This is a genomic window from Paenibacillus bovis (assembly GCF_001421015.2).
GTDB lineage: Bacteria > Bacillota > Bacilli > Paenibacillales > Paenibacillaceae > Saccharibacillus > Saccharibacillus bovis.
The window spans coordinates 4,298,749-4,414,091 of the sequence record NZ_CP013023.1 but is presented as its reverse complement, the minus strand read 5'-3'; the positions used below and the strand labels follow the sequence as shown (position 1 = coordinate 4,414,091).

Annotated in this window: 93 protein-coding genes, 1 pseudogene, 2 riboswitches and 1 other annotated feature; of the genes and pseudogenes, 70 read left to right on the top strand and 24 right to left on the bottom strand. The window is 45.7% G+C overall.

The features are described from left to right. Positions 1–97: 97 nt before the first annotated feature. The 4 genes from AR543_RS18785 (at position 98) to AR543_RS18770 (ending at position 2,296) form a co-directional block, all read left to right on the top strand. On the top strand, positions 98–379 hold the full coding sequence (locus AR543_RS18785) for a hypothetical protein (RefSeq protein WP_060535928.1): 282 nt from the start codon (positions 98–100) through the stop codon (positions 377–379). Between the two features lie 128 nt (positions 380–507). Continuing rightward, complete coding sequence (locus tag AR543_RS18780) at positions 508–984, top strand: NUDIX hydrolase (protein ID WP_060535927.1); 477 nt, start codon at positions 508–510, stop codon at positions 982–984. Between the two features lie 102 nt (positions 985–1,086). Next, positions 1,087–1,698, top strand: coding sequence for an alpha/beta hydrolase (locus tag AR543_RS18775; RefSeq protein WP_060535926.1), 612 nt, complete (start codon positions 1,087–1,089; stop codon positions 1,696–1,698). A 94-nt stretch (positions 1,699–1,792) separates the two neighbouring features. Next, on the top strand, positions 1,793–2,296 hold the full coding sequence (locus AR543_RS18770) for a hypothetical protein (RefSeq protein ID WP_082472278.1): 504 nt from the start codon (positions 1,793–1,795) through the stop codon (positions 2,294–2,296). A gap of 147 nt (positions 2,297–2,443) precedes the next feature. Here AR543_RS18770 and AR543_RS18765 read toward each other — a convergent pair whose 3' ends face one another. Beyond that, positions 2,444–3,946, bottom strand: a complete 1,503-nt coding sequence (locus AR543_RS18765) for an alpha/beta hydrolase family protein (RefSeq protein WP_060535925.1) — start codon at positions 3,944–3,946, stop codon at positions 2,444–2,446. A gap of 337 nt (positions 3,947–4,283) precedes the next feature. Here AR543_RS18765 and AR543_RS18760 point away from each other — a divergent pair, with 337 nt between their 5' ends. From AR543_RS18760 to AR543_RS18690, 15 genes and pseudogenes are all read left to right on the top strand, one after another. Next, positions 4,284–4,925, top strand: a complete 642-nt coding sequence (locus tag AR543_RS18760) for a DUF3885 domain-containing protein (RefSeq protein WP_060535924.1) — start codon at positions 4,284–4,286, stop codon at positions 4,923–4,925. Between the two features lie 16 nt (positions 4,926–4,941). Then, positions 4,942–5,346, top strand: a complete 405-nt coding sequence (locus AR543_RS18755) for a GNAT family N-acetyltransferase (protein ID WP_060535923.1) — start codon at positions 4,942–4,944, stop codon at positions 5,344–5,346. Between the two features lie 97 nt (positions 5,347–5,443). Further along, positions 5,444–5,920, top strand: a complete 477-nt coding sequence (locus AR543_RS18750; RefSeq protein WP_060535922.1) for a GNAT family N-acetyltransferase — start codon at positions 5,444–5,446, stop codon at positions 5,918–5,920. Positions 5,921–6,112: 192 nt separating this feature from the next. Further along, the gene (locus tag AR543_RS18745) at positions 6,113–6,676 is read left to right on the top strand and encodes a DUF4303 domain-containing protein (protein ID WP_060535921.1); all 564 of its coding nucleotides are present in this window, start codon (positions 6,113–6,115) and stop codon (positions 6,674–6,676) included. Between the two features lie 651 nt (positions 6,677–7,327). Then, positions 7,328–8,383 (top strand): ankyrin repeat domain-containing protein, encoded by a 1,056-nt coding sequence (locus AR543_RS18740; RefSeq protein ID WP_060535920.1) that lies wholly within the window; start codon positions 7,328–7,330, stop codon positions 8,381–8,383. A gap of 194 nt (positions 8,384–8,577) precedes the next feature. Continuing rightward, positions 8,578–9,095 (top strand): annotated as a pseudogene (locus AR543_RS18735) (GrpB family protein). A gap of 85 nt (positions 9,096–9,180) precedes the next feature. Next, entirely contained in the window at positions 9,181–9,672 is a 492-nt protein-coding gene (locus AR543_RS18730; protein ID WP_060535919.1) for a cysteine hydrolase family protein, read from the top strand. Positions 9,673–9,786: 114 nt separating this feature from the next. Further along, entirely contained in the window at positions 9,787–10,626 is an 840-nt protein-coding gene (locus AR543_RS18725; protein ID WP_060535918.1) for a P-loop NTPase family protein, read from the top strand. 52 nt (positions 10,627–10,678) lie between these two features. After that, positions 10,679–11,068 (top strand): pentapeptide repeat-containing protein, encoded by a 390-nt coding sequence (locus AR543_RS18720; protein ID WP_060535917.1) that lies wholly within the window; start codon positions 10,679–10,681, stop codon positions 11,066–11,068. 280 nt (positions 11,069–11,348) lie between these two features. After that, on the top strand, positions 11,349–11,705 hold the full coding sequence (locus AR543_RS18715; protein ID WP_227871780.1) for a cupin domain-containing protein: 357 nt from the start codon (positions 11,349–11,351) through the stop codon (positions 11,703–11,705). Between the two features lie 77 nt (positions 11,706–11,782). Continuing rightward, positions 11,783–12,439, top strand: coding sequence for a hypothetical protein (locus tag AR543_RS18710; RefSeq protein WP_060535915.1), 657 nt, complete (start codon positions 11,783–11,785; stop codon positions 12,437–12,439). Positions 12,440–12,473: 34 nt separating this feature from the next. Beyond that, entirely contained in the window at positions 12,474–12,983 is a 510-nt protein-coding gene (locus AR543_RS18705) for a CHAP domain-containing protein (protein WP_060535914.1), read from the top strand. A 25-nt stretch (positions 12,984–13,008) separates the two neighbouring features. Beyond that, on the top strand, positions 13,009–13,569 hold the full coding sequence (locus AR543_RS18700) for an SMI1/KNR4 family protein (protein ID WP_060535913.1): 561 nt from the start codon (positions 13,009–13,011) through the stop codon (positions 13,567–13,569). 52 nt (positions 13,570–13,621) lie between these two features. Continuing rightward, entirely contained in the window at positions 13,622–14,278 is a 657-nt protein-coding gene (locus tag AR543_RS18695; protein WP_060535912.1) for a hypothetical protein, read from the top strand. A 70-nt stretch (positions 14,279–14,348) separates the two neighbouring features. Then, the gene (locus AR543_RS18690; RefSeq protein ID WP_227871779.1) at positions 14,349–14,720 is read left to right on the top strand and encodes a DinB family protein; all 372 of its coding nucleotides are present in this window, start codon (positions 14,349–14,351) and stop codon (positions 14,718–14,720) included. A gap of 286 nt (positions 14,721–15,006) precedes the next feature. On the opposite strand, the gene AR543_RS18685 is transcribed toward AR543_RS18690, so the two are convergent. The 3 genes from AR543_RS18685 to AR543_RS18670 all read right to left on the bottom strand — a co-directional run bounded on the left by AR543_RS18685 (position 15,007) and on the right by AR543_RS18670 (position 17,342). Further along, the gene (locus AR543_RS18685; protein ID WP_060535911.1) at positions 15,007–15,738 is read right to left on the bottom strand and encodes an MORN repeat-containing protein; all 732 of its coding nucleotides are present in this window, start codon (positions 15,736–15,738) and stop codon (positions 15,007–15,009) included. A gap of 452 nt (positions 15,739–16,190) precedes the next feature. Then, the gene (locus AR543_RS18675) at positions 16,191–16,952 is read right to left on the bottom strand and encodes an SDR family oxidoreductase (protein WP_060535910.1); all 762 of its coding nucleotides are present in this window, start codon (positions 16,950–16,952) and stop codon (positions 16,191–16,193) included. A 15-nt stretch (positions 16,953–16,967) separates the two neighbouring features. Continuing rightward, positions 16,968–17,342 carry a MerR family transcriptional regulator gene (locus AR543_RS18670; RefSeq protein WP_060535909.1) on the bottom strand — a complete coding sequence of 125 codons (375 nt, stop codon included), beginning with the start codon at positions 17,340–17,342 and terminating at the stop codon, positions 16,968–16,970. Positions 17,343–17,711: 369 nt separating this feature from the next. Between AR543_RS18670 and AR543_RS18665 the strand changes: the two genes are divergently transcribed. The 3 genes from AR543_RS18665 (at position 17,712) to AR543_RS18655 (ending at position 19,885) form a co-directional block, all read left to right on the top strand. Beyond that, positions 17,712–18,353 carry a FusB/FusC family EF-G-binding protein gene (locus AR543_RS18665; RefSeq protein WP_060535908.1) on the top strand — a complete coding sequence of 214 codons (642 nt, stop codon included), beginning with the start codon at positions 17,712–17,714 and terminating at the stop codon, positions 18,351–18,353. Positions 18,354–18,545: 192 nt separating this feature from the next. Further along, on the top strand, positions 18,546–19,064 hold the full coding sequence (locus AR543_RS18660; protein ID WP_060535907.1) for a DNA topology modulation protein: 519 nt from the start codon (positions 18,546–18,548) through the stop codon (positions 19,062–19,064). 302 nt (positions 19,065–19,366) lie between these two features. Continuing rightward, entirely contained in the window at positions 19,367–19,885 is a 519-nt protein-coding gene (locus tag AR543_RS18655; protein ID WP_060535906.1) for a hypothetical protein, read from the top strand. Between the two features lie 161 nt (positions 19,886–20,046). On the opposite strand, the gene AR543_RS18650 is transcribed toward AR543_RS18655, so the two are convergent. Next, the gene (locus AR543_RS18650) at positions 20,047–20,799 is read right to left on the bottom strand and encodes an SDR family NAD(P)-dependent oxidoreductase (RefSeq protein ID WP_060535905.1); all 753 of its coding nucleotides are present in this window, start codon (positions 20,797–20,799) and stop codon (positions 20,047–20,049) included. Continuing rightward, the gene (locus AR543_RS18645) at positions 20,800–21,222 is read right to left on the bottom strand and encodes a MarR family transcriptional regulator (protein ID WP_227871778.1); all 423 of its coding nucleotides are present in this window, start codon (positions 21,220–21,222) and stop codon (positions 20,800–20,802) included. A 232-nt stretch (positions 21,223–21,454) separates the two neighbouring features. Here AR543_RS18645 and AR543_RS18640 point away from each other — a divergent pair, with 232 nt between their 5' ends. From AR543_RS18640 to AR543_RS18630, 3 genes are all read left to right on the top strand, one after another. Then, a complete protein-coding gene (locus AR543_RS18640; protein WP_060535904.1) occupies positions 21,455–22,015 on the top strand; it encodes a hypothetical protein in 561 nt (186 codons plus the stop codon). Between the two features lie 256 nt (positions 22,016–22,271). After that, positions 22,272–22,784, top strand: coding sequence for a hypothetical protein (locus tag AR543_RS18635; RefSeq protein WP_060535903.1), 513 nt, complete (start codon positions 22,272–22,274; stop codon positions 22,782–22,784). Between the two features lie 117 nt (positions 22,785–22,901). Then, the gene (locus tag AR543_RS18630) at positions 22,902–23,330 is read left to right on the top strand and encodes an NUDIX hydrolase (RefSeq protein ID WP_060535902.1); all 429 of its coding nucleotides are present in this window, start codon (positions 22,902–22,904) and stop codon (positions 23,328–23,330) included. Between the two features lie 134 nt (positions 23,331–23,464). Here the strand turns inward: AR543_RS18630 and AR543_RS18625 are convergent, their stop codons facing one another. Next, positions 23,465–24,679, bottom strand: coding sequence for an FAD-dependent monooxygenase (locus AR543_RS18625; protein WP_060535901.1), 1,215 nt, complete (start codon positions 24,677–24,679; stop codon positions 23,465–23,467). A 363-nt stretch (positions 24,680–25,042) separates the two neighbouring features. On the opposite strand from AR543_RS18625, the gene AR543_RS18620 reads away from it, so the two are divergent. Together AR543_RS18620 and AR543_RS18615 are read left to right on the top strand one after the other, a co-directional pair. Beyond that, the gene (locus AR543_RS18620; protein ID WP_060535900.1) at positions 25,043–25,558 is read left to right on the top strand and encodes a hypothetical protein; all 516 of its coding nucleotides are present in this window, start codon (positions 25,043–25,045) and stop codon (positions 25,556–25,558) included. 222 nt (positions 25,559–25,780) lie between these two features. Continuing rightward, on the top strand, positions 25,781–26,707 hold the full coding sequence (locus tag AR543_RS18615) for a VanZ family protein (protein ID WP_060535899.1): 927 nt from the start codon (positions 25,781–25,783) through the stop codon (positions 26,705–26,707). Between the two features lie 100 nt (positions 26,708–26,807). On the opposite strand, the gene AR543_RS18610 is transcribed toward AR543_RS18615, so the two are convergent. The 3 genes from AR543_RS18610 to AR543_RS18600 form a co-directional block, all read right to left on the bottom strand. Beyond that, positions 26,808–30,605: a hypothetical protein gene (locus AR543_RS18610; RefSeq protein WP_060535898.1), complete on the bottom strand. Its 3,798-nt coding sequence runs from the start codon at positions 30,603–30,605 to the stop codon at positions 26,808–26,810. A 185-nt stretch (positions 30,606–30,790) separates the two neighbouring features. Continuing rightward, positions 30,791–31,741: a sulfurtransferase gene (locus tag AR543_RS18605; RefSeq protein ID WP_060535897.1), complete on the bottom strand. Its 951-nt coding sequence runs from the start codon at positions 31,739–31,741 to the stop codon at positions 30,791–30,793. Between the two features lie 403 nt (positions 31,742–32,144). Then, positions 32,145–32,936, bottom strand: a complete 792-nt coding sequence (locus tag AR543_RS18600; protein WP_017811901.1) for an SDR family oxidoreductase — start codon at positions 32,934–32,936, stop codon at positions 32,145–32,147. Between the two features lie 587 nt (positions 32,937–33,523). Between AR543_RS18600 and AR543_RS18595 the strand changes: the two genes are divergently transcribed. Together AR543_RS18595 and AR543_RS18590 are read left to right on the top strand one after the other, a co-directional pair. Beyond that, complete coding sequence (locus AR543_RS18595) at positions 33,524–34,180, top strand: restriction endonuclease (RefSeq protein ID WP_060535896.1); 657 nt, start codon at positions 33,524–33,526, stop codon at positions 34,178–34,180. A gap of 310 nt (positions 34,181–34,490) precedes the next feature. Beyond that, positions 34,491–36,542 carry an iron ABC transporter permease gene (locus AR543_RS18590; protein ID WP_060535895.1) on the top strand — a complete coding sequence of 684 codons (2,052 nt, stop codon included), beginning with the start codon at positions 34,491–34,493 and terminating at the stop codon, positions 36,540–36,542. A 217-nt stretch (positions 36,543–36,759) separates the two neighbouring features. Here the strand turns inward: AR543_RS18590 and AR543_RS18585 are convergent, their stop codons facing one another. Next, positions 36,760–37,743: a DMT family transporter gene (locus AR543_RS18585; protein WP_060535894.1), complete on the bottom strand. Its 984-nt coding sequence runs from the start codon at positions 37,741–37,743 to the stop codon at positions 36,760–36,762. Between the two features lie 46 nt (positions 37,744–37,789). Continuing rightward, positions 37,790–38,500, bottom strand: a complete 711-nt coding sequence (locus AR543_RS18580; RefSeq protein WP_060535893.1) for a response regulator transcription factor — start codon at positions 38,498–38,500, stop codon at positions 37,790–37,792. A gap of 560 nt (positions 38,501–39,060) precedes the next feature. On the opposite strand from AR543_RS18580, the gene AR543_RS18575 reads away from it, so the two are divergent. The 3 genes from AR543_RS18575 to sdaAA all read left to right on the top strand — a co-directional run bounded on the left by AR543_RS18575 (position 39,061) and on the right by sdaAA (position 43,974). Continuing rightward, positions 39,061–41,844 carry an ATP-binding protein gene (locus AR543_RS18575; protein WP_082472277.1) on the top strand — a complete coding sequence of 928 codons (2,784 nt, stop codon included), beginning with the start codon at positions 39,061–39,063 and terminating at the stop codon, positions 41,842–41,844. A gap of 159 nt (positions 41,845–42,003) precedes the next feature. Next, positions 42,004–42,116: riboswitch (glycine riboswitch) on the top strand. A gap of 279 nt (positions 42,117–42,395) precedes the next feature. Continuing rightward, positions 42,396–43,061, top strand: coding sequence for an L-serine ammonia-lyase, iron-sulfur-dependent subunit beta (gene sdaAB / locus AR543_RS18570; protein WP_060535891.1), 666 nt, complete (start codon positions 42,396–42,398; stop codon positions 43,059–43,061). Between the two features lie 19 nt (positions 43,062–43,080). After that, the gene (gene sdaAA / locus AR543_RS18565; RefSeq protein WP_060535890.1) at positions 43,081–43,974 is read left to right on the top strand and encodes an L-serine ammonia-lyase, iron-sulfur-dependent, subunit alpha; all 894 of its coding nucleotides are present in this window, start codon (positions 43,081–43,083) and stop codon (positions 43,972–43,974) included. A 282-nt stretch (positions 43,975–44,256) separates the two neighbouring features. Here sdaAA and AR543_RS18560 read toward each other — a convergent pair whose 3' ends face one another. From AR543_RS18560 to AR543_RS18520, 9 genes are all read right to left on the bottom strand, one after another. Beyond that, positions 44,257–45,231, bottom strand: coding sequence for a ring-cleaving dioxygenase (locus tag AR543_RS18560; RefSeq protein ID WP_060535889.1), 975 nt, complete (start codon positions 45,229–45,231; stop codon positions 44,257–44,259). Between the two features lie 273 nt (positions 45,232–45,504). Then, positions 45,505–48,333 (bottom strand): right-handed parallel beta-helix repeat-containing protein, encoded by a 2,829-nt coding sequence (locus tag AR543_RS18555; protein ID WP_060535888.1) that lies wholly within the window; start codon positions 48,331–48,333, stop codon positions 45,505–45,507. A gap of 554 nt (positions 48,334–48,887) precedes the next feature. Further along, entirely contained in the window at positions 48,888–51,389 is a 2,502-nt protein-coding gene (locus AR543_RS18550) for a right-handed parallel beta-helix repeat-containing protein (protein ID WP_060535887.1), read from the bottom strand. 496 nt (positions 51,390–51,885) lie between these two features. Continuing rightward, entirely contained in the window at positions 51,886–54,300 is a 2,415-nt protein-coding gene (locus tag AR543_RS18545) for a right-handed parallel beta-helix repeat-containing protein (RefSeq protein WP_060535886.1), read from the bottom strand. Between the two features lie 404 nt (positions 54,301–54,704). Beyond that, entirely contained in the window at positions 54,705–56,969 is a 2,265-nt protein-coding gene (locus tag AR543_RS18540; protein WP_227871777.1) for a right-handed parallel beta-helix repeat-containing protein, read from the bottom strand. Positions 56,970–57,279: 310 nt separating this feature from the next. Then, on the bottom strand, positions 57,280–59,547 hold the full coding sequence (locus tag AR543_RS18535; protein ID WP_227871776.1) for a right-handed parallel beta-helix repeat-containing protein: 2,268 nt from the start codon (positions 59,545–59,547) through the stop codon (positions 57,280–57,282). A 351-nt stretch (positions 59,548–59,898) separates the two neighbouring features. Next, complete coding sequence (locus AR543_RS18530; protein ID WP_060535883.1) at positions 59,899–62,397, bottom strand: right-handed parallel beta-helix repeat-containing protein; 2,499 nt, start codon at positions 62,395–62,397, stop codon at positions 59,899–59,901. 698 nt (positions 62,398–63,095) lie between these two features. Beyond that, complete coding sequence (locus AR543_RS18525; RefSeq protein WP_060535882.1) at positions 63,096–65,531, bottom strand: right-handed parallel beta-helix repeat-containing protein; 2,436 nt, start codon at positions 65,529–65,531, stop codon at positions 63,096–63,098. A 449-nt stretch (positions 65,532–65,980) separates the two neighbouring features. Beyond that, positions 65,981–67,054: a M42 family metallopeptidase gene (locus AR543_RS18520; protein WP_060535881.1), complete on the bottom strand. Its 1,074-nt coding sequence runs from the start codon at positions 67,052–67,054 to the stop codon at positions 65,981–65,983. Between the two features lie 281 nt (positions 67,055–67,335). Here AR543_RS18520 and AR543_RS18515 point away from each other — a divergent pair, with 281 nt between their 5' ends. The 13 genes from AR543_RS18515 to AR543_RS18455 all read left to right on the top strand — a co-directional run bounded on the left by AR543_RS18515 (position 67,336) and on the right by AR543_RS18455 (position 79,531). Next, positions 67,336–68,295, top strand: a complete 960-nt coding sequence (locus AR543_RS18515) for an AAA family ATPase (RefSeq protein WP_060535880.1) — start codon at positions 67,336–67,338, stop codon at positions 68,293–68,295. A 4-nt stretch (positions 68,296–68,299) separates the two neighbouring features. Beyond that, entirely contained in the window at positions 68,300–69,556 is a 1,257-nt protein-coding gene (locus AR543_RS18510; RefSeq protein WP_060535879.1) for a DUF58 domain-containing protein, read from the top strand. Then, entirely contained in the window at positions 69,553–71,772 is a 2,220-nt protein-coding gene (locus AR543_RS18505) for a transglutaminase domain-containing protein (protein WP_060535878.1), read from the top strand. Before AR543_RS18510 ends, AR543_RS18505 begins: the two co-directional genes overlap by 4 nt. A gap of 197 nt (positions 71,773–71,969) precedes the next feature. Then, positions 71,970–72,497 (top strand): YqeG family HAD IIIA-type phosphatase, encoded by a 528-nt coding sequence (locus AR543_RS18500; RefSeq protein ID WP_017811883.1) that lies wholly within the window; start codon positions 71,970–71,972, stop codon positions 72,495–72,497. Further along, positions 72,494–73,621 (top strand): ribosome biogenesis GTPase YqeH, encoded by a 1,128-nt coding sequence (gene yqeH / locus AR543_RS18495; protein WP_060535877.1) that lies wholly within the window; start codon positions 72,494–72,496, stop codon positions 73,619–73,621. The genes AR543_RS18500 and yqeH overlap by 4 nt, the downstream gene beginning before the upstream one ends. 31 nt (positions 73,622–73,652) lie before the next feature. After that, positions 73,653–74,525, top strand: a complete 873-nt coding sequence (locus tag AR543_RS18490; protein ID WP_060535876.1) for a shikimate dehydrogenase — start codon at positions 73,653–73,655, stop codon at positions 74,523–74,525. Positions 74,526–74,546: 21 nt separating this feature from the next. Then, positions 74,547–74,843 carry a ribosome assembly RNA-binding protein YhbY gene (gene yhbY, locus AR543_RS18485; protein WP_017811880.1) on the top strand — a complete coding sequence of 99 codons (297 nt, stop codon included), beginning with the start codon at positions 74,547–74,549 and terminating at the stop codon, positions 74,841–74,843. Positions 74,844–74,892: 49 nt separating this feature from the next. Beyond that, the gene (gene nadD, locus AR543_RS18480) at positions 74,893–75,486 is read left to right on the top strand and encodes a nicotinate-nucleotide adenylyltransferase (protein WP_060535875.1); all 594 of its coding nucleotides are present in this window, start codon (positions 74,893–74,895) and stop codon (positions 75,484–75,486) included. Beyond that, positions 75,467–76,051 (top strand): bis(5'-nucleosyl)-tetraphosphatase (symmetrical) YqeK, encoded by a 585-nt coding sequence (gene yqeK / locus AR543_RS18475; RefSeq protein WP_017811878.1) that lies wholly within the window; start codon positions 75,467–75,469, stop codon positions 76,049–76,051. Before nadD ends, yqeK begins: the two co-directional genes overlap by 20 nt. Beyond that, positions 76,052–76,399: a ribosome silencing factor gene (gene rsfS / locus AR543_RS18470; protein WP_060535874.1), complete on the top strand. Its 348-nt coding sequence runs from the start codon at positions 76,052–76,054 to the stop codon at positions 76,397–76,399. It abuts the gene before it with no gap. Continuing rightward, entirely contained in the window at positions 76,396–77,316 is a 921-nt protein-coding gene (locus AR543_RS18465; protein WP_060535873.1) for a CvfB family protein, read from the top strand. Before rsfS ends, AR543_RS18465 begins: the two co-directional genes overlap by 4 nt. Positions 77,317–77,478: 162 nt before the next feature. Continuing rightward, on the top strand, positions 77,479–78,210 hold the full coding sequence (locus AR543_RS18460) for a class I SAM-dependent DNA methyltransferase (RefSeq protein ID WP_060536843.1): 732 nt from the start codon (positions 77,479–77,481) through the stop codon (positions 78,208–78,210). 220 nt (positions 78,211–78,430) lie between these two features. Continuing rightward, positions 78,431–79,531, top strand: a complete 1,101-nt coding sequence (locus AR543_RS18455) for a GGDEF domain-containing protein (protein ID WP_060535872.1) — start codon at positions 78,431–78,433, stop codon at positions 79,529–79,531. Between the two features lie 184 nt (positions 79,532–79,715). Here the strand turns inward: AR543_RS18455 and AR543_RS18450 are convergent, their stop codons facing one another. Then, the gene (locus AR543_RS18450; RefSeq protein WP_060535871.1) at positions 79,716–81,791 is read right to left on the bottom strand and encodes a molybdopterin-dependent oxidoreductase; all 2,076 of its coding nucleotides are present in this window, start codon (positions 81,789–81,791) and stop codon (positions 79,716–79,718) included. Between the two features lie 257 nt (positions 81,792–82,048). Beyond that, positions 82,049–82,138: riboswitch (SAM riboswitch) on the top strand. Positions 82,139–82,490: 352 nt separating this feature from the next. On the opposite strand from AR543_RS18450, the gene AR543_RS18445 reads away from it, so the two are divergent. The 12 genes from AR543_RS18445 (at position 82,491) to AR543_RS18390 (ending at position 98,603) form a co-directional block, all read left to right on the top strand. After that, entirely contained in the window at positions 82,491–83,519 is a 1,029-nt protein-coding gene (locus tag AR543_RS18445) for a 2-hydroxyacid dehydrogenase (protein WP_060535870.1), read from the top strand. Then, on the top strand, positions 83,491–84,978 hold the full coding sequence (locus AR543_RS18440) for an FGGY-family carbohydrate kinase (protein WP_060535869.1): 1,488 nt from the start codon (positions 83,491–83,493) through the stop codon (positions 84,976–84,978). The genes AR543_RS18445 and AR543_RS18440 overlap by 29 nt, the downstream gene beginning before the upstream one ends. An 83-nt stretch (positions 84,979–85,061) precedes the next feature. Next, on the top strand, positions 85,062–86,321 hold the full coding sequence (locus tag AR543_RS18435; protein ID WP_060535868.1) for an MFS transporter: 1,260 nt from the start codon (positions 85,062–85,064) through the stop codon (positions 86,319–86,321). Positions 86,322–86,647: 326 nt separating this feature from the next. Then, positions 86,648–87,349, top strand: a complete 702-nt coding sequence (locus tag AR543_RS18430; protein WP_082472276.1) for a response regulator transcription factor — start codon at positions 86,648–86,650, stop codon at positions 87,347–87,349. 1 nt (position 87,350) lies between these two features. Further along, positions 87,351–88,286: a sensor histidine kinase gene (locus tag AR543_RS18425; RefSeq protein ID WP_060535867.1), complete on the top strand. Its 936-nt coding sequence runs from the start codon at positions 87,351–87,353 to the stop codon at positions 88,284–88,286. A 171-nt stretch (positions 88,287–88,457) separates the two neighbouring features. Then, positions 88,458–89,402 (top strand): ABC transporter ATP-binding protein, encoded by a 945-nt coding sequence (locus tag AR543_RS18420; RefSeq protein WP_060535866.1) that lies wholly within the window; start codon positions 88,458–88,460, stop codon positions 89,400–89,402. Next, positions 89,374–90,066, top strand: a complete 693-nt coding sequence (locus tag AR543_RS18415; RefSeq protein WP_060535865.1) for an ABC transporter permease — start codon at positions 89,374–89,376, stop codon at positions 90,064–90,066. The genes AR543_RS18420 and AR543_RS18415 overlap by 29 nt, the downstream gene beginning before the upstream one ends. A gap of 30 nt (positions 90,067–90,096) precedes the next feature. Then, positions 90,097–90,999, top strand: coding sequence for a DUF4097 family beta strand repeat-containing protein (locus tag AR543_RS18410; RefSeq protein ID WP_060535864.1), 903 nt, complete (start codon positions 90,097–90,099; stop codon positions 90,997–90,999). Between the two features lie 136 nt (positions 91,000–91,135). Further along, positions 91,136–91,406 (top strand) — a binding site (T-box leader). Between the two features lie 137 nt (positions 91,407–91,543). Beyond that, on the top strand, positions 91,544–93,985 hold the full coding sequence (gene leuS, locus AR543_RS18405; protein ID WP_060535863.1) for a leucine--tRNA ligase: 2,442 nt from the start codon (positions 91,544–91,546) through the stop codon (positions 93,983–93,985). 183 nt (positions 93,986–94,168) lie between these two features. Then, complete coding sequence (locus tag AR543_RS18400; protein ID WP_227871775.1) at positions 94,169–94,867, top strand: ComEA family DNA-binding protein; 699 nt, start codon at positions 94,169–94,171, stop codon at positions 94,865–94,867. A 22-nt stretch (positions 94,868–94,889) separates the two neighbouring features. Beyond that, positions 94,890–95,390 (top strand): deoxycytidylate deaminase, encoded by a 501-nt coding sequence (locus AR543_RS18395; RefSeq protein ID WP_060535861.1) that lies wholly within the window; start codon positions 94,890–94,892, stop codon positions 95,388–95,390. Positions 95,391–95,741: 351 nt separating this feature from the next. Continuing rightward, positions 95,742–98,603, top strand: coding sequence for a ComEC/Rec2 family competence protein (locus AR543_RS18390; RefSeq protein WP_060535860.1), 2,862 nt, complete (start codon positions 95,742–95,744; stop codon positions 98,601–98,603). A 28-nt stretch (positions 98,604–98,631) separates the two neighbouring features. Here AR543_RS18390 and AR543_RS24375 read toward each other — a convergent pair whose 3' ends face one another. Continuing rightward, positions 98,632–98,772, bottom strand: a complete 141-nt coding sequence (locus AR543_RS24375) for a hypothetical protein (RefSeq protein ID WP_158523991.1) — start codon at positions 98,770–98,772, stop codon at positions 98,632–98,634. A 172-nt stretch (positions 98,773–98,944) separates the two neighbouring features. Here AR543_RS24375 and AR543_RS18385 point away from each other — a divergent pair, with 172 nt between their 5' ends. From AR543_RS18385 to holA, 3 genes are all read left to right on the top strand, one after another. Then, positions 98,945–99,493, top strand: a complete 549-nt coding sequence (locus AR543_RS18385; RefSeq protein ID WP_017811864.1) for an RNA polymerase sigma factor — start codon at positions 98,945–98,947, stop codon at positions 99,491–99,493. Next, positions 99,490–100,830: an anti-sigma factor family protein gene (locus AR543_RS18380; RefSeq protein WP_060535859.1), complete on the top strand. Its 1,341-nt coding sequence runs from the start codon at positions 99,490–99,492 to the stop codon at positions 100,828–100,830. The genes AR543_RS18385 and AR543_RS18380 overlap by 4 nt, the downstream gene beginning before the upstream one ends. 199 nt (positions 100,831–101,029) lie before the next feature. After that, a complete protein-coding gene (holA, locus tag AR543_RS18375; protein WP_060535858.1) occupies positions 101,030–102,049 on the top strand; it encodes a DNA polymerase III subunit delta in 1,020 nt (339 codons plus the stop codon). 223 nt (positions 102,050–102,272) lie between these two features. On the opposite strand, the gene rpsT is transcribed toward holA, so the two are convergent. After that, positions 102,273–102,545 (bottom strand): 30S ribosomal protein S20, encoded by a 273-nt coding sequence (rpsT, locus tag AR543_RS18370; RefSeq protein WP_017811861.1) that lies wholly within the window; start codon positions 102,543–102,545, stop codon positions 102,273–102,275. Between the two features lie 259 nt (positions 102,546–102,804). Here rpsT and lepA point away from each other — a divergent pair, with 259 nt between their 5' ends. The 10 genes from lepA to dnaJ all read left to right on the top strand — a co-directional run bounded on the left by lepA (position 102,805) and on the right by dnaJ (position 115,275). Beyond that, positions 102,805–104,619 carry a translation elongation factor 4 gene (gene lepA / locus AR543_RS18365; RefSeq protein ID WP_060535857.1) on the top strand — a complete coding sequence of 605 codons (1,815 nt, stop codon included), beginning with the start codon at positions 102,805–102,807 and terminating at the stop codon, positions 104,617–104,619. A gap of 165 nt (positions 104,620–104,784) precedes the next feature. Next, complete coding sequence (hemW, locus tag AR543_RS18360) at positions 104,785–105,966, top strand: radical SAM family heme chaperone HemW (protein WP_087071285.1); 1,182 nt, start codon at positions 104,785–104,787, stop codon at positions 105,964–105,966. A 137-nt stretch (positions 105,967–106,103) separates the two neighbouring features. Further along, positions 106,104–106,709 carry a hypothetical protein gene (locus AR543_RS18355; protein WP_060535855.1) on the top strand — a complete coding sequence of 202 codons (606 nt, stop codon included), beginning with the start codon at positions 106,104–106,106 and terminating at the stop codon, positions 106,707–106,709. Between the two features lie 448 nt (positions 106,710–107,157). Continuing rightward, the gene (locus AR543_RS18350; RefSeq protein ID WP_060535854.1) at positions 107,158–107,628 is read left to right on the top strand and encodes an N-acetyltransferase; all 471 of its coding nucleotides are present in this window, start codon (positions 107,158–107,160) and stop codon (positions 107,626–107,628) included. 430 nt (positions 107,629–108,058) lie between these two features. Next, positions 108,059–108,478 (top strand): MarR family winged helix-turn-helix transcriptional regulator, encoded by a 420-nt coding sequence (locus AR543_RS18345; protein ID WP_227871774.1) that lies wholly within the window; start codon positions 108,059–108,061, stop codon positions 108,476–108,478. 83 nt (positions 108,479–108,561) lie between these two features. Next, positions 108,562–109,755 (top strand): MFS transporter, encoded by a 1,194-nt coding sequence (locus tag AR543_RS18340; protein ID WP_082472274.1) that lies wholly within the window; start codon positions 108,562–108,564, stop codon positions 109,753–109,755. 306 nt (positions 109,756–110,061) lie between these two features. Beyond that, positions 110,062–111,093 carry a heat-inducible transcriptional repressor HrcA gene (gene hrcA / locus AR543_RS18335; protein WP_060535851.1) on the top strand — a complete coding sequence of 344 codons (1,032 nt, stop codon included), beginning with the start codon at positions 110,062–110,064 and terminating at the stop codon, positions 111,091–111,093. A 97-nt stretch (positions 111,094–111,190) separates the two neighbouring features. Next, the gene (gene grpE / locus AR543_RS18330) at positions 111,191–111,790 is read left to right on the top strand and encodes a nucleotide exchange factor GrpE (RefSeq protein ID WP_060535850.1); all 600 of its coding nucleotides are present in this window, start codon (positions 111,191–111,193) and stop codon (positions 111,788–111,790) included. Positions 111,791–111,970: 180 nt separating this feature from the next. Next, positions 111,971–113,803, top strand: a complete 1,833-nt coding sequence (gene dnaK / locus AR543_RS18325; RefSeq protein ID WP_060535849.1) for a molecular chaperone DnaK — start codon at positions 111,971–111,973, stop codon at positions 113,801–113,803. A 350-nt stretch (positions 113,804–114,153) separates the two neighbouring features. After that, entirely contained in the window at positions 114,154–115,275 is a 1,122-nt protein-coding gene (gene dnaJ / locus AR543_RS18320; protein WP_060535848.1) for a molecular chaperone DnaJ, read from the top strand. Positions 115,276–115,343 lie beyond the last annotated feature (68 nt).

Sequence of the window (115,343 nt, the reverse complement as noted above, 5' to 3'; positions counted from 1 at the left end):
AGGTGGGACAAATGAAGTTATAGGACCATGCGGGATTACATTAAAATTTTCTGAGAAGGTATGTTATTTCTCCAGTTATATTAGATGGAGGAACTTTTTGTTAGATAAAGATATCCAATATGCATTAAGAAAAGTCTGTTACGAATTAATGCAGACGATGAAATCGTCATTTGTAATTTATGTTCCAGATAACGCTGCTAGAGAGTCAGCGATAATGGATTTTCTTTGGGATGACGAAAACAGAGATATTTTATTTATGAAAAACTGGCTTTTAAATCACTGTGGACTACCAAAAAACAGTATTGAAGAAATATATATACAATGCGAGCATTATTGGGAATCTGATGGATATTTTATAGATGAATTTAAAGATTTTTAAGTATCTTTAATGAAACTCTAGTCATCCTATGAGATTTATGCTGTAGAGATGTAACCTGAGATGAGAATTTAATATAGGGTAAATATACATTCAAAATGATGGATATCCCATACTGAAAGGTGGTTCGTATGATTACATTCAAAAAAGGAAATAATAAATTTAATTTCAGAGTCGCCGGCATTGCTATACAGGACAATCGGGTTTTATTACATACTACAGTAAAGGACGACTTCTGGAATCTTCCAGGAGGACGTGTTGAATTCAACGAGTCGACAGAGCAGGCGATCCTTAGAGAAATCAAAGAGGAGCTGGATGTTGAAGTGGGAAGTCCAAAGCTGCTTTTTATCAATGAAGATTTCTTTGAATATGACAGCATGCAGTTTCATGAAATAGGCTTTTACTACCTCGTTTCCTTCCCGGAAGGACATGAGATCACAACGTATGAAGACGAATTTTCTGGAATAGAAGATGAGGGAAGACTTATTTTCAAATGGTTCCCTGTGGATGAATTGCAAGACCTAGAAGTCTATCCGGAAGTACTGCGGAGTGAACTACTCCAATTAACAAACAGCAATCATATCCAGCACTTCGTGAATCTACGCTGAAGATCGTTTGGGCTTTTTTTCAAGGAACACATTACATTTGTACAAGCTACACCATGAATCTAAAGACAACTTTTCTTAATTGAGAAGAAAGGGTGAAATGCGATGAAATTGGAGATTTTAACGGTACCATCCTTTTGGGAAATAGATCTGCAACAAAAATATTATCAGCTTTATGAAGGAAACAAAAAGTTGGTTGTACTGTTCCCCGGGATGAATTATCCATGTAACAAGTCTGTTTTACATTTTGCAGGAACTTCTGCTATGCAGAGTGGTTTTGACTTGATGGCATTGGAATATGGGTATCAGGCAGCAAGAACCGAATTGGACATGAACGATCTGCAAAGATTAGTAGACGATAGCTATGAGTCCGTAAAACAAGTGATTGGCAAATACGATCAAGTTGTCTTTATCAGTAAGAGTCTAGGTACAGTGATTGCAGGAGAAGTCCATCAGAGACTTGGAATTTCAGTCAAACATTTATTTTTGACACCTTTAAAAGATACGATTCATTATATTAACAAGTGGAGCGGAGTGGTTGTATACGGAACCGAAGACCAAATGTTTAATGCTGATTGGGTAAGCCAGATGGATACAGAGATTAAAGTGTTTGAAATACTTCATGCCAAGCATTCCCTGGAAACCGATGACGTTAAAGAAAGTGTTGAGATTTTAAATCAACTTGTACACATATATATGACATTTCTAAATGAGTAATCTTTTAAAAGCAGTACCGTTCGATACCAAAAGGCATGACAAGTTATCATCCGCCGGCGTACTACCATCAATGATTTAGAGGAGAACGCATACAATGAGAACGTTATATGCAGCGGCATGTTTGCTTTTGTTGATCGTGGGCTGCTCCCAGCAGCAAACAGTTGAGGATTTTTTTCGTAAAGAGATGCGGGATATGCATATTGGAGAGAAGAATTACTCGTACCATCTGGTTCACAAAGAATTTAATGTAGTACATAAAGAAGATGCACTGGTAATTTTTGAAGAGACCCATGAGTATGGTGAACAAATATTCATAGCTTATTTTGAAAAAGAAAATCATGATTGGAAATGGAGACAGACAAGAGGCGCCAGGTGGGATTCTCCAATCAAATGGTCTTCAATGAATCAAGTTCCTTTTATATATTCAGGCACAATCAGTGATCCTTCCATTGCCCAAATATATGTAGGTGATGAACAAGCAGCAATTATTGAAGTTGAAGAAGGAAAGAGATTCTGGTATGCAATTAGTCCGGTTAGAGATGCCAAGGTTAACGTACTAAAAGAAGACGGAAATCCAAGAAGTATAGAGGAAAGCTAACTGTGAAGAATTACCGGATACATAAAAGGATGTAAAAGAGATGCAAAAAACGGACCCTATCAGAGCAGGGGGATACATAAAACATATACTTCTGCTCTGACAGAACCAAAGATTCCAGCATTCAACAGGGTCAGGAATGCAGAATTGTTATAGAAGCGCAGTTCCAAACTTGACCTCCGGGAAGCGTTGATCAGGACCTTGCATCAAGTTCCCCTCCCGCCCTTTCAGATACAGATCAAATAAATCCAGCATATAGGCATTAATCACCATATTCGCTCTCTCCGGTGCAATGTGCCCGGTAATGCCTACCATGCGGAATAGTGGAGAAATGAACTGAACATCGGTGAAATTCAAATGTTCGGTATGCTCGATATAGAGAACCTGTCCTCCTTCACTAATAGTCTCGCGCATTCGTTGCAGTTCCAACTTTTTATCTGCTGCCACCTGATCTTCCCACTCTCTGGTTGAACCCATTTGCTCAATCTCTACATCCGTATAAGGCTTGTTTTCACGCACTCTTTTTAATTTTGTGAATTCGCTTTGTGAGGTGATAAATAAAAAGGGCTTGTGCAGCTGCTGTCGATCGTGGAGTCGATAGAGTCCGCCATCCAAGTCGATTCCGGCCGTAATCCGTGGATCAAAAGAAGCATCATAAGCGGTTGCACCACCAATCGAATGACCGAATACGCCGATATGATCGAGATCTATTTTCCCCTGAAGCTTACTTGTGATCTGTCCGGATTGGATCAACTCCAATTGATCCAGTGTAAAAGATACATCATCCGTCAGCACTTTTCCCAATTTATCGCGATTGCTTCGTTCGGTCGGGTAGTCATGGTCAGGTGAGAATAATTGATTAGTAGTACTGGTCGTGATTTCTCCATCCGGAAATTCGGTTGCAAATGTATTATAGGTATGGTCGATGACTGCTACGATATAGCCGTTACTGGCAAGCTCCTCGGCCTGCGAGGTGTGGAGGAACCTGGAAGAACCATTACCGGGATTTACCAGGATCAGAGGATAGGCATCCTGCTCTGGAGAGATAACGGCGCCTGTGTACGAATGACTGGATACATACTTCAGATGCTGAAAAGTAAAATCAGGAAGACCATAGTCTGCTACCATATAATCCAAAATCCGGGTGTCCGGAATCCAGGGAGCATAATCACCGGCACCTGCTTGAGCCGGGTACCATACCTGAACCATCAATTCCCGCTTGCTGTCTCCGGTTTCGCCAAAAGTCTCGTTTCTATTCGTATCCACGAAGTGAAAAGCCTGTGTGCCTACCTTGAATGAACCAGTAGGCGGTGGTAATTGAAATAGAGGGAAAGCGTACAGCAGTCCTGCCGTGATAACCAGGCTGACTGCCATAGCGCTATAAGCTATACCCCGCAAGATTCGCGGGATTTTCCAAGGAACTGCTTTCCGGAAATAGGCATATGCCGAAATTGCTAAACAAATGATCGTGATGCTATACAGGAAAAGCAGCTGAATTCTGTATCCTTCTATTATCCACTGAATGGCTAAAACCAGTGCAGTAATGCCGCTTGCAATGAAGAGCGGTACTCTGCGGCGATCTTTTCTCAACACAATGCTCAAAGTAAACAATCCGATAATGGAAACAAAAAGCAGCAGTTCAAACAGTCTCATCCTGATCTCCTTTTGAAAATGAATTTGTGTGTTCTTATATGATATTGCTGGATGTATTTAAGTTATTGAAATACCTCGCCAATACGTTGCGATGTCATCAAGTGATCTGTTGGTATAGAATAAAAGATAAGATGTCCGAGAGAAGTAGTTATTAAATTGTTGAACGCATTTACACGAAGTAAATAATTAAGCAGAGACATCCCGGCTCTCCTGTTAAAGACATTCAAGAAACAACCAACATGATGTAGACGAGGATTTTTTTCATTTTATAACATTCGTAATAAAGAAAGATTCGGTAGCTCATGCTGATGAATAGGAAAGATAAGAGGCTGATTCGATGAGTTTTGATATAAAAACCTATTTAGCAACCTATTTTAAAAATATACAAATAAAGTGTCCTTTGTTTTATAACGCACCGGTAGGCATTCGATTTGAACTGGGAGTACCTTATCGTGGGGTGGATGACCCCAAATACTTCATGACGGTTCATCTGCGCGCCAATTTGATTGTAGAAGCTTTATTTGATGAAAAAGATGAAGTGATCATACTGGTCCAGACTTTTAAATATGTAGAACCGTTTGTAGATTTTCAAGTCGGTGATTCCGTATTTTCCGCTTCGTATATTAAAGGTGATCTCGAGGGAAGAGTGCAGTTGTATGATGAATCCCCGCAGTATGACGAAGATGATGGAACTCTTGTTGGCTATTCCCAGACATTCTGCATACAGTGCCTATGGTCCGAAGTGAATAATTCCCATTTGATAAGGGCCATTGGCAATCAGGATTTTGCTATACAGCCATTTATCCGTGATGATATATTTTTGCTAAATCCCAAACGTCATACAATCTGGCACATGTATGATGATAGAGGGCTTGATGTGATCGCGAATAATAAGAGCGAGTTGAAATCGTTATATACCACATTTAATGATTGGATCCTGGATTACGACCGGGAGAGAATAGACTATCTTATGATGTGAAGCGAGGAGACCCACCGTGAAAATAGATATCGCTGTCGATACTGACTATGATTTTATTGTGACTAGAGATCACCATATTGCCAAAGAGCTAGTCGAAGCTAAGATCCATAGAAATGAGATTTATATTTTGCGAGAGGCGGATCGAGAAATCGGATGGATGCGCTTTAATTATTTTTGGGACAATACTCCATTTATGAATATGATGTGGATTGATGAAGAATATCGGGGCAGGGGATATGGCGCTCAAGTGGTGAAGTATTGGGAAGACCTCATGCGAGAACAGGGATTTACAGTAGTCATGACATCTACCCAATCCAATGAAGAGGCACAGCACTTTTATAGAAAGCTGGGCTATCAGGATGCTGGATGTTTACTGCAGGACAATGAACCTTTGGAATTGATCATGTCCAAAAAACTATAGTTATATATGAATTTGGCCAAAGCTATTTGTCATTGTCGTTCAAGATACTAGGACTTCAGCAGATGATTGTTAATCCAGAAATGAGGTACATATCCGCATGATCACATTACGAAAGATTACATTGGAAAATAGACGTGATATCTTTAATCTGGAAGTCTTGGAGGAGCAGAAGAAGTATGTGGCATCCAATTTGTCGAGTGTAGCTTCGTGTTATGTGCTTTCGATCAATGGAGGGAATCCATTTCCGCTGGCGATCTATGCAGAAGAACAGCCAGTTGGTTTTGTGATGATTACCTATGGAATTACCGGATACGATCTTCCCCGGATAGCAGAAGGAAATTACTGTATATTACGATTAATGATCGATCAACAATACCAAAATAAAGGATATGGACGGAAAGCTATGGAGAGAATAATTGAATTTATTCGTACATATCCAGCCGGACCTGCGGAATACTGCTGGATTCCATACAGCCCTGACAATACTTCAGCCCGAAAATTATATGAAAGTTTTGGCTTTCGGGATAATGGCGAGATTTGCCATGATGAATTAATTACTATGCTGCAGCTTTAGGTCGCTGAGAATTGAGAAGGAACATCTTTATTTTATCCAAATATTAAACACAATATAAAATGAACGAACATGTTCTTAAAGAGCTAGAGATGATTCGACAGCTACATTTACCGGATGGATATATTGCTACCGGATATGCATGATAGATAACGATCAAAGAAAACTAATCGGATAAACAGGAGGAATAATAAAATGGAACACTTTTTCGAGATATTTCAAAAACAAATGGTAGACGCGTTACGTGCAGACTGTACGGAATTGATTAAACATATAGGCGCAGAGAGACTGTATGCGGTTGCGTTGGTCACAGACAGCGATGCGGGTACCGTATATCTGGGCATGAATACCGAGGAATCCCTGCAGCGACGAGTGGAATACTATAATCGGGAAATGGACGGAGGTTATTCATCGGATCATCCAACATTGCGCTGGATGCCGGACGAATGGGGATATAGTGACAGCGATCTGGGACGTTCGCGCCTTGTTGAAGTCAGTAATATGTTACTGAACAGGGAAGACTATAGTGACGAATCCCGTGCAGCGTTTTATGAGGCGGCTACCCAGGCACTACAGAAGCTGGATGAGGAAGGTGTATTTGCGAGCATACCACGCAGCAGCTTAACTTTGTTCGTATCGGTTACAGACGATGATGAGGCAGAGCAAGTAGAAGATTACTCCGCGAAACGGCTGAATCCCGAGGAAGTATATCAGCAGTTTGCAGAGCGATTCGATGGAATAGAAGATGCAGAAGAATAGGCTGAAAGGCTGTAAAAGCCAATTTGGCATAACGAAAGGTGCATTCAAACATGGGATATTATTTTAATGGAATTCTGACTTCGATCGAAGCTTGGGATGCCTATAAAGGGAAATATTATAATATTTGCGCGATCGAGCTGTATCCAAATATAATCGCTATACCGATAAGTGATGATTTTTACGATGAAACAATAAAGAGCAAATAACCAAGGTACAGGATTATGAATATCTGACTGATGCACTCAAACAGTTGTGTTCTGATTTCTCCAAGATTGCTAGAACAGCCTATATTGAGGCAGAATATTTCGGGGGTGTAGGTACACAGAATGCAATAGTATGGGAGGCATCCGATATTATTTTTGAAGAAACTTTGAGTAGGAATGCTATAAATAAATCACTGCAGCAACTGTGCGTAACCAGAACAGATGACCGAGACGAATTCGATACCGTGCAGCTGGGAAGACACCGATCGAATGAACGCTGGTTAAAGGAAGAAAAATATGTATAATAACGATCCAGACATTGAATTCAATCGACTATGCACATATTTTGGGTGTCAAACAGTCACAAATACTTGAACAGGATTTACTCGGCAAGCAATCGCCACAAATCATACTTGAGTATAAATTCCGATAAAGGAGAGCATTACATATGCCACGGAAGAAAAAAACATTGCCCAAAAACTTTGAGGAGCTTATTGAAGCTGGCGATCTATCGGCTTTGAAAGAGGTATTTACCTTATGTGAACTGGATGCCCGAGGCGGTTACAGCAAATCAACAGCGCTGAGCTTCTACAATGTGCCGGCCGAGTTGGTTCGCTGGCTTGTCGAACAGGGTGCTGATATCAATGCGGTCGATAATTACAAAAAAACGCCTCTGCACAGTCATGCCATGAGCTGGTGTGGGCATACCGAGTTGCTGTTGGAGTTGGGTGCAGATCTGGAAGCATTGGATTACCGCGGCGAGACGCCGTTGTTTGCTGCAGTATCCTCTTACAAACCCGAGGCGGTTCGTGTACTGCTCGCTCGTGGATCAAATGTGAATGCCAAAAATGGCATGGGGCAGACTCCACTTGAAAAAGGATTGGCATACTGCAGAAATAATAATATTTCCGATATGGCAGAAATAGCGGATCTGCTGCTTGCTGCGGGAGCAGCCGTCACCCCAACAATGAAAGATTCTGTTCAAAATATCGGTAAAGAATTCGAATTCCATCGGGAAGGATTTAACAAAGATTCTGTAGAACAAACGGATAAGGCACTGCAGCATCTGTATGAGCGGTTCGATGTTGCACCGATTGGGAAGCGGAAAATGCATGATGGTGTCTCCCCGATCACCGTCTCTACACAGACTTGGCGGGAGCAGCATGATGAACTGTGGAAATGGCTGATTCCATCCAAGGGACATGCGCAGACGGTTCAGGGTGAAGTGATCCGGATTACCGGTAAAGTCCTTTATGAAATTAGGGATAACGGAGGCGGTAACTGGGATAATCAATTTCGCAAAATGCTTAGCAGCTTGATTCGTTACTTTAATTTGGGGAAGCCATTGGACGCTACTGTCATCCAGGAAGCAGAAGAGTTAGTTCAACATCTGCGTAACGGAGACAACGATATTGAAGCTGAAATATTGTGTGAGCTAGCTGTACAATGGGTGCTCCGTAATCCGAATCCGATACCGATGGAAGAGCCTGACTACAAGCGATAATAGAAGTTTGCCTTATTCATATGATTGCTTTATTCCTATAAAAGATAATGATTGTGTTATATCCCTTTTTCGAAGCCTATTCAGCCCAGAGAAAGGGATATTTTTTAATAGAGACATGTACTTGTACTACATATGACTAACTATTTGCTACATGTCGTCGTTTTGTTCGATAACCGATAGAAGGAGGAGCATTTATGAAGGTGCGTCTTATGGAATACGATACTCGCTGGGTGAAGATGTATGAGGATGAGATCCGACTACTGAAAGCCATATTGGGTAGGAAATCATTTGCTTTGAGCATTTTGGCAGTACAGCAGTGTCGGGAATGAAAGCAAAGCCGGTTATTGATATGATGATTATGGTTCGGGACATTGAGACGATCGATAGGTTCAGTACCCGAATGGTATCACTCGGATACGATGCAGCAGGAGAATGGGGAATACCAGGAAGACGTCTGTTTCGCAAAGGTGGAGAGCAGCGGACGCATCATATTCACATATACCAGTGGAATAACCCGCATATATCCAGACATCTGATTGTACGGGATTATCTTCGGATGCATCCCGAAGAAGTAAAATGTTACAACGCAATGAAAGAAGAGCTGGCACAGCGTTATGAGGATACGAGCGGCTACAGCCAAGCCAAAAAGCCTTTTGTACAGGACATGGAGATGCGGGCGCTGAAGTGGTATGCTACCCAAAATCGATCATAATTCAAAAAACATTTGGAAATTTGCGGTAAATAGTATGTATAATTGGACCAAGCGAGATATATCTTATTCTAGAGGAGTGGATGAAATGAGCCTGGCATTTCTGATTGTTGATATGCAAAAGATTCATTTGCATAACCAAGTGGAGCAGCGACTGGTAGATCATGCTTGTGAATATATCAATTATGTTGCAGATCTGCTTCGTTCTCATAACCATCTTGTCGTACACATCCAGGACATAGAAGGGCGTGAGGAATCCAATCAGGAAGAATATGAATTTATTCCGGGTATTCGCATGGAAGAGAGTGATCTGACCGTAACCAAAGAGTATTCCAACGCTTTTTGGCAAACCGATCTGGAACAAATTCTGTTGGATCATCATGTTGAATTGATTATTATTGCAGGTCTTGCAGCAGAGCACTGCGTATTGTTCACGTATAATGGAGCGACAGAAAGAGGATTTCGACCGGTGTTACTGCAAAATGGAATTCTGAGTACGCATAGTGATATTATCACTTCCACGTACAGAGACCGAAACCTGATTTCCTATCCGGTCATCAAGTATATGGTAGATCAATAAAAGACAGGAGCCTTCCGGATGTGACGGTCGTGTCTGATCGAATTTTAATGCATTTTTTTATTACTAATTATTGGGCAAATAATGAAGATGCACCCAACGGGAAAGGGACAATAAATGAACACCAAATTGATTATGGTCGAAGGACTGCCCGGCTCGGGGAAATCCACCATTTCACAGCTTATAACAGACATGCTTGGGGAACAGGGAATGAACGTTCAACTATTCCAGGAGGGACACCTGGAGCATCCTGCGGATTACGAGAGTGTTGCTTGTTATACAGAGAAGGAACTAGATCAGCTGTTATCTACATATGAGGAATACGCGGAATTATTGAAAAGTAGAGTGATTCAGAATGGCAATGATTGCTTGATTCCTTACCAAAAAATAAAGAATGAGTTGGGATTGGATGAGCTGGATAAGCTGTGGAATGAATTATCCCAAAAAGATATTTACGAGCTGCCTTTTGAGCAGAATAGGAGAATTATTACAGATAAATGGGATCGCTTTCAACGAGAAGCATTGATTAGTGACTCTATATTTGTCTTCGAATGCTGCTTTATACAGAACCCGCTTACCGCAGGTACAGTGAAATACAATGTGCAGAAGCAGGAAGTTATTGATTATGTGATGCAATTGGGAGAGCTTATGAAACCACTACATCCGTTGATCATCTATATTGATCAACCGGATATTCGATCTGTGTTTGAAAAAGCAGTACGGGAAAGACCGAAAACATGGTCTGATGGGTTTATTGATTATTATACCCAGCAGGGATTAGGCAAAGCGAAAGGGTATTATGGATTGGGTGGAACGATACAGGTTCTCGAAGAGCGGAAGAATATCGAACTGGAGATTTTTGATTTACTCAATATAAGCAAGGCAAAGATAGATAATTCTGAGTATAATATTAAAACATGCAAAGAAGATATAACAAAAATCCTTAAAAGTATTTAAAATAAGACTGATTAAATGAATGAGAAAAACGATGGAATGGTGGTAGGTAAAGATGCTTCAAGATAAAGAAATAACAGTGAATGAACTTCTTGGATACATTCGATCAGGACAGAAGAACTTTTGTCGGATCGAGGTGTTGGATATTGGAGAAGTAAAAGGTGAAGTATGCGATGATATCGTATTTAAAGAATGTGGCATGGCGGTAGATTTTTCCGGATCAAGTTTTAGAAATGCCAAATTTATTGATTGTAATATCAAGACCTGCAGCTTTAAAAACACCGATTTAACAAATGCTGAGTTTATAGGTAACGGAGTTTGTTCAGTAGAATTTTATAATGCACAGATCGAAGGAATCCTTTTTCAAAATAATTATTGGCATGGTTTTGAGTTGACTCAGGAAGATATTATGAGAATGGTTAGAGAAGAATTTTACGTTGAATAATTTATAAAATCATCTATATTATCTTCTGTTTTAACATCATAGATGAACCCGATTTTAAGATCTGTAATTCACATATCTAAGATTTACTGAATGACGACTTTTAAATTGAAAACAGATAACAAGCATAATGGATGTGATTTAATAAAGCAAAGCCTAGAATTCTAATATAAAGGGCGAGGTGACAACCTGGTTTGTGGTAAACCAGAATGCAAAGGAAATACTAAAAGGAGAGGAAATAGAGTGAAGCTTTTTAAATAATCATGATCCAAATACATATCAGATGAAAGCAGGCGAGCAGATGATTAGCAAACATAACGCACCTCATTACAAATGGGGCGAAAATTGTGATGGATGGCGATTAGTGGATAAAGCGAATAAAAGTATTATCCATGAACATATGCCTGCAGGTACTTGTGAGGCAAGACATTTCCATAATAAAGCCGAGCAATTTTTCTTTGTTCTGTCTGGCATAATGACGATTGAATTAGATGGTGCAAAGTATCAGTTGAGTGCACATGAAGGGATCGAAGTACCAGCATTGTTACTGCATCAGGTATTTAACCATTCGGACAGCGGTCTGGAGTTTCTTGTGATCTCTCAGCCCAATACACAAGGCGATCGAATAGCTGCTGAGTAAGATGATTTGCTGTCATTCATAGAGTCTAATCTTGTGACAAAGCAGCACAATACTACATAGGAAAGGAGGAGCAGGAAGTGACCATTATCAGTATAGAAGGAGCAAGTGCAGCAGGAAAAACAACTACTTCAGCTGCGCTTGCGATTCGCAACAACGCTCTTCATATTCCCGAAATCGCTGCTTGTTGGGAAAAGCCGGAGCCCATCTATCCCGAATGGTTTTTCGAACGACAGGTGGATCGGTGGAATATGGCCACCAGGCAAGAAGCGACTACACAGGTGATTATCGATATCGATTTGTTTCAGCCCTTTTGGTATAACTGGTCATTTGACTTTACGTTGTTCGATGGACAGAGTCTCGACTTTGTAGAGCGATTTTATAGACCGTTTATAAGCCGGCAGAAAATTGGATTTCCTGACAAGTATTTTATTCTTTATACCGAGGAGCAGAATCTTCGGGACAGAAAGGCTAATGATGCGACGCGGTTAAGAAGAGGCTTTGAATTAAACCTGAAATTTATCGAACCACAAAAACGATATTTTCAGGCTTTGAATACGTTCTGTCCAGGACTGGTATGTTTTGTGAATTCAGTGGATATTGAGAGTAATGTAGAGCAGATTCAACAGGAACTGCCTTGTTGTAGCAGTGATCATCGGTATTCGATGGAATTGTTTGACTTTATGGTGGATTGGCTTCGAACTAATCAGGCGCATAGTCATAATAGAGACGAATAACAAACGAGTGTTATATTCGGAAAAGGGGAATGTGATGAGCAGAAGAGAGACTTTGGCTGCCGTTGCTGAACAATTAGCTTCAAAGCCTTTAATAGGAAACGAACATAAATATGGGCCGGATCTGGAGCCGATTCTTAGGTACTTTCCCAGAGAAGATCCACATATAGGTTTTGATTGGTGTGCTGCGTTTGTCTATCACTGCTGTATAGAAGCTGATATTAAGCTGCCTGTCCGATATGCAGCACCTGTTACGCGTAACTTTGCCTGGGTAGAAGCATGGATGCAATGGGGACAGCTATATGGGTTCTATCATCCGATCAGCGAAAGTTCTTTTGTACAGGAACGAGGAGATCTTATTGTATTTGACAATGTTGTAGAGAATGGACCGAATGATTATATTGGAATTGTAGTAAGAAGAAAAAGAGAATATATTATTACGGCGGAAGGCAATTACTATAACAGATCCGGTATATTTCAAAGAACACGGGAACAAATAAATGGATACATCCGAATCGACGATACATATAAGTACGTTTCAGAGTGACATTTGGAAGGGATCGGGAGGAAATATGAATATAAAAGCCATATACCAATTACTTCGAGATCATCAAATCACTCTGGCACCTGGCCTTTCTGATAAAGAAGTCAGTCAGATAGAGAGTATCTATAATATTCAATTTCCCCCAGATTTACGGGAATTGCTGCAATATGTGCTGCCTATAGGCCGTTCATTTCCTATTTGGCGGGATTTTTCTAAATCTACGATGGCTGCTATTCGCAGACAATTGGATGCACCTTTGGAAGGAATATTATTTGATATTGAGCATAACCAGTTTTGGCATCATTCCTGGGGAGCAAGACCGAATCATCTGGAGGAAGCCAAAAAAATAGCCTGCCAAGAGTATTTAAAAGTTCCTCCATTGATCCCTGTTTATGGACATCGGTATATTCCGTCGACTCCGGCAGAAGTGGGGAATCCGGTATTATCTGTGCATCAGACGGATATTATCTACTACGGAAGTAATTTGGAAGAGTATTTTAAAATCGAATATAGACTTAAAGCGCAGAGCGAATTGGATGACGCCAAAATAAAATACATAACATTCTGGAGCCAACTGATAGAAGGATAGAGAATCGCATTATTCGGTTTATATCCATTACTCAATTACAGGGGGAATACATATGCCATGGCCCATGGTTCATTTTGCCGTATCTAATCAGCTCTATGCAGGTAAGCCTACACCGTATCTACTGCTTGGCAGCATTGCGCCGGATTCACTGCATGCAAGAGGACAGACCACTCGAGAAGAGAAAGGTCGAACACATCTGGTACAGAATGATCAACTTGCCAGCCCAGCATTGATTATGCAGACGCTGCAGTCCTATCTTGATGAGCGTCCTCAGGTAGAATGGAAAGACTATATTGTAGGTTACTTTACGCATATCTATACCGATATGAAATGGACGCACCATCTGTATGCAGAGTACAAAGAACAGTATCGCGGTGAGGACATACGGCACTCCTACCATCAGGAGGCGGCACAGCTTGAATTTGAACTGCAGCGGATAGCACAGGAGCAGGGGGATGACCCAGTATCTATGCTTTTGCAAGCAGAGGGTTATGCGGTAGAGCCTCTGGTAACAGTCTCCGAAGTAACCAAGTATCGTGATATGAAGATCGAGTGGTTGAATGATGCTGCGAATGAGCCATATATTGTTCCGATTTATTTTACGTTGGAAAGAGTAGAAGAGTTTGTAAGAGTAACAAGCGAAGAGCTGCAGAAGTTATTCGAGCAGTATGATATAGAGCATCTGCTACAGCCCATAAAGATCGATTAATCGGCAATTGGGAGTTGGGAATTCCATAGAAAAATGTATTATTTTACAGCTTGGGATGGAGCGATTGTAGATGAACCCATTATTGGAATTTAAAATTATCTCCAAATACCGGATAGTCAATCACTATTATCCGAAACTATGTACTGCTCTCAATTCCCTGGAGGAAGACCAGCTATGGAGCCGAGAAGCCGGAGCAGCTAATAGCATAGGCGGAATTATGGTACATATCGTAGAGCATATCAGGCGTAATGCTCAGAGAATGTTGACCCCAGAGATCCGATATGAGACTGGTATCGAGTCGACGTTTACCGATCTGAATATTAGTAGAAGTGAGCTGCTGGCTCTACTGGAGAGTACATTCAGAGAGTTCGAACAAGTCATTCATCAGACGGCAACTGTGAATATGTATGATATTTATCATCTGGTAGAGCATACAGGCTAGCATCTGGGACAGATCATAGATCGTACACAGCGAATGACAGGTAGAAGCTTCCAATTCGTTCAGCGAGGAATCAATGAAAAAGCATTACAACAGTTGATAAAGCAAGATACTTATAATGAGGATCGCTAATAGGATATTCATCATAAACAGAATAAAGTACAACGAAGTCTAAAAATGGAAATATAAAAAACAGCCGGAATGCGAATACATTCGGCTGCCTTTTCCAACTAGTGCATCATAGCCATCCATATTTGCAAAGTCGGCTTCAACTACGAAGGCGGACTCTTTATTTCAAAGAGAGCTGTTTGGACAGCTGCTCAAACTGTTGCAAATGCGGCGTTACCTGTGTAGTGATGCCTTTCAGGTATTTGATCGATGCCTGACGTTCACGTTCTTTTTTGGCGGATTCTTCAGGGAATAGGGAATAGCTGTGTGATGTAGTCCCCCTTTTGTACGTTACACTGAACAGGCTGCCTTTTTTCCAGAGTGGGAGCAGATTCCCCTGATTCTCCAATACATTCAGCGTCGTGTTATTAGTCTGGTAAGTGAAGCTGTATTCCGGATCGGCTTCGGCACGTGTAACACTGTAGCCGGACAGCAGCGCATTGTTCTTAAATGTGCCAGTCTGGATTTGGTTCGAGACCATATGATTTTTTTTCAGAAAACGTTGTTCCGTTAAAGTACCATCACCATTCATCCGATCATTATTCCAGGAACCGTTATATACGACTTTATAGCGGTAATCAGAATCGCTGTACTCGTTTATGTATTTCCCTGTCCCTGAGCGCAACCCATTTACAAAGCTGCCGGAATAGGTTTTGCCATTGGGCCATTTGACTGTGCCCTTGCCATGGGCTTTCCCATTTTCGACCTGTCCGTAATAGGAGCCACCACCTACAAAAGTCAGAGATTGTTTGGCTGCAGCCGCATGTGTTGTGGAAGCAATAGGGGAGGCTGTTGTTCCACCGAGCGCTAGCGCGATGGTTAAAGTGCAAAGAAAAGCAGAACGTTTTTTCATAAGTAGAGTCTCCTTTATCTTTCGAAAATTGGGCCGCCTTTGATCGGCACAATGGATGGACGAATCATATTCTGAAAATGTTACGTATTCGTACAATTTCGAAATAGAAGGAAGAATAGTAGTGTTTACAAATTGTCTTCAAATGTTCCCAAGTCCGGATACGGGAAAAAGTTTGAGAGAATGCGGAGTGGCCATTGTAAGACCACTGGTCAGAACAGATTATAATAATCAGGAGTTTGTGTTTGAGGATATTGACAGAAGATGGATAGCAGTTGGCAAAAGCAGTAAAACATACTAGAACCCACACTATACACGGAAAATGTCTGGAATACCTAAGCGATAGATATAGGATGAGGAAGATATGCAGGAAACAGAGAGAAGATCAAACAATCGATGAAGTGAAAAAACTCGCCCGAATACAGGCGAGTTTTTTTCATATCACAAGCTTCCTGTTATTCAATCATATTCTTGGTGGAATGGTACATCTGCTCGGTGTACTTGTCGATATCATCCCTCGACATGCGCAGTCGGTCTACCGAAGTGCCGTATCCAATTTCGGACAATCCTTCTTTTAGTCCTGCAAAAATCCCATCTGCAAAAGCATCCAGAGGCTCGCCATGCGTATGCAGTCCCGCGCCACCCAGGTCGGTATTGACTGCTGGTGGTGCAATCTCGATGACTTCTACCGCTGTATCCCCCAGCTGATGTCTCAGGCTCATGGTAAAGGAATGCATCGCCGCTTTGGTAGCGGAATAAATAGGTGCAATCGCAAAAGGCGTAAACGCCAGACCGGAAGTAACATTAAGAATCGCGGCCTGTTGCTGGGCTGCCAGAAATGGTGCAAACAGCATCGCCAGATGGATTGGAGCTTCCATATTGGTCGTGATCTCTTTACTGAAATCGCTCCAGTGATTCCGTGCATCTGTGGTCAGTACATTAAACCGCTGCTGAATCCCGGCATTGTTGACCAGTACATTTACATCCGGGTACTCGGTTGTGACCCAGTCAAACAAAGCAATACGTTCGGATTCACTGTCCAGATTGCTCACTCGGGTAATCAGATCCGGATATTTGGCCTGAGCGCTATTAAGCGCTTCTTCACGCCGTCCGCAGATGATTACTTTATTCCCAAGTTGTAAAAAACGTTCGGCAAACGCCAGTCCAATACCGGCACTGCCGCCGGTAATCAATATGGTATTTCCAGTAAGCTGCATGCAGATTCCTCTTTTCTAGGTGTTTTGATGTTCCATACGATTCAGATAGCGGGCGATTTTGGAGTCGATACCATTGAGAGCAGTATGCATCACAGAGATTTCATCCAGCACGGACTGCTTGTGTTGTTGCATCATCTCAAGCCGCAATCCGGTAGTGTGGTCTCCTTCAATAACCCAATCCACATACTGTCTAATCGTACGAATAGGCATATGTGTGTGTTTAAGATGGATAACGATTTTGAGCAGGGTCATCTGCTCTTCCGAGAACAACCGTCTTCCGGCAGCATCTCGCTCCATGAGCGGAAGTAATCCTTGTTTCTCGTAATATCGAAGTGTAGATTCCGGTATGTCAAAATAAGCGGCTGCTTCGCCAATAGAATAATATTTCATATGAAGGCCTCCAAGGGTGAATGTAGAACGTCGACAAGTTCATGATAGAACTTAAACCATAGTTCATGTCAACATTAATTCATAGAGAAACGGGAATATATGGAATCCGTAATTGATTCGGTGTATTCGATACTGCTATACTTTTCCTATACTACTGAATTGGGGGTCATACCGTTGGCAATGTTGGCAGCAGTGCTGTGTTGCTCGTTCACTAGAGAGGCCTTGCGCAGAGCCTGAGTAGGGGCGAGTCTTTGTGCAGGGCGCGATTTCGTATTTCGATAAAGGATATCGCCCGGTTTATTTTATTCGTTACCATGTGCAGGCTTTGCACCTTATAGATTATCCAATACAAATAAGGGGCGGTTAGCTATGCAAACACCATTTATTCATAATCATCAATTAAATATTATTCACAAACAAGCAGATTTTCTGCTGAAAACGATGCGGACAGTGGCTGATCGCAAAGTGCTGGAGACCGTCAAGGATACAGCTGTTACGAATGTTATCGATGCATTTGATTCACTGACGCCAGAGCAGAAAAATCTGCTGGAGCAGATGTCCAAGCAGGAAGCAGCCTACGATCTGCAAAGCTATCTGGATGAGCTGGAGTCGCATGTGATTCCTTTTCCGGAGGTGACAGTCAAACAGATTCAAAAGCTTTTTCCCAAATCGAAAAAGCTAAAAATGCCGGATCTGGCATCTCTCGATTACAAACGTACAACGTATCTAAGATGGATGGATGTGGCTACGAATCGGCTGTATATTATATATCCACATGGAGAGCAGTTCCTCGGCATAGAGGGACAGATTACTTCTACTAACAAAAACGGCTTCTGCATGTTCTGCAATCGGCACAGAGAACTGGGATTTTTCAATGTGAAAACCCGAGGCAGCGGACCTGACAATTTTGCTTCGGCAGGGCAGTATATTTGTATCGATGATGAAGCTTGTAACCATAGTATTACCAATACCGCTCCGCTGGAGAGATTTATACTGGCAGCAGGCAAATAAGGCAGTCGGAAAACAATAAAGGTCGCTCTGCGGAGCGGCTTTTTGCATACGTGCCTCTGGTACTGAGAGCGATAAAGATAGTGGATAGTGTCTATTCCTGTTGGAGAAAAGCTTGGTGCAGAACTGTTCTTTTCTTCTGAGTAATTATCGGGGATCAAGACTACAAATGATATAAAAGAATGGAGGGTTATTATGCAAAAAATAGCGATCATAGGTTCAGGTGGCTCGGGTAAATCTACCTTGTCCAAGAAGCTGGCAGCCAAGCTGAATCTGCCTCTCTATCATCTGGATTCCCTGCACTGGAAAGCTGGCTGGGTGCCTACACCCGCAGCAGAATGGGATCAATTGCTCGCAGAGCTGATAGCGCAAAAAGAATGGATTATCGATGGCAATTATGGGAGAACGATGGACATGCGCCTTCGGGAAGCAGATACTATCATCTATCTGGATTATCCAACGCGTATCAGTCTGTTCCGTGCTATCAAACGGAGATTTCAGTATAAAGGCAGGACACGTCCTGATATGGCAGCGGGATGCGAGGAGAAGCTTGACTTGAATTTTGTAAAATGGATCTGGCGATACCGCAGGGATCAGCGGCCGAAAATAATAAAGAAGTTGGATCAGTTGAAAAATGGTAAGCAGGTTTACATATTTACATCACCCAAACAGCTGGAACGATTCCTGAATGAAGAGCTTCCAGACAGAATATAAGGCGTATAAATGTAATAACTGAACATGACAGGCACTCTTTAAAAGGAAACAAAAAGATACTTATAATCGCATTCTTGGTACATATGGATGATCTATTTAACCAATCTCAGACAGCGTACATTGATCAGGAAGCCAGATAAAAATTATCATATCCATTTATTACTAAAAGTGATATATTACTGGTGTTATTTATTAGTTAATTGTTTTAAACAAACTATCATAGAAGGGCGATGATTTCTAAAGTCAGTCAGATTGCTCGGCATATAAGGCATACTATAATTGAAAAATGAGAGGGGTAAATTATGAAAAATTCTGCTTTTCGGCTCAAAAATCTGTCTGTAGCTGCACTGGCACTGAGTCTGTGCTCTTCGTTGTTCATTCCAGGGCAGTCGTCTACAGCTTTTGCTGAGAATATTCCTGCCAATCTTGTGCCAGGCAGTGTAGAGGTGAATTCTGCTGCCCTATCTGAATCGTCTCAGCCTGATGATACCGGACTCCATCTGGATTACGATATGTATTGTGCGTTTGGTTCTGTTTCTTCACCTCTTATTGCCAATGATATCAAAGCAGAAGGCATTACGCAGGTGCAATTTATTATCTTTCCTTTTCCGGGGCAAAATAAACAGGGTGTAGTGTTCAGTCTGGAAGCCGAAACAGAAAAGGGATGGGAACCTGTATTCGTCAGCACATTCCAGCCCAGCTCTAAAACACAGCAGCAAACGATGAAATTGCCGCGAAGTGACTACAAGAAATTCCGCCTTGTACTTACAAGTACCAACGAGAACTATATCGTCATGGAATACAAACAGTGGACCAATTAAGTCAGTAAAACAAATGCTGCCTCAGATGTATAGGCAGATAGGAAATCAATCATTTTGCCTGTAAGGTACAAGCCATATTGCCGCATTATCAAAAAGGAGCTGATCTCAAAGACCAGCTCCTTTTTGATATCAACAGGTATCCTCAGAATGTATCCCAATGGTTATTTGGCGTAATATCCGCCATCTACCGGCAGTTCTACACCTGTAATATAGGAAGACTCGTCCGATGCGAGGAACAGAACCGCATTGGCAATATCTTCGGCTTTGCCCAGTCGCGGCAGTGGAGTCTGTGACAGGAACCATTGTGTCATCCGTTCATCCTTCATCAAGTCAGTCGTCATCGGCGTCTCGATATAGCCGGGATGAACAGAGTTGGCCCGGATATTGTGCTTGGCATAATCGACCGCCGTTGCTTTGGTCAGCATCCGCACAGCACCTTTGCTGGCTGTATAGGGACCGGTACCGCTTCCGCCTGTAAGACCGGCAATCGAGGAAATATTAATAATCGAACCGCCGCCCGATTTGATCATATGCGGAATAACATATTTCTGGCCGAGAAACACACTGTTCACGTTGATCGCCATCGTCTTCTCCCAGCCTTCCAGAGTCAGATCCAAAAAGCTGGTCGCATTGGAGACTCCGGCATTATTTACGAGGATATCGATTTGACCAAACCGGTCTATAGTCTCATCCACGACACGAATCCAGTCGGTCTCTGATGTTACATCATGTCGGAAACCGATCGCTTCACCGCCACTGCGGTTAATTTCAGCAACTACTTCCTGAAGCTTGTCTTCCTGCACATCGGAGATAGCTACTTTTGCACCTTCTCTGGCCAGCAGCAGTGCATCTGCTTTGCCCATGCCTCCGGCTGCACCGGTAATCATCGCTACTTTATGATCCAATCTACCCATTTAGTGATCCTCCTCGTCCAGCATATAGTCAAGTTTGAAATTCAATCGTTCTTGCAGACGCTTAACCATCTTGCCATATACAGACAGCAGTAAATCGGTCTCCTGCTCGGATAGATCATCCCATAATCCGGCAGTCAGTTCCTTGTAACGTGCCTGTAATCGACGTTCGGCTTCATGGCCTTGCTTTGTCGCCTGCAAATGTGTCTGGCGTCGATCCAGCGTAGAAGGCAGGCGTTCGATATAACCTTTTTGCACCAATTTATTGGTCAGATTCGTAATAGCGGCCGGGGTAACGTCCAGCACCGATACAAAATTGGTACTGATCATCGGCCCCTGCCGAACCAGCATTTGCAAAATCAGATATTGTGGAGCCGACAGACTGTCATCGACTAACTTGGCATGCCCTGCTACGATCATCTGCATCTGGCAGCCGACCAACGCGGATAGTCGCTCTGTTTTGTTCAGCTTGCTCGCCTCCCTTGGTGATGATACGAAATTAAATATTTAACACCTTTAAAATAGTTTTATTGTAAGTTGTGCAGATAGCAACGTCAAGTTTACAAGTTGGATACAAGTCGGTTCCAGGATCGATACATTCAGCGGTTAAGATAAGTCCATACCAAGAAAACACATATACAAAGGAGATGGAATAATTATGCGTTACCCACAATGGATAGCAGCTTCACTCGCCGCAGGTGTACTTTTGACAGGAACCGTATCTACTCCAACCGTCTCGGCGGCCAGCACGACCAGCAAACCAACAGCGGCTGTCACTACAAGCTCTGCATCATCTTCCCAGAAGATGAATTTCTCCCTGAGTGATATCCCTTACACGGCTGCTCAATATAAACAAATTGTAAAGGCATTTGCTGCATTTGACGGATTCGAGACACCGTATGTCCCTTCGCGCATGATCACCGGCGATGCTTTCAAAAAAGTAGGTGTTGGTGGTGACAGCGTGACCTTTATCTTCAAATATATGAGAGTATCCGTGTCTCCGCGTGACGATTCCTACAGTTACAAAGGTACGGTTGTTACACTTCCCAATTCCAACAATGTAAAAGGAAAATGGTACAAAGTGAATGGTACGGATATGCTGACATTCCCACTGAAAGATCGATTCGTTACCATTTATGCTCCGGGTCATTCGTTAAGCAAAACCAAGCTGGAACATGTAGCGGTAGACGTTACCCGTTACGCTCCACAAGCGGATTAAGCATAAATAAGCGAGAACTTTAGAATATTCATGTAGCATCTGGAAACAAGGTAGATGCTGCCGATCTCAGTGATCGTAAAGCAAAAAGAAGAAATCTGTGCTTTAGTGCAGGCTTCTTCTTTTTTTGTATATTCAGAAATGGTCTTGCATTTTACAGTGTTAACCCTGATCTCGGAATTCCAATATTCACATATGCAATCCACATAATGTTATATTATTACAGTATCAAAAAATGAAGAAAAGGAAGGTGGATGAAATGTCTTATTCATTTATAAAAGGAACAGCGATCACAGCTCTATCGGTTCTGCTCCTCGTTGGGTGTTCCGGTACTGTAGTAGAAGACAGTGAACCGGCGAAGGTTCAGGTGGAGACCGGATTCAGCAAAGTAGCATCGGCTGCTAACCCAGCTTCGGTAAGTCATTCTGTTGGAATGGTACCTTTTACAAAGCAAGATCATAAATCAGGATGGAAGCTCACGGGGAAAAATGATCCCGATCCTTATGCAAGTTGGCAAATCCCTGTTGGCTATGCCAATATCAAACTGTACGCAAAAAACACAGGAAAGGGAGATTACAGAGTTGAAGTGCAACATGAAAATAAAAAGACAGTTATTTTCAATGCTACCGTGGCCTCAGGTACCACTCAAATCTTTGTAAATAATGATAATGGCCCACAAGTTCCATCCGGAGACTATATTATAACGATCTACAGCGGTAGGAATATGCCAAAAGGAACGATAGTACTCGAAGACAGCGAACATCGCTTATAGAAATTTTATTGGAATAGTACAAGGTAATCTGAATATACCTGTGCAAAGCAACAAATAAGAGCTACATAACCGGAAAAGCACGCTATATAATCTTCTACAGAAAGGATGCTAAATATAGTGAAAAGAGTCGACGTAGCCTATTGTCTGATTAACGATCCCACTCATTCCAAAGTGCTAATGGTTAAAAATGTCGATGAAGCGGGTGACCGCTGGTCTTTGCCGGGAGGAGCTGTGGAAAAGGGAGAATCCCTCGAACAGGCAGCCATACGAGAAGCCAAAGAAGAAACCGGACTGGATGTTATCGTTCATGGCATTGTAGCGATCAATGAATGTGTATTTTCTGCCAAGCAGGAGCATGTGTTATTTATTACATTCAAAAGCGAAATATGCGGTGGAAATCAAGGAATAGTAAGATATGATGAGATCTCCGAGTTAGTCTGGATGGATCTGGAGAAGGCGGAGCAGTTGATGCCGTATTACCAGGACGGATTGCAAAAGCTGATCCATGGTCATGGAATCACCTATTTAAATGAAGGCGAGAAGTAAAGTGACAGGTTAATACCCCATTTAAATAAAAAAAGCGGCTGCACTTCCAGAATATCATACTCTGAAAATGTAGCCGCTTTTTAAATCTAACAAAGTCCGTATGTCTACAAAGTTATACGTCGCTATACCATCAATCAGGATGTCGTCTGAGCCACCCGAATATCAGGGAGCTGCTCCTTGCTGTCAGCCACATGACCAATATGGGCGAATAGCTTACGCAGCGGACCGAAACTGGCAATCCGCAGCACCATCTGCACGGTACCGACTCCTGCTTTGCTTTGAGGGAAAAACAGATCCGGAGCTCCAGGAGGCAGCTTTTGGGCTTTATCCACCATAGGGCGCATCCATTGTTCATACTTGCTTAGACAACTTTGCAGGTCTTCTGCTCCGTTGGAGCTGGACTGGGACAGAAAGGCTGCAAGAACATATCCGCCAATCAATGCCAGCGATGAACCACCTCCACCTATGGGGGTAACACACCATGCTGCATCGCCAGTGACACACACTCGGCCTTCAGACCAGGTCGACATCATAATCTGGGTAAGATAATCAAAGTAAACATCCTTCGAGGTAGCAAATCCGCTAACTACGCGTTCGTCCTGCCAACCGGCTCCGATGAAAATATCTGGCAGTTGAGCACGAGCCTGATCGGAAGGAATCTCTGCCAGATTGCGCTCTCGATCTTTGAAAGCCAGCGTTGCCCGCATGGTTCCCTTATTATCTGGACGAATCGAAACTTGGCGACCACCTGCGGCATTATACCAGCGCCACCACCGATCATCTCCAGCCTGCTTTTCAATCGTTCCATAGATCATATTTAGTCCCAGTTCATTGCGGGAGACACGGTCTCCGAATACCTTGTCTCTTGTTTTGGATCGAACGCCTTCTGCGATAATAAGCAGGTCATATCGTTCTTTTTGTCCGGAATGCAGCGTGATCTCGACACATTCATGCTGATCGGTCACTTGTTCAATCCACTCCCCATAACGAACCGAAATGCCGGGTGGCAGTGCATCCAGAATAATACGTGCCAAATCACCTCGTAAAATCTCTATTTCAGCAGTGAGCCCATCCGAATCTTCTACAGGAAAAGCGCCAACGATCTGTCCTTTTTCGTTGACAAAGGCAGTACCTTCTTCAGTCGTAGTCTGCTTGCGAACCTGCTCTTCGATGCCCATCTTTTGGAGAAGTTCACGCGCTACTCCGCGCACATCGACATTCTGTCCACCTTCACGAAAAGCACTCGCACGTTCAATAATCGTAACTTCCCAGCCAGCTTTGCCCAGCCAGAAAGCAGTACTGAGACCGGCAATACTTGCACCTGAAATAAGCACTTTTTGAACTGTCATTATATTGCTCCTCTCGGCGTTTACGTATGTGGTTGCAAACAAAATAGAATGGGGCAGAAGGAATAAAGAACATTAAAGAAACTACATCTAACAACTGGAAAAGAGTGGAAATATGCAGCTAAATGTTTCTTACCCGGTTATTGGAGGTTGAAACTAAATAGCTTGGCTGTATAAAGGAATGGAAGAAATTTCACAGCCTTTTATATCCATCTATTTCCAAAGGTGCTATATTAAAGATGTACTTCATTTAGTTAAGTAATTTACGTATGTATATGGGATAGATACATAGGAAAAGAGGTGAAAGCAAAGCATTACAGCTTCACAGGAGCTGACTATTTTAATAATTGAAGGTGAGGATGAATAATGAAAACATTAAAACCACTGGCCCAAAAAATGTCTGTTTTAGCCCTGACTTTGGGTTTGTCATTAACTATGGCTATTCCAGGTCAATCTACTGCGTTTGCAGAAAATGCTTTAAATTTTATGCAGCCAAGCAGTGTACAGGTAGGGCCGATCACCATTCCTGAACCGCCACAGCCAGGAGATCCTGTACCGAATCTTCCTTATTATGCGATCTCTGGTTTTACTGCCGAATCCACACCACATTCAACGATAAGCTTTACTGCAGAAGGAATAACAGATGTTCAGTTCACTGCATTTCCGTTTCCAGGACAAAATAAACAAAACGTAGTATTCAGTCTGGAAACTGAAACTGATAAAGGCTGGGAACCTGTATTTGTAGCGACTTTCCAACCAAGCTCCAAAGTCCAAAAGCAATATATGAAATTAACTCGAAATGATTATAAAAAATTCCGTATTTTTATTTCAAGTACAAATCCGAATCTTGCTGTTTTGGGATATAAGCAGTGGAGCAGCTAAATAACGATTAGTAGAGCATCTATATTTAGCTAAATCAATAACAAAATAACGGAAATGAATATGTAAGGGGTTGATCACCAGGGTCAATCCCTTTTTCTATTTGACGAGACTTTTTGTTCTTTGATTCCTTGTTCTACACGATCTCCTTGGCAAATAGATACAAAAGCAAAAGAAACCCCGTCTTGTATACATAGTATTAAAAAAGGATTCCCAGAGGAGATAATGATGTCAAAACAACGCAAGCTTATTTTCGGCGTAACCGTGCTTTATACAATCTTAATTGTTTATTTTATGTTTTTTGCTTTTAGTAGAGGTGATTCCGAAGCGGATGAGTATACATTTATTTTGTTACCTGATAATTTTTTGAAATTGCCTAGTCCCTCAGAATTGTTGCATCCAACACTAATGGATATGGTGAGTCTGGGAAATATGGCGGCTTTTATCCCTTTTGGCATTTTAATTCCCTTACTATATCGAGTTAGCTTTGCTCGATTCGTTATCGGATTTCTGTTGTCTATTCTCTTGCTTGAAACGATACAAGCTTTGACCTTACTCGGAAGCTTTGATTTAGGCGATGTTTTTAAAAATTTATCTGGAGCAGTGATCGGGTTCGCAGCTTACCGTATTGGAATACGTGCTAAAACCGTTTGGCGAAGCGTTATCTCTATGGGCGTTTCTGTTGCTTTACTATTGGTTGTGACGTGGGGAATCGGTGCTGGAATAGATAAAGCTGTTGCTAAAAGTCCGGGTCCGTTTGTTGCTTTGAGCGAATTGAAAAATAGTAGTGGAATGACATCGAACAAGAACGAATTACTTCCTTTTAAAATAGGTGGTCAAGAAATCACTCCTCAATTCAATGTATATGACAGCAACAGCAAGAAATCAGAAACGTATAGCTACAAGTTTGACGGCAAAGAATTTTACTTTTATTTGAAATATGGAATTCCAGACCAAAACGATTTTCAAGGAAGTATAAGCGTATCTGTGGACGGACGGGAAATCTTGTCCTATTCCTCTAAATATCAAAAGCATCAATCGGAGCTATTCGAGGCTTATTTTGAACAAGCCGATGTGCTTACTATTACGTTGGACGGAAACGAAAAGGCATGGGATGTTGGGTATCGGGAGATGAAGCATCTCTGGGAGTAAGGTTAAATAGAATAGAAAAAGAGTGAACTCAAGCCTGATTTAGGCTTGGAATCGCTCTTTTTTTTAATGCTAGATTTTTTGAAATGTTAGGAACCTCTATCTATTCAAATCGTTCATTAACGCTTTTCTCGTATTTTTCTTCGGATTTTCTTTCAGTAAGTATTTCAGATTGGAACTTGAGTTTTTCTTGTGAAGACCATTCTGCAATAACATGATTTTTATTACTTTCTAGTATAGCTATTAATGGAATATATTGTTCCATTTTGGCTGCTCTCGAACCATTCCATGACATTGGTCTAAATTTTCGCTTTATTTTCTGTAATACTGCGATAGGATCTATAGAATTCTCAATTAAATTCATAGCCAAAGAAGTCCAACTGATTTGGTTTTCTGTAAACTGATAGGGTATAATAGCTGAAGCTAAAGCTAATTCTCTAACTTCTGGATTAGACTTACACCATTGAAGAATAATAGCATCTTTTATTAAAGAAATAGGATTTGAAGAAGAGTCTAAATCGCTCATGCTAAATGACAATTCTATATAATCATTAGCTTCTTCAGATTTACCAAAAAAAGTGTCTAGGAAAATTATTGGATAAGCGGATGCTAATGTCTTTAAAGTGTCCTCTAAATCTCTAATATAAATATCACCGTTGCTTAAAGCCGAAAAAATCTTTTTGGCGACTAACCAAGCATTTCTTTCGCCTGCTTCATCTACAAAACAGTACTTTATCATTTCAGAAATTTTGTAATCCAATCCTTGAACAGGTCTAAGAAAAATTGAAAGTGGTATATTCACTATAAGCTCTTGTCCAAGTAAAGCTACTTTTTTACTTATTTCTTCTTTCTTTTTTCCATGAGTTAGTAAGCTTAAAATATGAATTGCAACTTCATTTCCATCAGTTTTACTAGCTATTTTCTTTAATAAACTAATTAGTGAATCGTCATCAATATCATCAAGCATTCTGCCTAGTGCTAAATTGTTGTATATCCAGATTGGAGCGTCTCCAATTATTAATGAATTTTCTAATCGTTCAATTGCTTTTTTATTTATAACCACGCTGATTTGCAGTAAAGGGAAAACTTTAGAAAGAGTCTTATTAGTAAGTGCATCGTCTAAATAATTGTTACATAATTCTCGATTAGATTCAAATAGTCCATTTAGAAATCCTTGTAATATTTGATGGTTACGTTTGTTTTCAGATATCGATTGCAATTCTCTTAGTAGAATATCCCAAATAGCTTCAGGTGCTTGACTTGCTTGTGCTAATCCTTTACCAAAATCAAATATTCTTAAGCCGTGTTCAACCAATAATTCTGGTAACAACTTATAAAGTATATCGTTTTGATTAGCAGCTTGATTTCCTAATAATTGGGCAGCTGCATTCAAATTTTCAGGAACATCCTCAAAGTCAAGTAAATCTAAATAAAAATTCCTGCTAGAGAGAGTATAAAGTTTTATTTTTTCAACTATATTTTTAGGTTCAAGTATAATTACTAGTTCTTCTAATTTAGAGATCAATTCTGAACTCATATTTTTACTATCAAATTTTAAAATACTTTTGACGGCTATTAAGCCTTCGTTCCAAGAACTATGTGATGAAATTGTTTTTACAGCAACTTCTATTTCATTATGCATGTAAGCTTTACTCCATAGAGCCCTCAATTTTTCAGCTAAGATTGATTTGACTTTTGAAGCTACAACATGATTACTACTAATTAGTTCGACTGAATATTCTAAAAAAATATCATACCAATTACTTATTTCTTCTTTATTTTTTGGTTGCCATCCGTAATCTCGCATTCGGGCTCCAAATTCTGTAGTGTAAAATGAGATAAAATGCCAAGCTTCCAATGTAGCACTTAATAATAGTAAGCCTAATTCAATTTTATCCTCTTGATTAGAATAAATTAAATTGGAAATTATTTTTAATCTTTGCTCAGCAGAAGCATGCGTTCCTGAAAGATAAATATAAAACATTGATTTTAATAAACGACGTATTGAATCATTGTTCTCATCAACTTTTTCTGAAAGTGCAAAATTAGTAAGAATTAATATTGATCTTTCAAATAAAGAATCATCATATGCTATATGTCTGAGTAATTGTGAAAATTCTCTGAAGTAAGGATTCTCACGAGATAAAAACAGAGCCTGACTTTCTTTCTCAAATATTCTTTCAATCGTCGATAATACTAGTTCAGGATTTATTGGAGCAATATGCAAGAATAATTTGACTTCTACATCTCCGAATTTTTCTACATCTCCAAGAAAACTATTTTTTGATAGCCAGTCCTTAATAAGACTTTTTGCGATTTCAGAATTATGCAATAATCCTAATCGTTTAAAAAAAGATAGTTTCAGTCGATCTGAACTTTTGTTTAAAAAAGAATTATTTATTAAATTAGAAGGTATATCTTGAAGAGCTTTATCAGCTAGTCTATTTGCAATCACTGGAGGTAAAACTGCTCTCCAATTTCCGCGTTGTTGAACAAGATCTCTGCGTTTCAATTCTCCTGTTTGAGCATATAGTTCATTAACATTTAAACTTGCTAATGATCCAAGTAACGTTAATTCATTTTGTTCTGATTCACTTGTATCAATGCTAAATGAATATACTAATGAACAAACTTCAGCTGCTTTAAGAAGTGTATTATCCGGTTTATTTCTTTGTTGAAATAATCTTTCAAACAAGTCGCTATCTCTTAATCTTGAAATGTCGTCATCCCGTTTAATAACTTTTGCTAAAGCAATGGCAATTCGTGCATTTCCTCCAGAAAAATCGGCAATAAGTCTAGCGCCTGCATTAGTTATATGGTAAAACTGATTTAAAATTATTTTTTCAATTATTTCCTTTGAAGAAGGTTGCAAACGGAAAACCTCAGTTTCTTCTGGTTGATCGTCTTTCACATCATACTCTATAGTGAGCAAGCTAATTAAACTTCCAGTAGATGTACATAGAGAAGTTAATCGTTTGTGTAAATTAGGAGGACAGTTATCAACGATTAGAATTAAGGGTTTTTTGAGTGTTATTAACCTTTCTGCAAAGTTACGTGGATCAGGAAGTGGAGCGTCTCCTAAATCAGCATAGAATACTTGTGAAGGACTAAGAGCAGATTCGCCTACTTCTTTTTCAAATAATGCTTGTACTAAGCGAGTTTTTCCAACTCCTGATAATCCTACTAAACGGATAGAAGAGCCAGGTTTAGAAAGTATAGCTCTCATATCATTTATACCATCTAAAATTGAAGAACCATTATTTTTAGAGTTACTTGCTACATTATAAAGACGGATATGTTCATCAGAAAAGTATTCGTTATTATCACTTACTGTTGGATGAGTCCAAGTCCCAAATCCTTTCCATCCCTGAATAGGGTTGCCTATTTTATCACGTACCCATAATATTAAAGCAGGATGCATGCGTACCCAATTCGCAATTCGTTCGCGATCATAAAAATCAATCTTTAAATATCCGTTAGGATCATTTTCTTGTATTGCATTTCTCATAGCAAGTCGTCGATTAGCTAATGAAGTATCAGAAGTTGATCCTTGACTGCTAATAATAATATAAGCTCCTTTTTTACTTATTAATTCTTTTATAACTTCTCTTAATTCCCCATGTGGTTGCATTTCTTGTAGGATTGCTCTTCTAGGCATATCAGGTTTTTTTACTTGAAAACCTGTAGTTGATCTTGGTATATATCCATCTTCATTCAATGGTGCAGATACCTCTACACGAACATCAATACCACCATCTGCAGCATTTTGATCTCCACCATATGTAACTCCCATTGTTGCAATATTTACTTTATATAGTTCCGCTTCACATAGTAATCCTATCAAAGTTCGAAGATTGGTATCGTCTAAAGAGCCAATATCTTGTCCTGTAATTTCTAGCATGAAATCACTCCTTTATTCTATGTGATTTGTTCCATTTTTTAACACTTTAATATGAATGTTCTTTATACACAATCAGTAAATAACCTGAATTCGTTAATAAAAGTCAAATAATTTAAAAGTATATAAAAGAATAATACTTCAATGTCAAAAAGCCCGTATCGTAAACGGGCTTTGTTATTTAATTGCTATTGGCTTTCCTCACCCTTCCCAATCCGGTTCTCTTCATAGCTAATCCAGTCACTCCAACTCCCCGGATACAGTTTCACATTCTCAAATCCAATCTGTCTTAAAGCAAACACATTCGGACAAGCAGATACACCAGAACCGCAGTACACGATAATCTCAGCATCTTTATCCAACCCGGCAAACTGCTCTTCTAGCTGCTCGGCAGACTTCAAGCTTCCTGCTTCGGTCAACACATCCTGCCAGAAAAAATTGACTGCACCGGGAATATGCCCTGCTTTTTTGTCCAAATGTTCTTCCAGTCCCAGATAGCGATTATGGGCGCGTGAGTCGATCAGTACTGTTGGCGTGTTGAGATGTACAGTGGAGTCTACTTCGTTACTACTGCCGGTATGATTAGCCGCCGTATGATTAACACTATCAGCTTGCCCGGCATCGGCACGGCCCGATCCGGACAGTCGTTCCGACACCTGACGCACATAATCGACATCTACTACCATGTCTGCCTGTGGACGCGCTTCGAATGTTTTCGGTACGACTACCGGCTGCTCATCGGTCACCGGATAGCCTGCCTGTTTCCAGGCGCTGAAATCCTGCTCCAGTATGTACACCTGATTGTGTCCCAGATACGTCAGCATCCACCACAGGCGGGATGCATTCATGACGTTATTATCATCATAGATCACGATTCGGTCATCCTGGCTCAGTCCAGCACGGCCGAAGATATGAGCCATCTGTTCCGGCTCAGGTAGCGGATGGCGGCCGCCGTGAGTGCTGACGGGGGAGGAGAGGTCTTCCTCCAGATCCAGATAGATTGCACGTGGAATATGGGATTCGGCATATTTTTGGCGTCCAGCTAGTGGATCGTTCAGCCAGAAGCGGCAGTCGGCGATAACCAGATCCGGTTCGAACATCCGGGCGAGCAGCCATTTGATAGATACGGTATTTTGCATGTGTTATGCTCCTTCCATGAATAAAGATTGGATAGATTTCGGTTGAATAAGCGGAGTTAATCTATAGGGAACCAAGAATTACTGCTTTCAGTCTATTTCTATTTTACACTGTATTACTAGCTGGATAATAGAAATAATCATTTATTATATTTGGCAAGAGCAGAAAAGAGAATACGATAGAAGATTATTTAGAAAATAGAGATTATTAGAGAATAAAAGGTCTGCTCTACATAAAAAGCCCACTATATAGTGGGCTTTCCTGTATGCAATCCAATACTATTTTAAAATATACTCAAACAGCACAGCGCTACTATACGGTCTCAATGCTGCTGTACTGCTTCAGCATTGCTACGCTAGTCTTGATCTACATTTTGTGATAGCATGGATCGAATTATATTTTACTTTAGACTTGTTCTTCCCACAGCTTGGCTTGATACTCCTTGACCTGCTGCTCGGAAGCTTCCGGATATACATTGCGGAACGCATGATGTTTGGCGTCGATGATTTCGACCATTTTGTCGATCATGTCCTGCGGATCGAACTGTTGGGCGAGCATTTTTTCGCCTTTCATCATGTCGGAGCGTTTGGTAAAGTTGGTTTTCTCGTCATACCATTTTTCTTTCTCAGCAAACATCATATCGTTGAAGCCCGTTTTGAAAGGACCCGGGTTGATCGTAGCGACCTGTACACCGAATTCGGCCAGCTCATCCTTGAGTGCCTGAGCAATCGCTTCAACCGCATGCTTGGATGCGCAGTAAGGGCCGAGATATGGCGTTACGCTCAGTCCGGCGATGGAGCTGATAAAGATAATTTTACCTTTTTTCTTGGCGACAAACTGACGTGCTGCAATCTGTACCAGCTCCAGGGAGTTGAATACATTGGTATCGAAAATCTGGCGCAGATTCTCGACCGGCAGTTCAGCCAGCGGGCCGCCCTGACCAATTGCTGCGTTGGCAACAAATACGTCGATATCATATTTCTCCAGCTGTGCACGATCCAGCGGGTTGTTTACATCCAGCTTGAATACTTCGATATTCAGTCCCTGCTCCTTGGCATAGTCCTGCAGTGGAGGAACTTGGGAGATCGTTTCAACGGTAGCGATGACTTTATGTCCTTTTTGAGCAAGACCGATCGCGGCGCCCTTGCCTAGTCCGCTGCCTGCACCTGTAATGAAAATCGTTTTTTTACCCAGCATATAATTGTCCTCCTTGGATTGAAAAATGATTTCGCACATGTTACTAATACTGCATTTACCCGGACTCATCGGCAGTCAACCAGAGGAAAATAATGACAGCTAGAGAAAAGAAGTAGATTGTGACAGGTCAAAGATAGTGTTTCAGGCTGATCTATTGTTCTCCTAAGAGCTTGATACCAGTCGATAGAGAGTGTCCATAAAATCGATACAGGTGCTTGTAAAACAAGGCTCGTGCGAAGGGCTGCGAGCAGGTTGAAGGATGGAGAGAAGGTGAATGACTATGACACAATTGACGACATCAAGCCGTCGAATAGATCGAAAAAAGCTGGCAGTCTGAAAAATAGCTACTACTGAAAACTAGTCCATTGAAGAGCAGCCAATACATATGAATTAACTGTCCACATGCAGTGCAGTGCAAAGGAACAAGCAGTATAAAGGAGCAAGCAGTACCAAGCGGCTAGCTAAAAATTAGTTGGGTAACCAGCCGCTGCTTACACTTCCGCATCTCGATTGTATCTGGTATAGTTACTGCGAGATACAGGTGAATAAGAAACCAATGAACAAGCAAAAGAGGAGACAACTACGACATGACAGATAATCTGTGGATAGGACAGCCGCTCTGGATGTACGGACTGACAGCAGTCGTCATCCTATTAATCCTTATCTTACTAATCCGTGGATCCAAGCGACGGAGCGCGCGTATTCGGCGAGAACAACTCGATCCGAGGCGGATCACTATCCAGGATATTGACCATATGGAGGGTGCCGAATTTGAGCGATATTTGTACCGGCTGTTTAGCGAACTGGGCTATGACGATACATACAAAACCAAAGACAGCAGTGACTTTGGTGCAGATCTGGTTTTTACGGATCGTCTTGGAGTACGCAATGTGCTGCAGGCCAAGCGTTATCAGGAAAGCAATGCAATCAGCCTGGATGCTGTCCAGGAAGTATATGGCTCTATGCGTTATTATCAGGCTCAACGCTCGATTGTGCTCACTTCTGCAGCACGATTCACATCAGCCTGCGAGACACTCGCCGCTGTGAACGGGGTCAAGCTGCTGAATCGGGAAGATCTGATCGAGGTGATCGAAGACTTCAAGTCCGGGCATTATGAAGATGCGATGGATCGTATCGAAGCAGAAGCCTATACCAAATTGTCACCTTGGACCGAGTATAGGGATCAGACGCTTCGCTCTCCAGGTAGAGATCGCAAAGCAGAGAAATGGCTGCGCAACCGTTAATGACGGAAGCGCAGCTTTTTATATTCTGTGTTACGGTCTGCCGAATAAAAAACGTACCAAAAAAACGAGTGAATACGGCTCACACGGTATTACCATTTATCGGTCGCTTATTTCTTATGCAAAGTATATGTTCTGCATTGACAAAGAGAAGGCAGCGCTTCATAATCCATAATGATAATCATTATCATTATCCATATAAAGCTTATATATACAGGGGGACGGAAATAGTGATTGCAAGAAGCATACATAAGAATAACAGCACTGTTTCTTCTATAGTGTATATCGCTCAGACGGTTGGAGTGATCGTGTTATGAGCTCTGTTCCATTGACAGGTTCGGCGTATTCATGGCGTATGATCAGCATCTATGGAGGCGGACTGGCTGCACTGGTCATTCTTTTTTTCGTAAGTCTGTGTTATGGAGAAGCAGCGATTTCACTGCATACGGTTATCGAAGCATTAACCGGACGGCAGGATACACTGGAGCATAATATGATCTGGGATCTGCGGATGCCGCGTACCATGATTGGTATTCTGGCTGGAGGAGCACTGGCAATTGCTGGCGCCCTGCTGCAGACCATTACCCGTAATCCACTGGCTGCGTCGGATACGCTGGGGATTAATGCAGGAGCCTATTTTGTAGTTGTACTGGGGACCGTAATGTTCCCGGGGCTGCTAGGTAATTCTCCTTTTCTATTTGCGGTACTGGGAGGGCTGATCGCTGCAGCGGCAGCTTATCTGATGGCTGGTGGACGCAAGTCCAGTCCCGTGCGCCTGGCTCTCTCCGGTATGATTATTTCGATGGTATTGGGATCATTTACAAGTGCTTTGCATATTTTCTTTGCCCTGGAGACGCAGGGGTTGTTCCTGTGGGGCTCGGGTACGCTGGTACAGAATGATTGGAGCGGTGTCCATTATGCCTGGCCATGGGTAGTGTTCATCACCATTGGCGCCTTGCTGCTGTCCAGACAGTGGGATGTGCTTGATCTGGATGAATCAACTGCATCCTCTCTCGGGCAAAAGGTCGGTATAGCACGTACTGGCGGTCTGCTGATCGCTGTCCTGCTGGCTGCGATTATCGTTAGTGTAGTGGGTCCGATCGGATTCGTAGGTCTGGTGGCGCCGCATCTGGTTCGATTGAGCGGCATACGTTCCCATCGCTGGCTGCTGCCGGGTGTATTTATCTGGGGAGCGGCACTGCTGATTGGAGCAGATGTGCTCGCCAAAATGGTACACAACTCCAGTATGGAGCTGCCAACCGGTGCTGTTATGGCGTTGATCGGCGCACCGTGGCTGATCTGGCTCGTACTGGTCAAAATGAAAGCAGCCAACGGAATCGGAGGAGCAACCTCGATGAGTACCGGGACATCTGCACAGCGCTGGCCGTTTGGTCGTCTGGCAGTCATTTTCACGCTTCTGGCTGTGGTATTGATCGTAGGGAGTACGATGTTTGGCGGTCTGCGTATCCCGCTGGGAGATTTGCTGCCTTCACTGTTCAGCTCGGAGGGACTATATTCCGCTTTGCTGCAGTTCCGTATTCCGCGTACACTGGTCGCAGCCGGAGCGGGAGCTGCGCTGGCAATCAGCGGTGTACTGATCCAGATGTCAGTGCGCAATCCGCTCGCTGACGCTTCGATCGTCGGTGTATCCTCGGGAGCCGGTCTGGCAGCGATGATGGTTATGATCCTGTGGCCTGCACTGCCTGCGTATTTTGTACCTGTAGCTGCGATTGTCGGAGCGGGAGCGGCGGCAGCGTTTATTTTCTTCCTTTCCTGGAATAAAGGATTGAATCCGTCCGCTGTGGTACTGCTCGGTATCGCAATCTCCGCGATTGCCGGAGCCGGTATCCAGATTCTGATTGTACAGGGCAAACTGTGGGGAGGCAGCAGTTATATATGGCTAACCGGCAGTACATATGCCCGTACATGGGATCAGGTCACCGTTATGGCGATCTTCCTTGTGCTGCTTGTTCCGGTTGCCTGGTGGATGGCACGGCGCTTTGAACTGCTTGTGTTCGACGATCAGAGTGCTGCAGGACTCGGGCTATCGGTACGCCGAACACGCCTGCTAGCCATGGCGACAGGCGTGCTGCTTGCCGCCGGCGCAGTAGCATGCGTGGGTACGGTTGGGTTTATCGGTCTGATTGCACCGCATATGGTGCGTCTGCTGACCGGTCATCATATGCGCCGTTCACTGCTGCTGTCTGCGCTGACAGGCGCAGTCATGCTGGTACTAGCCGATACGATCGGACGCACGGTGATTGCACCGACAGAGATTCCTTCGGGTCTGCTGATCGCATTGATCGGCGCACCGTATTTCCTTTATCTGATGTACCGTTCCAACTGGCATCGTCCAACGAAATAATCTGGCGAGTTCAAACAAAGCAATAGATGCAGCAGTGAGTAGGCAGTTGTTATTTCGTTCAAGTCGCTTACCTACCAAAAAAAGCTGTCCCTGTTTATCGTAGAGATGAGGGACAGCTTTTTTGATTTTCTATCGGTACAAGAACAAAGGCTTCAGAAAGGCCATTATATTCATATAGAAACACATTGGAAATAATACTGCTTTTCCAGTATGGATATTAGTGATTTTTACCGGAAACAGGGGCTAGCTGCTCCGACTGCTCGGAAGTCTCGCCTTCGGGAGCCATAATATCCGGCGGCACCAGTGCTTCTTCTTTGTCTTTGCCAAACTGGATAAATACCCAGACACCGATCAGGATCAGAGTACCGGCTCCCAGCTGCATACCGGTCAATGCCTCGCCCAGCAGCCAGAAAGCGAGCAGGGAAGAGAAGACCGGTTCGCCCAGTACAGCCATCGATACAGCGCCGGCATTCATATACTTGAGCAGCCAGTTGAATAGATAGTGACCGAACAGAGTCGGTACCAGAGCCAGCAGCCAGAATACACCCCAATCCCTCGCTTCATAGCCGGTAAAAGGAATCTGGTTGACCAAATTGTATATAGCAAGCACGCCTGCTGCCATAAAGAACACCCAGAAATTATAGACAAGCGCCTCCATATAGGAGCGGATATGCTTGCTGATCAGCATATGAATAGCAACAGCAATCGTGCCGAAAAAGGACAGCATATCTCCCTGCAGCGCAGTACCGGATAACCGGAAATCTCCAAATCCGATCGCTACAGAACCGATTACCGCCATCGCCATACCAATAATCATATAGCGATTGGTCTTTGTCTTGAACAGGAAATACGAACCGATTACGACCATAATCGGCTCCAGTGTCAGAATAACTGTGGAGCTGGCGACTGTCGTCAGCCGCAGCGATCCCATCCACAGCAGGAAGTGCAGCGCCAGCATCAGTCCGGAGACAAATAGCAGCAGCCATACTTTCGGCGGAATACGGAACAGTTCGCGATAATAGCGAATCGCCAGCGGCAGCAGCAGCAGGTCGGTAAAATACAGCCGGTACATGGCGATTACCGATACATTTGCGTCGGACCAGCGTATAAAGATAGATGAAAATGATATAGCCAGAATACCGATAACGTACAGCACTTCCAGTGGAATCCAGTGCTCACGGGTCTTGATAGATTGATTCATGTCTGTTCTCCTACTCCTATGCTGCCAGTACAGCTTGATTTACTTTTTACATTACATATTTGTAACCGGTACCCCATACGGTCAGGATGTGCTCGGGATTTTTGGGGTCCCGTTCAATTTTTTTGCGCAGATTGGAAATATGTACATCAATCGTACGCTCCAGATAGGCACGGTCACCGCCTTTGATCCGGTCCATCAATTCATTGCGGGTAAAGACTTTGCCGGGGGAATGATAGAGTTCCCGCATAATTGCAAATTCGATCTGGGTTACTTCGACCTCCTGATTCTCGACAAACAAGCTGTGACGATAATCATTTACCGATACTCTGGACGGTATCTGCGCAGTCTCGGAAGCAGAAGCGGACACTGTTGCATAACCGTGCAGGCGCTGTGGACCACTACGGCGCAGCAGTGCCTTGATCCGTGCATCCAGCTCCTTGAGGCTGAATGGCTTGCAAAGAAAATCATCTGCGCCGTTATCCAGCGCTTTGAGGCGTTCATTCAGCATCGTATTGGCCGAGATCATCAGTACCGGAACAGTGGATTGTCTGCGAATCTGTTGTACCAGCTCGCTGCCACTCAGATCAGGAAGCATCAGATCCGTCACAATAATATCGGGCTGATAATCATGGAGTTTGCTAATCGCCTCTTTGGCGTCATGGATAAGCTCTGTATCGTAACCTTCCTCCTGGAGGAAAAATGCAATCATATCGGCGAGACTTTTCTCATCTTCAATAAGCAGAACTTTGATAGGCATGCCAGTCACTCTCCTGTGCGAAAATTATAAGCTTGATGAGTATGCATGACGATCAAGCCCATTAACTGTTTTAAGTGAACCATTCTTTAGGAACATACGAATAAACCGGTATAAAAGTTCAATCGTACAAGTTGTCCGGTTCGCAGCCTGGTCTGTGGGCTGTGCAGGATCAAGGATTAAATGGATAAAAATTTGGCTGATCCCATGGTAATTCTGTTCAATATGTAAGATAGTAAAGTTACTGAAGTTATAGTTTTATACATCTGAACACTATATGAATTATTTTCCAAACCGTCTCTTGACGTTATAATGAAATAAACTGACAGCAATATACTTTACATACAGATTTCGCTAACAAACCTTCTGACAAATACGGATATATTGTACCATTGTTAGCGGATATGGTGGATAAGGAATATTTTATGCGGATAAAGTAACAGACAGATCATGTCATACTCGGGATATTGTAATCAGTATACATGCACTCAGGCGTAGGATGACAATGAGTCAGACGGTCTTTCGGGTGAAGCTGCTGTACGTGCGAGAAAGGACCGTTCGTTATGAATCACAAAATACTTCACTGGTTAAAATACCCCTGGTTGGGGACAGGCATCCTGACGATTCTTGGCATAGCGGTTAACTGCTTCAAGCTGGATTTATCGGTTGTTCTTCAATTTATCTTTGGCGGTACGGCTGCCCTGATCATTTTAAGATTATACGGACTGCGGTTTGCAGCGCCGGCAGTTGTACTTATCAATCTGCCTTTTCTATGGACAGACTATTACGGATTCCTGCTGGCAGTCATGGGGCTGGAATTGATTTTTGTATGTATTGGCTCACGTCTATTTCCCAAGAGCAGTCTGCTCAAAATGGATGCGGCTTTCTGGGTGCTGGTTGCGCTGCCGATGTTATTTGTCGTGTACCGATACGCGCTTGAGCATACGGATCTTCGGCTGATCGGGCTACTGACCATAAATAGTGTGCTGAACGGTATTGTTAACGGGCTGGTGGCTTCGATTGTGGTGGAATCGCTGCTAAGCCGTGTAGCGATTGGCAGCCGGCCGTTTTATCCGATATCGCTGGGACGCATCCTATTCAAATATTTGCTGGCCTCTGTCGTGCTGGCTTGCCTGCTGGTGATGTTTGTAAATGGCCGTCAGCAATTTGAAGATATACTGGACTATGGAGCGGAATATATGAGTCGTACATCGCGGCTGTATATTCAGGAGATTCAGCAGAATCTGCTCGTACGGCCTGACCGGATTCAGCTATTGATGATCGATTACAAAAAGGATTTTGCTATTGATTCGCTGCTGCTTGACGATTCCGGAAAAACACTCTATACCACCATGCAAGCATCATTAGCAGCACGTTTTGCCGATAATACAGGATATCAGACAATGCTGGTTGAGCATCAGCCTGTCCATGGCCGTATTTATCAGCAGTTTCCCGACAGACCCCTCTACAAGCTGGAACGCTGGCAGGAGTCTTATCTGGTAATGAGTGTACCATTGTTGCAACAATATCGTCTTGTCTTAACTATGCCGCTTAACTTTTATTTAAACCCATATTATGCATTTTATCTAAGCAGCATTATAAAAATATTGCTTGTCGTTATTATGGCGCTTCTTTTGGCAAAGCCTATCAGCCGCAAATTGAGCCGTCCGCTGCTGCAGCTGGCTCAGGCTTCCAATAATATTCCGTCCAAGATCAAAGAAAATCGTCCGCTTCATTGGCCGGAGACCAATATTCTGGAAGTACGCAAGCTGATTCGTAATTTTAAATCGGTTGTCAGCACAATGGAACACCAGTATTTGCAGATCAAAAAGGATAAAGAGCTGTTGGAAATACGGGTAGTGGAGCGTACATTTGATCTGGCAGAAAGTGAAGCGCAAAAAAGTGCTATTTTGCAAATGGCGATCGACGGTATTATTTCAACAGATAGCCAGCTGCGGATTACCGAATTCAATCCGGCTGCCGAGCAGATGTTCCGCTGCAGGCAGGATGAAGTTATCGGCCGTCCATTAGCGGATATTATCCTGCTGGAAGCTGGAGATAATGGAGAAGGCTGTATAGCCGTGCAAGCGATCCGTCTGGACAATACAACATTCCCGGTGGAGCTGACGCGCAGCAACATACTGGCGGAAGGTACTTCTTTTCATACCTTTTTCGTTCATGATCTGACAGAAGAAGAACATCTGAAGCAGCAGCGAAGTGAGCAGGAGCGACAGCTCCAGCTGCTGAGTGATCGTCTGCTGGAAGAACAGGGCGCTGCCGAGAAACAGAAAAGTATTACAGGCAATCTGCTGCAGTCCGTGGAAGAGGGCGTAGTCATGTGCGATTCCCAGCAGCTGATTTCCTTTATGAATCCGACGATGCAGACCTGGTTCGAGCTGGCTGATTATACCGGACAACCCATTACAGAGCTGCTGATCCATATTGATCAGCTGACAGACAATACCTTTTCCCTGAATGAAAGACTGGAACATTATATGAACAGCGGCGAGCATTGGGAACAGGGAGAACTGATTCTGCTGAGCAACAAGCGGATCCTGTCACTCTACGTGACGCCAGTTATTGATCCGGTCGCCGGAATCCAGCACGGGTTTCTTCTCGTCTTCCGTGATTGCACCGAAGAAAAAAGGGTGCGACAGATGCAGGATGAACTGATTGCCGTCGTCTCGCATGAGCTGAGAACGCCGCTGTCGGCGATTATGGGTTATATCGAGATGCTGAGCCTGTATGAAGATATGCCGGCTGCCAAGCGGCAGGAGTTCATGAATACGATTCAGCAGGAGGGCAACCGTTTATCCAGACTGCTGGATGATTTCCTGGACAGTCAGCGTATCGAAGCAAGGCATATTGAATACCATATGAGCTGTCTGGCGGTACGCGAGCTCGTGCAGACGGTATGCTGTCAGTGGGATATTCATTCGCGGCATCGCATCCGTATACATGCCGGGAACGAGGAAATGTATATTTGGGGCGATCAGCACCGTATGATTCAGGTGATCCATAATCTGATCAGCAATGCGCTCAAATATTCACCAGATAGCATGGCGGTCGATATTAATATCAGACAGGAAGCCGACTCGGTCATTATTGCGATCGAAGATTATGGGATTGGTATTCCGGAGCAGGATCAGCCGCATGTATTTCGCAAATTTTTCCGTTCCCATTCGGCGGCTTCCCGCAAAATTAGCGGAACCGGACTGGGATTATACATCGCTAATCTGATCGTGCAAGATCATCAGGGTCAGCTGCAGGTCGTCTCCAATCCGGGTCATGGTTCCACGTTTATCCTGATGCTGCCAAAGTATACACCATTAACTTATTTTCTATAAAAAAGGTTGGCTCAGGCAGAAAATGAGCTCCTGAACCGTAAGTACGGAGTAACTTTGCCAAGAGGAATTGACAGTGTTATGCCGGCTGAATTAAGCTAGGGGTGACAAGGATAATGAGCAGAACCAAAGCGGGGATTTCCCCATGGAAATAGACTGCGAATGAAGATAGCGGGAGAGTCTGCGGATGTATGCGATCCGCCACCGAAGGAGCAAGCCGGCGGGAATGCCAGCCCCCGGTCAATCTCTCAGGTACCATGAACCGCTGCCGGACGCAACTCTGGAGAGAGCGCAAGCCACCCAAGGGGTATGATAGGCACAATGCCAGTATCGAAGATACCGGTATGCCCGTCCAAACTCTCAGGTAACGAGGACAGAGCAACAGGCCCTTGCAGGCCCTGCTCTGTCTTTTTTGTTGTCAGTTGGTACCGGATATGGAAAATGTATTATCAGCGGATACACACGGCGGAGAGCATCTATAGCACGACTCTGCCGGAATATAACTTGTTCAAGACAATAATCCACAGGCGCATATGCGGGAAAGAGGAATCAGAATGCGTTTTAAAAATGTATTCAACATTATCGGCCCATCCATGGTGGGTCCATCCAGTTCACATACGGCAGGAGCAGCACGTCTGGGGCGTGCGGCAAGGCAACTGCTGGGCGTTTGCCCGGAACATGCGGATATTATTCTGTACGGTTCATTTGCCGAAACGTACTGGGGACACGGTACCGATCTGGCACTGGTAGGCGGATTGCTGGACTACAGTCCCGATGATCCCCGCCTGCCGGATGCAGCGGAAGAAGCCGACCATCTCGGAATGACGATTCAATTTGATAAAGGAAGCGGTAATTATCCGCATCCGAACTTTGTACGTATTCGTCTGCAGCAGGGAGAGCGTACCGCCGAGCTGGCAGGCGCTTCTATCGGAGGCGGAAATATCGAAATTCATGAAATGAACGGGTTCGATCTCAGAGGGTCCGGGCAGTACCCGACGCTGGCGGTAGAGCATCAGGATAGCAAAGGAGTATTGGCGGATATTACGCGTACCCTGAGCGAGTCGGAGCTGAATATCGGCTTTATGGACGTGGATCGCAAATCACGCAGCGGTGAAGCAATGACAGTCATCGAACTTGATAGTGCCCCGGTTCAGGAAGTGCTGGATCGAATCGAGCAGCTGCCTCATGTGACTCGGGCAGTAGTTATTAATCTGGATTAATGGAAGGTTGTGAATCGGAATGCAATTCCGTTCGTTAAAAGATATTATCAGACTGTGTGAGGAACGTTCCGTAACGATAGCAGAACTGATGGTCGAAGAGCAGGTCAAGGAAACCGGCGTATCCCGCGAAGAAGTCATTCAGCAAATGACGGACTATTATCATATTATGAAAGAAGCTGTACACAAAGGGATTACAGAGGATACGGTTTCCCGCAGCGGATTGACCGGCGGCGATGCACGCCGGGTATACAATTATCTGAATAACGGAGAGACTGCATCCGGCAGCGATGCGACGCGTGCGATGTCCTATGCTCTTGCTGTATCCGAAGTAAATGCCTCGATGGGACGCATTATCGCGACGCCGACAGCAGGTTCCTGCGGCATTATTCCCGGTGTATTCGTAAGTACACAGGAGCGGTTTGGCTGGAGCGACGAGCAGATGGTCATGGGATTATTTGCTGCTGGAGCGATCGGTTATGTTATCGCCAATAACTCGTCGATCTCTGGCGCAGAGGGCGGCTGTCAGGCCGAGGTAGGATCTGCAATCGGTATGGCTGCAGGTGCAGTCGTCGAGCTGCGAGACGGTAGTCCCGAGCAAGCGATGCATGCAGTAGGTCTTGCTCTCAAAAATACGCTGGGGCTCATCTGTGATCCGGTAGCTGGATTAGTAGAGATTCCATGTATCGTCCGTAATGGACTGGGCGCAGTCAATGCACTGGCTGCTGCCGATATGGCACTGGCTGGCGTACGCAGTGCGATTCCTTCGGATGAAGTAGTAGATGTTATGCTGCAGGTAGGACGCTCTATGCCGAGTGAGCATCGTGAGACAGCCCGCGGCGGCCTGGCCCAGACCCCTACCGGTCGCAAAATTACAGAAGAACTGCGCCGTCGTAGACAGAATAACGGCAATTAAGATCGGAATCAACAGGATGATCTCCTGTCTTATTTCAATATAAAGACTGCCTGCTGCAGTACCTGAAGCCTCTGCTTTGTGCGGAGGCTTTTGAGTATACTGGTTATTATTCTACAACCAGCCAAAAAAGAGAAAAGATCCATAGAGTGCATCTTCAATATGGATTCACTTTTCATAAGCGTGTAAAAAGATGCTCTGAGGATTAGCCACTGTATCTCATCATTACAATACCAAAAACCGCCGTCATCAACAGGGATGACGGCGGTTATTTTTGTTATTGGATTAATCTTCAAGAACCAGCGGACGAAGCTTGGCTTCGATCTCTGTACGATGCGGCTCCAGGAATGGAGGCAGAGACAGTGTTTCGCCGAGCGAATCCATAGACTCATCAATATCGAACCCCGGTGTATCGGTCGAGAGCTCGAACAGAATGCCGTTTGGCTCACGGAAGTAGAGCGCGCGGAAATAGTGACGGTCAACTTTACCGGAGTTGGGAATACCCAGTTTGGATAATTTCTCCGACCAGGCATTGTATTGTTCTTCATTCGGTACACGGAAAGCGACGTGATGGACACCCCCGCGGCCAAGACGGGCAAATGGCAGCTCCGGACGTGTCTCGATATGAATTTCGGCACCTGCACCGCCTTCACCGGTAGCATATACCTGAATATCGGCATGCTGCTCACCAGCCAGAGATGGATAGGAACCGACATGGCGAAAGCCGAGTACTTCGGTCAAAATCATTACCGTGTTATCAGGGTTGGCTACCGTCAGTGTCACCGGTCCCAAACCGAGAATACCGTGTTCTACCGGTACATCCGAACCCGCCCATGCCTGACCGGGTGCAACGCCTTGCTCATTGTTGTCGGCTACCAGAATCAGACGGGTACCTTCAAAATCTTGGAAAGCAAGCGTATCGCGTCCGGCACGGGATTTGATTTCTTCGTGCGTTACATTAAGGCTGTCAAAACGATCGGACCAGTATTGCAGAGCTGCAGTATCAGCTACACGCAGGGAAGAAGCAGAAATACTGGATACACCCTGATACGTTGGACCAATGCCCGGCAGATCAAAAAAGGTCAATTCACTGCCCGGAGAAGCAACGCCATCTCCGTAAAAGAGGTGATAGGAAGTGGTATCGTCCTGATTGACTCCTTTTTTGACAAGACGCATTCCCATTACTTTGGTATAAAAATCAAAATTCTTTTCCGCTTTGCCTGTCATGATCGAGACGTGGTGAATACCTAACAGTTCCATAATCATCATCCTCCTGAGATTGTATATATAAATTGTTTTTGTATTTGAAATCTTAATGTTAAGATAATTATAGCATGAGTTTGGAAGAATACAAGAGGGTAGGCGAATTTTTGTGAGAAAAGTATAGTAGCTTTATTAAAAGGGAATATGAATCTGCATAAATTCATATAGAAAAAGAGGATTATACAGCAAAAAGACCATCCGATAGTATACGGATGGTCTTTGATACATTCAGATCATCAAGCCGTCAAGATCTGTAACAATAAGAAGTCATTAATGATTCGACAATCCGCCGCTTTCTGCGCGTGTTGTTACACGTGTGCGGTAAGTGTCGGTCTCCAGACCAATTTGCGGGAATACTTTGTTGAGGTCAGGGAATTTGGCAAGAATCTGCTTGTTGTCTGTACGCAGATCCATTTTGCTGTAATCGTAAAATCCTGCCTGTCCTACACTATTGATAAAGTCATTACCTGCGATCGTGGTATCTCCTTTTTTGGGAACCACGACACTTGGTGTGTTAACCAGCATATTATCTGTCATTTTGGTTCCGTTTGGATATTCGGGATGCCAGCTTGGGTCCAGGATGCTGCTCCACAGGGTATGATTATAACCATACTTTTGCTGAAGCGTTTTGCCGTATTGGGCCCATGGATTGCTAGTTGGATTCATCTCGCGCAGCTGGTCGGCGAAAATGCTGTTCACGCCATGGCTTTTGTTATCGCCGCGCTGATCAATCTGAATCATATTGGAATCGACTACCAGATTGTTTTTGGCAATATTATCATGACCATTTAGCAGAATTCCTTTGGTAGAGCCCTGAATAATATTGTACTGGTAGTTATCTCCGCTATCGGCTCCATCCGAATAGAAACCATTGGAGCGTTTGTTATGATGAATAAAGTTATAGCGGAGCACGTTGCCATACGATGCCCAGTCCTGTGCGGTATAGAAGGCACCGGTGTCACCTTCGATCAATGACGTATTGTGTACTTCATTGTATTCAAAAGTCAGATTGTTGCTGTATACGTAGCGTACAGCATCTTTGGGAACATCATGCATCAGGTTATGGTCAAACGTGATACCGACCGAGTTGCGAACCAGAATCGGCTCCAAGTGAGTCAGCTCACCTACATGATGAATATGATTATTGGTGACGCGACTATTGGCAGCAGTCAGGCTTTTGCGGTCACCAGAATCATTGATGCTGATTCCGAATCCGCCCAGTTCATAAATGTCATTGCTTTGGAACAGGTTGGAAGAACCGCCTACATCTAGTATTCCGCCGTTACCCAGATTACGCAGGGTGTTGGCAGCCACTGTAATATGCCCGCTGTTTTTGAGTTCAATCCCGTTGCCCATACTACCTTCAATTGTAAAGCCTAGCAGCTGCACATAGGAGGCATTTTTGAACGAGACCACCGGATTTTCATTATCGGCAACAATCATATTCAGGTTCTGGATTTTGCCGCCTTTTGGATAGTAATAAAGCTTATGATCCTTGAAGTCGAGTGCCCATTCACCTGGCTGATCAATTTCGTCCAGATAGTTGATTGCCCGCCATTCTTCAATACCTGTTCCGATCCGGTAAGGAGCACGGATCTTGGCTGTATATCCCGAATCATATGCTGACTCATAGACGTTGCCACTTACCGTCTTGGCATACACATCTTTGGTTACCACTGTCTGACTCGTGTTCTCATCCGGATAATATACAGGCGAAGGCTGTTCGCCAAGATAAGTCACTGGTGAGTCGGTAGCAGAACGATCCGACTTCAGAGCAGACGATTCCTTGGTAAGCGTACGATCTGTTCCAGAAGCAGTAGAATCTGCGGCAGCAGCGCTGTCTGTTTTCGCAGCAGTCTGATCGGTTTTTGAAGCTGTTGGCGCTGTGACAGGATTATCCAGCGACTGGAGTGTCACCGGTTTGGCATCTTCGGCTTCCTGCGCAGGGTCTGCGGCTTCAGTCTTCAGCAGGGAGTCTTCGGTCAGCTCTTCCTTGAGTTCAACCGATTTAGTTGTACCGCCTTCCTGATACATCGTATACGCTGTACTGGATGTATCTACATCGTGCAGCGCATCGTCAGCCGAAGGAGGCGTAGTCAGGGACTGCTGATTTTTATACGTATCGGCCAGAGCGGAGGTACTATTACGATAATCGACAACTGCTTTGCTCCATTTGGAGCCCATTCCGCCGTCCGGAATATCTTTTAGTGTGATGACATGATGCTTGGTATCTATTTCCTGAACCGAGCTGGTGATGGGACTCCATACAGTTCTCCAGAATCCTTTAAGATAAAGGGGATGGCCGGATTCGAGTGACTTTTTCCAGCGTTCGGAACGGTTGGTTCCATCCAGGTCCAGTGTATTGGTCGTATCATCATTCTCGGGGATACCGCCTTCTCCGTAGTAAAAGGATTTGGCATCTGCCGAGCCGTTAATAGTCGTCCAGCCTTTGCGATGATTATTGACCGATTCGCCCGGATTCGGCCACTGGGAGATTGGCTGACGTTCACCATTAGCGATCAGGTCAACAATACCCCATTGCTCGGTAAAGGAAGTACCGCCGCTAAAGTGAAAAATATGCTTGAATCCTTTTTGGGTCATATCCAGCTCATACAGCTTGTCGGCATAGACATTCGGATGGACGCGAGCTGCTGCTGCCGGGCTAAGCGGCTTCCAGTCGGATGCCGGTACATGTACACCATTGGTCAGTGTGACATGTTCGCCGGGATAGCTGCGGTAAATAATTGGTTTATCTGCAGTACCTGAATCTTGTTCATTCAATTCCAGGGTAGAAGTCTCATATTCGCCGCCTTTGATCCAGACGGTAATACCATGCTCGGGCAGCTTGCCATTCAGAGCACGGATAGCATCTCTTGCTTTTTCCAGAGTGGCATATGGCTTGTCTTCGCTGCCATCTCCGCTTGTATCACTACCGGAAGTTGCTACATACAGATTCATTCCGGTTGCTGTGACCGCTCCGCTGCTCAGTATGGCAGTTCCCTGGCTGCTTGCCTGTTCGGCAATTGCGTAGGGAACAGCCATCGCACTGGACAGCGCGAGTACAGCCGTAAGCGATACAATTTTTTGAAACGTCTTCATGTGTATGAATTCCCTCCATTCTCATTGTGTGCGAGTAGCCGGAGTACGAGCATGTCTCCGTCATGATGCAGTACCTGATTTATAATCTGCAACCACCCCCTTCACAGAATCAGTCGGTCAAAGCCATTATATATAATAAAAGATTGTCGAGAAATTAGCAAAAACAAAAAAATATATCATTAATTGTAAAAATTATCTCATTAAATTAATATATGTGTTTCTTTTTTGTAACCATTTGAGCATAGCTTGTTCGATCTTGTCAAGTTTTGCATGAAAAAGAATCTGCAGGAATCACGTCAAAAGAGGCTTTGTGCACATGTGAAGGGATGTCTTTGTTTAGCAATAAAGTACTTGAAACAAGCGCACAATGAGAGCTTTACTGCTTGTTTAACGGTTGGCTGTTATTACAAAATACGACTGTTTATACCCGAAAAAAGCAGAAATCCCGGGTGAACAGGATTTCTGCTTTTTAAAGTCAGGCAAAGAGGGGAGTTAGCCGTTATCTGTACAAGCTGTTTTTTGCTTCGTACATTTAAAATATTTATCCAAAAAGATTAACGGTTGGTCAGGCCTCCGGATTGTGCACGGGATATGACTTTGGTACGATATTGATCCTGCACTAGACCGATTCTTGGGAAAATCGTATTCAATCCGATAAATTTAGCTTGAATTTCTGGGTTGTTGGAGCGGAAATCCATATTTTTGGCGTCAAAAAACTGGGCATCAGCGATATTAGTAAAGTTCAGATTATCTTTTACAGTAAACGTACCATTTTTGGGAGTAGTGACCGCACCGCTTTGTACGAATACATTATTGGAAATATTGGAGCCGTTCGGGAATTCCGGATGCCAGTTCGGATTCAGGATATCCGCCCACAGATTGGTAGTGTAGCCATAAGTGGCTTTCAGGTCTTTACCATACTGCAACCATGCGCCAGAAGTCGGATTTTTGCTGATCAGGTTTTGTGCATAGGCACCGGTTGCGGTGTACCCACGCTGGATACCGCGATCGTCGATTTGTCCTGCTTTTTGCGTATCGATGACCATATTGTTGCGAGCCAGATTGTCATGTCCGCCGCCCATTAGGAAGCCGGTTTGGGATTGCTGGATAATGTTTTTGCTGACTACGTCACCGCTGTCGCCATCGTCAAAGTAGAAGCCGTTGGAACGCTGGTTGTGGTGAATAAAGTTGTAGCGCAGTACGTTACCGTAAGAAGTCCAGTCCTGTGGTGTGTAGAAAGCACCTGTGTCACTTTCGACCAGAGACGTATTATGAACTTCGTTGTATTCCATCAGCAGATTGTTGTCGGACGGATATTTGATTGCTGCTTTGGGAGTATCATGCACCAGGTTATGATCAACGGTAACACCAACTGATTCACGGACAACGATACCTTCCAGGCTGGACAGGGTACCGACTTTGTAAATGTGGTTATTGCTGATTTTGGTATTGGAATTGGCCAGTGTGGCACGATTGCCAGAGAAACCGACCGTAATGCCGCTTGCCCCCACTTCAAACACGTCGTTACTTTGAATGATATTGTTGTTGCCATAGTAATCGACAATACCGCTGCCAGTTACATAGCATACATTGTTGCCGGCAATTGTAATATGGTGGGAACGCTGCAATTCAAATCCGTTACCCATACCGCCTTCTACGTCAAAGCCGAGGAACTGGATATAAGCTGCATCATTGAATTTGACGATAGAAGATTTGTTATCGGCGATGGTTACGATTTGCTTGCTCAGGTCGCCAGTCGGATAGTAGTAGATTTTGCCGTCTTTAAAGTCCAGTGCCCATTCACCCGGCACGTCGATTTCGTCCAGATAGTTGATCGCTTTCCATTCTTCCAGACCGCTGCCGACACGATAGCTGACACTTGTGTCAGGAACAAATGGATCGCTATTCGCAACTGCCGCTTCGTACACGCTGGCTGTTACAGTTGCAGCGCCCAGTGGTGGAACGACCAGCGAAGGTGCCCCATATACATTGGAGGTTACATTGTTATTGGTAGAGGACAGGTAAGTGACTGGTGATTGTTGTGTGAATGGAGTAGAGGTGTTGTATACATTGGCAGTAACACTGGTGGAGTTGAGAGTACGGGTGGTGTTAACAACGGTTGGGCTGAATTTGTCACCCATGCCGCCGCTAGGGATGTCCTTTAGAGAAATGATGGAATCGGCAGGGAAAATAGCGCCCACCTTGCTTGTTACCGGACTCCAAGCTGTTCTCCAGAACCCTTTGACATAAAGGTCATGGCCTTTAGCCATCGATTTTTTCCAACGTTCGGCACGGTTGGTATTATCGGCATTCACATCGTCAGTGGAATCTCCGTCTTCCGGGATGCCGCCTTCACCGTAGTAAAAGGATTTGGAATCGGCGGAACCGTTCATGGTCACCCAGCCAGGGCGGTTGGAGTTGATAGACTGGTCAGCGTTCGGCCATTGGGAGATTGGCTGGCGAATGCCATCAACGATCAGATCGGCGATGCCCCATTTTTCGGTAAATGTGCTGCCGCCTTCGAAGCCGGCGATATTCTGGATACCAAGTGCAGCTGCATCAATCTCACGCAGCTTGCTGGCACTTATTGCAGGATTTACACGGGCTGCAGCATCTGCACTGAGTGGCTTCCACAGGGTAGGATCAATGCCTTTACCGGTAGTCAGGTTGACGGTTTCGCCAGGATAAGTGCGGTAGATCACCGGTTTGTCGGCTGTACCGGAATCCTGTGGGAACAGATCGAATGTTGCAGGGAGGTTGTAAGTTCCGCCTTTGACCCATACGGTGACGCCGCCAGCTGGCAGGACACCTTTGTAAGCACGTACAGCGGATCTTGCTTTGGTGATCGATTTATAGGGAGCTTCTTTGGTTCCTTTGCCAGTCACGTCGTTGCCTGTCAGATCCACATAAATATTGGCGCCTGTCTGAACGATGTTACCGCTGCTGATCATTCGTGTTGCTGCCGCTGCATAAGTGGTTTTGGTCTGTGTTGGCAAGAAGCCTACCAGTAATGCTGCCGATAATGTTAATGCTGTCCATTTTTTGATGCTCATCATGATGATTTCCCCCTGATATAATAAAGTCGGGCACGAACCCGGTAAATGAATTAAAAGGTAAGAACATTTTTACTTAATCCATGAAAAGAGAGGCAAGATTTGGAACGATCAGCTTCAGTGCAGAATGACCCTTTGTCGAACAACCAGGTCCAAAGAAGTGGTAGTGGTTCTGCCGGCTTATCGCTGCCAGTAGTTCATAGGTGAAGTAAAAATGTTCCTTTCGACATAATTTAGTATATTACAACTTATAATGTCTGATAACCGCCTGAATTTCTTATTCTTTATTAGAGGGAATAGGGTTAATTAATAGGACAAATAGTAGCTAATTCCCATTACATACTAAGCAAACATTGAATTGGGACCTTGTATGCGAATGAACATCCTGTACCTTCCCATAAGTAGGAACATTTTTGCATAGAAAAAGCCCCCGGACTAGTCCGAAGGCGTGATCAAAGGCAGAATACCAAGTACTGATAGTCAGGTGTAGCGGTTGGCTTTAGCGCACAACAAGACGATAAGCGTCTTTGAAAAGTCCGATCTGTGCATATACCTGATTAATATTGGGGAATACCGAGAGAACTGCACGATTCCGTGTCTGTGGATGTACGGAAGAATCGCTATCGGCGAATCCTTCCAGATCGGTTAGCCGAATATCTTTAATCCGGGTATTGTGTGCAATCATTACGACTCCTTTTTTGGGACCTGTAATCATACCGGTATCCACCAGTACATTATCGAAGAACCGGGTGCCATTCGGGTACTGTGGATTCCATTTCGGATCCAAGACATCCGGCCAGAGGTGATGGGTGTTATAACCGTATGTTTTGGCGAGGAATGTACCGTAGCTTTTCCAGGGTTCCTGCATCAGTTTCATTTTCTGGAGCAGCAGTCCCTGTTCACTGCCCGGTGAATAATTGCGTTCAATACCACGATCATCGATCTGGATAGAATAGGAATTGATAATCAGATTACTGTTAGCCTGATTATAATGGCCACCACCAAACAGAAAAGCCTTATAGACATCGCTGACTACGTTATTATAGTAGGTATCTCCGCTGTCTCCATCATCGACATAGACTCCATTGGCGAGTGGACTGTCATCGATATGGTTGTACCGCAGTACATTTCCATAAGAAGACCAGTCCTTTGCTGTATAAAAGGCGCCGGAATCACCATCGATCTGGGAGAAATGATGAATCCGATTATACTCAAACAGCAGATTGTTATTGGAAATGTAACGGATGCCATGCTTGGGCATATCGTGCAGCAGGTTATGTGTAATACGGACACCAATCGATTCACTGATAATCATGCCTTCCAGATGAATCAGCTTTCCAATATTATAAATGTGATTATTCACAATTTGCGTATTGGCCGGAATCAGCTTCATTCGATCGCCTGCCTCGCCGACACTGATCCCGAAGCTTCCCGTTTCGTAGATATCATTGCTGCGGATATCATTGTCGTGTCCATGATAATCGAGAATACCGCCGCCTGCGACATTGCGCACGGTATTGCCTGCCAATGTAATATGATGGGACTGCTCCATCTCGATTCCGTTATCCATGCTGCCTTCGATAGTCAAGTCTACCAGCTGAATATGGGAAGCATTCAGCATTCGAACAATAGGGCCGGAATTATCAGCAATAATGATATCCTGTTCGGCGATTCTGCCGGTCGGATAGTAATATAGCTTGCGGTCATGAAAGTCAAGAGCCCACTCGCCGGGAGTATCGATCTCATCCAGCAGATTGACGGCCTGCCATCCTTCGGTACCGCTGCCTACGCGGTACACCTGAGCAGTTACCGTAGCCGGCGCTTCAGCATACACATCATTGTGAACAGCGCCGGACTCGTAATCGATCGGACTGCCTAACCCGGCGGGAGCAGGATCTTCCGTATAGGTGTTGTCCGCTACGGATAGGACGGCTTCCTGAACAAGTGATCCGGGAGCATCCATACTCCATTTGGAGCCCATGCCGCCCTCGGGTATATCCAGCAGCCGGATCGTATTTTTTTTCACATCGATCCGTTCTACCTTGTTCATTACCGGGTCAAAGTCGGTCCGCCAAAATCCACGCAGATACAGATCATGTCCCTGCTTCATGGAAGATGCCCAACGGGTACTGCGCTTGCTGCCATCTGCATCCGTATCATTAATAGTGATACCATCGGTTGGACGACCTCCAGGTCCATAATAAAAAGACTGGGCATCAGCAGACCCGTTCATGGTTGCCCACCCGGGAAGACCGCCGCCAGCTCCCTGGTCAGGATTCGGCCATTGAGAGATAGGCTGTCTGACCCCGTTTACGATCAGATCCGGAATCCCCCATTCCTGGACAAATGTTGTACCTCCAGGGAATCCATCAATATTCTTGATATGGAGTGCTTGCAGGTCCAGTTCGTGCAGTTCACCTGCAGACACTTTGGGATGAACACGTGCAGCTGCTTGGGGATTAAGATTTTTCCAGGCAGTGGAAGGAATCATTTTGGCTGTGGTAATAGTTGCACGCTCGCCGGGATAGCTGCGATAGATTACCGGACTGCCGGGCGTTCCAGAATCCTTTTCCACAAGCTCCAGTGGAGCCGGGATCGTATATTCTCCTTTCCGCAGCCATACGGTCACCCCACCCTGAGGACGTTGCTTCGACGTATTGCGGACGATGGATTGGGCTTTGGCCAATGTGCGGTAGGGGCGTTCGAGGGTTCCATTATTGGACGTATCACTTCCACCGGGAGATATGTAGATGTTAACCGTTGTTACAGGAGATATGGGCAATAGGGATGAATCGGATTCAGTCAGAGAAATGGCGGTACCATCAGCGGCATGTACAGGGGGCGTTCCGGACAACAACAGCAATAGGCTGGTCAAAAGACACAGCAATTGCAGCACATAATGACTGCGTTTCATAATTTCACTCCTATTCATAATTGATATTGAATGTGCGATACTGATGTCTGACAACAGGGACAGAGACAGTTGCAATTACGGTTACAATTACGATGAAGTGTTGCTTGGCAATTATATACTGAAGTCTGGGTTTTTGATACATTTTTAACTGTAAAATATAGGTAATATTACTAATATACTTATATATATCATTTATTCCACATAATTATACGTATTTTCTCAGCGATAAGTCAGATATGTACCATTTGCGATGAAGTGAAAAAGATGCGAAAACATCATATGCTCTCCATAACCTTTCTAATAAACATGCCAAAAAGCCCTGGATGATTCCAGGGCTTTTTGGCTTGAGGCTTAAAATTCTATTTCTGCTTGTTGGTTGGATCAGCCTTGTGACTCCTGATCGATCAGGAGTGTGAATCCGGCGCGGAGTGGTTGCTTAATCCGTTGTATTGATTGCGTGCAACCGGCTGGCTACGGTACTGATCCTTGTATAATCCAATTTCGTTAATCACTTTGTTGAGCGAAGGGAACTTTTGGAGTATAGCCTTGTTTTGTGTCCGCAGATCCAGATTGCTGTAATTATAAAATCCGGCTTCATTCACCGTATTCAGAATTACATTGCCCTGGGCAGCTACATCCCCTTTTTTGGAGATCTTGATAGTGGCTCCACCGACCAGCACATTGTTACTCAGCTTGCTGCCATTCGGGTACTGCGGATTCCAGCTGGCACTCAGTACCGAGCTCCACAGATTGCCTTTCATGCCGTACTGTTTGGCGAGCTTCTCGCCGTACTGCTTCCAGGGGCCGCTCATCGGATGGAAGCCGCGGAGCAGCTTGGCATATTCGCTGTTCAGTCCGTAATTCAAACTGTCGGAACGGTCATTGATTTCCATGGATTCCGTGTCGATCAGCAGATTGCCGGTTGCAATATTATGATGCCCATTCTCGACGATAAAGGCGCGCTTGGTGTCCTGGATAATATTGTTCTGGTACGTATTGCCACTGGAACCGCCATCGGCATAAAATCCATTGGAGCGCTGATTATGATGAATCATATTATAACGAAGTACATTGCCATAGGAAGACCAGTCCTGTGCAGTATAGAATGCACCGGTATCGCCTTCGACGAGTCCTGTATTATGTACTTCGTTGTACTCAAATAACAGTTTGTTGCTAAAGGTATAACGAATCGCATCCTTGGGCACATCATGCAGCAGATTATGATCGATCCGCAGTCCAACCGACTCCCGGATAATCAGTGGCTCCAGATGCACGAGCAGACCGGTGTTATAGATATGATTGTTGGTAATCCTGGTATTGGCAGCAGTCAGTTTGGCGCGGTTGCCTGCTTTGTTCACACTAATACCAAAGCTGCCGGTATCATAAATCGTATTACTCTGAATCATATTGTGGCTGCCGCCGGAATCGGTTATAGCACCGTTGCCCATATTGCGTATCGTCAGTCCCGCCAGTGTAATATGATTGCTGTTCTGTACGTTGATACCGTTACCGAGTCCATTTTTGAGTTCAAATCCGATAAAACGGAGATGGGAAGCGCCGTTAATGCGGATAATTGGGTCGGTACGATCGGCAATAACCGTGTTCATTTCTTTGATCGGCTTGGGTGGATAGTAATAAATTTTGCCGTCTTTGAAGTCCATAGCCCATTCGCCGGGCTGATCGATCTCTTCCAGCAGATTGAGCAGGCGCCATTCCTCGCTGCCATCCCCTACACGATACTGGTTATCTGTAGTCGCTGCATTGGCGACAGCACTGAATTTGGAGCCTATGCCGCCAGCCGGTGTCTCTGACAGATGAATCGAGCGGGAAGAAGGCTGGATCTCGTTCAGACGTATCGTAGCCGGACTCCATACCGTTCTCCAGAATCCCTGAAGATATACACCATGTCCGGTCTGGATCGCTCGTTGCCAGCGTGCCATTCGTCCCAGATTGCTGGTATCCTTGTTCTGCTTGTCATCGTAATAAAAAGATTTCTCGTTGACGATACCTGAGGCGACAGCCCAGCCTGCACGGTTGCCGGCAGAAGCATCATCTTTGTTGGGCCACTGGGAGACCGGCTGCATGGCATCACCGGCAATCAGCTGCAATATGCCCCATTTTTCGGTAAAGTAATCACCGCCGGTAAAACCCTGGATATTCTGAAAGCCCAGCTTTTTCACATCCAGTTCCAGCAGCTGGCCCGGTTGAATCGCCGGATTGACACGTTCACGCGCTTCAGCGCTGAGCGGTTTCCAATCAGCCGGATTCACCGATGTTCCATTGGATAGCGTTGCTTTTTTGCCGGAATAGGTCCGGTAAGTGATCGGTGCCTGAACAGTACCGGAATCGGCAGCTGTCCATTCCAGCGTAGCATTAATCTGATAATTGCCTTCTTTGACCCATACGGTTGCTCCACCGGACGGCAGAGGCTTGCTGCGTTTGCGCAGATCATCGCGCGCAGCCTGAATCGTAGCATACGGATGCTCCTGACTGCCATTTTGCTGCTGTGCATTCGCCGAAGCATCCACATACAGATTGATTGGAGTGGAGGCATTCGATCCGCTGTCAAGCGCACCCTGTCGGGAATTCGCTTGTTCACCCTGCCATAAAGGGAATAATAAAAGCAGGATCAGACCGCTCATTAGTACGACATATTTTATGTTTTTCACCTGCAATACCTAACCTCCCTTTTTTCCTTATTAAAGGTAGTATATGGAGGGAAGAACAGTAGTGTCAATTTTTTGAATGGTTAAAGGGCTTAGTCTTTGTTCCTGTTTGTTAATTGAGCAACTGAACTAAAAAAGAAACCAGTCCGCAGGTAGCAGATTGGTTTCTTCTATAGAAAGGTTTTGAAATTTATAAAAATGAATAATCCCGGGTAAAAGGAAAAATACATGTGTACGAGTTAACAAGGATGAGAGGAAGAGCGAACAGATTCTTCCGATACGTGTATCCTGATAAACCGTATGCCGGGTGTCCTTAGTTGCGGTTAGTTAATCCGCCAGTCTCTGCACGGGTCACTACGCGGATGCGATAAGCATCTTGCTGCAGGCCGATTTGTGGGAAGATACTGTTCAGGTTAGGGAACTTGGACAGCACCTGAGAGTTTTTGGAGCGCAGATCCATCTGGCTGTAATTATAGAACGAAGCAGCACTTATGCTATCGATCGTATTGTTGTTGGCTACCGTATAGTCGCCGTATTTAGGCTTGATTACACTACCTACCTGCACAAGAGCATTATCGATAATTTTGGAACCGTTCGAGTATTCCGGACGCCATGCAGGGTTGAGTATATCGCTCCACAGGTTGTCGGTGTAGCCATATTTGGCTTTTAACTGGGCTGCATAATTCAGCCATACGCCTGATGTCGGGTTTTTGTCGCGCAGTGTATCAGCAAAGATACTGCTTACGCCGTAGTTCTGGGTAACGGCGGCACTAATGGCCAGCGTATCGCTGCGGTTCTCGATTCGTGCTGTATTGGACGCTACAATCACATTGTTTTTGGCAATATTGTGATGTCCATTCAGCTGCAGGGCGCGATCAGAACCCTGGATAATATTGTTGTAGTAATTATCCCCGGCATCGCTGCCATCTGCGTAAAATCCGTTGGCACGCTGATTGTGGTGGATAAAGTTGTAACGCAGATCATTCCCGTAGGAAGACCAGTCCTGCGCAGTGTAGAAAGCGCCTGTGTCACTTTCGGCCAGTGCGGTATTATGCACTTCATTGTATTCAAAAGTCAGGTTGTTATTCCGTTCATAACGTACAGCGTCTCTTGGTACATCGTGCACCAGATTGTGATCCACCCATACACCTACAGAGTCACGAATAACAATGCCTGCCAGATGGGCGTGCTGCCCGATATGATGAATATGATTGTTGGTAATGCGGGTACTTGCACCAGTCAGTGTTTTGCGATCGCCAGCGCTGCCAATACTGATACCGAATCCGCCAGTATCGTATATATCATTGCTTTTGATCATATTGGAATAGCCGTACGTGTCGATGATACCACCGTTACCGACATTCATGACTGTATTGCCGGCGATAGTGATGTGATGACTTTTTTGCAGGTCAATTCCGTTACCGAGTGTATCTTCGATCTGGAATCCGAGGAAAGAAATATAGGAGGCGCCATTCATTTTGACAACAGCATTGGGTTTGTCCGCAATTTCAACATCCATGTCGGCGATATTGCCTTTTGGATAGTAGTAGATTTTACCATCTTTGAAATCAAGTGCCCATTCGCCAGGCTGATCGATCTCGTCCAGCAGATTCAGTGCGCGCCATTCTTCGGTACCTTCACCGACGCGGTAAACAGGATTGGAACCTGCTACATCTTTGCTGAATTTGGAGCCCATGCCGCCAGCAGGCATATCGAGCAGGGTAATGCTGCCATCCGACGTGTTAATGCTCTGTACTTTGCTCATAAGCGGAGACCATAGTGTTCTCCAGAAGCCTTGCAAATACAGGTCGTGTCCCTGGGCAATCGAATTTTTCCAGCGATCGGCACGATTGGTTCCATCTGCATTCAGGGCATTGATGGTATCTCCATCTGCCGGCACACCATCTTCACCATAATAAAAAGATTTGGCATCTGCAGAGCCATTGGCTGTCGTCCAGCCACCACGTTTGCCGCCTGCCACTTCTTCGGGATTCGGCCACTGCGAGATTGGCTGCAGTTCACTGTTGACGATCAGGTCGATAATTCCCCACTTGTCGGAGAACGAAGTACCGCCCGGGTAAGAATTGATATTGGTCAGCCCCATTGATCTGACATCCAGCTCTACCAGTTTGGCTGCACTGACTTTGGGATTTACTCTTTTTTGAGCTTCACTGTTCAGTGGCTTCCAGAGCGTAGGATCTACCGATACACCATTGGAGATAATTACTTTTTCTCCCGGGTAGGAGCGGTATACAATCGATTTACCATTGGAGCCTGAATCAGAAGATGTTAATTCAAAAGTACCAGTGATTTTGTAGGTTCCGCCTTTGACCCAGACGGTTATTCCGCCAGCCGGAAGTACTCCTTTTTTGGCACGAATCGCGTCACGGGCCTGGGGAAGTGTTTTGAACGGTGTATCTTTGCTGCCGTCTCCACCGACAGCTACCGAGCCATCAACATAGAGATTAAGTCCTGTATTCGTTGTAGCTCCACTGCTAAGCGTAGTTACATTGCCGTTTAACGTACGATCCGCATATACAGAGGCCGGAGATGCAACAGATCCCAGCACTAATGTACTCATTAGAAGAACAGCTGCGATAGACTTCTTTCCAAACATAATAAAACTCCCTTTCTCAACTGGATATCCTGACGGGTTGTATAAGTTACTCCTTAGAAAATGAGATTAGTAGAAGAAATACAGGAATATGTGTAATAGTTATTTTGTCGGATATAGTGGTCTATTTATTAATATTTATAGATAAAATTGGTTAAAAAATAACAAAAATCGACTTTTTATGCTAAGGAAAGGGAAACGGAAATCCCTTTTAAAAGAGATTTCCGTTAGATTAAGAAGGGGGAAAGAAGATGTTAGGCAGTATTTATGAGTACAAAGATATAGATTCCTTAGAGAATAACTTATTCATTAAAATGATTAACGGTTAGTCATGCCTCCGGACTCAGCACGGGATATAACTTTGGTACGATATTGATCCTGCACCAGACCGATTCTTGGGAAAATCGTATTCAATCCGATAAATTTAGCTTGAATTTCCGGGTTGTTGGAGCGGAAATCCATATTTTTGGCGTCAAAAAACTGGGCATCAGCGATATTAGTAAAGTTCAGATTGTCCTGTACTGTAAATGTACCGTTTTTGGGAGTAGTCACTGCACCGCTTTGAACGAATACATTGCCGGAAATATTGGAGCCATTCGGGAATTCCGGATGCCAGTTCGGGTTGAGGATATCCGCCCACAGATTAGTAGTGTAACCATAAGTGGCTTTCAGGTCTTTACCATACTGCAGCCAAGCGCCGGAAGTCGGATTTTTGCTGATCAGGTTTTGTGCATAGGCACCTGTAGCTGTGTACCCGCGCTGGATACCGCGATCGTCGATTTGTCCTGCTTTTTGCGTATCGATGACCATATTGTTGCGAGCCAGATTGTCATGTCCGCCGCCCATTAGGAAGCCGGTTTGGGATTGCTGGATAATGTTTTTGCTGACTACGTCACCGCTGTCGCCATCGTCAAAGTAGAAGCCGTTGGAACGCTGGTTGTGGTGAATAAAGTTGTAGCGCAGTACGTTACCGTAAGAAGTCCAGTCCTGTGGTGTGTAGAAAGCACCTGTGTCACTTTCGACCAGAGACGTATTATGAACTTCGTTGTATTCCATCAGCAGATTGTTGTCGGACGGATATTTGATTGCTGCTTTGGGAGTATCATGCACCAGGTTATGATCAACGGTAACACCTACAGACTCGCGTACTACGATGCCTTCCAGGCTGGACAGGGTACCGACTTTGTAAATGTGGTTATTGCTGATTTTGGTATTGGAGTTGGCCAGTGTGGCACGATTGCCAGAGAAACCGACCGTAATGCCGCTTGCCCCCACTTCAAACACGTCGTTACTTTGAATGATATTGTTGTTGCCATAGTAATCGACAATACCGCTGCCAGTTACATAGCATACATTGTTGCCGGCAATTGTAATATGGTGGGAACGCTGCAATTCGAATCCGTTACCCATACCGCCTTCTACGTTAAAGCCGAGGAACTGGATATAAGCTGCATCATTGAATTTGACGATAGAAGATTTGTTATCGGCGATGGTTACGATTTGCTGGCTCAGATCGCCAGTCGGATAGTAGTAGATTTTGCCGTCTTTAAAGTCCAGTGCCCATTCACCCGGCACGTCGATTTCGTCCAGATAGTTGATCGCTTTCCATTCTTCCAGACCGCTACCGACACGGTAGCTGACACTTGTATCAGGAACAAATGGCTCACTTGCAGATGTCAGTCCGTATACACCGGAGGTTACGGTTGTTGCAGCAACAGGGGGTACAGTAAGAGTAGGTGTTCCATATACATCGGATACAACGCCATTATTTGTAGAGGACAGATAGGTAACTGGTGACTGTTGTGTGAACGGAGTAGATGTGCTGTAGACATTGGCTGTAACATTGGTGGAGTTGAGGGTAGGATTAGTGGATACGACGGTTCTGCTGAACTTGTCACCCATGCCGCCGCTTGGGATATCTTTGAGGGAAATAATCGAATCTGCAGGATAGATAGAACCAACTTTGCTCGTTACCGGGCTCCAAGCTGTTCTCCAGAACCCTTTGACATACAAGTCATGTCCTTGTGCCATCGATTTTTTCCAGCGTTCGGCACGGTTCGTATTATCGGCATTCAGATCATCGGTAGTATCGCCATCTTCTGGGATACCGCCTTCGCTATAGTAAAAGGATTTGGAATCGGCGGAACCGTTCATGGTTACCCAGCCGGCACGATTCGAGTTGATAGACTGATCTGCGTTTGGCCATTGGGAGATCGGCTGGCGAATGCCGTCAACGATCAGATCGGCGATGCCCCATTTTTCGGTAAATGTGCTGCCGCCTTCGAAGCCGGCGATATTCTGGATACCGAGTGCAGCGGCATCAATCTCGCGCAGCTTGCTGGCACTCACTGCAGGATTTACACGGGCTGCAGCATCTGCACTGAGTGGTTTCCATAGGGTAGGATCAATACCTTTACCTGTAGTCAGGTTGACGGTCTCGCCAGGGTAAGTGCGATAGATCACCGGTTTGTCGGCTGTACCGGAATCTTGAGGAAACAGATCGAATGTTGCAGGGAGGTTGTAAGTTCCGCCTTTGACCCATACGGTGACGCCGCCAGCAGGCAGGACACTTTTGTAAGCACGTACAGCGGATCTTGCTTTGGTGATCGATTTATAGGGAGCTTCTTTGGTTCCTTTGCCAGTCACGTCGTTGCCTGTCAGGTCTACATAGATATTGGCGCCTGTCTGAACGATATTGCCACTGCTAACCATCCGAGTGGATGCTGCTGCATAAGAGGTATGTGTCTGTACTGGCAAGAAGCCAGCCAGTAATGCTGCCGATAAAGTGAATACCGTCCATTTTTTAAAAGTCATCATGATGTTTTCCTCCTGAATATCATAGAATCCGGTGCGCCCGGTAAATATTTTGAAAGGTAAAAACATTTTTACTTAACCCGTGAGAATCGGGTGTAAAGTTGGAACCTTCAGCTCCGCAGCTGAATGACCTCTTTGTCGAACGACCAGGTACAAAGGAGTGGTAGTGGTTCCACTGGCTTATCGCTGTCAGTAGTTCATAGGTGAAGTAAAAATGTTCCTTTCGACATAATTTAGTATATTACAACTTATAATGTCTGATAACCGCCAGAACTTCTTATTATTTATTAGAGGAAATACAGTAAATTAATGGGAGAATGGTACGAATATAGTAGCTCCTTCCTATTACATAGCAAGCAAATGCCATATTGGGACCTTAAACGGATCAAGTAGTCATGTATAAACACATTTAGTAGTACTATACCTATCCAAATAAAGGCACAAAAAAGGCCCAGGACTAGTCCTGAGCCTTTTCAAATAGTATGAAATATGAATAGCTCCTTTTATGAAACGAAACATTTACGCAGATGAAGAGAATAGGAATGTCTAAAAGTCTGGTTTGTGCAAATTACACTGTATACCATTATTCTGATGTTCTCTATAAATGATACAAAGGCAGGCGGAAAAGGACGATACAGTATTTATTTTCATCCTTTTTAGGAAGTCGACTAGCTGATAATTTGAGTTTATTAATATACGGTTCAGGATGGAGCAGGACGGAATTGATCTTTGAATAATCCAATCTGTGCATAGGTAGTATTAATGTCCGGAAATACAGATAATACGACAGTATTACGGGTATGCGGCTGAACAGTAGAAGCAGCTTTGCTGAATCCCTGCAGATCAGTCAGCCGGATATCTTTGATCCTTGTGTTATGGGCGATCATTACTACTCCTTTTTTGGGAGTGGTGATAGAGCCTGTTTCTACGAGTATATTATCGAAAAATCGTGAGCCGTTGGGATACTGGGGATTCCAGTCAGGGTCCAGCACATCCTGCCAGAGATTGCGTGTATTGTATCCATAGGTAGCAGCCAGTACAGTACCATAGCTTTTCCATGGCTCGGCAAAAGGATTTTTGTCCAGCAGCGGCTGGGCCTGTTCACTGTCGGGTGTATAGTCGCGCTGAATGCCGCGGTCATCGATCTGGATCGAAGCGGCATTAATAATCAGATTGCCGTATGCCTGATTGTAATGACCCCCACCGAAAATAAACGCTTTGGACACATCGCTGATCACATTATTATAGTAGGTATCTCCGCTGTCTCCATCGTCGGCATAGAATCCATTTGCCCGCGGACTGTCATCAATATGATTGTAGCGCAGCACATTTCCATAGGAGGACCAGTCCCTTGCCGTATAGAAAGCTCCGGCATCTCCATCGATCAGAGAGACATGGTGAACCCGGTTATATTCAAACAGCAGGTCATTACTGGATGCATAGCGGATACCGTGCTTGGGCATATGATGCAGCAGATTGTGCGTAATCGTGATGCCGATCGATTCGGTAATAATCATGCCTTCCAGATGGATCAGGTTGCCGATATCGTGAATATGGTTGTTTATAATCTGTGTATGGGAAGGAATCAGCTGCATGCGGTCACCGGCCTGGCCTACGCTAATACCGAAGCTCCCTGTTTCATATATGTCGTTGCTTCTAATAATATTGTGATGGCCATAATAATCGAGAATGCCGCCACCGCCCACATTACGCACCGTGTTGCCTGCCATCGTAATATGATCGGAATGCTTGAGCTCAATACCGTTATTCATGCCGCCTTCGATAATCAGACCTACCAACTGGATATAGGCAGCGTTGTTCATTTTGATAATAGGACCGGAGCGGTCGGCAATAATGATATCCTGTTCTGCAATATTGCCTGCTGGATAGTAGTACAGCTTGCGATCATGGAAATCAAGTGTCCATTCGCCGGGAACATCAATCTCATCCAGCAAATTGACCGCCTGCCATTCTTCCTTGCCGGTACCTACCCGGTACACCTGGTCGGTTACCGTAGGTGATTCCGGCTGTTCAGTGTAGACATCCTCATTTACCGTATTGGAGTCACCGTATACACTGTCATTCACTCCGGCAGGGCTACTATCAAATGTCTCATATATATACGTGTTATTCATGACGGAAGGACCTGGTGCCCCAGGCTCCTGTACCCCGGGAGCAGCCTGGCTCCATTTGGAACCCATACCGCCTTCCGGTATATCGAGCAGACGGATTGTATTTCGGTCCACATCAATCCGATCTACCTTGTTCATAACCGGATCAAAGTCAGTTCGCCAGAATCCACGCAAATACAGATCATGACCTTGTGCGAGCGAAGATGCCCAGCGGCTGCTGCGTGCTGTGCCGTCCGCATCCAGATCATTGGTAGTAACTGCATCTTTGGGCTGACCGCCGGAGCCGTAATAAAAGGACTGTACATCGGCAGAACCATTCATTGTTGCCCAGCCTGTCCGTCCACCGCCAATACCCTGATTTGGATTGGGCCACTGTGAGATCGGCTGTCTGACTCCATTTACGATAAGATCGGGAATTCCCCACTCCTGGATAAATGTGGTGCCTCCCGGAAAGCCTTCGGTATTGCGGATATCCAGAGCGGTTAGGTCCAGCTCGCGCAAATCGCCGGCATACACATCGGGATGAACTCTGGCTGCTGCTTCGGGATTCAGACTTTGCCAGGCAGAAGGCGGGATAACCTTGGCTGTAGTAATCACAGCCTGTTCACCGGGGTAACTCCGGTAAATCACCGGACTGCTGGCACTGCCAGAGTCGGATTCCTGAAGTTCCAGCGGAGCAGGAAGGGCGTATTTGCCTTCCCGCAGCCAGACGGTAACGCCGCCTTCGGACCGCTGACCGTACGTATCACGGACAACCGAGCGTGCCTTGCCGAGAGTACGGTAGGGTCGATCGAGTGTACCGTTATTCAGTGCATCGCTGCCTGACGGAGAGACATAGATATTCATCGGTGTGTCAGGAGCAAGTTCGGATTGAAGCGGATCGTAGGGATCTGTGTCGACAGAAGCTTCACTACCAGCAGCGTGAACAGGGACAACAGTAGATAGAAGCAGTACTATACTGGTCATCAGAGATAGCAGCTGCAGTACATAATGACTGCGATTCATGATTTCACTCCTTCGAAATATAAAATAAGAAATATGAAAGCATCGGAAAGGATGGTATGCACAAAATAAGATAAACAGTTATCTGCATTGATATAATAAAATCTGAGTGCTTTGAAACAATTTTAAGTCATTTTAGCCAAAATTATTATAAATATGATAAAATATAGCACTAAGTCTTCAAAATGAGAGATTATTAATTTCTTGTAAATATATACGCTTTTCAATAGAAAATAGTTGTGGATCTGGGCGCCCAAGTGGATTGAAGCAGCGAAGCGCCGGGTTATAATGGAGTAATACAGCATATTAGAGTAGTCAAGTCATAGCAGTATATGGAAGAGAGGCAGCTATTGCGATGGTCGAAGCTGGAGGACAGCGATGCCTATTATGGCCTGCAAAATGCCAAAAAGCTGCTGCACCGGTCAGGTACAGCAGCTTCGGAGTGTCAGAAATCAGGCGCGATCTAGCAAAGTCTGGTAAGTGGACGCATTCATACCTTTGACAAGACGAACCAGCAGTTCCTTGGCTGCATCATAATCATCTGTATGAATAATGGAAGAAGAAGTATGGATATACCGGGCACAGATACCAATAACAGTCGAAGGCACGCCGATGCCGCTCAGATGAACAGCGCCTGCATCCGTACCGCCCTGGGAAACAAAGTATTGTACTGGAATCCGGTGGGTACTAGCGGTATCCTGAATATATTCCACCATGCCGCGATGAGTGAACATGGTCGGATCGTAGATGCGCAGTAGTGCACCTTTGCCAATATGTCCAAAAGCATTACGGTCACCAGTCATATCATTGGCAGCACTGCAATCCAGTCCAAAGAACAGATCCGGCTGGATCATCTGTGCAGCAGTGCGGGCGCCGCGAAGTCCCAGCTCCTCCTGCACGGTAGCACCCGAGTAAACAGTACCGCCCAGCTGCTCGCCCTGAAGCGCCGCCAGCAGTTCAATAGCCAGACCAACGCCGTAGCGGTTATCCCAGGCTTTGGCCATAATCTTTTTGGGGTTGGCCAGCGGCGTAAACTCGCATACCGGAACAATCTGCAGACCTGGATGAATACCGAGCGATTCGGCTTCTGCACGGTCATCTGCACCGATATCAATATACATGCTGCGGATATCCACCGGTTTGTTGCGCTGCTCGGGACTGAGCAGATGGGTAGGCGTAGAACCGACGATACCTGTGATAGGTCCATTTTCGGTAATGATATGCAGCCGCTGTGCCAGTACGACCTGACTAAACCAGCCGCCCAGAGGCTGGAACAGTACCAGACCCTGCTCCGTAATGCCTGTTACCATAAAGCCTACTTCATCAAAATGCCCGGCGACCATTATTTTCGGGCCATTTTCTTCACCGCGCAGCACACCAAACAAACTTCCCAGACGATCCTGTACAAATTCGTTGGTATAAGCAGACATCTTTTCTTTGACCAGCTGACGCAGTTCCCGCTCAAAGCCGGAAACGGCCGGGAATTCGGTTAATTGTCTAAACATCTGAAGTGTGTGTTGATCCATTCGATTAATTCACTCCTTAGCAAGATTTGGCTCATATCAGTATGAGGGCACTGTCGAAAAATGTCCAACCATCCTCACAAGATTTGGTACATGTAACTATATTTATTTCATCCAAAAGTGACTCTGCCTTATCCTTCATGTACAATATACGTTATACACGCATTTCTGTTATGAAATATTCTTATATAGTAAAAATAATCCAGCAGTCGACAGCAGTGTTTGTCGAAACTGCTGATTAATGATTTTGAATCTATGAACCTGATGTAGGAGGTTTTATATATATGCCGGCACGCAAGGAATCGATGCACGTCATCGCAGCTGTAAGATCCAACCTGGAATCATGCATACTTGGCAAGTCTTTTGAAATCGAGCTTTTGCTGACTGCTCTGCTCGCAGGCGGACATGTCCTGATTGAAGATGTTCCGGGAACAGGCAAGACGCAAATGATCAAAGCGCTCGCAAAATCGATGAGCGGTCAATACCGCCGGATTCAATGTAATCCGGATTTACTGCCGAGTGATATTACCGGCGTATCCATTTTCCATCCGCGGGATGAGCAATTTTATTTCCGTCCGGGTCCGGTCATGACCAATATTCTGCTCGCTGACGAGATCAACCGTGCTACCACCAAGACCCAGTCAGCGCTGCTGGAAGTTATGGAGGAGCGCAATGTTACCGTGGATGGAGAGACTCACCCGCTGCCGCATCCGTTTATGCTCTGTGCAACCCAGAACCCGATTGATTTTGAAGGTACCTATATGCTGCCCGAAGCGCAGCTGGACCGGTTTATGATGAAGATTACGATTGGCTATCCGGATGAACAGACCGAGAAAAATCTGCTGCTTCAGCAGGGAGCAGCAGGTCAGCCGGTAGATCGTCTGGAGCCTGTGACCGATATGCAGAGCATTGCTGATATCCAGCAGGATATTCGGGGAGTGCATATGGATGACTCTGTCAGCGACTATCTGGTACGAATTATCCGCGCTACTCGTGAACATCGCTCTGTGCTGCTGGGAGCCAGTCCACGGGCTACACTGTCCTTTATGATGGCTGTCAAAGCCTATGCTTTTATTCATGAACGCGATTTTGTGCTGCCTGATGATGTAAAACGTCTTGCACCTTATATTATCGGTCACCGCATACTGCCTCGTCCGGAAGCCCGGATGGAGCGGATGGGCGCAGATCGTATTATGCATCAGATCCTGGAGCAGATCCCGGCTCCTGTATCGGTGGGGCCATAATATCATGAGAGCCTTATTTTCATATTTGCGGCTCAACCTGCAGCGCCAGCACCAGCCGTCCAAATTATGGCTTGTTGTGCTGGTATGGATCGGTTGCCTGTTGTATATGCTTTTTCAGGGTGGCAAAACGTCGGTCATGTTATTTTCCATGGTCACGCTGCTGTCCCTTTATCTGATTGGCGGAGGCTTTCGCGGCGTGGGACGCGCGCGGGGCAGCCGTCATTTGTCTATCGGCGGTGATCACAGCGAGATTATTCATGCAGGTGATCAGGTACAGGTGCGGCTAAATGTAACGATTCCCGGCTTCCTGCCGCTGCCCTATGTAATTGTTCGCGAGACGCTCAAACGCCATAATGGCGAATCCTGGTCATTCGAGGAGAGTCTGATTCCAAGCATGCGAGGCAAGGGAGAGCTGCTGTTCCAGACACCGCCGCTGGAACGCGGACGGTATCGTTTCTATGGAACCGAATGTATCAGCGAAGATATTTTTGGACTTTTGGAGAATCGGGGCAAATTCAGTGCACCGGGCGAGTTTCTTGTACTGCCGCGGACCGTTTTTGTTCCTTACTGGGAAATGGGTTCACGGCATTCCCGTCTGGGTGGACAGCAGACATCACAGCTAATGTCCCGGCCGGAAACAAACCAGATTAACGGTGTGCGAGACTATGTATACGGCGATCGTATTTCCCGGATTCACTGGAATGCCACAGCGCGGACCGGTATTTGGAAATCCAAGGAATTCGAGCACGAGGCTTTGCCCAAAACAGTGCTGGTGCTGGATGGTATGGCTGATCATTACGAGTCGGGTGCCCAGTTCGAGCTGGCTGTCTCGGTCGCTTCATCGATGCTGGAGTACGGTATGCGTGAGCGTATGGGGATGGGGCTGTTTACCATCGGTGAAGACAATTATTCATTCCTGCCGACCGATCATGCGTCGGATTGGCACCGGATGCAGGTGCATCTGGTCGATATTATGGCGAATGGACGGGGAGAGATGCTGCAGAAGCTGGAACGGGATGCACGCCTGTTCCCTGCCGGCACGCTGTTCGTGCTGATCAGTCCGCTGCAGGGGGATAAAGCATGGGAAGTCTTCCAGTTTGCCAGACTGCGCCAGATGAACCCGGTACAGATCCGGATCGAAAGCAAAGACCAGCAAGTGGATGGACAGGAAAGTGAAGCTGATCCTGTGCGAGGAATGTCCAGCTATGCGCTGAATTCCCTGGATCAGCTGCCGGTCGTTTTAGGAGGGAGAGCCCTATGATGAAATGGTGGAGCGGTATTCGCAGCTCCTGGTATTACTCACTGTGTCTGCTGTGGGTAATGATTATTGCTTATCAATGGATTCAATATGCGGCAGACATCTGGTATACCGAGACGACACTGCTCGTACTCGGAACGATGGCTGCTGTTGCGGTTATAGATATTATACTGCCGGTGAATGCATGGTATCGACTGCTGATCAAGCTGGTCGCTGTGCTTGTTGTAGTGTATTATGCCCTGGATTATTACGGTATATATGCCTGGCTGCCGGGCGAGTCGCTTACTGCGAATCTGGAGCTGTTTGTAGAGACGCTTCGATCGTATGTATGGTTTGTTATCTCGGCATGGGTACTGCTGGAAGTATCCGCACGTATCGGTACATCGCGCCGGGCAATTATTATGTTCGTCGGTACAAATATTGTAGCGCTGGCGGTACTGGATTCCTTTACTTCGGCAACATTGTGGCAGGAAGTAGCCTGGGTCGTATTTGCAGGGATGGGCTGGCTCGTAAGTAATCACTTCCGTTATTTTCAGGAGAGATTTCCTAAGGGCTGGAAGCATCTGCGCAAATATCCGCTTAAGATTGTATTCAACATCGCTGTGATTTTTTCGATTGTAATGCTGGCCGGGATTAATATGCCGGAGATCCAGCCTACACTCAAAGATCCATACACGGCTTGGAAAAACTGGCATGGCGAATCGGTAATTACAATCAATGGCTCCAGTCCGATGAATGGTCAGGGTGCTTCTTCCGGTTACAGCCGCGAAGATTCCAATCTGGGCGGCGGATTCAATTTTGACTATACGCCGGTAATGACGGTGAATACTACCAGTCGTAGTTATTGGCGTGGAGAAACGAGGCTGGCCTATTCGGGAACCGGCTGGATTGACCGCTCTAGCAATGGATGGCGGGAGCTGGACCCGGTGGAAGCCGATGATGAGCTGTCCTTGAACGAGCGCTCCGATGTGGAGAAGCGCACAGTTAAGCAGCAGGTCAAAATGCTGTCCGACAACAATACAACGTATCCGGTTCTGTTCGGTGCGTATACTATTGCACGTGTCGAAGATGTAAACGGCGGGGATGATACGAGTCAGCTAGATTGGCGCAGCAATAACGGCGAAGTGCACTGGAGCCAGACCCGGCAGAATCGCCAGTATCCCGAATCCTACTCGCTGATATCCAGAGTGCCAGTTGTTCCGGTAACCAAGCTCGAAAATGAATCCTATGATCAGCTGTATGCCGGCAAATCGCTGGAGCCTTACTTACAGGTTCCGTCGGATTTTCCCAAGCGGGTCAAAGATCTGGCAAAAGAAGTGACTGCTTCGGCAGAGACGCCCTACCGCAAGATCGAGCTGCTGCAGCAGTATTTGCAAAATAATTATGCCTACACAAACAATCCCGATCTGTCCCGCAAAAAAAGCAGCGACTTTGTCGACAGCTTTTTATTCGAGATCAAGGAAGGGTATTGTGATTACTATTCCACAGCGATGGTCATGATGGCCCGTTCGCTGGATATCCCGGCTCGTTGGGTCAAGGGGTATGCTCCCGGTCAGGCATCCGGTTATGTCACTAATGACTATTTTCCGGATGGCGCGACAGAATATACGGTTACCAATGCGGATGCCCATTCCTGGGCAGAGATTTACTTTGCCGGTTATGGCTGGATTCCGGTAGAAGCAACACCTGGCTTTGATATGCCGCTGCTGACCGAGAATGTACAGACACCGGCAGCAACGCCGGATACACCGGAACCGGAAGCAGAAGCGCAAAAACCGGAAGCGGAAGATACCGAGGCACCTGTACAGGCGTCCGATTATACAGTTCATCCGGCAATCATTTGGACGGCATCTATTCTCATCGCTGCCTGGATCGGATTTATGCTGTATCGTTATCGTCGTCAGCTCAAAGCAGCATATATGCGGATTCGTTACGGCGAGCCGATGACACCGCAGCAAAAAGTCATGGAAGAATCCAAACGCTGGCTGAGCTGGATGAAGCGTCACGGCATGGATCGGCAATCCCATGAGACGCTGAGAGAGTCTGTAGGCAGGTGGCGCGAAATGCGTCCTGAGCTCAGTGATACTCTGGATCGAATACTTGCCCTGTTCGAAAGAGCGAAGTACAGTCCGCAAGTAGTAACCGAAGATGAATGGGTATCCATGAAACAGTATGTACAGGATTTACGAAAGTTATGGCGCAAATCTGCCGCAAAGTAGTATAATGAATAAAGTGTGTATTGGACGTTATCGAGAGAGCATCGTCCAGTCATGTACAGCTGTTACAAAAGAGCCAGAGTATCCCGATCAAAAAAATACCATGAAGTTCAAAATAACGCCGCATAGCGGCGTTTCTTTTTGTCAGACTGGTTAAATTTATGATATAGTTTGTCGTATGAAATCGAGGTGAATAAAGCTTGTTTGAATTGCTCATTCCTAAATTACGTGTAAATACGGTGTTTGATATTAATCTGGAAAAGCTGTATGCCCAGGGGTATCGGGGGATTATTACGGACCTCGACAACACACTGGTTGGTGCCAAGTCACCTGCAGCTACGCCTGAACTGATAGAATGGTTCGCCAAAGTAAAAAAGTATGGATTTGAACTGATTATTGTATCCAATAACAAAATGGACAGGGTCTCCCTGTTTGCGACTCCGCTGGATATCAAGTTCGTGCATGCAGCACGTAAGCCGTCCAATGCCCCTTTCCGGAAGGCGATGAAATTGATGAACTGCCGCGACGATCAGACGATTGTTGTGGGGGATCAGCTGTTGACGGATGTGTATGGAGGGAATCGTCTGGGCTTATTCACAGTTCTGGTGCTGCCTATTGCTCTCAATGAAGAGGGCTGGCGAACCCGGTTTAATCGTCAGGTGGAACGGCTGGCAAGAACAAGACTTCGCAAAAAAGGCTTATGGTCTGAGGAGGAACGCAATAAATGACAGAACTGAGCGGATTAACCGCCGGAACCAAATGCAGCGGCTGCGGTATTGTGCTGCAAAACGAATCACCGGATCATCCGGGCTATATACCGGCACAGGCGCTTGAACGGACACCACTGCTGTGTCAGCGCTGTTTCCGTATACGTAACTACAACGAATCGTCGACAGTAACGGTAGATCAGAGTGAATTCTTACGTCTGCTTGGTCAAGTAGGGGAACAGGATGCTCTGGTCATCCATATTGTCGACCTGTTCGATTTTCATGGCAGTGTCATCTCGGGATTGCAGCGTTTTGTAGGCAATAACCCGGTAGTACTGGCTGTCAACAAAACGGATCTGCTGCCCAAAGTAACCAACTGGAACAAAATCCGTAACTGGGTTCAGAAGGAAGCCAAGGAGCTTGGACTCAAAGTAGAAGATATCGTACTGTGCAGTGCCAAGCAGAACACAGGCTTTGACCGTCTGCTGGATATTGTCGGTTCGATGCGCGGTGATCGTGATGTATACGTGGTCGGAGCCACCAATGTCGGCAAATCCACGTTGATTAATCGCTTGATCTCCGATTACAGCGACCTGGAAGAAGAATTGACCACTTCCCGTTATCCGGGTACAACACTCGACACGGTTAATATTCCGCTGGATGATGGTCATTATATTATTGATACGCCGGGAATTGTGTACGAATCCCGCTATACCGAGCTGGTGAACAAGCAGGATCTGGCTGCCATTATGCCAGACAAGCCGCTCAAGCCGCTCGTGTATCAGTTAAATGAAGGACAATCGCTGTTCTTCGGTGCGATGGCACGTTTTGACTTTGTACAGGGAGGACATCAGTCCTTTACCTTCTATTTGAACAATCGTCTCAAAATCCACCGCACCAAGCTGGAACGTGCGGATGAACTGTTCGCCAACCACGCAGGTGTGATGCTGGCTCCTCCGGTCAAAGCGGATCTGGACAAGCTGCCGGCATGGACGCGTCACGAATTGCGTATTCTAAAAGGCAAACCGACAGATATCTTTATCTCCGGACTGGGCTGGATCAAAGCCAACAGTACGGACGGTGCGCTGGTCGCTGTACACCTGCCAAAAGGCGTAAAAGTGATGATGCGTCCGTCTCTGATCTGATCATCTCGAACTTATGAGGAGGATGAGAATAATGACTGACCGGAATCAGGAAAACAAATCAAATGCTCTGCTGCTAGGAGTCATGGGCGATCCAATTGGCCACTCCATGTCTCCTGTCATGCATAATATTGCACTCGAAGCAGCCGGACTACCCGGCATGTATGTCCCGCTGCATGTGAAGCCCGAACATCTGGCCGAAGCGGTTACCGGTGCCAAAGCACTTGGGTTCGCAGGCTTCAACGTCACGATTCCGCACAAAGTCGAAATCATGAAGCTGCTGGACGAGCTGGATGAATCGGCAATCAGCTGCGGAGCGGTGAATACGGTAGTGATTCGCGACGGCCGTATGAAAGGCTACAATACCGATGGTATCGGCTATGTGCGCTCTCTTCGCGAAGAAGCCGGCGAACTAACCGGCCGGCAGGTAACGGTGCTGGGTGCCGGTGGAGCTGCCAGAGGCATAATTTATGCGCTGCTCAAGGAAAAGGTCGCGGGAATTACGATCGTCAATCGCACAGTTGATAAAGCGGTGCAGCTGATCAAGGAGTTGAATACATCCGATGTGGTGATGCAAACAGCAACGTATGAAGAGCTGTCACAGTATCTGCCGCAGACCGATATACTCATTAATACGACTTCGATCGGAATGCATCCGAATGTAGACGAGACGCCTGTAGCAGCCGAGCAGATTCCGGAAGGCATTATTGTCAGTGACCTCATTTACAATCCGATGGAGACGCGTCTGTTGCGTGAAGCACGTACTCGGGGCTGCCGTACGGTAGGCGGTCTGGGCATGTTCATCTATCAGGGCGCGTATGCGTATGAATACTGGACAGGGCAGGATGCACCGGTCTCGCTGATGCACAGCGCGGTGCTGGAAGCACTGAACCACGAACATCATTAATTATAATTAAGGGGATATTCAATGTTAACAGGAAAACAAAAACGTTTTTTGCGCAGTCAGGCGCACCATCTCGATCCGATTTTCCAAATCGGCAAAGCCGGTATGAATGAAGGAATCGTTCGTCACGTAGTCGATGCGATCGAGACGCGCGAACTGATGAAGGTATCCGTACTCAACAACTGCCTGGAAGAGCCAAAAGATCTGGCCGAGCAGCTGGCTGAAGGCGCAGGCGCAGAACTGGTACAGGTTATCGGTCGTACGATCATTCTGTACAAAGAGTCCAAAGATCACAAGCAAATCGAGCTGCCAAGAGGGTAATACCGGCAGCAGGATTTACAGGAATAAAAAACGATTCGGTGGTGGGTTCATGAAAGTCGGTATTATGGGAGGTACATTTGATCCTGTGCATATCGGGCATATGCTGGCCGCAGAGGCTGCGCTGGAAGGCTGTGGACTGGACGAAGTCTGGTTTATGCCTTCACATATTCCGCCGCATAAGCATGCGGCAGGTGTCAGCGGTGAACAGCGTCTGGAGATGGTGGAGCAGGCTATTGGCACCAATCCGGCATTCCGTACGCTGGATATCGAGCTGGTACGCGGTGGTGTATCCTATACGATTGAGACGATTCGTGCGCTGCAGGAGCGATATGATCAGCACGAATTCTACTTTATTATCGGAGCGGATATGGTCAATTCGCTGACCGAATGGCATGGGATCGAAGAACTGGCACAGCGTCTGACCTTTGTCGGTGTAGGACGTCCGGGCTCGGTTATTCATACGGAGACCATGCCTGCCTATCTGCAGCCGCGGGTCGTACTCGTCAATATGCCGCAGGTGGATATCTCTTCGACAGACATCCGTGAACGTCTTGCTGCCGGACAAACGATCCGTTATATGGTGCACGATCATGTGTATGAATATATCAAGAGGAGTGGAATCTATGAATCTGACACGCGCTGAACTCATTCAATCCGTCTCCTCTCAAATGCCGGAAAAGCGCTGGCGCCACACCGAGGGTGTCATGCAGTCTGCTGTCGTGCTCGCCCGGCGCTATGGAGCTGATCCCGACAAGGCAGATATTGCCGCCATTTTGCACGATGTCGCCAAATACTGGCCGAGCGACCGTCAGGAGCAGCTGCTCCGTGACAAGGCGCTCAATGATGAACTGCTGTTATACGACAAGCCGCTATGGCATTCGGAGATCGGCGCGTATGTCGCCGAGACCGAATATGGTATTGAGGATACGGAGATTCTCAATGCGATCCGCTATCATACATCCGGCCGCGTCGGCATGACTACTTTGGAAAAAGTGATCTGTCTCGCGGATTATATTGAACCTGGTCGTGATTTTCCGGGAGTCGACCATATCCGCCGATTGGCGGAGACCAGTCTGGAAGCCGGACTGGTAGCAGGATTTGATTCCACGATTAATCTGCTGCTCGCGCGGCGTCAGGTGATTTACCCGTTAACCGTTTTGTCCAGAAATGATCTGGTCAAACAACTTGAATTGGAGGGAGAACTTTAAATGGCATTAAATCCGGAACAATTGCTGCAAATGACAATTGACGCAGCCGAAAGTATAAAAGCTCACGACCTGGTGGCACTGGACCTGAGAGGAATCTCACTGGTAGCCGACTATTTTGTAATCTGTCATGGTAATTCCGATACCCAGGTACAATCGATTGCATCCGAAGTGCGCAAGCGCGCTCATGATGCAAATGTAGTTATCCGCGGTATGGAAGGCGTGAATGCTGCCCGCTGGGTACTGATCGATCTGGGAGATGTAGTCGTACACATTTTCCATCGCGATGAGCGTGAATATTACAATATCGAGCGTCTGTGGTCTGACGCCAAAGTGGTGGAGAAAGTATGAGCCTGGAAGCAGGAAGAATTGTTACGCTTCCCATAGGACGTGAAGTATCTCCATATGGTTTTTTCCTGCTCGATGGTGAACAGGAAGTATTGATGCACTACAGCGAGCTGATCGGCAAAGTAAAAGTAGGCGACCGGGTGGAAGTGTTTATTTTCCATGATACCGAAGATCGTCTGGCAGCTACGATGAAAAAGCCGCTGCTTACCCTGGGTGAATTGGGCAAGCTCAAAATTGCCGACCTGCACCCGCGTCTAGGCGCCTTTCTGGAAATGGGTCTGGGACGCCAGTTGCTGCTGCCAATGAGCGAGCTGCCCGAGAAGCCCGAGCTGCGTCCGCATATCGGTGATGATGTCTATGTAGTAATGCAGCATGACCGTCAAGGTCGTCTGCTGGCTCGTCTCGCCGGTGAAGAAGAGTTCAGTCCACTGGTATTCCATGCTCCATCCACCTGGATGAATGAGTGGGTGGATGCACTGGTATACAAACCGCTGCAAATGGGTACCTTTGTACTCGTGGATGGCGGTGTACTCGGATTCGGCGCACTCGGTCTGATTCATCAGAACGAGCGCAGCCGGATGCTGCGTCTCGGTGAACGGGTCAAAGTTCGTGTTACCCAGGTACGTGAAGAAGACGGACGTTTGAATCTGTCGATGATTCAGCGCAAGGAAATCGGACGTGACGAAGATTCACAGCGTCTGCTGTCCTTTATGCTGGATCGTCCGGATCATGCGATGCCGTATTCAGACCGTACCCCGCCTGATGTGATCAAGCAGCGTTTTGGAATCAGCAAAGCTGCTTTCAAGCGCGCGCTTGGCAAGCTGATGAAAGAGGGCGTAGTCGTACAGGATCAGAACTGGACACGTATGGTGGACAAAAATGCCCCTGCTGCTGAAAGTTCCCCGGAATCGCAGCAATAAAAAGAACGAATGATTTTCAATACAGACGGAAAGGTGAGGGCTGCATTATGCAGTTCGAGCCTTTCTGTTTTTGCATCAGCCCGAAATGCGGACGTGCAAAAACAGGGAAGGACGGTTAAATTAGTGCCATACCGTAAGTTTGCCTATGTATATGATGAATTGATGGAAGATATGCCTTATCCGGACTGGCTGCGTTTTGTAAGGGAAGCGTGGGAGCGGTACGGAATGCCACGTACAGTAGCCGAGCTGGGCTGTGGTACCGGCAGTATCACGATTCCGCTGGTTAATTCCGGTTTCCGGATGACCGGGATAGATTTATCCTCGGATATGCTGTCGGTGGCCCGGGACAAAATGGAATCGACACCGCAGGGACACCGGCTGTTTCAGGATGGCAGTGTGCAGTGGATTTGCCAGAATATGACCAGCTGGCAGATGCCAGAGCCGGTAGACAGTGTTATTTCTTTTTGTGACTGTCTGAATTATTTGACCGAACCGGAAGATGTGATTCGTACGTTTGAGTCGACTTATAGTGGACTCAAGCCGGGGGGGACTTTTATTTTTGATGTGCATCATCCCAATACGCTGCGCCGTTACGACGAAGAGCAGCCATTTATGCTCGATGATCGGTCGATCTCCTATCTGTGGACTTGTGAATATAATCAGCCGCGCACAGAGATTGAGCATCATTTAACTATTTTCGCGCGGGTTAGTGAAGACAGTCAGTCCCTGTACGAGCGGTTTGAAGAAGTTCATATCCAGCGCTCCTACGAACAGGAATGGTTGACTACCGAGCTATACAAAGCCGGATTCCGTGATGTCAAATGCTATGCCGATTTTGAATGGATAGAAGCAGGCGACGATGCAGCCCGTTTATTTTTTGTTGCTGTAAAGTAATAATGATATGGTAAAATAATGGAATAATATGTAGCGTAAAAGCTCCTATAGTATAGGAGCTTTTTGCTTGTTTACGCTCCGATAAATAAAATAATCAACAATTGAGAAAAATGATGATATTTGTCGAAGTATGAATTGTGTATAATAAATAAAACAGGCAAATCCATGTGACAAGCTAATAGTCAGGCGAAATTCAATGCTACGATAATGGGGACGAGAGATGCAAACGATTATTCAGACGTTGTTCAACAATCTTACCTTTTTGACCACTATTCTTTTTTTTGGCAATCTTTTTCTAAAATTTATTGATCGAAAATTACATAGGGTAAACTGGCTTATTCCTGTGCTGGCGGGTATATTCGCCGGGATGATCGGGATTTGCATGATGAGCTTTTTCTCTATTCGTTTGCATACCGGCAACAATACCGTAATGGTGGATTTCCGCCAGCTGGCTATTATGATTTCCTTTTATTATGGCGGATCATGGAGTGGCCTTATTTCGGCTATCTTGATCGGCATTTATCGTCTGTTCAGTGGAGAGCCGCTGCAATTCAGTTCATGGGTGGGCTTTGGCAATGCCATGTTCACGTATGTGGTAACTTCTCTCTGTATGCGTCGCCAGCGGGAGATATCGCTGAAAGTCTGGTTTAGAGCGATTATTGCCACGCTGCTCGTCTATATTGTCGCGGTGACGATTCTGCAGGCGATTGAGCATATTATGTTGAATCTGCTGTTTGGACTATTATATATTTGCGCAGGTTTATTTGCTTATTATATTATCCGCTATATCCAGCGGGCAGACGATACGCTGGTAATGACCAGGGAAGCAGCCAATCATGATTTTTTGACCAAATTATATAATCCACGTGCGTTTGATCGTTTGTTTCGGCAGACACTCAATGAAGCCAGGGAACATCAACAATCTTTTGCGCTGGTCGTGGTAGATATCGACTTTTTCAAAAAGATTAATGATAATTACGGACATCTGAATGGAGACACGGTGTTGATCCAGGTAGCCGAGGTGCTCGGCCGAACTATCCGCCCGGGCGATTACTGTGCACGCAAAGGTGGAGAAGAATTTGCAGTTATTCTGAATGACTGCACCGAACAGCAAGCGCTGGAGCTAGCTGAGCAGATACGGATAACGATGCAACAGCACACCTTTGTATTGGAAGAAGGGCAGAATATTTATCTGACTATTTCGCTCGGAGTCAGCTGCTATCCGTTAACCGCGCCTGCCGAGCTGTTCCGTGAGGCTGACCGTGCCTTGTATGAAGCCAAGGAAAATGGACGTAATCGGGTCGAATTGGCGAATCAATAGCCAGTAGAATAGAGAATACTCCATACTACAAAGGCTGTCTCTCCGGTGAGGAGCAGACAGCCTTTTTGGTAGTCCTATTTTCGGGTGATCTTATGTTTGAATAATCTTGTTTTTTGATGATTCTATTTTTGAATATCACCATGTATCAGTGCTAATCCATTAGATAAAGGAAATGCTTGTCCACTTAGCCAATCGATTCCAGTGTAACTGGCAGCTGCTTTTTGTGTAGATCGACTCTGCCGGAGAAGAAAGTAGCACCACCGCCCATATCGGATAGGCGATCCGGAGTCAGCGCATTAACCAGATGAGCAGGCTGATGATCCGGTGTATCGGCCCACAATCCCTGGCTGACGACGACGCCAGGCAATACAGTTTCCCCGACAGCTGCAATCAGCTCGCAGGAGCCATACTGATTGGACAATACAACCGTATCGCCATCCGCAATGCCTTCCCGCTCGGCATCGGCTGTATTTATGAACAATCGCGGCAGCTTTTCCATACCGGCATGCTTGGCATTATTGGAGAAGGTCGAATTCAGGAAATTATGCGTAGGTCCAGGTACAAAAATATAATCGTGCTGATCCTGTTCTTGCAGCGGAATATACGTAGGCAGCGGCGGAAGTCCCAATCGTGCCATCGTGGCAGAATAGAGCTCCACTTTGCCACTAGGTGTCTCCAGCCGATCGGGATAGATCTCGGGGCGATTGGCTTTGAGATAATGATGGTCCTGCAGAGCATCATAATGAATTCCCTGCAAATACGGATTGGCCGGATGATCCAGAGCCTGGCGGATCAGCTGCTCATCACTATCCTGCAAGGCAGATTCTTCAAATCCCATCGCTGCTGCCAGCAGACGGAATACTTCGGTATTGGACTTACTTTGCCCGTAATTCTCGATAATCGGCTGTCCGAGCTGCATATAATGGTGCCAGTAAGAGGTGTAGAAGTCCAGATTCTCGAATGCAGACGTGGCTGGCAGCACAATATCCGCATACGCAGCTGTCTCTGTCAAAAAAAGATCATGTACTACGGTAAACAGATCTTCCCGTTCCAGTCCCTGACGCACCTGCGCCGCACGCGGTGCCACGACAGCCGGATTGCAGCTGTACACATACAGGGAATGCACCGGTGGCTGCGTGTCTGTTAATGCCCGTCCCAATTGATTCATGTTAAAGGAGCGTGTATTCCGATTTTGCAGCAGATCCGGCCGCTGCAGGGCGGCTGCATTATGGGCCAGATAAGCAGAGTTCGACCGAATCGCTCCACCGCCGCGTACCAGCCACTGCCCGGTCAGTACAGACAGACAGGTAATAGCACGCGTATTCATGCCACCATTATCATGATGCTGCAGTCCATTGCCGATACGAATCATGGCAGGAGACGTCTCGCTGTACATTCGAGCCAGCTTGTAAATATCTTCGACAGGAACACCCGTAATGCCGGACACAGTCGCTGGATCATATGATTTTACGTGTTCACGCAGTTCTTCATGACCAACTGTATATTCACGCAGGAAATGTTCATCTACCCGATCCTCGGCGAACAATACATGCATGAGGCCAAGCGCCAGTGCTGTATCCGTTCCGGGCAGTATGGGGATAAACCAGTCTGCCATACGACCGGTCTGATTGCGGTGTACATCAATAACAACGATTTTGGCTCCCTGTTTGCGTGCCTGCTGGGCGAGGGTAATCTGGTGCATATTGGTACTGACTGCATTGATTCCCCACAGGATAAACAGCCGGGTATGCACAGTATCTTCCGGGTCGGTTCCGATACTGCCACCCATCGTATATTTGAATCCTGCACCGCCAGCTGCTGTACAGATTGTACGTTCAATCTGACTGGCACCCAGTCGGTAGAAAAACCGGCGATCCATCCCCTCGGCGTTAATATTGCCCATATTTCCGTAAAAGCTGTATGGCAGAATACTTTCCGGTCCATGCTCGTCGATCAGGCTCTGCCAGCGTGAAGTAATCGTCTCAATCGCTTCTTCCCAGGTAATCGGTTTGAACTGGCGGCTGCCTTTGGGACCTGTACGTTTGAGCGGCTGGGTAAGGCGCTGATCATCATAAATACGCTCAGCCATATGCCGAACTTTATTGCAGATATTGCCACGGGTGACTGGATGTTCGGGGTCACCGGCGATTTTGGTGATTTTTCCATTTTCTTTGTGAACAAGCAGCCCGCACTGATCCGGACAGTCCAGTGAGCAGACTGTTTTGAAGATGCCGTCCGGTTGTTGAGTATACGCAGACATGAATCACTGCCCCTTTCGAAATCTTTTATTCTTTTAAATTTTATCAAAAATAGTTATGTTTTAATGTTGACTTTGTTACTCGGTTTAATTAGAATTAAGAAAAATTATTGTCGAATCGACAAAATTAGTCAAGCTAACATTGCTACATATCATAGCGTGTTCATTATCAATGTACAACCGTATTATTGAATATACATACAAATTGATAATGAAAAAATAGCCTGATCTGCTCCTGTACAACTACATATCCATTGTATTTTCTATCCAGAGAGGTGGAGGGACTGGCCCTACGAAACCTCGGCAAAAACGTGCCAATTCCAGCAGACGATTCGTCTGGGAGATAGGAAAGAAGGATTTATCATGTGTATGACTGAGAGATACCGTTGGTTGAACAACCGTTATCCTCAGCATCATAAAACCTCTTTCCGCACCCAGGGAAAGGGGTTTTATTTATTTTCTGCCATTTGGATTCTTCTTTATTTGACAGGAACTGCTGATAGATAGCAGTGGATGATACAGAAAAGCTGAGAAGCAATCATTGCAATCGAATTTACCACATCACCCGATCACCGGCGTGACAAGATGTTTCTCTACTCTTATGCTTCTTTACAGTAAAGCTACACTACATTGTCACTTTAATGCTTTTTATTATTAAATAGATTGATTTATCCATATTCGTGCATGAAGGAGAGATTCATAATGAAAATTCTGATTACTGCACCTTATAACGAGCGAGGACGTCAGCAGCTGGCTGAACAGTTTGGAGAAGTTATTTATCGCTGCTGGAAAGAGCATGGTCAGGCTTATCAGGAGCAAGAACTGATCCAACTGCTGCAGGAGACAGAGGCAGACGGATTGATTGCCGAGCTGGATCAGGTTACGGCGCATGTGCTTAACGAAGTGCCTTCATTAAAATTTATCGGCGTATGCAGGGGAACACCGTCCAACGTAGATGTGCAGCTGGCGACTGAGCGAGGCATTCCTGTATTTTATACTCCGGCACGCAATGCCCAGGCTGTCGCAGAAATGGTGGTAGGAAGCCTGATTACGCTACTACGTAATGTTATTCCATCCAGTCAATGGCTGGAAGCGGAGCAATGGCAAAGCGGCAGTCTCACCGCTTATCTGAAGTTCAAAGGTAACGAGCTGGCCGGCAAAAAGGTCGGCATGGTCGGTTTTGGTGCGGTAGCGCAGCGGACAGCCGGTATACTGCGCAGCTTTCCTTGTGATATTCAGTATTACGATCCGTATGTGACCAGTCCCGATCCGCGTGACCGGAAGCTCACACTGGAAGCGTTATTTGCAGACAGTGATATAGTCTCGATTCACCTGCCGGTTACCAAAGAGACCAGAGGGCTGATTGGAGAAGAATTATTGTCCCGGATGCAGCCGGATTCGATTTTGGTGAATACGGCACGTTCGGTGGTAGTGAAACACAGAGATCTGGTGCATCTGCTGGAGCAGAAACGGATTCGCGGAGCCATTATTGATGTATTCGATCAGGAACCGCCGCTGCCGCAGGATTATGAATTGATTCGCTTGCCCAATGTGCTGGCGATTCCCCATCTGGCCGGGGCTACGTATGAAGTGGAAGATCATCATGTAGAGATTATGAATCAGGCGTTGCTGCAATGGTTTGTGAAAAATGACCATTCTGTACGCACACTGTACAACAAAGCCATACTGGAGGCGAATTCAAATGACACAGCAAGCATATCTCGTATTTGATATCGGCACAGGCAATGCACGGGTAGCCGTTACCGATATCCATGGACAGATTCTGGCGATTGAGCGCGCTGATATTGCCTACCAGCGTGATCCTTTATATCCCGATGCCTGCAGCTTTGTACCGGAGATACTATGGGAACAGATTATTGGCTTGACCCGGACAGTTCTGTCAGCTGTAACGGATGCAAGGATTGCCGGTATTACTTCGACCAGTCAGCGTCAGGGTATTGTACTGATCGACGGGCAGGGGCAGCCCTATCTGGGACTGCCCAATATAGATAATCGTGGCCGGGAATGGGAAGCGGCAGCAGGGGATCATCAGCGTATTTACCAACAGACAGGCAGAACGCCATCTGCACTATTTTCAGGTATGAAGCTGGTTGGACTGCGTGAACGGCGGCGTGCCCAATATGACGTTATGAGCCGATTTACCAGTATTAGCGACTGGGTGACGTATCAGTTGAGCGGCATACTGGTATATGAGCCTTCCCAGGCTTCGGAGACGCTGCTGTATGATGTGGCGCAGGCCGACTGGTCTCTGGATATGTGCAGCAACTTTGGTATTGATCTATCCACACTTCCACCGCTGGTACCATCCGGTACCGTTCTCGGTACATTGACAGAAGAGATTGCTGTTCAGCTCGGGCTGTCCAGTACGGTTCCTGTTATTGTCGGCGGAGGAGATACCCAGCTGGCTATGGCCAGTACGGGAGCCAAGCCGGGAGATATGGTTATCGTATCCGGTACGACGACTCCTATTGCCAAAGTAACCGCCGATTATATCAGCGATCCGAATAGTGTTGCCTGGATCAATGCGCATACATGGCCGGGACAATGGCTGGTAGAGACCAATCCCGGTATTACCGGGCTCAATTATCAGCGTCTCAAAAGTATATTTTATCCGAATGAAAGTTATGCAGTCATGGAACAGGAGATTGGTGAACTGGGAGACAGCGAGTGTGTATCTGCACTGGGTGCCTATCTGTCCAGTGAGAAAAATGCACGGGTACAGGGAGGATTTCTGTTTGATGCACCGATCTCCGATCAACTGAGCCGCGCTCATTTTGTACGGGCTGCACTATATGAGATTGCTTTCTCGGTCAAAGTAAACTTTGAACAGCTGATGCAAGTGACGCCGCTGGACAATCCCGTGATCCGCGCCTGCGGCGGCGGTCTGCAGAGTCGATTGCTGGCGCAGACGCTGGCTAATCTGCTGGGCCGGGAAATACGTATTGCCAAAGGCTACGAGCAGGCTTCGGTCGCTGGAGCGGTAGCACTGTGCAATACGGCACTGGGGTATACTGCCGATGCCGACGAGTATTCCTTTACTTCTTTTAGGCCTGAATACAATACTGCACTGGAGCAGGATTATCAGCAGTGGCGGCAGACCCAGCTGTTTTTTGCCAGTCAAAAACAAGCGTTGGCAGCTGAAGTATCGGCAGCAGATAGACACGGCTGATCTGCAGATCCATTTTTGTATGCAATTCATAAGGAAAGATTACCATACATGAGCTTGACCAATTGTGCAGAGGAGTGTGGATAATGAACGTACTGGACCGTATCGGGATTCCCAAAACGCTGGCCTGGGGCTATCTGGGCGTGTTGATCTTTATGATGGGAGATGGACTGGAGGCTGGCTGGCTCAGTCCTTATCTGGTGGAGCAGGGACTGAGTGTGCAGGATGCCGGTCTGCTGTTTACGATTTATGGAGTTACACTGGCGATCGCTTCCTGGTTTTCCGGCGTATTTCTGGAGGCATTTGGTGCCAAGAAATCGATGCTGCTTGGCTTTTTGTTTTATGTTATCGGTACGTCGGCTTTTATCGCTTTCGGTGTCTCATCGCTGAATTATCCGCTTATGCTGATCACCTATGCAGTCAAAGGATTTGGGTATCCGCTGTTTGCCTATTCTTTCCTGACGTGGGTGACGTACCGGAGTCCGCAAAATCGGCTGAGTACCGCGATCGGCTGGTTCTGGGTAGCGTATTCCGGCGGTATGTTCGTACTGGGTGCATACTATTCCAGTTATGCCATTACCCATCTGGGATATATGACAACACTGTGGAGCGCAGTTGTACTCGCAGCGGTTGGTGCCGTATTCGCCTTGCTGCTCAACCGGGATAAGCTTCCCAAAAAAGCAGGCAATACCCGCGAGACCCTGCAGGAGCTGCGCAAAGGATTGACTATTGTCAAAACCCATCCCAAAGTGGGATTGAGCGGTATTGTGCGTATTATTAATAGTGTTGGTTCGTACGGATTCCCGGTATTTCTGCCGCTGCATATGGCGCAGTATGGAATCGCCACCACGACCTGGCTGAATATCTGGGGAACGATTTTCCTTGGTAATATTGTATTCAATCTGCTGTTCGGCATTATTGGTGACAAGTTCGGCTGGAGACAGACGGTCATGTGGTTTGGTGGCGTAGGCTGCGGAATCTTCACACTGCTGCTGTATTATGTACCGGAATGGACAAACGGTAATTTGTGGATGACCACTATTGTCGGCTTTATCTGGGGCGGTCTCCTGGCAGGCTATGTACCGATTGCAGCGCTGGCTCCGTCCGTGTCCGGTGGCAATAAAGGCCCGGCGATGTCGATCGTCAATCTGGGTGCAGGTTTGTCTGCCTTTATCGCGCCGGCGATTGCGTATGCATTTATCGGGACGATTGGAGCACAGGGCGTCGTCTGGGTATTCGCCATCCTGTACTTTATCAGTGCCGTGATTACCCGGTTTATTACTACACCGGAAGAAGAAGCAGCTCGTGACCGGGCCAGGGCAGGAGTGAGTCGCAAGATTGCCTGATCAAGGGGTCCTGCAGTAGAGGCAATAAATAACGCATAACACGTTACTAGCAGAGAACCAGCACATAACAGGAACAGATTTATCCAAGCAGCCGGAGTTAAAGCTCCTGCTGCTTTTTTATAGGTAATCTGCTGCTGAGTATTCTGGATAAAGGCAGCAGGTAGATATAGAACAAATCTTGATATAGAGAGAAAATCACATATATAAAAGTTATAAAAAGGTATATTGTTCCTCTATATACATAAGGAAACATTAAAATATAAAAGTGTAAAATAAATTGGATCTGCCGTAGAATAATAAGGAGTATACATAGGGAGGGATCGCGGTTGAACGATCGAATTTTGTTGATTGAAGATGATGTATCCATCAGCGAAATGATTCAGGTGCAATTAATCAAAGAAGGATTTGAGATAAGCTGCGTCTATGATGGAGAACAGGCACTTGAAGTATTTTCGGAAAAGATGTTTGATATGATTTTACTTGATTTAATGCTTCCCAAACTGGACGGAATCGAAATTCTGAAAATAATTCGGGCACAAAGCATGATCCCTATCCTGATTATGTCTGCCAAAGACGGAGATCTCGATAAGGCTCTCGGATTAGGGTTTGGCGCAGACGATTATCTGTCCAAACCTTTTTCCATGATGGAACTAACGGCCAGAATAAAAGCCAATCTCCGTCGTGCGCACCAGTATTCCGCTCCGGTCAGTTCTGCTGCACATTCAGAAAAGATTCATATTGGTGAACTGAATCTGGATACCGATAATTTTACCGTCTACAAAAGCGAAGATGAAATCAAACTGACAGCCAAAGAATTTCAGATTCTGAAATTGTTTATGACCCATCCCAAAAAAGTATTTACCAAAGCCCAGCTGTATACTCTGGTCTGGGGAGAAGATTATTATGGCGACACCAATGTGATTAACGTACATATGAGAAGACTGCGCGAGAAGATTGAAGATGACCCATCTGCTCCTCAATATATCAAAACCTTATGGGGAATCGGCTATAAGCTGGGAGAATTTTGAGATGGATATGATCTGGGGAATGATCACGATTGTGCTATTGCTGCTGGTTCTTTTCCAGCGTCACCGTTACAAACAGCAGCAGGCCAATTTGCTATATGCGCATACCAAATTAAAAGCTATTACCGATCAGCGTACCGAAGAGAAACTGCTGCTGCAAACCGAAGATATTCATCTAAAAGCACTATTAAACGAAATAAATCGGCTGCTGGAACATAATCAGAAAACAGCTGCCTCTTACTATCAGATGGAAATATCGATTCGCAAGATGCTCTCCAATATATCCCATGATCTGCGTACTCCACTGACAGTGGTTCTTGGTTATCTGGAGGTCATACTGAATGATCCCGAGTTGACCCGGCAGGAAGTGGATGTTCTGCTTGCCAAAGTGCATAACAAATCGATAGAAGTGCTTCATTTAATGAAGAAGTTTTTTGATCTGGTCAAGCTGGAATCCGGCGATCATGAGATCGAGATTTCCAAAATAGACGTGAGCGAGATTTGCCAAGCCAATATTCTGGCGTTTTATGATATTTTGACAGCCCGGGATATAGAAGTGGTGATCGATATTCCGGATGATCGCCCCTGTCTGGCCTATGGCAATGAAGAAGAGCTGCATCGTATTCTGAACAATCTGTTATCCAATGCCATTCAATATGGTAGCGAGGGACATGTAGTAGGATTATCTGTATATCGTCATAACAAGCATATTGGTATTGATATATGGGACCGGGGACAAGGAATCGGTGAAAAGCACCAGGACCGTGTATTTGAACGGATGTATACGCTGGAAGATTCACGAAATCGTCTGTATCAGGGAAGCGGTCTGGGACTAACAATCACCAAACGGCTTGTAGAGAAAATGGGCGGGACTATCTCGGTTACCAGTACACCCTATCAAAAGACTGTATTCACTGTGATGCTGAAAAGTTATGCCTAAGCCAAACCGTTCAAAACTATTGACTGTATAGCAAAAGAGGACAGGCCGCTTTTCTTTTCAACAAGAAAAACACAGAAATTAAGAAATAAGTAAGAGTTGATTAATCAAAAAGCAATCTCACTCCTGTAAAGTAAATGTACAAGCAGTCTATTACATGAAGGAGGAAAAGCAGTGACCTACCTGATCAAAACCCATCAGCTCAGCAAAAGCTATGCTGGTCATGAAGTAGTCTCCAATCTGAATATGAATGTCAAAAAAGGAGAGATTTACGGTTTCCTGGGACCCAACGGTGCAGGCAAAACTACCGTTATGAAAATGATGACCAATCTGATCAAGCCATCCAGCGGTGAGATCGAGCTATTTGGAGAGAAAGTAACCGGACATTCTTATGAAATGCTGAAAAGAATCGGCAGTATTATCGAATTCCCCGTCTTTTATGACAAATTGAGCGCCCGTGAGAATTTGCAGCTGCACTGTGAATATGCCGGTTATTATAATCATCTGGCTATTGAAGAAGCATTGTCTCTGGTCAACCTGCAGCAGGTCAATGATAAACCGGTCAAAAGCTTCTCACTGGGTATGCGTCAGCGTCTTGGAATCGCCCGTGCAATTATGACCAAGCCGGAACTGCTGATTTTGGATGAGCCGACAAATGGACTTGATCCGGTAGGGATCAAGGAGCTGCGCGGCTTGTTCCGGATGCTGTGTGATGAATACCGGATTACCATACTCATTTCCAGCCATATTCTGAGTGAAGTAGAGCAGATTGCCGATACTATAGGAGTGATTAACAAAGGGCAGTTGATTGAAGAAGTGACTGTCAGGGAAATTCATGAACGCAATACCGAATATATTGAAATCCGGAGTGAAGATACGCAAAAAGCATTATACGTGCTGGAAGAAATTTTGGGTATCGACAATTTCAAAGTAATTGCCGATTCAAAAATACGAATCTACAGTCTATCCCTGACACAGGGAGAAATCGCCAAACAATTTGTTCTGAATGGCGTTCATATTGAAGAAATCAAAAAAAAGAGCCACTCGCTGGAAGATTATTTTATCAATCTGCTGGATGGAGGATTACAGCATGCTGAAGTTACTTCGTCTGGAAATTAAAAAGTATCAATTATGGCATTACATAAAGGGTGTACTTATCGCCAACCTTTGTTTTTTGGCACTGCTGGTATTGATCTATGTCATGGAGACCAAGGACGGTCATATTCCTTTTGAGAGCTATGATATGGCATTTATGATTATTGATAGCCTGGTAAGGGCGACTTTTACCATATTCGCCGCTGTTCTGATCGCCAGACTGTTTGTGGAAGAGTATAAGACCGGATCGATTTCTGTGCTGTTTATGTATCCTGTCAAAAGGCAGAAATTGATGATTGCCAAAGTGTTGATCATTGCTATGTTTACGTTTACGACCATCTTTGTATCGAACGCGGTAATGGGAAGTCTTTTTTATTTGACGAACCAGACGGTTCATTTTCTGGCTGAACCGATGACTTCCGATATATTTATGCGTAACCTGCGGAGTGTGCTGATCAGTGCGCTGGCTTCTGCCGGGATAGGCCTGATTCCACTATATATCGGAATGCGCCGCAAGTCCGTACCTGCCACACTCGTATCCGCTGTATTGATTGTTGCTCTTACAGGTGGCACCAGCAATGATTTCTCCATGTTCGCTATTACAGCAGTTCCGGTTAGTCTGGCTGCTGTTGGGCTGCTGTCTGCATATCTGTCTATTCGTAATGTAGAAAGCAAAGATATTGTATAATATAGGCCAACTGGCGAGGAGAGTAAAAGGATGAAACGTTCGTTATCTACAGGTATAGCTATAATTATAGTAGGAGTATGCGTTATCGGCTATTGGAGTTACACTCATTTTAATCAACAAAGCACTGTTCATGAACAGAAATCGATGCCTTCCACCTCTATCCATAGTCTGAACATTCGTACCTCTGCTACAGATATTGAACTGCTGCCTGGCGAGCAGGATCAGATTACAGCCACACTGGACGGGAATATGCATACAGATTCCAAGGAAAACTATTCTTTCACGATGATACCGGAACAGGGCGTTATGAATGTCCAGGTAGAGACACAGAACAATATGTTCGGTATCCAGTTAGATCCTATCGATAATTTGACATTAAAAATAAAGATTCCATCGAAAACGTGGGATCAGATCACAGTTATGACTTCGTCCGGTCAAATGAAGCTTCATGATCTTGCTGCTAACAGGATAACAACGCAATCCAGTTCCGGCGATCAGCAGATTTCCGGCTTGCAAGTAGCCGGAACCGCCATTATCCAGACCAGCAGCGGCGATATTACAGCAGAGCACAATGAAGCAGCAGATTCCAAATGGGAAACCACCAGTGGCACTATTCATTCTTTACAGCTATCCGGTCAGCGTACACAGATTACAACTTCATCCGGTGAAATCGATTATACCGAGAAGCAGCCTGTATCGGATGTAGAGCTCACTACTTCGAGTGGTGATGTAAATGCCAAAAGCGCAGCTACGAGCAACTCGCTGCAGTTACAATTTACAAGCAGCTCGGGAACAGCAAATATCCAGATCCCAGGAATGACCTTCCAGGAAAAATCCGAGCATCGTATAACCGGTATGCGGGGGACAGGCAAGCTTCTTCAGCATATAAAGGTAAACACCAGTTCCGGTGATATGAAGATCAGTCAGCTATAGTATATATAGTTTATGCATAGTGCAGCTGGCATTTCTTTTTGACCACCGGATATTTCTTTCATTGACTTTACCGGCTAACTTTTTTACAATAAAACCATTGTTATAACCGGACAGCCATCGCTGACTGGTTCATACTTAATACTCAGTGAAAAGGAATAGTAATATCAGCAAGCATTACATAGAGAGTCGGCGGCTGGTGCAAGCCGATATGATGCTGATGTGAACTCGCCTTGGAGATATGTGTCAGGAATTACAGGATTGATCCGTACAGTGAATCGGATCTATATCCATGTATTCTCAAACACATCGGCTTCCTGCCGTTATCAGGCAACTAAGTGAGTGAATGGTGAAGCATACCTGTTCGCTAACTAGGGTGGTACCGCGAGATTCAACCTCTCGTCCCTAGCGATATTATACGCTGGAGACGAGAGGTTTTTTGTTGCTTTCGGACGTCAAGAGTGCATTGTCCGGACGGATAACAAGCGCAGCATAATGATAATGGAATTACCGGAACAGCCATACTTAATTTAGAGGAGGAAATACTATGACAGAAGTACACACGTCCCAGCCGGGCTATCGTCCGCAGGAACTGGAACCCAAGTGGCAAGGCTACTGGGATGAGCACAAAACATTCAAAACGACCGAGGAGCCGGGCAAACCGAAATTTTACGCGATGGACATGTTTCCTTATCCATCCGGTGCCGGTCTGCACGTAGGCCATCCGGAAGGCTACACAGCGACAGATATCGTTTCCCGCTACAAGCGTATGCAGGGCTACAATGTACTCCATCCGATGGGCTGGGATGCATTCGGTCTGCCGGCCGAGCAGTATGCGATCGATAATGGCGGTCACCCGCGTGAATTTACCATTCAGAATATTAATAATTTCCGCCGTCAGATCAAGTCTCTCGGTTTCTCCTACGACTGGGATCGCGAGATCAGTACAACCGATCCGGATTATTATAAATGGACCCAGTGGATCTTTATCCAGCTGTATAACAAGGGTCTGGCTTATATCGCCGAGATTCCGGTCAACTGGTGTCCGGCACTGGGTACGGTACTGGCGAACGAAGAAGTTATCGACGGCAAGAGTGAGCGCGGCGGTCATCCGGTTATTCGTCGTCCGATGCGTCAATGGATGCTGAAGATTACCGAATATGCAGATCGTCTGCTGGAAGATCTGGATGAACTGGACTGGGCAGAAAGCATCAAGGATATGCAGCGCAACTGGATCGGCAAATCCAAAGGTGCAGAAGTTACTTTCCAGGTAGATGGAACAGAAGAAGAGATTCGTGTCTTCACAACTCGTCCGGACACCCTGTTCGGAGCTACTTACTGTGTACTGGCACCTGAACATCCGCTGGTAGAAAAAATTACAACTGCCGAGCAACAGGATGCAGTCAAAGCTTATCAGGAAAAAGCTTCCCATAAGAGTGATCTGGAACGTACCGACCTGAACAAGGATAAGAGCGGTGTATTCACAGGCGCTTATGCAGTCAATCCGGCCAATGGGGAGAAACTGCCGATCTGGATTGCCGATTATGTACTTGCTGCCTATGGTACCGGTGCAATCATGGCAGTTCCGGCTCATGATACACGCGACTGGGAATTCGCGCAGAAGTTCGAACTGCCGATTGTCGAAGTGGTTGCTGGCGGCGATGTGACGCAGGAAGCCTACACAGGTGAAGGTGAACACGTAAATTCCGGTATGCTGAACGGTATGCAGATGGAAGAAGCAATTTCCACCATGATTCAGTGGCTGGAGGAAAACGGCAAAGGCGAAGGCAAAACGACCTACCGTCTGCGTGACTGGCTGTTCAGCCGTCAACGTTACTGGGGTGAGCCGATTCCAATCCTGCATCTGGAAGATGGTACGATCAAGCCGGTACCGGAAGACAGTCTGCCACTGCTGCTGCCGGATCTGGAAGAAATCAAGCCATCCGGTACGGGAGAATCACCACTGGCGAATGCGACTGACTGGGTGAACACCATCGATCCGGAGACAGGCATGAAAGCACGTCGCGAGACCAATACGATGCCACAATGGGCAGGCAGCTGCTGGTACTATCTGCGTTATATCGATCCGAAAAATAATGACGAACTGTGCTCCAAAGAAAAATTGGACTTCTGGATGCCGGTTGACCTGTATATTGGCGGCGCCGAGCATGCGGTACTGCATTTGCTGTATGCGCGCTTCTGGCACAAAGTACTGTACGATATCGGCGTAGTTAATACCAAGGAGCCTTTCCAGAAGCTGATTAACCAGGGTATGATCCTCGGTACCAACAACGAGAAAATGAGTAAATCCCGTGGTAACGTTATTAACCCGGATGATATCGTAAATGAATATGGAGCAGATACACTGCGTCTGTATGAGATGTTCATGGGACCACTGGAAGCGACCAAGCCATGGAATGAGAATGGTGTCGAAGGTATGCACCGCTTCCTGGCACGTGTATGGCGCCTGTTTATTAATGAAGAAGGAACGATCAGCTCCAAAATCGTCGACGATGGCGGCGATGACAACTTCAAGCGCACATGGCACAAAACGATCAAAAAAGTAACCGAAGATATGGAGAATCTGCGCTTTAATACGGCGATCAGCCAGCTGATGATCTTTATCAACGATGCTTACAAAACAGATGAGCTGCCTCGCGAAGCGATGGAGAACTTTATCCAGCTGCTGTCTCCTCTGGCACCACATATCGCCGAGGAACTGTGGTCCCGTCTGGGTCACGACGGTGGTATCACTTATGTAGAATGGCCAAAATACGATGAAGCCTGGACAACCGAATCCGAAGTGGAGATCGTGATCCAGATTACCGGCAAAATTGTACAGCGCGTCAACGTAGCCAAAGATATGGATGCCAAAGCGATGGAAGAATTCGCAATGTCCCTCGATGCGGTCAAACAGGCGATCGAAGGCAAAACGGTACGTAAAGTTATTGCAGTACCGGGCAAACTCGTTAACATTGTAGCCAACTGATTAAGCGTTTCTTTGTGATAAGAAACAAGCCTAACGGCTAGCCATACAGATGCCAGCAATTCATGCTTAATCGAACATCTATCGAACAGTTAACATTTAATAAGTATTACCTCCTATGCGATGGGAGACCAATTACCGGGATACCCGGTAATGAACCGGGTCCCGACAAACAGAGGTGCAGGTATGAAACGTAATATGATGTGGATAGCAGCCGTGTCGGCTGTACTTGGAATCGGTCTGATCTGCTTTGGAGCAGGACAGCCGGAGGATCAGGGAACTCCTTGGGTTGCACTGGATGAACGAGCGGCAGCTTCACTAACAGCAAATGCTCCAGCCGAACAAGCTAAGAGACAGGCTATGGAGGCACTGCCCCCTGCTGGAGCCGCCGCTCTGCAGCCAGTCAGTACTCAATCGGCAGTATCATCTGTACCCGCCGATCAGTTATCTTCTGCAGCCCATCAGGCTTCAGAACAACCGGCTTCCTCTCGGATGACTACGGATCAACAGGCAGTCGTATCCGGTTCCCGGACCGATGCAGCTGCCGGTTCAGCCGGATCATCTACAGAGGCAGCAGCGGGGACTTACCGAGCCGATACAAGTACACAGCCGCTTTCAGGTGATACATCCAATTCCCGATCGGGCTCTGCAGATGCATCTCCCGCCAGTTCTACACCGGCAGAAGATACTTCTGGCAGGATCAGTATCAACCAGGCAGGCTTGACCGAGCTTACCGAAATGCCTGGAATCGGGGAAAAGAAGGCACAGGCTATTATCGATTACCGTAATGCACACGGTCCTTTTCGAAGTGTAAGCGAACTGGACAATGTCAAAGGGATCGGCAGCAAGATGCTTGCCAAACTGCTGCCATACGCAAGGCTTTAAATGGTTAAGGGGGAAGACCAGGATGCGTAAAGACTGGGATACGTACTTTATGGATATTGCACATATGGTATCGACACGTTCACGCTGTCCACGCCGTCATGTGGGGTCTGTACTCGTACAGGGCAAAAAGCTGCTCGGTACAGCGTACAATGGAGCACCTATGGGTGTGCCGGACTGCTCGGAAGCAGGCTGCATGATTTCCGAAGAAGTGGAGCTGGTCGTATCTGGTGGCATAGAGACTATGGTCAAAAAGCAGCGCTGTATTCGTACCATTCATGCCGAGCAGAATCTGCTGCTGTTTACCGACCGAGCCGACCGCGAAGGCTCGACGGTATATGTCACAGATGAACCTTGTTGGACATGCGCCAATATGCTGGCCAACAGCGGCATTATTGAAGTGGTCTATCATCGCGCATATCCCAAGGATACCCGTAAAGTACATGAAATGATGACTCAAAAAGGAATTGTATTCCGTCAGCTGCAAGCGTATGAGCCACCGCAGCAGACAGTAGTTATCGATTGATTCAATAACAAGATTTGCTAAGCATACAGGCATCATCTGTTATCTCTCATCGCACAAGAGAATAAGAAATAGAACGTAATGGAAGAACCATTATCATATCCGCCGGATGTCCGACATCCTGACGATAAGGTAATGGTTCTTTTTTATGGTTTTATGGGACGCATCGATTCCATATCGCTCTGGGTATGCCTTGAAACAAGTATAAGGATATACCCTGACATAAGTATGGTGAAGTTGATGCTAGCGCGGTTATTTCAATTTTTGAAATTGATCGTTTTGAAACTATTCTCGTTGTGCGATCAAGAGTTCATTAGAGATTGTCTGTATAGTCAACAATCCAAAGGAGAAGCGATGAAAACAAGACCTCTGGTTGCATTGTGCATAGCCTGGGTCGCAGGCAGCACGTTAGCAGCTGTTTTACAATATGGTGGCTTTGAATGGGGATTACTCGGTCTGCTATTGTTCGGATGTGCATTGTGGATCCGTCTACCGGCTCACCGGCGTTCTATCTTGATTCTGGGATTAACGCTTGTCTGTGCATCATTGTACTGGCACTGGAATGATAAGCATAACAACAGTATGCTTCCTTCCTTACTGCATCAATCACCGCAGCAGATGAACGAACAGCCTGTTCAGGCAGAAGGAGTAATTACCAGTCCACCCGAGACCGATGGAGATCGGGTCCGTTTTCGGATGGAACTGTATGTACTGCCGCAGCTGGGAACAGCCGGTGCGCTTCAGAAACCGGAGACAATCATGGTACAGCTCAAGCTGGCTACCCGTCCGGAACTGCAGCAGGCAGCACGTTGGCAGCGTGGAGATCGAATTGCTATACGAGGCACCTGGAAAATGCCCGGTGAAGCGCGTAACTTTGATGCTTTTGATTACCGGCGTTATTTGCGAACCCAATATATTCACTGGATGATCAAAGCCGAAGGCGCTTCTGCTCTCCAACCTGCCCAATTGACGGTTAACGGACCTGCTTCCTGGAGTTGGCAACTTTTGCGCTGGAATGATGATACGCGGCAGCTGCTGGGCAGCCGAATAAAACAAATTTTTCATACCGAAGACAATGGTTATATGAAAGGACTGCTGATTGGAGATGCAGATGATATCGATCCCGAACAGTTTGCTTCTTTTTCAAGACTGGGTTTGACACATATTCTGGCGATATCGGGACTGCATGTAGCGATTTATACGGGGCTGCTGCTCTGGCTGCTTCGCAAACTAGGTCTGACACGGGAAAGAGCCTGTCTCGTTGTAATGCTGCTGCTTCCTGTCTATGTGCTGCTGACTGGAGCATCTCCGTCTGCTATACGTGCCGGTATTATGGGAATGATTGCTCTCTACGCAGCCAGTCGTGGATTGCTCAAGGATGGACTGCATATTTTGTGTGCAGCCTGCTGGGGAATGCTACTGTATGAGCCTTATTTTCTGCTGAATATCAGTTTCCAGCTTTCTTTTGCTGTAACTGCAGGATTGATCCTGTATGTGCCTGTGATGCAGCCGCTGCTGCAAAAACTGCCATCCCGACTGGCAGGAGCAATAGCAGTTACACTGGTTGCCCAGATGATTTCATTTCCGTTAACTATTTATTATTTCAACCAATTCTCGTTATTATCATTTGTAGCGAACTTTTTGCTGGTGCCTGTATCGAGTCTGATTGTGCTGCCGGTAGGTTCAATAGCTTTGGTACTTGGTTATGTGTGGCTGCAGGGAGCCGTATGGCTCGGCAGCATCGTCTCCTGGATCAATATTATATCGTTTCGAATGATAGACTGGCTGGATGGACTGCCAGCCATGCTGACGATCTGGCACGCTCCGCCGCTGATTTGGATACTTTTGTATTATGCTGCTTTGTATATATTGCTTCGTTACAGCAGCGATTTGCTGCAATGGAAAAATGAACAGCTTTCCTCAGATGACGGTTCTGCCAGTAATCTACATACTGCAATATCACCCAGTCGATCAGTCTGGTTGGAAATACAAGCTACTGCACCGCTGCCATCTGTATATTCAGGTCCGGGGCACACGAGCTATAGAACAGGCAGCCGTACATGGTACCGTATGCTCTCTCCATGGCTGCGTCTTCGCATACTGGGCATCCTACTTTCTCCTTGTCTGCTGTGCTTGCTGCTGATTTATGCTTATCAGAATCCTTTGCAGCATGGACAAGGTACTGTCCAGTATCTGGATGTAGGTCAGGGAGACAGTATCCTGATCACTACACCTGGAGGCAAGCATATTCTGGTCGATGGCGGCGGTACAATAGATTTTGGGCAAAAAGGGCAGGAATGGCGCAAACGCAAAGATCCGTATGAGATTGGAATCAAACTGCTGGTTCCTCTGCTCAAGCAAAGAGGCATTCATCAGCTGGACGCTGTTATACTGACACATGGCGATCACGATCATGCAGGCGGCCTGCTGGCAGTAGCAGAGCAGATTCCGATTCGCCAATTTATATTCAATGGTACAATGCCCAAAGGCAGCGGCCTGGATGAATTGGTGCAGACGCTGCTGGCGAAAAAAGTACCGATATATGGTTCCTCGCCGGGAATGAAGCTGCAGCCGGACCAACAGACAGAGCTTGCGTTCCTTGCACCGGTTGCGATTACCTCCAATATTACAACGCAAGCAGATCCAGCGGCTAAAGATCAACAATCTACCGCCTATCACCCGGATGCCGGGCAGTCAATTGATTCTCCGACCATACAGCCTCTTCCACGCAAAGAAGAACAGAATCATTACTCTGTTGTATTTTTGCTGACGATGAATTCACGCCGGTTTTTGTTTACCGGTGATGCCGATCAGACGGAGGAAAAAGGAATCCTGTATGACCTGGCTTCCAGTCAGACCATTCTATCCAATCTGCAAAAGCAGGATGCAGAGTCAAATTTGTCACAGCAGAGCTCGCAGCAACCTTCCGGCCAGTCTGTCTCCAACCCTGTAGATGTACTCAAAATAGGCCATCATGGCAGCAGGACATCCACTTCGGCAGAATGGCTTCGCTATTGGCAGCCAGCACTGTCCGTTATTTCGGTAGGTCAATACAATACATACGGCCATCCTACCAAAGAAGTACTGAAGCGAATCGAGGATGCCGGCTCCGATGTAGCACGTACCGACCAGAATGGGGAAGTGCAGATAAGGGTAAATGCAGAGGGTCAGCTGTCGCAACGTACGCTGCTACCTTCTCCCGTATCCTCGGAATAACAGTGATTGCCGCGAATTATTTTATTCATTAAATGACCGTATCCCGCAGCTCCCGATGCTGCGGGTTTTTAAAGTTACAGGTCAGAAGATGACGAATAGAGCGGATTTTGGTATCCTGAATACAGCTCTCATCCGTATTGCCGCCAAAATCGCTCCAAATCCGCTCCAAAAGTGATCTGGAAATGGCTTGGATTCGAATGATTCCTACATAGGGTAAGTGTTTACAAAGCCATTCATCTGTATTTGCCGGGATGAATCAATAAATTGAAATTATTTTAAAAGTACTGCAACAATTAGGCGGTGTTATGCGTCTAGGGGTTGTAAGGAGAGGGGGATCCTCCGTGGTGGAGCAGGGACTCATCAAGGCCGCCCAAGAGGGAGACCGAGATGCTCTAATCACCCTATTAAGAGAGATAGAACATCATGTGTACAAAACAGCTTACTACATTTTGAACAATGAACAGGATGCTCTGGATGCGGCTCAAGAGGCACTGATCCGTATTTACACCAAAATCGGTTCCTACGAAGAAAAAGCACAATTCAAGACCTGGGTGCAGCGAATCGTGACGAATATTTGTATTGATAAATTCAGACGCAGCAAACCTACCGTTTCTATTGAGGAACACGAAATGGTGTTCGAAGGTCATGATGATGTAGAGCATGAAGTGATGCGCGCCTATACATCCAAGGATGTGCGGGAAGCGATCAATCAGCTGCCGGAACATCATCGTACAGTGATTGTGCTTCGGTATATTCAGGACCTGTCTTACAACGAAATTGCGGATTGTCTGGATTTACCTTTGAATACAGTAAAATCGTACCTGTTTCGAGCCCGGCAACAATTACAGAATCTGCTAGCAGATTATGAGAAAGGAGGAATGATTGGATGAAACGTGAAGTAGCGGAAGAGTGGATGAGCCGCTATTTGGACGGTGACCTGAATGGGGAAGATACAAAAGCCTTGTTCCGTTATATGGATGAGAATCCAGATGCGGCAGAGACATTCCGGATTATGACGGCTTTATCGTTACGCCTGGAAAAGTTACCTGATGTCACACCAAAGTACAGCCTGGTAGATGCTATTCTGCCACAGCTCGATCTGCTGGACGAAGAACGGCGTACCGAGAGCGCAGCCGAGATCGGTATTATGGAACCGCAAAAAGCCGATACCGACGAATTGGCGGATCGCCGTCGTCAGCGTCGCAGCTGGCGTGAACGTCTGCCAGTACGTACGATTGGCGGGATCGTGGCTGCCGGGGTGGTACTGGGCGTATCCATTGCCAACTATGAGCCCAAAACACTTAGCGAAGCAGGCCCGCAGCCTGTTCCCTATAGTGCACAACAGGAAGAAGCCCAGCCGGAATCGGGCAGTATCACATCACCACCGGATACGGAAAGCAGTGTAAATCCGCCGGAGTCAGACCAGCCGTCCAGTGGAAGTCAGGAACCATCCAATGGCAAGGATATCAAGGAACCTGAGACTTCATCCAATACGCCTTCTGCAAGTGAGAGCACAAAGACACCTCCAGCTTCAAAAGAGCCGGAGCGCAACGTGACTCCACAGGAAAGTACCCATACACCGGATACCCGCGAGGAGCAGCCTCCTGCATCGGGGAACCGTGGTGGAATTTCTTCAGGGGATAATGGAAGTACGTCAAACAATCGCTCACAGCAACCTGCAGCTAATCCTGAAGTGTCTTCCCAGCAGGACTCCAGTCCAGCGGACAGTACGGCAAAAGCACCATCCGCCGATACGGGCAAGACAAACAAGGAGGCTGCTCAGGACAAGCAGAGTGCAGCAGAGAGCAATCCGGAATCAACCGATGCTCCTTCGACGCAGTCGCAGGAAAGCACAACACCTGATCCGGATGCATCCAGCAATAATTCACCAAAAGCAGACACTCCGCCAGCAGATACGCCTACACTCGATACCAAGAGCACAGAACGTTCCCTGCTGCCTTCCACTTCCAGTGTGAATGGACCAAAGCAGGAGCAAGAATGGAAGTCTCCGGGTGCAGATTATACTGTTGTACTCACGACAGATAATATTTTGCGGCTGGACAGTATCGCAGAAGATAATGTGAATGGACGTACCGTTGTTTCTTCCATTACGCTGAAGGGGAGCTTGATTAGCGGCAGATGGTCGGACGATGGTAAAATATTCACTTATCAGGTTAACGAAAACGGCATAAGCAAAACGTACAAAATTACGATCGGCAACGATTAACAAAAGAGATAAAAAGGTTAGAATGACCTGGCATCCTGCCGTGCTGGTATACAGGCAGGATACGGGGTAAAGCATCCTGTAGATAAAATATAGTACATTGCTGAAATAAAGGACTTTCTGCGAGAAAAAGCAGGAAGTCCTTTGTCGTCTGTTCTTTTTTCCGTTACAATAATGATATTGAAATCAGGAGGAACGGATTATGGATCTGAAGACAGCAAGTAAAGATATTCAAAATAACAAACCTGCCGCTATTTATGTATGTTATGGCGCAGAGAAATACCGGATCAAGGAATTTATCGATTTTGCGACGCAGCAGCTGATTGAGCCGGAGCATCGCGATTTTGCGCTGGCTCATTACGATCTGTCCGAGACTGCCCTGGAGACAGTCGTAGAAGAAGCCGAAGAGATTCCTTTTATGGTGCCGCGCAAGCTGATAATTATCAAGGATTCTTCGGTGCTGACAGCCGGCAAGGATAACAGCAAGCTGGAGCACCGGGTAGAATCGCTGCTGCGCTATATGGAGGAGCCTGCCGAATATTCTATTTTATTGTTCTGGGTCAATGGCGAAAAACTCGACGAACGCAAAAAAATCGTTAAGGCGATCAAAAACCATGCCTGTGTGCTGCCGTTTCAACCTATGGGAGCCGAAGAACTGATCAGCTGGCTGATCCGTCATGCCAAAAAGCAGGAATGTGATTGCTCTACAGCCGCGGCTGAGGCGCTTGTACAGTCAGCGGGCACAGGGCTGGGAATCTTGTCGGCAGAAATGGATAAGCTGTGTCTGCACGCAGGCAGAGGGGGCACGATTACTATAGATAGCGTGCATCAGCTGGTAGCTCGTAGTACCGAGCAAAATGTATTTATGCTGGTGGAACAAATTGCTGCAGTGCGTTTGGAACAGGCTTTGACCATTTTTTATGATCTGCTCAAGCAGCGTGAAGAACCGATCAAGATTGCTGCCCTGATTGCCCGTCAGTTCCGGATCATGCTGCAGGTAAAAGAGCTGTCGGGACAAAACTACTCCCAGCAGCAGATTGCTTCCCAGCTTGGCCTGCATCCGTATGCAATCAAAATTGCCGGCGAGCAGGCTCGCAAATTCGACAATCAAAAGCTGCGTTCGATCGTAGCCCATCTGGCAAGGCTCGACTACCAGATGAAGACAGGCGCGATTGATAAAGTACTCGGACTGGAAATGTTTTTGCTGCGGCTGGGTGCGTAATTGAACTTAAATAAATCCAAAAAAGCTCAGGAGCATAAATCCTGGGCTTTTTTAATAGTGATCAGTAGAAGTGTGGAATCGGTACACGAATAAAACTCCCGACCAGGTGCCTGCTTATAGGCTGATAGAGAGTAGTCAGATTATTGTATCGAGATATTTATTTTTGTACCACAACAATAAACCCCTGACCGGAGAACCGATCAGGGGTTTATATTAATCAAGCTTAGGCTTGGCTGGAAATTGCGTTCAGTTTCTTAGCCAAACGGGATTTTTTACGAGCAGCCGCGTTTTTGTGGATATGGCCTTTAGATACAGCTTTATCAAGGCTTTTGGAAGCAGCAGCAACAGCAGTTTTTGCAACTTCAACATCAGTATTCACAAGTGCAGTATCTGCAGCTTTCACGCTAGTACGCAGAGCGGACTTTTGTGCAGCATTCAGAGCACGACGCTTTTCGCTTGTTTTTACACGTTTTACTGCGGATTTAATGTTAGGCATTACATTCACCTCCTGTAAAGCATATACGGTTCATCGTTAAGACTCACAACTCTAAATATTTTAGCATGGACTATTATCAAATGCAATACTATCTTACTTGTAGAAATTTATTCCCGATAATCCTTTCATTTTACTTCCTGTTGTGGGATTGCTGGGATATCAACCAACTGCTATAATAAATTGATTAATGGAATGGTTGACCTTTCAAGTAGGACCGGACCATCAGCATTATATTTCAGGCTTATGTTGGGGGTAAGGAATGACTGATATTGCAGCAAGACAGCAAAAAATTCGTAATTTCTCAATTATTGCGCATATAGACCACGGTAAATCAACACTGGCTGACCGTATTCTGGAGTACACCGGCGCACTGACTTCACGTGAAATGCAGGAACAGGTACTGGATCAGATGGACCTGGAGCGCGAGCGCGGAATCACTATCAAACTGCAGGCTGTACGTCTCACGTACAAAGCCGATGATGGCGAAGAGTATTTGCTTAACCTGATCGATACACCGGGACACGTCGACTTTACCTATGAGGTATCCCGCAGTCTGGCAGCCTGTGAAGGTGCTTTGCTGGTCGTTGATGCGGCCCAGGGGATTGAAGCACAGACACTGGCCAACGTGTATCTGGCACTGGATAATAACCTGGAGATTCTGCCGGTTATTAACAAGATCGACCTGCCAAGCGCTGATCCGGAGCGTGTAAAGCAGGAAGTAGAAGATGTTATCGGCCTGGATGCAAGTGAAGCCGTACTGGCTTCGGCCAAAGCAGGAATCGGGATCAAGGAAATCCTGGAGCAGGTTGTGGAGAAAGTTCCCGCACCAACCGGTGATCCTTCCAATCCATTGAAAGCGCTGATCTTTGACTCGCACTACGATCCATACAAGGGCGTTATTATCTACTCCCGGATCGTGGACGGCAAAATCAAAGCCGGCTCCAAAATCAAAATGATGGCGACCGGCAAAGAATTTGAAGTTATCGAAGTCGGTGCCTTTATGCCGCGTATGACGATTGTCGATGAACTGAATGTCGGCGATGTTGGCTTTATCGTAGCAGGTATCAAAACAGTGGGCGATACGCGTGTCGGGGATACGATTACCGATGCGAAGAATCCAACTCTGGAACCATTGCCTGGTTATCGTAAAATCAACCCGATGGTATATTGCGGTCTGTATCCGATCGAATCGTCCGACTATGTAGATCTGCGCGAAGCCTTGGAGAAGCTGCAGTTGAATGATGCTTCCCTGAGCTTTGAGCCGGAATCTTCCAGCGCACTGGGCTTTGGTTTCCGTTGTGGATTCCTCGGACTGCTGCATATGGACGTTATCCAGGAACGGATCGAGCGCGAATTTAATATTCCGCTGATCACGACTGCACCGAGCGTTATTTATCATGTGACGCTCACCAATGGAGATGTTATCACGATCGATAACCCATCCAACTATCCGGAGCTTGGCCGGATCGAGTATGTGGAAGAACCTTTTGTCAAAGCTTCCATTATCGTACCGAACGATTTTGTAGGAACCGTGATGGAGCTTTGCCAGACCAAACGCGGTGAATTTATCAATATGGAATATCTGGATACTACTCGTGTTACGATTACGTATCAGGTACCATTGTCCGAGATTGTATATGACTTCTTCGATCAGCTGAAATCGAGTACCAAGGGATATGCATCCTTTGACTACGAGCTTTCCGGTTATCGCAAGTCCAATCTGGTCAAAATGGATATTCTGCTGAACGGCGAACAGGTCGATGCATTGTCCTTTATCGTTCACCGCGATCGTGCGTATCATCGCGGACGGATTATCTGTGAAAAGCTGCGTGAGCTGATTCCGCGTCAAATGTTCGAAATTCCGATTCAGGCTTCTGTCGGTACCAAAGTGGTTGCCCGTGAGACCGTCAAAGCGATGCGTAAAAACGTTCTCGCCAAGTGTTACGGCGGTGACATCTCCCGTAAGCGTAAATTGCTGGAGAAGCAAAAAGAAGGTAAAAAGCGTATGAAACAAGTCGGTAACGTAGAAGTTCCTCAGGAAGCCTTTATGGCGGTACTACGTATCGACGACTAGTCTGTCCTATAATCAATTTGTAGCGGTGAGACAAGGGAGGGCCTGGCAACAGGCTTTCCCTTTTGTCCATTGCACTGTTAAATTTGCAAAAGCTTCATCCAACCATGACCATACCCTGGCGCGTACAGCCAGGTTTAAAATAGAATGACGGGGAGGAAAAGAGTCATGAATAAATCACTGAATAACGACGCGCCCCGTGCGATATACATGCACATTCCGTTTTGTACCAACAAGTGCTTTTACTGCGACTTTAATTCTTATGTTCTGAAGGATCAGCCGGTAATGGATTACCTGCGCGCATTGGAACGCGAGATGGAATATACAGTACAGCAGCATCCACCGGGCACCATTGATACCATCTTTGTTGGAGGCGGAACGCCTACGGTACTCAAAAATGACGAGATGGAATATTTCCTCAAATCGATTCGCACGTATTTCCCGAATTGGTCGGATAATATTGAGTTTACGATGGAAGCCAATCCGGGAACGACGGATGCAGACAAGCTGGCAATTATGAAAGAAGGCGGCGTCAACCGTGTCAGCTTTGGGGTGCAGGCTTTTCAAAATGAGCTGCTTACCGGTATCGGACGTATCCATAATACAGATGATGTATACCGCAGTCTGGAGAATGCCCGCAAGGTAGGATTAAACAATCTGTCGATCGACCTGATGTTCGGACTTCCCAATCAGACGCTGGACATGCTGTCCTACAGTGTGGATCGTGCGCTGGAGCTGGATCTGCCGCATTACTCTATCTATAGCCTCAAAGTGGAAGAGAATACGCTGTTCCATACTATGTTCCAGAAAAACCAGCTGCCGCTGCCGGATGAAGAGAGCGAGCTGAACATGTATCTGCTGCTGATGGACAAAATGAAAAAGGCAGGCTATGAACAGTACGAAATCAGTAATTTTGCCAAGCCGGGTTACGGTAGCCGCCACAATATGACGTACTGGCGCAATGAAGATTATTATGGTCTGGGCGCTGGAGCACACGGCTATGTCGCTGGAGAGCGCCATATGAATATCAAAGGGGTCAATCCGTATAACGAAGCTGCCCAGCAGGGTCTGCCACGTCTGGATCATGCCGAGATTGACCGCAACGAAGCGATGGAAGACTTTATGATGGTAGGACTACGGATGCTGGAAGGTGTGTCCAAAGAGCGCTTTGCCCGTCAGTTCGACGGACAGCAGCTGGATGATGTCTTTCAAGCCCAGATTCGCAAACTGCTTGATGGTCAACTGCTGGAGCCTACAGATGCTGGCTATCGATTGAGCGAAAAAGGACTGCTGTTCGGTAATGATGTATTCGGTGAGTTTGTCGGCAGTCTCGTAGAAGAAACCGTATAAAATTAGATGTAGATATTTATCATCAGGCGCTGATTCCTTCGGGAGTCAGCGCTTTTTGTATATTTACAATTACTTGAAACCTATTTTTTGATATGATAGTTACAGGAAAAAAATGTAAAATAAAAGAGGTGAATTGTATGAGCTGGACTGATCCACGTATTATTCCAAATGAGTACAATGATGAAGCAAAAGAAATTGATCATCAATTGATTCGACTTATCAAAGAACGCCGTAAATTGTCTATAGGTAAACGATTTTTTCCACCGGAGAAATATTTGGAGCAATGGTCTGAAGAATTTTCCATGGATATTGACAAGGTAAGGTTTATTCTGCAGAACCTTGAAGAAAATCGTTATTATTATTTACCAGATGGGCCTGGAGCCTTGAAAAGTGTCATTCCACTGATGAAGAAAACGGTATCCGGTGAGTGCGAGTACACATTGACCCATATTATGCAGTATGAGCTTGGAAGCGTTATTAAAATAGATATTAAGTACCTTGGTGAGAATCCAGACGTGGTCATGTTAAAAATGAATCTAATGCTTGAAGTTATTAGTGAGCAAATCTATCAAGTAAATCGAAATGGAAGCCATGGAGGAGGAGGTTATGGTTATATTGAATTTATGGTCGTTCCTGCATTGCCTGACCAATTGAAAGGTATCGAGTTTTCACTGGTACGCTCAGTTGATCTTTTTGGCTATGAGCCCAGAGAAGTGATATTAAATCAGCAGGTGGATTTCTAGGCTCACACGACAATTAAATAGAACTACTTATTATGCGGTAAAAGAAGCTGCACATAGCTCTACTCATGTGCGGTTTCTTTTTTATAGGTTGCTTTGTTGATTGAATACAAATCTCAGGTTTAAATATGATGTATAAAATGCAGTGATTTGATTTTGAAAATGCCTTTTACAGAAATGCAGGCAAACACGCTAAAAGAACAATAAAACGTCTACCCGCTCCGTATAAATAAAGGAATATCATTTTCGTATACTAGAAAAACCAAAAAAATATGTAGTATTTTTTGAATAAACCTATTGAATTTAAATTTGTATTATTGTATATTTATACGTATTCATTTGAGATTTTATCGGCGATATTCAAATATATAAATGATCGACCCAATTAAACCGATCAGATTGCTGATCCTATTCTGACCGATCCGCATCGCGACACGAGGAGGAACGTATTATGCAGGCTGTAGTCACTTGCAGAGCAGCTGTACCCGAAGATGTAGAAGCTCTTTATCAATTAATTTCAGGTTATGCTGAGCGAGGTATTATGCTTCCGCGTTCCCGTGAAGCGCTGCATCGGCAGCTGCAGCATTTTGTCGTCGCAGAGATCAATAACGAGCTGGTCGGCTGCGGCTCTCTATGTCAGCTGGGGAAAGAGCTGGTAGAGATCCGCTCGCTGGGCATCTCTGATGGCCACAAAGGACAGGGCATAGGCTCCCATCTGGTAGACAAGCTGATGGAACATGCGGCGGCGCGCGGGCTGCGCAAAGTGATGGCTCTGACATATGAAGTTTCTTTCTTTGTCAAAAACGGGTTTGAAGTGGTGGACACAAGCATTTTCCCGGAAAAGGTCTGGGCAGATTGCAGACACTGTCCCAAGCAGGATCGCTGTGACGAGATCGCTGTACTCAAAGTTCTGGATATTTAAGAAAACGGTTGGCTGTAGATTGCAAAGCACAACCAGATATAGGAAAGACCACTTGCAGACCCACAACAATATAAAAGCCGAATGTCCACAATGAATAGGGATATCCGGCTTTTGTTATTTTATTCAACTATTTAGATTAAATATGGTTGGCGAATGTCAGGGTAAATATAGCCTACAGATCCCAAAGTGATATCGCGTACAAATCTCGAAGTAATATCACTTGCAAATCAGCAGAGGAAGATTTATTATATGATTAGATAATCTAATCATTTATGTAAAGGAGGAGTATACTATCGTTCGCAAACATATCAGCTATCAATCATCGCTGGATCAGTCGTTACCGCGACTTGGAAATGAACCGTACAATCAGCTGTGCGATCAAACCGCTGCTCCGGAGACTTCTGCTTCTGCTGCACAGCTTGGTCTTCTCATGTTATGGAACAGCGATCATATTCTGGATGTTATTGATGATGTACTGGCACCCTATGATATAAGCGAAAGCAAACTTGATCTTCTCTTATTGATTCGCTTGCATGAAATTCAACACAAAGTAACCGCATCTGCCCTTGCTCAGAGGCTTGGTATACGCAGAGCCTCAGCGACTATTTTATTGAACAATGTAGAAAAGAAAGGCTGGATTTACCGGCAGCAAAGCGAAGAAGACGGGCGAAAAAGCTATATTTATTTGACGTCATCCGGCAAGCGGTTGGTAGACACAGTATTACCTGTATTCTGGGAAGCATGCGCTTCACTGGTTCAGGATCTGGATGAGCAGGAACAGCAGGTATTACACAAGATAATGCTAAAGCTCAATCGGGGTATCGAAAATCGGCTTGGTTCAGGAAGATAAGAGCCGATTTTCGAAAAGAAGTAAAAGTATATTTTTTTATATAATTGATTAGATTATCTAACTAAAAAGAAGGGTGGATATATATGCAAATGATTGAGAATAGTATTTTGCAAAAAGAGAGTCGGTACGTATGGATAACCTGGCTGCTAAGTTGGAGTGGTCTTATTGTAATGTGCAGTTTGTATTTGACTCTTCCACTAAATTCCCTGTTTTCGTCAGAATTCGATATCTCCGTATCCAGGGCGGCGTTGACCAGCAGTTTGTTTTCACTTTGTTTTGCTTGTGGCTGCCTTGTATATGGAGCTATAGCGGATAAATATGGACGCAAAAAGGTAGTATTGTTCGGATTGATATGTTTGGCTGTTTTTACATGTGCAGCAGGGTGGGTTCATTCTTTTGCATGGCTGCTTCTTTTGCGCGGACTGCAGGGTTTGGCTGCATCGACATTTTCACCGGTGGTGCTTGCTTATATTGTATCCATATTTCCGCAGCATCGGCGGGTCACAGCGATCGGCTTTGTCAGCACCGGTTTTTTAATGGCGGGTGTTGTCGGTCAGGTAGCTGCAGGAATAATCAGTACTCAATATAACTGGCATGGATTATTTCTTTTGTTTGGTAGTTTGTATATTGTAACTGCAGGTTTGATCCTGATTTTTTTGCCGAATGATTCTGCACAGCAGCCGGAGTTGAATGTATACGCCTATTTAAAACAAATAAGAGCCATCCTGATACAAAAAGATCTGCTGCTCAGTTATGTTGTTGCTTTTGTTCTGTTATCTTCGTTTATTGTAATGTACGCTATTTTGAATCATTATTTGCAGCAGTCCTTGTATTCACTAAATGTTGAATCCATATTGGAAATAAAAATTGCCGGGATCGCGGGCATGCTTTTATCTCCTTTTGCCGGTAAAATTGCGCAAAAAACCAATGCCCGGTTTACGCTGCTGCTCGGATTGACAGTCAGTATATTCAGTCTTGTGATGATGGCCTTATGGACTGCACTGGCAGGAGTAATCTTATTCAGTATTCTTTTTGTAGCTGGTATAGCGATCAGTGTCCCTGCTCTGGTCGCTATCGTAGGACAGCTAGGATTGCAGCGAAGAGGCATTGCTGTATCCTTATATACATTTATCCTGTTTGCAGGTACGGCATTTGCGCCATATTGGGCTATGCAAATATTATCCTTTAGCAGTGGAAGTCCGGCTTTTATATGTAACGCCATTTTATTGCTGCCCGCATTAGTAGCAGTGCTACTGATCCGTATACCGAAGCTATAACGCCAATCCTTTTGCCTTTATGCGGCACAGGGTTCAAAAATCCAAAGTTAAACATGATAAAAATACCAAACTGACTTGACAATAAATGAGGCAGTTTGGTATTTTTGTATTAGTCGTTAGCACTCAACATTAGTGAGTGCTAACGAGGTGGATATCTTTCTCTACAAGGAACCGGTATATCCCTTATGTTGTTTTTGTTCAGGGAATCCGATTTGTAGCTGGAATAGACCTGAATCCAAAAACAGCATCGGTGCATATGGCCCTGATCCTCGCGGAATGGATATCGTACAAAAAGGAGGGAGCCTCATGTTAACCGAGCGTCAAAAAATGATTCTGAATGCAATAGTGGATGATTACATTCGTTCGGCGGAACCTGTCGGGTCCCGTAGCATATCCAAAAGAGGCGACGTGAATTACAGTCCCGCGACCATTCGTAACGAAATGGCCGATCTGGAGGAACTGGGATTCCTGGAGCAGCCGCATACCTCGGCCGGTCGTATTCCTTCTCAAAAGGGATATCGCTATTATGTGGATCATCTGTCCCCGGTTGAAGCGGTCAACACCGCCGAAGTCAAGGAACTGAAGCGTTTCTTTGCGGAAAAGCTGTCCGCAGCGGAACAGCTCATGCAGCATGCTGCGATGGTGCTGTCCAATGTAACCAATTATACTTCTATTTTACTGGGGCCCGAGGTATTCCATACCTCGCTACGCCATTTTCAACTGTTGACGCTGGATCATGAGACAGCTATCGCCATTATGGTTACCAGTACAGGGCAGGTCGAGAATCGTAAAATACGAATTCCCGAGAATGTGTCCGCATCCGAGCTGGAACAAATGGTGAATCTGCTCAATAGCAGACTGGTAGGCGTGCCTTTATATAAATTAAAAACCCGTATTTTCACGGAAATCAGCGAAGAGATGCAGCGTCATCTGGAGCATTATGAAGAAATGATGGCCACGCTGAACTCTGCTTTTGATCACGAACAGGAACAGAAGATTTTCCTGAGCGGAGCGACCAATATGCTGATTCAACCGGAATTCAGGGATATGGACAAAGTCAAAAGTATTCTGGATTTGCTGGAAGAGACGCCAACGCTTACCCGTCTGATGGCGGAAGCTTCTGCTCCTCACGGTATACAGGTACGGATCGGTGCGGAAAATGCGCATCAGGCTTTTGAAAATTGCAGTCTGATTACAGCCACCTATGAGCTGGATGGCGAATCATTGGGTACTATTGGTATACTGGGACCTACACGCATGGAATATGCAAGGGTGATGGGCATTCTGAATATGCTGTCACATGATGTGACCGGGATACTCAAACAATGGTATCGTTAATTGTTCTCTCTGATGACTAACATATATCGTTTGAATGTATCAGGAGCTGTAGTATGAACCATGTGAATGACGAGCTATTATAAGGAGGTGAACAATCTTGAATAAAGAGCAATCCTTTCAAGAAAACAACAATCCGGAAGATCAGGAAATGATGAATGACATCCAGGCTGAAGACAACAATGTAGCTGCTGAGACTGTTGAAACAACAGATTCCGCTGCAGAGTCCACAGCAGAGCAAGTGGTGTCCCGTGCTGAACTGGAGCGTGTGCAGGCACATGCTGATGACCAGACACAGCGTCTTTTGCGCGCCCAGGCAGACTTTGATAACTTCCGTCGCCGCACGCAAAAGGAAAAGGAAGAGCTGGCGAAGTACGCTTCTGCCCAGCTGATCACCGAACTGATCCCGGTTATTGATAACTTTGAACGTGCGATGGCAACCAAGCCGGAAAATCCGGAACTGGAATCCTTCTCCAAAGGCGTAGACATGATCTTCCGCCAGCTGTCCGATGTACTCAAAAATACAGGTCTGACTCCAATGGAAGCGGTAGGACAACCGTTCAACCCAGAATTCCATCAGGCAGTTATGCAGGTAGAGTCCGACGAATACGAAGAAGGAATCGTGGTAGAAGAACTGCAAAAAGGCTATGTGCTGAAGGATAAAGTTATCCGTCCGGCGATGGTTAAAGTAAGCGGCTAAGCACTTGGCATCATAACGATAAGCAAATGTACGGTGTTTTTAACGCTGGCAAGCTTATGGCATGATACAGGTAAGCTTCTACGCTTCAACCAAAAGTTCTTTAACAAAAAGCAATCTTCACTTGATTAAATATGAAATATTCTTTCAAAAAACATAGACGTTACAAGGAGGAAATTAAGCATGAGCAGAGTAATTGGTATCGACCTTGGTACAACGAATTCATGTGTGGCAGTAATGGAAGGCGGCGAGGCAGTCGTTATTCCTAACCCGGAAGGCGCACGTACAACTCCTTCCGTAGTTGGTTTCAAAAAAGACGGCGAGCGTATCGTTGGTGAAACAGCAAAACGTCAATCCATCACCAACCCGGATCGTACGATCAGCTCTATCAAGCGTCACATGGGTACAGATCACAAAGAAACAATCGATGACAAAAACTACAGCTCCCAGGAAATCTCCGCGATGATCCTGCAAAAGCTGAAATCCGATGCAGAAGCTTATCTGGGACAACCGGTAACTCAAGCGGTTATCACGGTTCCAGCTTACTTCAACGACAGTCAGCGCCAGGCAACCAAAGATGCTGGTAAAATCGCTGGTCTGGAAGTACTGCGTATCGTCAACGAGCCGACAGCAGCAGCACTGGCATACGGTCTGGAAAAATCCGAAGACCAAACGATCCTCGTCTATGACCTGGGCGGCGGTACATTCGACGTTTCCATCCTGGAACTGGGCGATGGCTTCTTCGAAGTTAAAGCAACCAGTGGTGATAACCACCTCGGTGGTGACGACTTTGACCAAGTTATCATCGACTACCTGGTAAGTGAATTCAAAAAAGATCAGGGCATTGACCTGAGCAAAGATAAAGCAGCTGTACAACGTCTCAAAGACGCAGCTGAAAAAGCGAAAAAAGAACTGTCCGGCGTACTGACAACGACGATCTCCCTTCCGTTCATCACGGTTGCAGACGGCGTACCTCAGCACTTGGAAGTTAATCTGACTCGCGCGAAATTCGAAGAGCTGTCCGCTACTCTGGTAGAGCGTACACTCGGACCAACTCGTCAAGCGATCAAAGATTCCGGTCTGAGCGCCAGCGAAATTGACAAAATCGTACTGGTTGGTGGTTCCACTCGTATTCCTGCTGTACAGGAAGCAATCAAAAAACTGACTGGTAAAGAGCCTCACAAAGGCGTTAACCCGGACGAAGTTGTTGCACTGGGCGCAGCTGTTCAAGCGGGCGTACTGACTGGTGACGTAAAAGACGTGGTCCTGCTGGACGTAACTCCACTGTCCCTCGGTATCGAGACTGCAGGTGGCGTATTTACCAAAATGATCGAGCGCAACACAACTATCCCAACAAGCAAATCCCAGGTGTTCTCCACTTATGCGGATAACCAGCCTAGCGTTGAAATTCACGTCCTGCAAGGTGAGCGTGAAATGGCAGCCGGCAACAAAACACTGGGACGCTTTATGCTGGGTGATATCCCTGCTGCACCACGCGGCGTACCGCAAATCGAAGTTAGCTTCGATATCGATGCCAACGGTATCGTTAACGTATCCGCAACAGACAAAGGTACAGGCAAGAGCCAGAAAATCACGATCACTTCTTCCAGCGGTCTGAGCGACGAAGAAGTAGAGAAAATGATGAAAGACGCTGAGCTGCATGCTGAAGAAGACCGTAAACGCAAAGAACTCGTTGAAGTTAAAAACAGCGGCGACCAGCTGATCTACCAAGTCGAAAAAACAATCAAAGATCTTGGTGAAAAAGCGGATGCAGGCGAAGTCGAAAAAGCAAATGCTGCCAAAGACAAGCTGAAATCCACACTCGAAGGTGAAGATGTAGAAGCGATCAAAGCAGCTACAGAAGAGCTGAGCACCGTAGCACAGGCTCTGGCAGTTAAATTGTACGAGCAGGCTGCACAGGAAGAACAAGCAGCTGGCGGCGCAGAAGGCGCTCCGAAAAACGACAATGTCGTTGATGCAGAGTACGAAGTAGTAGACGAAGACAAAAAAGACTAAGTGCTGTCTGAATATGCAGACACCAGCCAGTTGATAACACGATTGTTGCTTAAATGATTGTATACAAAGCGCCGGTTATGACGGGTGCAATCAGCTAGTGCTTAAAATGGGAAGGTCAAAGCCGGGGCATCCCGTGCTTTGACTTTCATTTTTTATGTGAACATGGTATAACACACAGAGTGCTATATAACGGGAGAACTCGCCGGTATAAACAAAGTCTGCAGCGAGGTATGTGTATCGACCGCATATCATGCAGAACTTCGGATGCAGGAAGTCTTTCAGACAGAAATCCTAACGGATTCGTAATCCGGTAATTCATAGCATTCAGATAAAGGAGTGGAGGTGGACCGATGGCGGATAAGCGCGATTATTATGAGGTACTGGGCCTGGGCAAAGACGCTTCAGAGGATGAAATCAAAAAATCCTACCGGAAGCTAGCACGCCAGTATCACCCGGACGTTAACAAAGAGCCGGACGCGGAAACCAAATTTAAGGAAGTTAAGGAAGCCTACGACGTACTGAGCGATTCATCCAAACGTGCGCAGTATGATCAATACGGACACATCGATCCTAATCAGGGCGGATTTGGCGGAGGCGGATTCTCTTCCGGCGGATTCGGCGATATCTTTGATATGTTCTTTGGTGGCAATGGTGGCAGACAGCGTAACCCGAATGCACCACAGCGAGGTAACGATCTGCAGTACACGATGAATCTGGAGTTCAAAGAAGCCATCTTTGGCAAAGAAACCGATATTACGATCAACCGTACCGAGAATTGTGATGTATGTGATGGTTCTGGTGCCAAGCCAGGTACCCAGCCGAAGACTTGTTCGGTGTGTCATGGTTCCGGTCAGGAAGAAGTAGTACAAAATACGCCGTTTGGCCGTATGGTGAACCGCCGCAGCTGTTCCAATTGTGGAGGTACCGGTACTATTATCGAAGAGAAATGTAATAATTGCAGCGGCAGCGGCCGTGTAAGAAAACAGCGTAAAATCCATATTCGCATCCCGGCAGGGGTCGATGATGGATCGCAGATGAGAGTAAATGGCGAAGGTGAAGGCGGTGTACGCGGAGGTCCTCCGGGAGATCTGTATATCGTTTTCCGTGTGAAATCGCATGATTTCTTCGAACGTGAAGATGATGATATCTACTGCGAGATTCCGCTTACCTTTACCCAGGCAGCGCTTGGAGACGAGATCGAAGTACCGACGCTGACCGAAAAAGTCAAAATCAAAGTACCTGCGGGCACACAGACTGGCACTTACTTCCGCCTCAAAGGAAAAGGTGTACCACGTCTGCGCGGTACCGGTCAGGGCGATCAGCATATCAAGGTTGTAGTGGTTACGCCAAGCAATCTGACTGATGATCAAAAGGATCTGCTGCGTCAGTTCGGTTCACTCAGCGGAGAGAATACGCACGAGAACGAGCAATCTTTCTTCGACCGTGTCAAAAGAGCATTCCGCGGCGATTAAGCGGCATACAGGATTACAACAGGATAAAGTTACCCGGTTCTGTCAGGAACCGGGCTTTATTTTGCTTA

What these genes read in the sequence shown, in the direction of transcription:
- sdaAB (WP_060535891.1), top strand. Translation starts at nt 42,396, where the DNA reads ATGCGTTTTAAAAATGTATTCAACATTATCGGCCCATCCATGGTGGGT.
- AR543_RS18730 (WP_060535919.1), top strand. Translation starts at nt 9,181, where the DNA reads ATGAGCCTGGCATTTCTGATTGTTGATATGCAAAAGATTCATTTGCAT.
- AR543_RS18505 (WP_060535878.1), top strand. Translation starts at nt 69,553, where the DNA reads ATGATGAAATGGTGGAGCGGTATTCGCAGCTCCTGGTATTACTCACTG.
- dnaK (WP_060535849.1), top strand. Translation starts at nt 111,971, where the DNA reads ATGAGCAGAGTAATTGGTATCGACCTTGGTACAACGAATTCATGTGTG.
- AR543_RS18595 (WP_060535896.1), top strand. Translation starts at nt 33,524, where the DNA reads ATGACAGATAATCTGTGGATAGGACAGCCGCTCTGGATGTACGGACTG.
- AR543_RS18380 (WP_060535859.1), top strand. Translation starts at nt 99,490, where the DNA reads ATGAAACGTGAAGTAGCGGAAGAGTGGATGAGCCGCTATTTGGACGGT.
- rsfS (WP_060535874.1), top strand. Translation starts at nt 76,052, where the DNA reads ATGGCATTAAATCCGGAACAATTGCTGCAAATGACAATTGACGCAGCC.
- yqeH (WP_060535877.1), top strand. Translation starts at nt 72,494, where the DNA reads ATGACAGAACTGAGCGGATTAACCGCCGGAACCAAATGCAGCGGCTGC.
- AR543_RS18515 (WP_060535880.1), top strand. Translation starts at nt 67,336, where the DNA reads ATGCCGGCACGCAAGGAATCGATGCACGTCATCGCAGCTGTAAGATCC.
- AR543_RS18400 (WP_227871775.1), top strand. Translation starts at nt 94,169, where the DNA reads ATGAAACGTAATATGATGTGGATAGCAGCCGTGTCGGCTGTACTTGGA.
- AR543_RS18605 (WP_060535897.1), bottom strand. Translation starts at nt 31,741, where the DNA reads ATGCAAAATACCGTATCTATCAAATGGCTGCTCGCCCGGATGTTCGAA.
- AR543_RS18720 (WP_060535917.1), top strand. Translation starts at nt 10,679, where the DNA reads ATGCTTCAAGATAAAGAAATAACAGTGAATGAACTTCTTGGATACATT.
- AR543_RS18520 (WP_060535881.1), bottom strand. Translation starts at nt 67,054, where the DNA reads ATGGATCAACACACACTTCAGATGTTTAGACAATTAACCGAATTCCCG.
- AR543_RS18695 (WP_060535912.1), top strand. Translation starts at nt 13,622, where the DNA reads ATGCCATGGCCCATGGTTCATTTTGCCGTATCTAATCAGCTCTATGCA.
- AR543_RS18700 (WP_060535913.1), top strand. Translation starts at nt 13,009, where the DNA reads ATGAATATAAAAGCCATATACCAATTACTTCGAGATCATCAAATCACT.
- AR543_RS18685 (WP_060535911.1), bottom strand. Translation starts at nt 15,738, where the DNA reads ATGAAAAAACGTTCTGCTTTTCTTTGCACTTTAACCATCGCGCTAGCG.
- AR543_RS18625 (WP_060535901.1), bottom strand. Translation starts at nt 24,679, where the DNA reads ATGACAGTTCAAAAAGTGCTTATTTCAGGTGCAAGTATTGCCGGTCTC.
- AR543_RS18600 (WP_017811901.1), bottom strand. Translation starts at nt 32,936, where the DNA reads ATGCTGGGTAAAAAAACGATTTTCATTACAGGTGCAGGCAGCGGACTA.
- AR543_RS18620 (WP_060535900.1), top strand. Translation starts at nt 25,043, where the DNA reads ATGAAAACATTAAAACCACTGGCCCAAAAAATGTCTGTTTTAGCCCTG.
- AR543_RS18645 (WP_227871778.1), bottom strand. Translation starts at nt 21,222, where the DNA reads ATGCAGATGATCGTAGCAGGGCATGCCAAGTTAGTCGATGACAGTCTG.
- AR543_RS18640 (WP_060535904.1), top strand. Translation starts at nt 21,455, where the DNA reads ATGCGTTACCCACAATGGATAGCAGCTTCACTCGCCGCAGGTGTACTT.
- AR543_RS18740 (WP_060535920.1), top strand. Translation starts at nt 7,328, where the DNA reads ATGCCACGGAAGAAAAAAACATTGCCCAAAAACTTTGAGGAGCTTATT.
- AR543_RS18635 (WP_060535903.1), top strand. Translation starts at nt 22,272, where the DNA reads ATGTCTTATTCATTTATAAAAGGAACAGCGATCACAGCTCTATCGGTT.
- yqeK (WP_017811878.1), top strand. Translation starts at nt 75,467, where the DNA reads ATGAATCTGACACGCGCTGAACTCATTCAATCCGTCTCCTCTCAAATG.
- sdaAA (WP_060535890.1), top strand. Translation starts at nt 43,081, where the DNA reads ATGCAATTCCGTTCGTTAAAAGATATTATCAGACTGTGTGAGGAACGT.
- AR543_RS18575 (WP_082472277.1), top strand. Translation starts at nt 39,061, where the DNA reads ATGAATCACAAAATACTTCACTGGTTAAAATACCCCTGGTTGGGGACA.
- AR543_RS18750 (WP_060535922.1), top strand. Translation starts at nt 5,444, where the DNA reads ATGATCACATTACGAAAGATTACATTGGAAAATAGACGTGATATCTTT.
- AR543_RS18590 (WP_060535895.1), top strand. Translation starts at nt 34,491, where the DNA reads ATGAGCTCTGTTCCATTGACAGGTTCGGCGTATTCATGGCGTATGATC.
- yhbY (WP_017811880.1), top strand. Translation starts at nt 74,547, where the DNA reads ATGTTAACAGGAAAACAAAAACGTTTTTTGCGCAGTCAGGCGCACCAT.
- AR543_RS18670 (WP_060535909.1), bottom strand. Translation starts at nt 17,342, where the DNA reads ATGAAATATTATTCTATTGGCGAAGCAGCCGCTTATTTTGACATACCG.
- AR543_RS18545 (WP_060535886.1), bottom strand. Translation starts at nt 54,300, where the DNA reads ATGAAACGCAGTCATTATGTGCTGCAATTGCTGTGTCTTTTGACCAGC.
- AR543_RS18415 (WP_060535865.1), top strand. Translation starts at nt 89,374, where the DNA reads ATGCTGAAGTTACTTCGTCTGGAAATTAAAAAGTATCAATTATGGCAT.
- AR543_RS18390 (WP_060535860.1), top strand. Translation starts at nt 95,742, where the DNA reads ATGAAAACAAGACCTCTGGTTGCATTGTGCATAGCCTGGGTCGCAGGC.
- AR543_RS18675 (WP_060535910.1), bottom strand. Translation starts at nt 16,952, where the DNA reads ATGCAGCTTACTGGAAATACCATATTGATTACCGGCGGCAGTGCCGGT.
- AR543_RS18490 (WP_060535876.1), top strand. Translation starts at nt 73,653, where the DNA reads ATGACTGACCGGAATCAGGAAAACAAATCAAATGCTCTGCTGCTAGGA.
- AR543_RS18775 (WP_060535926.1), top strand. Translation starts at nt 1,087, where the DNA reads ATGAAATTGGAGATTTTAACGGTACCATCCTTTTGGGAAATAGATCTG.
- AR543_RS18580 (WP_060535893.1), bottom strand. Translation starts at nt 38,500, where the DNA reads ATGCCTATCAAAGTTCTGCTTATTGAAGATGAGAAAAGTCTCGCCGAT.
- leuS (WP_060535863.1), top strand. Translation starts at nt 91,544, where the DNA reads ATGACAGAAGTACACACGTCCCAGCCGGGCTATCGTCCGCAGGAACTG.
- AR543_RS18610 (WP_060535898.1), bottom strand. Translation starts at nt 30,605, where the DNA reads ATGCTAGAAATTACAGGACAAGATATTGGCTCTTTAGACGATACCAAT.
- AR543_RS18650 (WP_060535905.1), bottom strand. Translation starts at nt 20,799, where the DNA reads ATGGGTAGATTGGATCATAAAGTAGCGATGATTACCGGTGCAGCCGGA.
- AR543_RS18535 (WP_227871776.1), bottom strand. Translation starts at nt 59,547, where the DNA reads ATGAGTACATTAGTGCTGGGATCTGTTGCATCTCCGGCCTCTGTATAT.
- AR543_RS18760 (WP_060535924.1), top strand. Translation starts at nt 4,284, where the DNA reads ATGAGTTTTGATATAAAAACCTATTTAGCAACCTATTTTAAAAATATA.
- AR543_RS18435 (WP_060535868.1), top strand. Translation starts at nt 85,062, where the DNA reads ATGAACGTACTGGACCGTATCGGGATTCCCAAAACGCTGGCCTGGGGC.
- AR543_RS18665 (WP_060535908.1), top strand. Translation starts at nt 17,712, where the DNA reads ATGCAAACACCATTTATTCATAATCATCAATTAAATATTATTCACAAA.
- AR543_RS18690 (WP_227871779.1), top strand. Translation starts at nt 14,349, where the DNA reads ATGAACCCATTATTGGAATTTAAAATTATCTCCAAATACCGGATAGTC.
- AR543_RS18655 (WP_060535906.1), top strand. Translation starts at nt 19,367, where the DNA reads ATGAAAAATTCTGCTTTTCGGCTCAAAAATCTGTCTGTAGCTGCACTG.
- AR543_RS18705 (WP_060535914.1), top strand. Translation starts at nt 12,474, where the DNA reads ATGAGCAGAAGAGAGACTTTGGCTGCCGTTGCTGAACAATTAGCTTCA.
- AR543_RS18745 (WP_060535921.1), top strand. Translation starts at nt 6,113, where the DNA reads ATGGAACACTTTTTCGAGATATTTCAAAAACAAATGGTAGACGCGTTA.
- AR543_RS18550 (WP_060535887.1), bottom strand. Translation starts at nt 51,389, where the DNA reads ATGATGAGCATCAAAAAATGGACAGCATTAACATTATCGGCAGCATTA.
- AR543_RS18765 (WP_060535925.1), bottom strand. Translation starts at nt 3,946, where the DNA reads ATGAGACTGTTTGAACTGCTGCTTTTTGTTTCCATTATCGGATTGTTT.
- AR543_RS18660 (WP_060535907.1), top strand. Translation starts at nt 18,546, where the DNA reads ATGCAAAAAATAGCGATCATAGGTTCAGGTGGCTCGGGTAAATCTACC.
- AR543_RS18350 (WP_060535854.1), top strand. Translation starts at nt 107,158, where the DNA reads ATGCAGGCTGTAGTCACTTGCAGAGCAGCTGTACCCGAAGATGTAGAA.
- AR543_RS18395 (WP_060535861.1), top strand. Translation starts at nt 94,890, where the DNA reads ATGCGTAAAGACTGGGATACGTACTTTATGGATATTGCACATATGGTA.
- rpsT (WP_017811861.1), bottom strand. Translation starts at nt 102,545, where the DNA reads ATGCCTAACATTAAATCCGCAGTAAAACGTGTAAAAACAAGCGAAAAG.
- dnaJ (WP_060535848.1), top strand. Translation starts at nt 114,154, where the DNA reads ATGGCGGATAAGCGCGATTATTATGAGGTACTGGGCCTGGGCAAAGAC.
- AR543_RS18725 (WP_060535918.1), top strand. Translation starts at nt 9,787, where the DNA reads ATGAACACCAAATTGATTATGGTCGAAGGACTGCCCGGCTCGGGGAAA.
- AR543_RS18510 (WP_060535879.1), top strand. Translation starts at nt 68,300, where the DNA reads ATGAGAGCCTTATTTTCATATTTGCGGCTCAACCTGCAGCGCCAGCAC.
- AR543_RS18585 (WP_060535894.1), bottom strand. Translation starts at nt 37,743, where the DNA reads ATGAATCAATCTATCAAGACCCGTGAGCACTGGATTCCACTGGAAGTG.
- lepA (WP_060535857.1), top strand. Translation starts at nt 102,805, where the DNA reads ATGACTGATATTGCAGCAAGACAGCAAAAAATTCGTAATTTCTCAATT.
- AR543_RS18445 (WP_060535870.1), top strand. Translation starts at nt 82,491, where the DNA reads ATGAAAATTCTGATTACTGCACCTTATAACGAGCGAGGACGTCAGCAG.
- AR543_RS18465 (WP_060535873.1), top strand. Translation starts at nt 76,396, where the DNA reads ATGAGCCTGGAAGCAGGAAGAATTGTTACGCTTCCCATAGGACGTGAA.
- AR543_RS18455 (WP_060535872.1), top strand. Translation starts at nt 78,431, where the DNA reads ATGCAAACGATTATTCAGACGTTGTTCAACAATCTTACCTTTTTGACC.
- AR543_RS18530 (WP_060535883.1), bottom strand. Translation starts at nt 62,397, where the DNA reads ATGATGACTTTTAAAAAATGGACGGTATTCACTTTATCGGCAGCATTA.
- hrcA (WP_060535851.1), top strand. Translation starts at nt 110,062, where the DNA reads ATGTTAACCGAGCGTCAAAAAATGATTCTGAATGCAATAGTGGATGAT.
- AR543_RS18780 (WP_060535927.1), top strand. Translation starts at nt 508, where the DNA reads ATGATTACATTCAAAAAAGGAAATAATAAATTTAATTTCAGAGTCGCC.
- holA (WP_060535858.1), top strand. Translation starts at nt 101,030, where the DNA reads ATGGATCTGAAGACAGCAAGTAAAGATATTCAAAATAACAAACCTGCC.
- AR543_RS18345 (WP_227871774.1), top strand. Translation starts at nt 108,059, where the DNA reads ATGTTATGGAACAGCGATCATATTCTGGATGTTATTGATGATGTACTG.
- AR543_RS18340 (WP_082472274.1), top strand. Translation starts at nt 108,562, where the DNA reads ATGCAAATGATTGAGAATAGTATTTTGCAAAAAGAGAGTCGGTACGTA.
- AR543_RS18555 (WP_060535888.1), bottom strand. Translation starts at nt 48,333, where the DNA reads ATGAAGACGTTTCAAAAAATTGTATCGCTTACGGCTGTACTCGCGCTG.
- AR543_RS18615 (WP_060535899.1), top strand. Translation starts at nt 25,781, where the DNA reads ATGATGTCAAAACAACGCAAGCTTATTTTCGGCGTAACCGTGCTTTAT.
- AR543_RS18525 (WP_060535882.1), bottom strand. Translation starts at nt 65,531, where the DNA reads ATGAATCGCAGTCATTATGTACTGCAGCTGCTATCTCTGATGACCAGT.
- AR543_RS18715 (WP_227871780.1), top strand. Translation starts at nt 11,349, where the DNA reads ATGAAAGCAGGCGAGCAGATGATTAGCAAACATAACGCACCTCATTAC.
- AR543_RS18450 (WP_060535871.1), bottom strand. Translation starts at nt 81,791, where the DNA reads ATGTCTGCGTATACTCAACAACCGGACGGCATCTTCAAAACAGTCTGC.
- AR543_RS18355 (WP_060535855.1), top strand. Translation starts at nt 106,104, where the DNA reads ATGAGCTGGACTGATCCACGTATTATTCCAAATGAGTACAATGATGAA.
- AR543_RS18425 (WP_060535867.1), top strand. Translation starts at nt 87,351, where the DNA reads ATGGATATGATCTGGGGAATGATCACGATTGTGCTATTGCTGCTGGTT.
- nadD (WP_060535875.1), top strand. Translation starts at nt 74,893, where the DNA reads ATGAAAGTCGGTATTATGGGAGGTACATTTGATCCTGTGCATATCGGG.
- AR543_RS18770 (WP_082472278.1), top strand. Translation starts at nt 1,793, where the DNA reads ATGAGAACGTTATATGCAGCGGCATGTTTGCTTTTGTTGATCGTGGGC.
- AR543_RS18460 (WP_060536843.1), top strand. Translation starts at nt 77,479, where the DNA reads ATGGAAGATATGCCTTATCCGGACTGGCTGCGTTTTGTAAGGGAAGCG.
- AR543_RS18560 (WP_060535889.1), bottom strand. Translation starts at nt 45,231, where the DNA reads ATGGAACTGTTAGGTATTCACCACGTCTCGATCATGACAGGCAAAGCG.
- AR543_RS18440 (WP_060535869.1), top strand. Translation starts at nt 83,491, where the DNA reads ATGACACAGCAAGCATATCTCGTATTTGATATCGGCACAGGCAATGCA.
- hemW (WP_087071285.1), top strand. Translation starts at nt 104,785, where the DNA reads ATGAATAAATCACTGAATAACGACGCGCCCCGTGCGATATACATGCAC.
- AR543_RS18410 (WP_060535864.1), top strand. Translation starts at nt 90,097, where the DNA reads ATGAAACGTTCGTTATCTACAGGTATAGCTATAATTATAGTAGGAGTA.